This is a genomic window from Pseudomonas sp. AD21 (genome assembly GCF_002878485.1).
Lineage (GTDB): Bacteria > Pseudomonadota > Gammaproteobacteria > Pseudomonadales > Pseudomonadaceae > Aquipseudomonas.
In genome coordinates this window covers 56,776-172,118 of the sequence record NZ_NQYG01000003.1, presented here as the reverse complement: position 1 = coordinate 172,118, position 115,343 = coordinate 56,776, and the positions used below count along the sequence as shown (strand labels likewise).

The window sequence follows — 115,343 nt, the reverse complement described above, 5'->3', positions numbered from 1 at the left end:
TTCCTTGGTCGGCGCACTGCCGAACAGGCTGCTGAAGAAACCAGGCTTGTCGTCTTTCTTCTCGGCCTTTTCGGCCAGGTTGATGTAGTACAGGCCCAGGCTGCGGTTGATGTCTTCAACGCGCCACTGACCTTGCTCCAGCGCACGACCGACGCTCGACCAGGCGCGATCCAGGTCCGGACCGACGTTCAGCACCGGGTTGCCGCTGCCGTCTTCGCTGAGGCTGACACGGCTTGGGGTATCGAAATCACGCGAAGCCAGCATCGACACCGAACCGCCCTTCTCGGAGATCCGGCTCATGCTCGCGAGCATGTCGTCGACCAGGGCTGCGTCCAGGCCAGTGTTGACCGAACGGTTGGTGAAGTCGACGTCGGCGGTGCTGCCGGCAGGACGCTCGGCGCTGACCACGTAGATTTCACTGGTGTTGCGCTGCACGCCTGGCTCGATGCGCACCCGCACGCGGGTTTCGCTGTCGGCGCCAACACCGGCTGCGCTCAGGCGCTTGGCCATGGCTGCGGACAGTTCGTCGGAATGCTGCCAGGTGGTGCTGAATTCACCGGTTTGCGGGCGCTGTTCATCCAGACGGAAACCGTTGTCCTGGAAGAACTGCACCGCCACTGGCCAGACTTCGGCCGGTGGGTGCTGGGCCATGACCCAACGCGAGTCACCGCTCTTCTGCAGCGAGTAGTCGGTCGCGTCGGCAACCGCCGACAGCGGTTGCGGACGCGGCACCACGTATTCGCCCTTGGCGGTGTCATCAGCCACGTTGCGCGGGATCGGCAACAGCGGATCCAGACGTTTGGAGGTGCTGACATTCGGTGGCAGTTGCATCGGTGCAGTCTGTTGCGCTTCCAGGTAATCGCTACCACGGTCACGGAAATAACCTTCCGGGCCCCAGATCCATCCGCAGCCACTGGTGCTGGAGATAATCAAGGCAAGTGCGGAAAGTCCGGCCATTCGCTTCATGCGTTGTACTTCCTCAATTAAACCAGGACGCTGCACTGGCGCAGGGCCGTGCGAAGCGTTTCATGACAAGGAGCGCTCAGCCAGGTCAGCGGCAGGCGGATGCCTTCGTGCATCAGACCCATTTCAACCAAAGCCCACTTCACCGGAATCGGGTTGGCTTCGATGAACAGGTCCTTGTGCAGCGGCATCAGTTTTTCGTTGATGGCCCGTGCAGTCTGGGCATCGCCCTTCAGCGCCGCCTCGCACAGGTCGGCCATTTCGCGCGGAGCGACGTTGGCGGTAACGGAGATGTTGCCTTTGCCACCCAGCAGGATCAGTTCGACTGCGGTCGGATCATCGCCGGACAGCACGATGAAGTCCTTGCTCACGCCGTCGATGATGGCTTTGGCACGTTTCAGGTCGCCGGTGGCTTCCTTGATGCCGATGATGTTCGGCACGGTGGACAGGCGAATCACGGTCTCGGCCTGCATGTCGCAGGAGGTGCGGCCAGGAACGTTGTAGAGAATCTGTGGAATGTCGACCGCTTCGGCAATGTGCTTGAAGTGCTGGTACAGGCCTTCCTGGGTCGGCTTGTTGTAGTACGGCACGACCAGCAGGCAGGCGTCGGCGCCGGCTGCCTTGGCGTTGCGGGTCAGTTCGACGGCTTCGCGGGTCGAGTTGGCGCCAGTACCGGCGATCACCGGGATACGGCCTGCAACCTGCTTGACCACGGCTTTGATGACGGCGATGTGCTCTTCTACGTCAAGCGTCGCCGATTCGCCGGTAGTACCGACCGCGACAATGGCATGGGTGCCGTTCTTGAGATGGAAGTCCACGAGTTTGCTGAGGCTGTCCCAGTCAAGACGCCCTTGTGCATCCATGGGAGTGACCAGTGCCACCATACTGCCCGCAATCATGAAACCGCTCCTGCCGGAAAAAGAGAGCGGTAATGGTACTGGCGCCAAGATGCTTGCACAAGCGAAGTACTGCGCCGCCATTCCCCTTGGCGTCGGTTTTCGCTACCCTTCAGACTTTGATCGGTACTGATCAGCTTGTACGCCGGGTTCCAGCCTCCCTTTTCGGCCTCCCAGGTCCCGTTCCAGCGTCGCTGCTGCACGCTCCACTATTATTGGAGCGAATTGCGAGCCGTGGCCCGGGGCTTTCTGAATCGGCACGCGCAGACGCATCCCGACGACCAACGCTCATCGACTTACCGACCGCTCATCGCTTTAGGAATGCTGCATGTCCACCCCCACAGTTCGCGAACAATTCCTTGTCATCAGTGCCCTTGGCGCCAACCCCATGGAGCTGACTAACGTCCTGTGCCGCGCCAGCCATGAAAATCGCTGCGCCGTCGTCACCTCCCGTCTGACTCGCCATGGCGAATGCAGCGCGCTGATCCTTGAGATCTCTGGCAGCTGGGACGCCCTTGCGCGTCTGGAAGGCAGCCTGTCCGGGCTCGCCAAGAAGCACGCGTTCACGGTCAACGTAGTGCGCAGCGCCGCGCTGGAAAATCGCCCGCAGGCACTGCCGTACGTGGCGTATGTCAGCTCGGCGTATCGCCCGGACATCATCAATGAGCTATGCCAGTTCTTCATGGACCACAACGTCGAACTGGAAAACCTGACCTGCGATACCTATCAGGCTCCGCAGACCGGCGGCACCATGCTCAACGCCACGTTCACCGTGACCCTGCCGGCCGGTACCCAGATCAGTTGGCTGCGCGACCAGTTCCTGGATTTCGCCGACGCGATGAATCTGGATGCCCTGATCGAGCCTTGGCGCCCACAAAACCCAATGTAAGGAAGCTTTCATGGCCGTTGTCATCGACCAACCGGTTGCGGATTTCGAAGCACCTGCCACCAGCGGGCAGACCGTCAGCCTGTCTGCCCTGAAGGGCAAGCAAGTGGTGATCTACTTCTACCCGAAGGACAGCACCCCGGGCTGCACCACCGAAGGCCAGGGTTTTCGTGATCAATACGCGGCATTTCAGGCGACCAACACGGAGATCTTCGGTATTTCCCGCGACAGCCTGAAATCCCACGAGAACTTCAAGTGCAAGCAGGAGTTCCCGTTCGAGCTGATCAGCGACAAGGACGAAGCCGTCTGCCAGCTGTTCGACGTGATCAAATTGAAAAAGCTCTACGGCAAGGAATACCTGGGCGTTGATCGCAGCACGTTCCTGATCGACAAGAACGGTGTGCTGCGTCAGGAATGGCGCGGCGTGAAAGTGCCGGGGCATGTGGATGCGGTGCTGGCTGCTGCTCAGGCGCTGAATAAAGCCTGATATTTCTGCGTCGATTTCACTGACGCCGTCGCGAGCAAGCCCGCTCCCACAGGGATCATCTGAACCTTGTGGGAGCGAGCCTGCTCGCGAATAGCCGCCCTGCAAAATCTGGACAAACTGCTACAGCAGCGGCGCCACCACCGGCTCCTTGCGCGGCCAGGCATCCAGCACCGCTTTGAACAGCGTCGCCAGGGGAATCGCAAAGAACACTCCCCAGAAACCCCACAACCCGCCAAACAACAGCACCGCGCAGATGATTGCTACCGGGTGCAGGTTGACCGCCTCGGAAAACAGCAACGGCACCAGCACGTTGCCATCCAGCGTCTGAATGATCCCGTAGACCGCCATCAGATAGATGAACTGATCGCTCCAGCCCCACTGGAACAGTGCGATCAGCAGCACCGGCACGGTCACTACCACCGCGCCGACGTACGGCACCACCACCGACACGCCGACCAGCAACGCCAGCAGCGCCGCATAGTTGAGGCCGAGCGCGACGAACGCGATGTAGGTCACGCCGCCACAGATCACTATTTCGATGACCTTGCCACGAATGTAGTTGGCGATCTGCCGGTTCATTTCCTGGGCAACCCGGGTGATCAGCGCGCGCTCTCGCGGCAGATAGCCGCGCACCCACTCGCCGATCATGGCCCGATCCTTGAGGAAGAAGAACACCAGGATCGGCACCAGCACCAGATAGATCATGATGTTGACCAGCAACGGTAAACTCGACAGCGAGAAGGTCAGCGCCCACTGCCCGAACTTGCCGATCTCGCCACGCGCCGCTTCGATGGCCTGCAGTACCTGCTCGTCGGAAACCAGATGCGGGTAGCGCTCGGGCAGCAACAACAGCAGCGACTGCCACTTGGCGAGCATGCCCGGCAGCTCGTTGAACAACGTGATCAGTTGATGCCAGAGCAGCGGCAAAACCACCACGATAAACACCAGCAACACGCCCATGAACAGCGCAAACACCAGACCCACCGCCGCCGCACCAGGCATGCGCATGCGCTCAAGGGCGAGCACCAACCCCTGCATCAGATACGCCAGCACCATCCCCGCCAGTACCGGCGCGAGCATGCCGCCGAGGGTGAGCACCGCGGTGAAGGCAAGGAACAACAGCACCGCCAGCACCACCGCCTCTTCATCGGAAAAGTAGCGCTGAATCCAGTCGCGTAACACTTTGAACATCAATAATTCCCAGGTCTTTTACGCTGTCGGTTTCAGGCTTTTTTCAACCAGTAACGGTAAACGCCTGCATCGTCTTCTTCGTGCAGCAGCGTATGACCAGCCAAACGGGCAAAGGTGCGGAAGTCACGCTGCGAGCCAGCATCCGTAGCGATCACCTTGAGCACCGCGCCGCTGGGCAACTTGTTGAGTTCCAGTTTCGCCTTGAGCAACGGCAACGGGCAATTCAGGCCACTGGCGTCCAGTTCACAGTCATGGGCTACAGCGTCAGTCATTGCGGCACTCCGGTTCAGGTGGTTGAGCGGCCTAGAATATCTGGTCGCAAGCCCGGTGTCCGGCTACAGTAAGGTCTTTGTCTTCTAAGGCTTTGTGCATGACATTTCTGCGCCCTACCCTGCTGACGCTCGCTTGCCTGCTCGCCTCACCGGGCTTTGCCGACGATCTGCCGTCACTTGGCGACGCCAGTTCTGCCATTGTCTCGCCACAACAGGAATACCAGCTCGGCCGCGCTTGGCTGGCCATGTTGCGAAGCCAGGTTGCTCAGCTCAACGATCCGCAGCTCAAGGATTACGTCGAGTCCAGCGTCTATAAGCTGGTGGAAACCAGCCAGGTCACCGACCGCCGTCTGGAATTCATCCTGATCAACAGCCCGCAACTCAACGCATTCGCCGCCCCAGGCGGTGTGGTCGGGGTCAACGGCGGGTTGTTCCTCAACGCGCAGACCGAAGGCGAATACGCCTCGGTACTGGCCCACGAACTGGCTCACTTGTCACAACGCCACTTCGCTCGCGGCGTCGAAGCTTCGCAGCGCATGCAGGTGCCGATGATGGCCGCACTGCTGGCCGGCATCGTGATTGCCGCCGCCGGTGGCGGTGATGCCGGGATCGCAACCATTGCCGGCACTCAGGCCGCGGCCATTCAGTCACAACGTACCTTCTCACGCCAGAACGAACAGGAAGCCGACCGTATCGGCATCCTCAACCTGGAAAAGGCCGGGTACGACCCACGCTCGATGCCGACCATGTTCGAACGGTTGATGCGCCAGTACCGCTTCGACGCCAAGCCGCCGGAGTTCCTGCTGACTCACCCGGTGACCGAATCGCGTATCGCCGACACCCGCAACCGTGCGGAACAGGCACCGGCGGGCGGCATCGAAGACAGCATGCGCTATCAACTGATCCGCGCCCGCGTGCAACTGATCTACGAAGAAACCCCGGGACTGGGCGCCAAGCGTTTCCGCGCGCAACTGGACGAGAACCCGAAAAATGACGTGGCGCGCTACGGCCTGGCAATCGCCCAGATCAAAGGCGGTCAGCTCAATGAAGCCCGGGAGAACCTCAAGCAACTGCTGGCCAAGTCGCCCAACGAGATCATCTACAACCTCGCGCAGATCGATCTGGACATCACCAACAACCGTCTGCCGGATGCGCAAACGCGGGTTGACCGGATGCTCACGCAATTTCCGGGCAATTACCCGCTGAATCAGGTCCGTGTCGATCTGTTGCTGAAACAGAACCGCACTGCCGACGCGGAGAAAGCCCTCGAAGGTTTGCTCAAATCCCGCCCGAACGATCCGGACGTGTGGTATCAGGTCGCCGAAACACGTGGTCTGTCCGGCAATATCATCGGCTTGCATCAGGCCCGCGCCGAGTACTTCGCGCTGGTGGGCGATTATCGTCAGGCGATCCAGCAACTCGATTTCGCCAAGCGCAAAGCAGGCAGCAACTTCCCTCTGTCCTCACGCATCGATGCCCGCCAACGCGAGCTGATGGAGCAAGAGCGCATGATCAAGGACATGATGGGCTGAGATTTCTTCAGCGATGCAAATGTTTCAGGCATAAAAAAACCGCCTCTTTCGAGGCGGTTTTTTATTTCACCGCAGGCAGATTATTCAGCCAGTTTGAAGGTGATGAAGCTGGCACGACCTTGACGCAGAACGCGCATCGATACCGAACGATTCTTCGGCAGCGCCTTGGCGATCTCGGCGAACTCCTTGGTGGAGCCGATGGCCTGGTTGTTCAGGTGAGTGATCACGTCACCCGGCTGCAGACCGATCAGCGCTGCTGGACCGTCCTGAACGTCCTTGATGACCACCCCGCCCTTGAGGTCGTTGGTTTTCTTCTGCTCATCGGTCAGTTCAACTACCGACACGCCGAGGCGATTGCTGCTGCTTTCCGTGCCGGACTTCGGCAGTGCTGCCAGCTCTTTGTCTTCGTCCGGAATCGCGCCAACCGTCAGTTCGACGTTCTTGCGCTTGCCGTCACGAATCACTTCGAGGTTGGCCTTGGCACCCGCCTTCAGCGCACCCACCAGATGTGGCAGGTCGGCGGACATGACGATCGGCTGACCGTTCATGCTCAGGATCACGTCGCCCACTTGCAGGCCGCCCTTGGCTGCCGGACCGTCATCCTGGATCTGCGCAACCAGCGCACCGGCCGGCTTATCAAGACCGAACGACTCGGCCAGATCCTTGTTCACTTCCTGGATGACCACGCCCAGCCAGCCGCGGCTGACCTTGCCACCGCTTTTCAGCTGATTGGAAACGTCCATCGCCACATCGATAGGGATGGCGAACGATACGCCCATGAAGCCACCGGAACGGGTGTAGATCTGCGAGTTGATCCCGACCACTTCACCATTGAGGTTGAACAGCGGGCCACCGGAGTTGCCCGGATTGATCGGCACGTCGGTCTGAATGAACGGCACGTAGTTTTCGTTTGGCAGGCTACGGCCGACGGCACTGACAATGCCCTGGGTCACGGTGTGGTCAAAGCCGAACGGCGAACCGATCGCCACGACCCATTGACCAGCCTTCAGGTCCTGAGACTTGCCAAGTTTGAGCACCGGCAGGTCCTTGCCATCGATTTTCAGCAGGGCCACGTCGGAACGCGGATCGGTGCCGATCAGCTTGGCTTTCATTTCACTGCGATCAGCCAGGCGCACGAGGATTTCGTCGGCATCGGCAATCACGTGGTTGTTGGTCAGGATGTAGCCATCCGAGGAAATGATGAAACCCGAGCCCAGTGATTGCGCTTCGCGCTGGCGATCACCCCGTGGCGAACGCTGCTGAGGCGGCATGCCACGCTCGAAGAACTCACGCAGCATCGGCGGCAAGCCTTCCAGGTCTGGCATCTGCTGGTTCACTTTGCGATCCGGCAGTTTCTGCGTGGTACTGATGTTCACCACCGCAGGCGAGGCCTGTTCGACCAGTTGGGTGAAATCCGGCAGGTCGGCTGCCTGGGCAGCAGAAACAGCCTGACCAAGCACCAGCACGGTGGCGAAAATGGAGAGATAAGACTTCAAGCTAAGTATCGACATACAGCTCCCGTTACGACGAGCAGGGTTAAGCGATATGGAGCAAGGAACACCGGGAACCGCGGGCCGGCATTTTTGTTCCGGGAACAACAGACAAGGCCAGAGCCGTGAGGCTCTGACCTATAAAAAACTTTCGGGTGATTTGCAAATGAAAATGCTGAGCAAACATTTCATCTACGTCTCGACGAAGAGGTGGAAATGACTGAAATCAGCTCACTGCTTGCTGGTTGCAGCGCCATCGTTGCGCATCGACAGAGCAATCCGTTCGGCCGTGCCGATTGGAATTTCGCCGACCACCGTCACCATCATTTCGCCTTCAGGCGTGGTCAGGCGGCGGGAGACAGCAACAGTCGGCCCCAGCTGCGTGCGGGTATCGGTCACTGTCGCACCGTTCAGAGGCTCCAGAAAGACCGAGAATCGCGCCAACCCGTCGTCATACATCAGGCTGTTGACCTGAGTTTTGGTTTCCGGGTCTTTGTGCGAGGTGCTGCTGGTCAGTTCAAAGCCCGGCGGCAGCCAGTCGGAATGCCAGACCTGAGCGGTCTTCACGGCAGACGCCTTGTCACTGTCGAGCGTAATTGTCTTGCACTCGGTGCCAGGTTGCAGGTCTTTATCCGACGGGACGTCGGCGGTATCAAGACTGGTGAACTGGAAGCGCTCGAGTAACTGCCCTTTGTCATTGAGCAGCAACGACTTGAGGGGCAAACCGGTCTGCTTGTCCAGATGCAGTTCGAAACCATAGCGATGCTGATCTCGAGGCGTCAGTGATACGATCACCGCATCACGCCCGGCCACGCGCGACTTGCCGATGACGGCAAGGTCATACCAGTTTTTCAGCTTTTGGGGATCAAGCGAACGAGCAGTCGAGTTGGGAGAGTCTCCCAACCCCGCAATCAGGGTGCCGCTGACGCATTGAGTATGCCCATCAACGCGCACGACTTCCTGCGCCGAGCCGTCGAGCTGAAGCAGCCGCTCGCGGACCTGACCATTCTGGACACGATGCCAGATGTTGTGGGTAGAAAAACTACCGTTACGCTCGTAAACGAAGGTGCCGTGGAAGCTTTGCTGCTGCTCGGCCTGGCCCAGACGGGTCAACCAGTCCTGGGCCTCATCGGCATGGGCTGGAACAATGAACCAGCCGCTGAGCAAAAGCGAAAGTAGAGGTATGGCGCGCATGATCCTCCTTAACGGTTTTCCATGCTTGCTGCACGCGCATAAGGCAAGGCGCTTTCAGTACCTTTCAGTGCAGCCTGCTGGGCATGCTGGCGCAGATAACCTGGCAGACGCTGATCGTGCCAGCCTGGCTGACCTTGCAGTACACCATTGGCCATCGGGCCTGTGGCTTCCGAGCTTTCCTTATAGCCAGCCAGAACAGCCGGGCCCTTGACCTGTGGAGCGGCCAGGGATGGCTGATTGGATTGCTGAGCCAGCTCGACACCAGCGATTTCGTCCTGGTTGTACAGGCGAACACCGGCCAGTACGGCAACGGTCACCGAGGCTGCAACGGCCAGACGACCGAGGTTGCGCCAAGGGCCACGGGATACTTTGGCTGGAGCCGTTTCGTCTTCCAGCGCAGCAGAAACTGCCGCAGCAATGTCCAGACGCGGAAGCAGCAGATCCTTGTGCATGGCTGCCCGAGCGATCTGATAACGAGCCCAGGTCTCACGGGTTTCAACATCGTCCAGTGCATTGATCACTCGACGCAATTCCAGTTCGTCCGCTTCGTTATCCATCACTGCGGACAGCGATTCCTGCAGGGCTTCACGACTCATGGCGTTCCTCTCTTGGCTGTCGCCGCTGTCTCAGTTTTCCTGCAACAACGGCTGCAGGGCTTTATCGATGGCCTCCCGGGCGCGGAAGATCCGGGAGCGCACGGTACCCACCGGACACTGCATGACGCTCGCAATGTCCTCGTAACTCAGACCATCGAATTCGCGTAAAGTTAAAGCCGTACGCAAATCCTCTGGCAGTTGCTGAATGGTTCGATGGACGGTGCCTTCGATCTCATCCCGCAGCAATGCGCGCTCCGGTGATTCAAGATCCTTGAGGCCGTGATCGCCGTCGTAGAACTCTGCATCTTCAGAACTTACATCGCTATCCGGCGGCCGGCGGCCGCGTGAAACCAGATAGTTTTTTGCCGTGTTGATGGCAATGCGGTAAAGCCACGTATAGAACGCGCTGTCTCCGCGAAAGTTTCCTAGCGCTCGGTATGCCTTGATAAAGGCTTCCTGAGCCACATCCTGGGCTTCATGGGTGTCGTGCACGAAACGCACGATCAACCCGAGAATTTTGTGCTGATATTTCAGCACCAGCAGATCGAAAGCTCGCTTGTCGCCACGCTGAACGCGTTCGACCAGCTGCTGATCCTCTTCCTGGGTTAGCATGAACACTCCTCGATAAGCATGGAGGAGGCTTGCATAACTAAACGACCAGACTTGCAAACATAGACTCGGGCTTTTCGCAAAAGTTCTCCCCCTCCAGGCAAGTTTCCTGCGGGCTCTGATTTGGCACGCACGAAAAACGCAGCGCGGGATAAACCGGCTGCGCGAATAATCTTGTCATCGGTTCGCCGGCAAAAACCCAATCGCAGGTTCTGCATTGAAGCCGACACTGTCCCGTGTTTCAGGCAACTGTCTATTGATCTTGGGCCTCTGGCAAAAGTTCCAATTATTTATAGGCATGCTGAAGCGACATTGAGCGACCGTGCGCTGAAAAAGCCTGTTTCATCCTCGATACAGTCGCCTTTTCCCAAAACGACAGAAAAAAACTCCCGACGAAGCGTCAAGCATTTGTCGTCACAGTAGTTTCACAATGCCATACGAGCCCGGCTATTGTGCCGCTCCACCCCTCTATATACTAGTGGGCTGTGTGGCTGTCTTGACTCGCCGATCCAGCTGTCTTGCGCCAACCCCGATCCGGGTCGCTTTGAGCGGAATCCTGAAATGAGCCAACAGTTTCAACACGATGTTCTGGTCATTGGCAGCGGCGCTGCCGGTTTGAGTCTCGCGCTGACCCTGCCGGGTCATTTGCGCATTGCCGTATTGAGCAAAGGTGATCTGGCCAACGGCTCGACCTACTGGGCCCAGGGCGGCGTCGCTGCCGTGCTGGACGATACCGATACTGTCGAATCCCACGTCGACGACACTTTGAACGCCGGCGGCGGCCTGTGCCATGAAGACGCGGTACGCTTCACCGTCGAGCACAGCCGCGAAGCTATCCAGTGGCTGATCGACCAGGGCGTCCCCTTCACCCGTGACGAACAGTCCGGCACCGAAGACGGCGGTTTCGAATTCCACCTGACCCGCGAAGGCGGTCACAGCCATCGACGCATCATCCACGCCGCCGATGCAACGGGCGCAGCGATTTTCACCACCCTGCTCGCCCAGGCCCGACAACGCAGCAATATCGAACTGCTGGAGCAGCGAGTTGCCGTTGATCTGATTACCGAGCGTCGCCTGGGCATGGACGGTGATCGCTGCCTCGGCGCCTACGTGCTGAATCGGGCGACCGGAGAAGTCGACACCTACGGCGCACGCTTCGTGATCCTCGCGTCCGGCGGCGCGGCCAAGGTCTACCTCTATACCAGCAACCCCGACGGCGCTTGCGGCGATGGCATCGCCATGGCCTGGCGTTCGGGTTGCCGGGTGGCGAACCTGGAATTCAACCAGTTCCCCCCCCCCTGCCTATATCACCCGCAAGCCAAGAGTTTCCTGATCACCGAAGCCCTGCGCGGCGAAGGTGCACACCTGAAACTGCCCAACGGCGAACGCTTCATGCCGCGCTTCGACAAACGTGCCGAACTGGCCCCGCGCGACATCGTCGCCCGGGCCATCGACCATGAAATGAAGCGTCTGGGCGTCGACTGCGTCTATCTGGACATCAGCCACAAACCCGAAGCCTTCATCAAAAGCCACTTCCCGACCGTCTACGAGCGCTGCCTGGGATTTGGCATCGACATCACCAAGCAACCGATCCCGGTCGTACCGGCGGCGCACTACACCTGCGGCGGCGTGATGGTCGACCAGCACGGTCGCACCGACGTGCCGGGGCTGTACGCGATTGGCGAAACCAGCTTCACCGGTTTGCACGGCGCCAACCGCATGGCCAGCAATTCGCTGCTCGAATGCTTCGTCTACGCCCGTTCGGCGGCAACGGACATTCTTGCGCAACTGGATGATATTGCGGCCCCAAGCGCTTTGCCCGAATGGGACGCCAGCCAGGTGACCGATTCGGACGAAGACGTGATCATCGCGCACAACTGGGACGAATTGCGTCGTTTCATGTGGGACTACGTGGGCATCGTGCGCACCAACAAGCGTCTGCAACGGGCACAGCACCGTGTGCGTCTGTTGCTGGACGAGATCGACGAGTTCTACAGCAACTATAAAGTCAGCCGCGACCTGATCGAGTTGCGCAACCTGGCGCAAGTCGCTGAGCTGATGATCTGCTCGGCCATGGAGCGCAAGGAAAGTCGCGGACTGCATTACACCCTCGACTACCCGAACCTGCTGCCAGAGGCGCTCGATACTATTCTGGTGCCGCCCACCTACGCCGGCTGAACTTGAGCCGCACCCGCAGGCGTCGGTGTACATCTGCCGCCTGCGCGTCGCGTGGTACGCAGATCGATCTGACGCGCCACTCTCCGCGCAGACGAAACCGCAGCACCACGATCAGTGGCAGCGCCAGGCTGTCAGGGCGCAGTTGCGCCGCTTGCCAGCCGCCCGCCTGACTCCACAGCTGCCAGCCATCGGCATCACGTCGCAAACCGCAAAATGCGTCGGGATGCGTCAACATCACTTGCCGTGGCAACACCCAGAGCGCCTGTATCAGACACGCGAATGCGCCGAGCAGACTGGCCCAGAGTGGAATCGAAAGCATAAACAAGGCACCCAGAGCGAACGCCTGGGCCAACAGATACACCGCCAGCAACTGCCGTGAGGCATGCCAGCGGCATTCGAACGTGTTACTTGGGCTGAACACGATCCAGAATCATCCGGACCATGCGCTGCAGCTCCGGGTCTTCGGATTCGCTGCGCTCCATGAACCAGCCGAACATGTCCTGATCCTCACAGGTCAGCAGGCGGACATACAAATCGCGATCGACCTGATTGAGGTGCGGGTAAGCCTCTTTCACGAACGGCACCAGCAACACGTCAAGCTCAAGCATGCCGCGACGGCTGTGCCAAAAGAGGCGATTCAGTTCAACTTGTTCGACCATGGAGCCCTCCTCAAATAGGCGCGCAGTATACAGCCCCGACGCGGGACGCACAGTCGGCTTTGGTCGGGCACCACCGATCCTTTATCAACTACCCATTTCAACAACGCGCCCTTATGATGTGCCCCAGACTTTTTACCCTGCGATGACCCATGGCCGATTCTGCTTTTTTCTGCACCCTGACTCATGAAGGCGTACTCGCGGTTCGCGGCGTGGATGCCGGCAAATTCCTGCAAGGCCAATTGACCTGCAACCTCAATTACCTCAGTGACAGTCAGGCCAGCCTCGGCGCGCGCTGCACGCAAAAAGGCCGGATGCAGTCCAGCTTCCGCATTCTGCTCGAAGGTGACGGCGTGCTGCTGGCGATGGCCAGCGAACTGCTGGAGCCACAGCTGGCGGACCTGAAAAAGTACGCCGTGTTCTCCAAATCCAAACTGACCGACGAAAGCGCCGCCTGGGTGCGTTTTGGTCTGGAGCATGGCGACAAGGCGCTGGCCGCGCTCGGCCTGCCATTGCCCGCCGACACCGACAGCGTGGTGCGCAGCGAAGGCCTGATCGCGATTCGCGTCTCGTCGAATCGCGCCGAACTCTGGGTGCCGGCCAATCAGGCCGATACGATCAAGGCCAGATTGGCCGCCGCCCTGCCTGAAGGCGATCTGAACCAATGGCTGCTGGGCCAGATCCGCGCCGGTATCGGCCAGGTCATGCCGACCACCCGCGAGCTGTTCATCCCGCAGATGCTCAACCTGCAAGCGGTCGGCGGCGTGAGCTTCAAGAAAGGCTGCTACACCGGTCAGGAAATCGTCGCGCGCATGCAGTACCTGGGCAAGCTCAAGCGGCGCCTGTATCGCGTGCAACTGGACGCGACTGAACTGCCGGAACCGGGCACCCCGCTGTTCGCCCCAAGCCATGGCAGTGCCATCGGCGAAGTGGTGCTGGCCGCCCGCACCGAAGAAAAAATTGAACTGCTGGCGGTGTTGCAGGCCGAAGCTGCCGAAGCGGGTGATCTGCACCTGGGTGCCCTTGAAGGCCCCGCGCTGCATTTGCTCGACTTGCCCTACGAACTGGATCGTGACCGCGAAATCCAGCGCTGATCGCAGCATTTGTTGCAACACCCTAGAGAGTCCACATGAGCGAGCTGGCGGATAAGGTCCAACAGGATTTGGTTGAGGCCATCGATAACGATGACCTGGTTCTGCCAACGTTACCGGAAGTGGCCCTGCAAATTCGCAAGGCCGCCGAAGACCCGGAAATCAGCGTCAGCGATCTGAGCAAAGTGATTGGCCGGGACACGGCGCTCTCGGCGCGCCTGATCAAAGTGGTCAACAGTCCGCTGTTGCGCGCTGCGCAGGAAGTCACCGACCTGCACACCGCCATCACCCGGCTGGGCATCAACTACAGCAGCAACCTGGCGATCGGCCTGGTGATGGAGCAGATTTTCCACGCGCGTTCCGAAGTGGTCGAACAGAAAATGCGTGAAGTCTGGCGCAGGAGCCTGGAGATCGCCGGCGTCAGCTACGCGCTGTGCCGGCGCTACACCCAGCTCAAACCTGACCAGGCTGCGCTCGGAGGACTGGTGCATCAGATCGGCGTACTGCCGATCCTGACCTACGCCGAAGATCACTACGAACTGTTGTCGGATCCGGTCAGCCTCAACCATGTGATCGACCACATTCACCCCCTGCTGGGCGACAAGCTGCTGCGCGTCTGGGAGTTTCCGGAAAGGCTGGTGGAGCTGCCGGGGTTGTATCAGGACTTCAAGCGCAATTCGGCACAGATTGACTACGTCGATCTGGTGCAGGTGGCTAGCCTGTATTGCCACAAGGACACCGATCATCCGTTTTCGCGGATTGATCCGGCGAGTGTGCCGGCGTTTCACAAGCTGGGGATTGATTCAGAGAACCAGCAATTGTGCGCTGATCTGAAAGAGTCGCGGACGATGTTTTACTGATCAGGAACCGCGGCGCGGCCTTCGCGAGCAAGCTCCCACATGGGATCTGTGTCGTACACAAATCCCATGTGGGAGCTTGCTCGCGAAGAGGCCCGCACCAACACCACATTTACCCGGCAATAAAACTCACTCGAACCTTCAAACCCGCCTGCTCGCCATCATGCAACGTGATCTGCGCCAGGTGCGCGCGGCAGATTTCCCCGACAATCGCCAACCCCAGCCCTGAACCCGCCACCTGCTGATTACGTCGGTAGAAGCGCTCAAACACCCGATCACGCTCTTCCAGTGGAATTCCCGGCCCGTCATCTTCGACCTCAAGAACCGCCGGCGCCGCCACCCGCAAAATCACGTTGCCGCCCGGCTGGGTATGGGCGAGTGCGTTGTCCACCAGATTGCTCAGCAACTCATTGAGCAACGTGGGTTCGCCGCGCAGCCACACCGGCTCATCCGCCTCCAACGCCAGCGCGACGCCGCGCGCATGGGCCAAAGGCGCCATGGCCATACCCAATTCGCGGGCCAACTGACTCAGATCCAGCAGTTGCGCGCCGCCTTCGGCAATCGCCCGGGCACCGTTTTCCACCCGCGCCAGCGACAACAGTTGATTGGCCAGGTGGGTCAGGCGATCGGTGCTCTGCGCCGATGACTCCAGAGTACTGCGCCAGGTTTCCGGCTCGCTGGAACGCAATCCCAACTCCAGCCGCGCCTTCAACGCCGCCAACGGTGTGCGTAGCTCGTGCGCGGCATCAGCAATGAATTGCGCCTGACGCTCGAACTGCCCACGCAAACGCTCGGTGAAATGGTTGAGTGCGCGCACCAGCGGCCACAACTCGCGCTGCACTTCCACCAGCGGCAGCGGCCGCAAATCGTCCGGCTGACGCTCCTCCACCGCCGTGCGCAAGCGCTCCAGCGGGCGCAGCGCGGCACTGACCGCAAACCACACCAGCATCAGAGCGCCGATGGCCAGCATGCCCAGGCGCAACAGCGTGTCGGCCGCCAGACTGCGGGCCATGGCGACCCGCGCCTCGTCGGTTTCAGCGACACGGATTTCCGCCATGCCGTTCATGTTCGGCTCGGTCACCGCTTTGAGCAGACTGACCACACGCACGTTCTGCCCGCGATACGTCGCGTTATAGAAGCGCGCCAACGCCGGATAATCGTCGGTGCGTGGCGTGCCGGGTGGCGGCCCGGGCAGATTTTCATAACCGGAAATCAGCTTCTGATGGATGTCGTTGACCTGGTAATAAATCCGCCCGGCACTGTCGTAGGCGAAGGTATCGAGGGCCACGTAAGGCACGTCGGCGCTGAGCGTCCCGTCGCGCTGCGACAGGCCCGCAGCGATGGTTCGGGCCGAGGCCAGCAAGGTGCGGTCGTAGGCGGTGTCGGCGGCTTCGCGCCCGTTCCAGTACGCGCTCAAGCCACTGGCGAGCATCAACACCACCAGCAACAGCGCGAGGTTCCACAGCAACCGCCAGCGCAGGCTGCTGGGCTTATGCATCGCGGCTTTCCAGCAAGTAACCGAGGCCGCGGAAGGTCACGATCGCCACCGCTTGGCCGTCGAGTTTCTTGCGCAGGCGATGCACGTAGATTTCGATGGCGTCGGGGCTGGCTTCTTCGTCAAGACCGAACACCTGAGCAGCCAGTTGCTCCTTGCTCATCACCCGTCCCGGGCGTGCAATCAGCGCTTCCAGCACCGCCTGCTCGCGGGAGGTCAGGGTCAGCAACTCTTCGCCGAGGCTGAAGCGCCGGGTGTCCAGATCGTAAGCCAGCACGCCGCAACGCTGCTGACGTTCGCCGCCGAGCACACTGCGCCGCAGCAGGGCTTTGACCCGGGCTTCGAGTTCGGTCAGTTCGAACGGTTTGGCCAGGTAATCGTCAGCGCCGAGATTCAGGCCGTGAACCCGGTCCTTCACGTCACTGCGCGCCGTCAGCATCAATACCGGCAGGTTTTTACCGCGTGCACGCAGGCGCGCCAGCACCTCGAAACCGTCCATGCGCGGCAGACCGACATCGAGGATCGCCATCGCGTACTCCTCGCTGCCCAGCGCCAGGTCGGCAGCCACGCCATCGTGCAATACGTCCACGGTCAGACCGGTGCTCTTGAGCGCCTGGGCGACACTTTCGGCCAGTTGCAGATGGTCTTCGACGAGCAGAACACGCATGGATCTCTACCTCATTCAGGGATGGCCGACGCCACTCTTTGCCGCGGAGTTTACAGCCGCAACCGCCGCTGTGAAGCCCGAAAACCGTGAAAACCAACTGAAAGGTTAGCGAAAGGTTAGGCCGTTAGAGTCCGGTCACGGACAGTTTCGACTGCCGTCGCTGCTGCCACACAGCGATACGAAAAACGCCTCGAAGCGTTTTCGACCAATAAGAACAATAAACGGAGTACACCGCGCATGCCGTCCTTGCAGACCAGGGCTCTTACGCCCGCTCGTCCTTCGCGTTTCAGCCACACCGCCCTCGCCAGTGCCGCCGCCCTCGCCGGCTTTTCGCCGCTGAGCTACGCCGACTTCATCGAAGACAGTTCCGCCACCTTCGAAACCCGCAACATGTACTTCAACCGCGACTTTCGCGACGGCACCAGTGCCCAGCAAAGCAAGCGTGATGAATGGGCGCAGGGTTTCATGCTCAACCTGCAATCGGGTTACACCGACGGCACTGTGGGGTTTGGTGTCGATGCACTGGGCATGCTGGGGGTCAAACTTGATTCGAGTCCGGACCGTACCGGCACCGGCCTGTTACCGACCCACGATGACGGGCGCGCCGCCAACGAATATTCCAAGGTCGGCCTGACCGGGAAAATGAAAATCTCCGCCACCGAACTGAAAATCGGCAGCCTGATTCCGGAACTGCCGATCCTCAAACCGAACGACGGGCGCATCCTGCCGCAGACGTTTGAAGGCGGTTTGCTGACCTCCAAAGAGATCAAGAACCTGACCTTCACCGGCGGCCGCCTGGACAAGGCCAAGGACCGCGACAGTACCGATTTCGAGGACATTGCCCTCAACAACAAGAACAGCCGTTTTGCCGGTACCGTGGCCGGCAAGCATTTCGATTTTGCCGGCGTGGACTACAAGTTCACCGACAAGATCACCGGCAGTTACCACTTCGCCCAACTCGATGAAGTCTACAACCAGCACTTCTTCGGCCTCGTTGCCTCGCGGCCGATGGGCCCGGGCACGTTCGCCACTGACTTGCGCTTTGCGGTCAGTGACGATCAGGGTGCAGCCCGCGGCGGCGAGATCGATAACCGCTCGCTCAACGGCCTGGTCAGCTATGCCTTGAGCGGCCACAAATTCACGGCCGGTTATCAGCACATGTCCGGCGACAGCGCCTTCCCGTATGTCGATGGCAGCGACCCGTACCTGGTCAACTTCGTGCAGATCAACGACTTCGCCGGCGCCGAAGAGCGCTCGTGGCAAGCGCGTTATGACTTCGACTTCGCCCGCCTCGGCATCCCGGGCCTGTCGTTCATGAGTCGTTACCTGAGCGGTGACAACATCAAGCTCAAGAACGGCGAAGAAGGCAAAGAGTGGGAGCGCAACACCGAGATCAAATATGTAGTACAAAGCGGCGCCCTGAAGGACGTTGCCGTACGCCTGCGTAATGCCACCTACCGTTCCAATTACTCCGCTCGCGATGCCGATGAAGTGCGTCTGCTGGTGAGCTATAGCGTTGCCCTTTGGTAATTCAGTACGTCCATAACAACAACTCCCAAGGAGACATAGATGAACTTATCACTGCGTAAAGTAGCTCTGGCCGCTGGCGTCATGCTGTTCGCCGGCCAACTGATGGCCGAACCGAAACGTCCCGAATGCATCGCCCCGGCCTCCCCCGGCGGCGGCTTCGACCTGACCTGCAAATTGGCGCAGAGCGCGCTGGTCAACGAAAAACTGCTGACCAAACCGATGCGCGTGACCTACATGCCCGGCGGTGTCGGCGCGGTGGCGTACAACGCGGTGGTCGCTCAGCGCCCGGCCGACGCCGGCACGCTGGTGGCGTGGTCCAGCGGTTCGTTGCTGAACCTGGCGCAAGGCAAGTTCGGCCGTTTCGATGAAACCAACGTGCGCTGGCTGGCCGCCGTCGGCACCAGCTACGGCGCCATCGCGGTGAAAAGCGATTCGCCCTACAAGACCCTCGACGATCTCGTCAAAGCGCTGAAGAAGGATCCGAGCTCCGTAGTGATTGGTTCCGGCGGCACCGTCGGCAGCCAGGACTGGATGCAGACCGCACTGATCGCCAAGGCCGCCGGGATCAACCCGCGTGACCTGCGTTACGTCGCCCTCGAAGGCGGCGGCGAAATCGCCACCGCCCTGCTCGGCGGCCACATTCAGGTGGGCAGCACCGACATCTCCGACTCCATGCCGCACATCCAGAGCGGTGACATGCGTCTGTTGGCCGTGTTCGCCGACAAACGCCTCGACGAGCCGGAAATGAAAGACATTCCGACCGCCAAGGAACAAGGCTACGACATCGTCTGGCCAGTGGTTCGTGGTTTCTACCTGGGGCCAAAAGTCAGCGACGAAGACTACGCCTGGTGGAAAGACGCGTTCGACAAACTGCTGGCCTCGGACGACTTCGCCAAGCTGCGCGATCAGCGTGAACTGTTCCCGTTCGCCATGACCGGCCCGGAGCTGGACACCTACGTGAAGAAGCAGGTCGCGGACTACAAGGTGCTGGCCAAAGAGTTCGGCCTGATTCAGTGATCGTCTCTGTCTAGCGGCCGTGGCCTCGCGCATCGAGGCCACGGCACAGGAGTTTCCCATGCTCTTACAACGCATTTTCGCCTCAGTGCTGTTGCTGGTCTGTGTCGGCCTGGCTCTGATGGCGTGGCCGTATCAAGCGGCTTTCTCTTACGAACCGGTGGGCCCGCGCGCCTTTCCCCTGCTGATGCTCGGCCTGATGGGCGTGGCGCTGCTGTACATGGTGTTTCGTCCCGCGCCGATCAAACACAGTGAAGACGAGCCACCGCTGGATCGCGAAACCCTGACCAAGATCGGCATTTGCGTCGTCCTGCTGCTGGTGTTCGCCGGCACATTTGAACCGCTGGGTTTCATCATCGCGAGCGTGATCACCGGCATCCCGATGGCACGCCTGTACGGCGGTCGCTGGTTGCCAAGCGTGGCGATCATCAGCCTGATGGCCGTCGGTCTTTACCTGCTGTTCGACCGTTTGATGGACGTTCCGCTGCCCCTTGGCCTGCTCAGCGTTCTGGAGAACTGATATGGATACTCTTGGCTATTTGGGTCAGGGTTTTGGCGTCGCGCTGAGTCCCTACAACCTGGTGACCGCGCTGTGCGGCACACTGATTGGCACTGTTGTCGGGCTGTTGCCGGGCCTGGGCCCGATCAACGGCGTGGCGTTGCTGATCCCGATCGCATTCGCCCTCGGCCTACCGCCGGAGTCGGCGCTGATTCTGTTGGCTGCGGTGTATCTGGGTTGCGAATACGGCGGACGGATCAGTTCGATCCTGCTGAACATCCCGGGCGAAGCCTCCACTGTGATGACCACTCTCGACGGCTACCCGATGGCCCGCAAAGGCCTGGCCGGTGTGGCGCTGTCGCTGTCGGCGTGGAGTTCGTTCATCGGTGCGTTCATCGCCACGTGTGGCATGGTGCTGTTCGCCCCGCTGCTGGCGAAATGGGCGATTGCCTTCGGGCCGGCGGAATACTTCGTGTTGATGGTGTTTGCGATTGTCTGCCTCGGCGGCATGGCCGGCGATCGACCGTTGAAGACCTTTATTGCCGCGCTGATCGGGTTGTTCCTGTCGACGGTCGGCATCGACGCCAACAGCGGTGTGTACCGCTTCACCGGCGACAACATTCACCTGACCGACGGCATTCAGTTCGTGGTGTTGGTGCTGGGCCTGTTCTCCATCAGCGAAATTCTCCTGCTGCTGGAAAAAACCCACCACGGCCAGGAAGCGGTGAAAGCCACGGGCCGGATGATGTTCAACTTCAAGGAAGCGGCGTCAGTATTCGTGGTCAACGTCCGGTGCGGCGTACTGGGCTTCATCATGGGCGTGTTGCCGGGTGCCGGCGCAACCCTGGCCAGTGCCGTGGCCTACATGACCGAGAAACGCATCGCCGGCGCCAGCGGCAAGTTCGGTGAAGGCGATGCCCGTGGCCTCGCAGCGCCGGAAACCGCGATCGGCGGGGCAGCATGCGGCGCACTGGTGCCGATGCTGACCCTCGGCGTTCCCGGCTCGGGCACCACGGCGGTGATGATCGGCGCGCTGTCGCTGTACAACATCACCCCGGGCCCGCTGCTGTTCCAGCAACAACCCGACATCGTCTGGGGTCTGATCGCCTCGTTGTTCATCGCCAACGTCATGCTGGTGATCCTCAACATCCCGATGATCCGCATCTTCACCCGCATCCTCGCCGTGCCGAACTGGGCACTGGTGCCAGTCATCGCCATCATCACCGGGATCGGCGTCTACGCGGTGCACGCCACCACATTCGACCTGTTCCTGATGATCGGTATCGGCATCTTTGGCTACATCCTGCGCAAGCTGGACTTCCCGCTGTCGCCGCTGCTGCTGGGGTTCATCCTTGGCGAACTGATGGAGCAGAACCTGCGGCGCGCCCTGTCGATCTCCAACGGTGCGCTGGAAATCCTCTGGTCGAGCCCGATCACCCTCGGTGTCTGGGTACTGACGGCGATCATGCTGCTGATGCCGATCATCCGTATCTGGCGCAAACGTGCGGCCGCGCAACGCGCCATCGCCGATGTCTGATCGGTCTTCCCTCAGAAGCCGGTGGGCCACCCCGCTGGTCGGTCTGCTTGGCGGTTTTATCGCCAGCCAGATCGGCTGGCCTCTGCCGTGGATGGTCGGCTCGTTACTGGCGATCATCCTGGTGCGCTGCCTGACCCCGTGGCAACTCACGGAAATCCCCGGCGGGCGCAAATGCGGCCAATGGATCGTCGGCATCGGTATCGGCCTGCACTTCACCCCGGTGGTGATGGAGCAGGTGCTGAGTCACTTCGGTTTGATCTTCTTCGGTGCGCTGGTCACCAGCCTGTCGGCAGTGGTCGGTGTGTGGCTAATGCGCCGTACCGGCGAGGATCGCGCCACCGCTTTTTTCTCGAGCATGCCCGGCGGTTCCGGGGAGATGGTCAACCTCGGTGCGCGCAATGGCGCGATGCTCAGCCATGTCGCGGCGGGGCAAAGCCTGCGGGTACTGGTGGTGGTGCTGTGCGTGCCGGCAGCGTTCAAGTATCTGCTGGGCGACGGCACACCGATTTCCCACGCCGGCAACGTCGATTGGCGCTGGCTGGCGATTCTATTTCCTACAGGCGCCCTGCTCGCCTGGCTCTGGCAGCGTTTGCGTCAACCCAATCCCTGGCTGTTCGGGCCGTTACTGGTGAGTGCCACGGTGAGCATCGTCTGGGATCTGCACATCGGTCTGCCGGACGGTGGCAGCCAGATCGGTCAGTGGCTGATCGGCAGCGGACTCGGCTGTCACTTCAACCGCCAGTTCTTCCGGCGCGCGCCGTCATTCATGGGCCGCACGTTGATCGGCACGGCGCTGACGATGTTGATCGCGACATTGGCGGCATTGGGCTTGAGTGCGCTGACCCATCTGGATCTGCGTTCACTGACGTTGGGCATGATGCCCGGCGGGATTGCCGAGATGAGTCTGACGGCGGAGACCCTGCAACTGTCGGTGCCACTGGTGACGGCGATGCAGGTGATGCGGCTGTTGTTTGTGTTGTTTCTGGCGGAGCCGTTGTTCAAGTACTGGAACCGTAATCCCGAGTGATACCGAGTCGCCTTTTTCGCGAGCAGGCTCGCTCCCACAAGGTTTTGAGGTGTGCACACAATCTGTGGCAACCACAATAACCTGTGGGAGCGAGCCTGCTCGCGAAGGGGCCGGCCCGGTCAGCCAGTCAAACCGGCGGCAGACGCCACTCGATCGGCGCTTCGCCATTCTGCTCAAGAAACTTGTTGGTCCGGCTGAAGTGCCCGCAACCCAAGAAGCCGCGATACGCCGACAGCGGTGACGGATGCACCGACGTCAGCACCAAATGCTTGGTCGCATCGATCAGCTTCTGCTTGCTCTGCGCATGCGCGCCCCAGAGCATGAACACCAGGTGCGGCTGCCGCTCGCTGACCAGTTCAATGATCCGATCAGTAAAAAACTGCCAGCCCTTGTCCTTGTGCGCGTTGGCGTTGGCACGCTCCACGGTCATGGTGGTGTTGAGCATCAGCACGCCCTGATCGGCCCAGCTTTGCAGGTAGCCGTGGTTGGGGATGTCGATGTTCAGGTCGCGTTTCAACTCTTTATAGATGTTGACCAGCGACGGCGGCGCCGGTACGCCCGGCTGCACCGAGAAGCACAAGCCATGGGCCTGGCCCGGGCCGTGATACGGGTCCTGACCGAGAATGACGACTTTTACCTTATCCAGCGGCGTGGAGTTCAGCGCATTGAAAATCAGCGGTCCCGGCGGATAGATTTCCTTGCCGGCCGCCCGCTCCTGCTGCAGAAAGTTGCGCAACTCTGCCATGTAAGGCTGGTCGAACTCAGCACGCAGTGCCTCCTTCCAGCTCGGTTCGAGTTTGATACGGTCGTCAGCAGTCATGGTTACATCCGGCGAAAACAATTGGGGCGAACCCTAGGAAACCCGCCCATGCTTGTCAATTGATCTGACGCAGATCCGGCACTTTCCCACACAACGATCATACTGATCGTTCAAATTCCCGATCGAGGTCACGATGAATCTGCACTTCGAAGAACTCACCGGCACCGACGGCGCCCGCCTCGGGGTCGCCAGCCTGGACGCTGAAAAGTCGCTCAACGCGCTGTCCTTGCCGATGATCAACGCCCTGAGCGACAAACTGAACGCCTGGGCCAAGGATCCGCAAATCGTCTGCGTGCTGCTGCGCGGCAACGGCGCCAAGGCGTTCTGCGCCGGCGGCGAAGTGCGCAGCCTGGTGGAAGCCTGCCGCGCCCATCCCGGCGAAGTCCCGCCACTGGCCGCGCAGTTTTTCGCCGCGGAATATCGCCTGGACTACAGCCTGCACACCTACCCCAAGCCGCTGATCTGCTGGGGCCACGGTTACGTGCTCGGCGGCGGCATGGGCCTGTTGCAAGGCGCCAGCACACGGATCGTTACGCCGAGCAGTCGTCTGGCGATGCCAGAGATCACCATTGGTCTGTATCCGGATGTGGGCGCCAGTTGGTTTCTGTCGCGATTGCCGGGCAAGCTCGGGCTGTTCCTCGGCTTGACCGGCGCGCACATGAACGCACGTGATGCGATCGACCTGGACCTGGCCGATCGCTTCCTGCTCGATGAGCAGCAGCCGGAACTGATCGAAGGCCTGCTGCAACTGAACTGGCAGGAACAGACCGACATGCAACTCAACAGTCTGCTCAAGGCCTTGCAACAGGAAGCCGTGGGACAAATGCCCGAGGCGCAGTGGCTGCCGCGCCGTCAGCCGATCGATGAACTGCTCGACGTCAGCGACGTAACCTGCGCCTGGAAAGCCATCAGCCTGCAACGCGACAGCAGCGACCCGTTGATCGCCCGCGCAGCGAAAACCCTGAGCGAAGGTTCGCCGCTGACCGCGCACCTGGTCTGGGAACAGATCATCCGCGCCCGCTACCTGTCATTAGCCGAAGTCTTTCAGATGGAATACACCTTGAGCCTCAATTGCTGCCGACATCCGGAATTCAGCGAAGGGGTGCGCGCGCGGTTGATCGACAAGGATCAGAAGCCACACTGGCATTGGCCGGACATCAACAACGTGCCGGATGCGGTGGTTGAGGCGCATTTTCACAAGGTCTGGGAAGGTCGGCATCCGTTGGCGGATTTGACGCAGTATTGAGATTGATTGCCCGCGATGATCACCTCTTGGTCCCATCGCGGTTCCCTCAATCTGAAGTTATTGCGGTCACATGTTCAGTTCGTAGAACTGAATTATTTCGGCCAATGCGAGTTGCGCCTCTTCATTTTCCTTTACAAGAATATCCTCCACATCACGCAGTGGTGGAAGAGGATGCAGTCGTTCGGCAATTTGCATTGCGGTGTAGTCTTGAACCGTTTTTCCTTCGCCGCTAACCCTTATGAACCCAATCGCGCTTTCGCCTCCAGAGAAATGATTAGCCACTCGAATCTTGGGACCCATGCCATAACTGACCACTATCACAAGATCATCCTGATCGCGATGAAACCTTAATTGTTCAATAGGTAGGTCCACACCGGAAAAATCGATTCCATCAATCCCGCCCCCAGTGTTGTTGATCACGTCCCTTCCAAGACCATCGTATTTATAGAGATCGTTGCCAGCACCACCAGACAATGTGTCATTACCGGGACCGCCTAGCAGTACATCATCGTCGACACTCCCCATCAGCGCATCATGTCCCTGCATACCTCTGATTTCACCTGCACCGCTTAAAGTGTCATTACCGTGACTTCCCACCAGCGGGAGCGTTTGGCCATCTCTCAAAGATTTGGCGCTGGCCGCATTAGCAACCAAGAGACCATTGTGATAAGTATCCGGTGCAGGACCCAGCTGACTGGAGCCAAACAACTCTTTGAGACTAGCGCTTGATCCATCTGCAAACTTTATAACCTCGATACCGGAACCCACAACATCCCCGGCATTGGGTAGAACAATACGAACTTCCTGCGACCCACCCCATTTAATATCGAGTGTCGAGTAGAGCATTTTTGCCCGAGGCGGATGGCCATAGGCATTACGAGGCGGATCAGGTGCCAACTCAACATTGACTGTTTCAATGAGTGTTGCGCCCCAACTGAGCTGCAAATTCTCCTGCGTCGCGTCCCCTGGAAGCACGACAGTATCTTGATCGACCAACCCATACTCGTCCTTCCATCCGGCCACACCTACTTCAGGTCGGAGAAAAACCGGATTCAGCACATCCGCGATAATGGTCGTTGCGCCAGCATGCGCCTGCACGATGTAAGTATCGGCACCGTTCTCACCGTACAGGTAATCATCCCCTGCGCCGCTCACTAAATAATCAGCGCCTTCAGAACCGAGCAAGGTATCGTTGCCTGCCCCGGCGGACAAAAAGGCACCCGGTATCCTGTCATTGATAGAGCCATAATTAAGCAGAAAACCAGAATAGGCGACGATCAGGTCATCGCCCGCACCACCCTGGAAAAGATTGCCGACTTCGACATTAACTCGCCCACCGGCATCGTCGCCGTAGACAACTTTATGTTTGATCGTTTCAGTTGTGACATCCCGCCGAAATTCCCTGCGGACAGTTTCGCCCGCCGCGAAATTTTCAGCGGGATAGACGTACCACCCTTCAATAGCGCCTGAATCTTTTCTATCCGCGATAATTACGTCGCCGATTTTGAATGAAAAACCGCTGGCAGTGCCAGATCGAAAATAACGTGGCTCCAGTAATAACGGCGACGTAATGCCCTCTTTCTTTACCTCTCGAAAACTGGATTGGGATGTAGAGCTTGACTGTCTTTCGCTAAATACCGCATCGCCAGTGGCAGACCCCATCCATTGAGGCGTTTCAGACAATACCCCCGTTTCGATGCTTTCATCGATCACATCAGTGTGGGTGATATAACCCGTATCGTTGGTGGTTATATGGTTACGAACCCAGACACCTGGTTTGCTCAAGGTAAAGCCTGTTGCATGCCTGCTTGCGGAGCGCTTTGCTTTGAGCTCCGCCAGGAACCTGTCTGTCCAGCCAACATCATGATCAATGGCATAACTTCGTTCCTCGCCAGGAACAACGATCCCTGATTGGTCCGGAACAGCAACCTGTTCTTCGTCTGCAATAATGTCTTTATCTTCTTCTTTGGCCAGCACTCCATCCCCTGCTGGCGGCTCGATGATCTCTACAGCTGGCAGCGTTTTTTTCATGACCTCTTGATAGCCGAGAATGACACCATCGCTAAACGTGAACGTTGAATTCTTCCATTCTTCATAATTCCTGATAAGGATGGCGTCCCCCTCACCATTGAACAGCCGCAATACCCGGCCTACGGAAACATCAATGATGTCGGCTTTCAAACTTTCCGCAGAGAACCCGGCACCGAACTTGATGACATTGCTGCCACCTGAATCGGTGATAACGTCAAGACCATTACCCACCCCGAAATAGTAAACATCAGCGCCGTCATGGCCCTCCATCACGTCGTTACCGGCCCCGCCATCAAAAACGTTATTGCCTGAATCGCCGCGAAGGTGGTCTACACCCTCCCCGCCCACTAATGTGTCGTTGCCACCACCGCCCAGCAAGGTATCGTTGCCTGAACCACCGTCCAGATAATCCGCGCCGTGTTCAGCCTCGGCTGTCTGCTCGTAGTCGCCGGATAAAATGTCATCATCAGCGCCGCCGTAAAGTGTGTCGGCGCCCAAGCCGCCCAAGAGGGTATCGTTTCCTTCATCGCCTTGAAGGTAATCATTGTTGATTCCACCTGACTGCAGGTTGGACACATCGCCATCCATCGCGTCAGCTCCTGCCCCGCCGATCAGAGTATCGGAGCCACCCATTCCCTGAAGTGTGTCATCGCCCGCTCCACCATCAAGTAAATCATTACCGTGATAACGAATCGGATGCTCAGCATTGTCCCCGGCCAGCACGTCATTACCTTCACCTCCGAACAGCAGATCATCCGCCCCGCCCCCCAAAAGTTTGTCGTCTCCCGCACCACCGTCTAGCAGGTCATTTCCAAAAAAGTGCGCGGCGTCACCGGCAACGCCGTTCAGTACATCGTCATCCCCGTGGAGAGTGTCATTGCCAGAGCCACCATAAATCGCATCGGCTCCACCGTTACCAGCGAGCCAATCATCGCCACTGCCACCGTCCAATACATCGTTGCCATGGTGTTTGCTTTGCAGTCCACCGCCCCAGTCGAGGTTATCTCCCATCATTGTGTCGTTACCGCTTCCTCCAGCCAGCGTGTCATTCCCCCCCTCCCCCCAAAGAAGATCATCTTCAGTTCCGCCATCAAGCAGATCCTCACCCCATCCGCCATTGAGAACATCGCGACCGCCCTGGCCGTAGAGAACATCGTTATCGCCCTGCGTCGAACCTTTAAAGGAGGCCTTTGAAAAGACAGTTCGGTGACTGGTGACACCACCGTCTATAAGAACTTTGACGCGTGTGAATCCCCATTTCTGCTCCAGCGCGCCGGTCGTTTCATCCCCTGATAAAATGTCATCCCCCGCACCGCCAATCAGCGTATCCCGATCGTTACCGCCCAGAAGCACGTCCTGGGATGCCGTACCGATGAGCAAATCGTGGCCAGCACCGCCATCAAGCCAATCGCCTCGAGCTGCTTTCCCTTTAGAGTCGCCAGCGGCCATGGCTTTTTCGAGCGTCGTCTGTTTATCCCCAAACAACTGATCGTTTCCGTCCTTGCCGAACAATCGGTCTGATCCACCAAGTCCGAGAATGACGTCGTCTTTTGCAGAGCCGTAGAGCAAATCGGCCTTGTTTCTCTGTTTTACGTTGGGCAATAACAAGGCGTTGCCCAACTCATCGTATGAGAACTGATCCCCGGGAACATTGGGGTCGATATCTTTCGCTTTCCAGTCGCCCTGGAGAACCAGATCGGGAGCAGAGAACGTATGGTCATGGTGTTCAGGAAGTCGGATACCCAGCATCCCGGGGCGGAAGTTCTTGATAACGACGAGATCGTTCAGGCCATATTTGATGTTGAGCGTGGGTTCGCTGAGTTCTTCGATGAGAGTCAGGGTGATGGCCTGATCCTCGGTCGACCAGATATTGCTCAAAGGGGCGCGGCGTTTGAGTGAAGGAATCGGCGCGCCGTTGATCCATAGCTGCCCATTGGCATTGGCTTCGAAGATCTCATCGATGCCATCACCGCTGGAAAACTCATAGCGGTCGCTGCCCTCGCCACCGATCAAAGAGTCGCTGCCCTTTCCTCCGACCAGAACATCATCACCGGCCATTCCGTGCAGCGCATCATTGCCGTCGCCTCCGGCAAGCAAGTCGTTGCCGCGTCCACCCTCGATGACATCGTGACCTGCCAGTCCGTTGATCGTGTCATTGCCCGCGCCGCCATACAGATGATCAGTGTTCACACCGCCCTCGAAAGACCGCGCGCCGTCATCGCCGAACATCACCAGCGGATTTAACACACCGGTGGTCATCGGCACCTGTTTGGCTGAAGCAAGATCGGAGTAGGAAAACTTCTGCAGCGAGTGTTCTCCAAACGAGCCCTGAGTTCGGGCAATCAACCGGGCCAACATCTGCGCACGATCAACGAGCCATTGCGCGGTGATGAAACCTTCGCCGGTCAGCGGATCGTAGAGTTCCAGTCCGCGTCCGGGGTAACCGTCATCGCGTTCGATGACGATTTCACTGAGTTGCTTCAGGGAATTGCGCAACGACAGGCCGATGGGTGTCGACTCCCCAGCCAGTTTTGCCCATGAATTCGCGTTTCCGTATTCGCCTATTGATTGGGTGACGATGCTTTGGGACTGCTCCGGTGAAAATGCCGAGAAGAATGCGTGAGCGTTGGTGGCGAAGGTTTCATCGGTGGTAGCTGGCGCTGCTGAATCGCCGTCGTAGGTGCGCTTGAACATGTCCAGGAATTCGTTCTGGCCATAGCGCAGCATCAGGTCGACCACGACGGAAACCGGCGTGCCTTGAACGACATGCTGAATCAGCGGATTGAGGCTGCCACTGGCGAGCGCGATATTGATTTGCTCTGGCACGACGGAAAGCAGACTTTGCAGTGGGTTGACGCCGAAATTGCTGATCGCCGCTCGCAGGCCGACACTGTATGAATCGATGGCGAACAGAATATTTTTATAGTCATCGAGCCTGTTGGCTTTTGCTTGAGTCGGCGGGCCGCCATCTTCCCCTTGCGAATCACCAGCGGAGATCAATCTCCAGGTTTCATAGGGCGGCGCTCCACCCAACAGGCTGAATCCGACCGTTCCGGACCAGCCGGCATTGCGTTTCACGGCTGTATCGTCCTCCCCGCAAACCTTACTAAACAGAGCCTCGCCAATCGCGCTGGCATCGATTTCTGCGATCTGGCTAATGGACGGAACCGTCCAGGGTGCCAATCGATCAGCAAGGGATCCGTCGATCAGGGTATTGATGAAATTGACGGCGACTTGATTGGATGACAGCTGCATCAGGTCTTCACTGAAGATTCTATTCAGTCTCAATTCGCCTTGGCGCGAGGTGTAGCCGCGAATCAGGGCGGAGTAGGCACCGTTTCCCCCGTTGGCATCAATGGCCACGGCAAGCCAGAGCCTGGCGCTATTCAGAACTTTTGCAGTCTCTTCATCAACAGCTAAAATTTCAGAAACTCTTCCATCGATAATATCAAATAGCTTTTGATACAGCGGAGCGCAGCCAGTCCCTGCCAACTCCAGCGCTTCGTACTGAATCTCTTCTGAGCGCAGCCTCATCCCTTTACAAATATTGGCTGCATTAAAGATTTCTGTTTTTTCCATATCGCTAAATACATAACTCATCGTTACTTCCTTGTAATAACAGCGCGTGATAGATAATCACTGAGAAACTTGAGCATCCCAGGTGCTTCGCGTAATGAGGAAAGTCGGAGACTTACGCGACCGTGCCCCCCGGAAAAATCAAAGCTGTGTAACTCCACTGTGCAAAAAAAACTCAACGTCCCAAAATCCAGATTCTCCAGTTCAGTTCTGCTGAACTTTGCCAGTTTCTTGCCAGTCAGTTCTTCCTCGGAAGCCGGACGTATCAAGCCGTCACAATTTATTAATCGAGGTGTTCCATCACGCCGCGACCAGCCAGTAATGACAAACGTTCTAACGACCCCCTCATTCTTGAAATGCGGCGGAGGTGCATTAAGCCAAAGCTCCAGTCCCGGATAATTTTTTAGCTTTACAATCAATTCATCCGGCCAGTTGACGTGCCGATAACCCCGCTCATGGGGCTCGGTAGTCTCTTTTCTTGTATAAAGCCCGGCGTTCACTTTATAAAGACGCCAACTTTCAGGAGTCGGTTTTACACTCTGATCGTGGTACGAGCGTATCTCCGTCCCGGTCCACCAGAAATGCCCCTTGAGCGTATTGGCAAGGCACGCTTTCTTATTCGACAATTCAGGCATGCCAACATAAAACTCCGGCACCAGAGTCTTATCCACATAGCTGCCGCCCAGTATGGGCACCTGCTTCATGCTCGCCAGCTTCTTTTGACAGGCCTCCTGATCCACGTAATAAATTGCCATCGCTTTGGAGGTTTCTTCTTCACGGATATAAAAATCCACCACGCAATAACAGACATAAATAAACAAGCCGTATTTCAATAACTTCTTAAACCATTTAACCAAATGCTTACGCGACATCCGGAGCATTTCAAATCTCCCTGTCAAACTGAGGAGCAGGCTGTTTCTTGAGATGCCGGGACGTCGCGTTTTCAAATACTTCAAAGTAGTGTTTCGTGCCGTACTCCACATCAAATCTGCTCGCCGTCAACTTCGCAGCGCTGCGAAGGCAGTCGTACTCATCAACGGAATCAAGAACCCTGGCAATACGTTTGGCGATACCGTGATGATCGAAGAAATCCACCAGCATTCCATTGTGCCCATCGACGATCACCTCTCTTACCGGAGCCGTATCCGACGCTACCACCACACACCCAGCCGCCATCGCCTCCAATAACGACCACGACAAAACAAACGGATACGTCAAATAAACATGAACCTTTGAACAGTCCAGAACTGCCCGAAAAGTCTGGTAAGGAAGCTTCCCTGTGAAATGAACGGTGGAATGATCGAAACTTACCTCTGCCTCCATCCTGCTGCGCCAATTTGCATAGCCAACCGGCTTACACCCATAACTGACGTCATCACCGCCCACTACGATTATCTGCGCATCGGGACACTCAGCCTGAATATGCGGGATCGTTCGCATAAAACTGTGAAACCCGCGATAAGGCTCAAGATTCCTCGCGACATAAGTAACGATCGGCTGCCCGGCTCTCAGCTCGACGCCATTGGGCAACCTGACGGCCCCAACTTTCGTCAAGTAAGCACTTTGAATAACGCCTTCATGAATAACCCGAATGGCCGACTGATAAGCGGCCGGAAACAGACTGCGCTGCCACCGCGTGGGCGCAATGGCAATGTCACATTGCTCGAGATTCAAAAGATGCAGCGAATTGAGCACTCGCAGCCTTGATGACTCCCTTGGGGCTCGCGGGAATTCAGGGTCGAACCCGGAATCCGCGCCCTGCGCCCTATAGTAATATTCGCAATAGTGAATTAGCGGTGTATCAGGATAAACATCCTTGACGAAGAGCGTTTCCCCCCATCCGGGATGAGCGAGAATCACGTCCGGCCGATAACCCGAATGTTTCAGCCTGCTCAGAATTTCAAAAACCTTCTGTCCATCAGTCACCGCTTGTTCGTAATGGGTCAGGTAGGGGTGAATATCGCCCGGTGCTCTGCTGGCAGCGCGGTATCGATATATTTTCACCCCTGCGATACCCGGTGCCGTATCCCGACCTATCGCCAAAACCTCATAACGTCTGTCAATCGCCGCCAGCACCACATGACGGAACTGGCCCGGAAAGTTTTGGTGAATCACAAGAAGCTTCATAGCGGCATCGTCCTTTTATTCGCCGCTATTGAACTGAGTTTTGCTCACCTCGATCGGCAGGAACAAACGCTAACAAATGCAAGGAAATGAAACTGTAGGAAGCGTCTGGGAATGCCCTAGGAGATGGCTAATGGGACGACTTTTCGACGGGCATAAAAAAGCGGCGCTAATTGCGCCGCTTTCTTTTGCGTGGATTTACCAGCGGTTGCCACGCCCATTGTGATCGCCGCGTCCACTGTGTCGGTCGTAGTTGCCACGACCGCGATGATCATTATCCCAATCGCCGCGACGGTGGCCATCCCAACGTCCGCGATCGTTGTCGTGCCAGCGACGGCTTTCGTAGTAACGCGGGGCCGGTTGATAGTAGCGCGGCGCCGATTGGTAATAGCGCGGTTGCTGGTAATACCGCGGGGCTGGCTGGTAGTAGCGTGGCTGCGCGTAATACGTGCTGCCACCGTTGTAATACGTGCCGCCCGTGTTGTAGTACGCCGGTGCGCGTGAGGTGTAGACCTCCGAGCTGTAATAACTGTCTGCGTAGGAGTAGGGAGCGCAACCGGCAACGGAAAACATCATCGCAGCAAGTAGAAGAATTCGTCGATACATGGCGGCCTCCTGGACCGCGGGTAGCCACACCAGCGACGCTGGCAGGCATCAGTCGTTTATTCGGTGACTGACGAAATATCTGACAGCGTTTTCTGAATCTGGTGCGTTTCCGTAACAAGTTGAAACAAGTGATTAATGAAATCCTGTTCATTTGGAAACCACTGTCATTCAGCCACCGATCAGTGATGTCCACCGTGATACCCACCGCCGTGATAGCCGCGTCCATAGCCGCCGCGATAGCCGTAACCACCATAGTAATAACGGCCGCCACCGTAGGAGCGCGGCCCGTAATAACCGCCGTAGTAATACGGCGAGTAATAGCCGGGATAGTAGTAAGTGGCGGGGGAAGCATCGTAAGGGCCAGCGTAGTAATAACACCCGGACAAACCCAAACCGAGCACCGCTCCCAGCAGCCCTCGACGCAACAGTTTTGAAATACCCATGGCGGCCTCCTGAAAGACCCACGGCCGCAGCAGGACAGTGCAGCCGACACAGTTTTGACTGTCAGGTCCGGGGCAAGTGCCAGATTCGGACAGGCTTCAGATCAGCGGTGACGGGAACCCTGAAAGTCCCGTGTGGGAGCGGGCTTGCTCGCGAATGCGGTGTTCCTGCGACATCAATGTTGACTGACCCTCCGCATTCGCGAGCAAGCCCGCTCCCACAGTCGGCCTGCGTAATGGCCAGGAGTACAGGAACGACCATTCGCGCCGCGCATGGAGCAGTTATTTCCAGGCAGTGCCACTAGAATGCTGCCATCGGCTTATCTGCCAACGGAATCGCCCATGCCGCACAGATCTGCGCTGTACTCGCAACGCTCGCTGGTTCTGACACTGGTCGCCCTGCTCGGCGCCGGCTTCCTCGCCACTTCGTTGCTCAGCTACTACGCCTCGCGGGCGTCGATCCGCGACAGCATCATCAACACCGAACTGCCGCTGACGTCTGACACGGTCTATTCGGAAATCCAGAAAGACCTCGTCAGACCGATCCTGATTTCCTCAATGATGTCGCGCGACACCTTCATGCGTGACTGGGTGGTAAACGGCGAAAAAGACCCGTTGCAGATGACCCGCTACCTCGACGAGGTCATGACCCACTATGGCGCCTACACCGCGTTCTTCGTCTCCAACAGCAGCCACACCTACTACCACGCCAAGGGCGTGCTCAAGCAAGTGAAGATCGATGAGCCGCGCGATGCCTGGTACTTCCGCGTGCGCGACATGAAAGACCCGTATGAGATCAACGTCGACCCGGATCTGGCCAACAAGGACAACCTGACGTTCTTCATCAACTACAAGGTCTACGACTACGACAATCGCTTCATTGGCGCCGCCGGCGTGGGCCTGACGGTGGATGCGGTGATTAAGCTGATCGACAAATACCAGCAGCGCTATCAACGCAGCGTTTATTTTGTCGATGCCTTCGGGCGACTGGTACTCACCGGCGCCAATGGCGGCCCGGAGGGTGCGCATATAGGGCGAGGCCTCGGCGAACTTGCCAGCATGAAAAGCCTGGTCAGCCAGTTACCCAAACCGCACAGCGGCAGCTACGAATATTCCGCCCACGGCCAGGGACATTTCCTCAATGTGCGGTTTATTCCAGAGTTGAACTGGTACCTGTTCGTCGACAAGCGCGAGGACGGTGCACTCACTGAGATCCGTCAGTCGCTGTACCTCAACCTGCTGATCTGTCTGTTAGTGACGCTGGGCGTGCTGACCTTGCTCAACCGCGTGATCGGCCGTTACCAGCGCAAGATCCAGGCGCAAGCCACCCTCGACAGCCTCACCGAATTGCCCAACCGCCGCGGCTTCGACCTGCTCGCCGCGCAAGCCCTGCACGAAGCGCAACGCGAACCGAAGCCACTGACTGCGCTGCTGCTCGATCTGGATCACTTCAAGACTTTGAATGACACCTACGGCCACCTGGCTGGCGATCAGGTGCTGATCGGTTTCGCCCGGGATCTGCAAAGCTGCCTGCGCCATTCCGACATCGTCTGTCGCTGGGGCGGTGAGGAATTTATCGTGTTGCTGAAGGACACTGATGGCGACACCGGTCAGAAGATTGCCGAGAAGATCCGCCAACACGTCGAACAACACGAATACTCCTACAATGGCCATAGCCTGAATCTGACCGTGAGCATCGGTGCCACCACCCTGCAAGCAGATGACACCTTGCACACCCTGCTGTCCCGGGCCGATCATGCGATGTACCGGGCCAAGCAAACCGGCCGTAACCGTACTTGCGTGGAAATGCCTCACTCGACTTATGCCTGACACCGACGCAAAACCCGACCTCTGCCCCGCCTGCGGCGCCCGCAATGATTGCAGCCTGGCCGACCCGCGAACCGCCGACCGAGCCTGCTGGTGTTATGGCGTGAGCATCGATCCGGCAGTACTCGAAGCCCTGCCCGCGGCGCTGCGCGATAAATCCTGCCTGTGTCCGCGCTGCGCTCAGGTCGAGGCGCAACTGCAAGCAGCGGTGCGGCCGATCCCGTAAGATGCGCGCCCCGCCTTCCATCGATATCTGAGCATGCGCGTCGACCGATTCCTCAGCAACCTGCCCCGCTACAACCGTCAGCAGGTTCGCCTGTTGCTGGTTGAAAAACGTGTGCGGATCGACGGAAAAGTCGTCAGCGACCCGCACAGCGAAGTGCTGGAGTTCAGCCGCGTCGAAGTCGATGAAGAACTCCTGCAGCTCGGCAAACCGGCGCGCTACTTCATGCTGCACAAGCCGCCGGGGTGCGTCAGCGCCACCCGCGATCCGCAGCACCCGACCGTGCTCGACCTGATCGATGAACCGGACAAGGACGACCTGCACATCGCCGGGCGCCTGGATTTCAACACCACCGGGCTTATGCTGATCACCAACGATGGCACCTGGTCGCGACGCCTGACCCAGCCGCAGACCAAACTGCCAAAAGTCTATTACGTCGAGACCGAACAGGAGATCGGAGCGGAATATGCGATCACCTTCGCCGAGGGCATCTACTTCGCTTTCGAAGACCTGACCACGCAACCGGCACAGCTCGAAGTCCTCGGCCCGAACGCGGCACGCCTGAGCATCGTCGAGGGCCGTTACCATCAGGTGAAGCGCATGTTTGGCCACTTCAACAACAAAGTGCTGCGCCTGCACCGTGAATCGATGGGGCCGCTGCTGCTCGATGACGCGCTAAAACCGGGCGAGTACCGTGCTTTGCGCACCGAAGAGATCCATTTGTTCTAAGCCGGCGACCGCTCAGCAGAAGTTGTCGAACAATTTACCAACGGCACTTGCGCGATCCCCATCCCACTGCTTGAATCAGGACGTCGGCCAGATTGTGACCGATGAGTCACACCATACATCCAAGAAACTTTTTGCCGGTCGCAAGCCCCTTGGGTTGCGTCTCAGCCGGCAGACTGCCCGCCAATAACAATACCCGTCGACCGCAGTCATGGATCGACATGGGCCAAGAAATTCCAGGCGTATGCCTACCTGTCACAAAGCTCGTGCAATCTCTATTTGCGCGCATACCCGCTTGCTTGCCAGGAGTCTTATGACATGAGGCCAGAAATCGCTGTGCTGGATATACAGGGTCAGTATCGGGTTTACACGGAGTTCTATCGCGCAGACGCCGCAGAAAAGACCATCATCCTGGTCAACGGCTCGATGGCCACGACTGCGTCGTTTGCACAGACTGTGAAAAACCTGCACCCGCAATTCAACGTGGTTTGCTACGACCAGCCCTACGCGGGCAGATCAAAAGTCCACAACCGCCACGAGAAACATCTGACGAAGGAAGTCGAAGGGCAGATCCTGCTGGAGCTGATCGACCATTTCGGTGCCGAACACGTGCTGTCATTTTCCTGGGGCGGCGCGGCCACTCTGGTTGCCCTGGCCCACCAGCCACGGCGCATTGAAAAAGCCGTGATCAGCTCGTTCTCGCCGGTGATCAACGCGCACATGCTTGATTACCTGGAGCGCGGTGTCGATTACCTCGGTCAGCGCGATGGCGACCGCGTCGGGCATCTGGTCAACAACACCATCGGCAAACACCTGCCATCACTGTTCAAGCGCTTCAACTATCGCCACGTCAGCAGCCTGGCCGAGCACGAATACGGGCAGATGCACTTCCACATCAGTGACGTGCTGCACAGCGATCGTCAGTGCTACCTGAATGCGGCAAAGAAGATCAACGTGCCGGTGCTGTTCCTCAACGGTGAATGGGACGAATACACCGCCGCCGAAGACGCCCGGATATTCGGCAACCACGTGGCGCACAGCACTTTCACCACGCTGCAGGCCACCGGGCACTTCCTCGACATGGAGCACAAGGCTGCTTGCCGAGATAGCCAGAACGCCCTGCTCGGTTTCCTGAAACCCACTCAGCAGTCGAGCCGAACGCGTTACTCGTTCGTTCAGGATCACCATGCACTGGCCATTTGAAAACGTGTCGTCGCGAGCGAGTCGGCAGGCTCGAACATCAGCGTATCGTCCCTGCCCGACTCACCCGCGAATGACCGTTTTCAAGGCTGTAACGCGCTGCGAGCAAAAGAAAAACTTCAAATCCGCGCCCGACTCTGGTACAAAGTCAGCCGCTCTTTGAGCGGGTATAGTTTAGTGGCAAAACGAAAGCTTCCCAAGCTTTAGTTGAGGGTTCGATTCCCTCTACCCGCTCCACTCAATTGGGTCTCACGTTGTGGTATGACGGGGGATGCAGGAACAGAAAAACCGGCCTACAGGGCCGGTTTTTTTGTGTCTGGGATTTACCCACATTGGCTCGTAAAGGCCTGCAACACACCCATCATCCCAGCTCCAAGACCCTGCCTAGACTGATTCTTGCCACCGAGCAGAACAAAGGACGATGACCGCTCGGTGGTTATAGTGTTGATCAAAAAAATCAGTAGTTATAGTACCTACCAAGCACACCACAAGGAGGTGTTGTGAATAGCCGTTTTTTAATCGGCCAACTCGTCGCAGACGGTGGGTACCTGGTGCGGGTCAAAGGCAGTCACCATCACTTTAAACATCCCGTCAAACCCGGATTGGTGACGGTGCCGCATCCGAAGAAGGACCTGCTTAAAAAAACGGCCATCAGTATTTTGAAACAGGCGCTGCCTTGACTCACTCCGCCTAGAGCGTCCAGGAGGACCACGAACATGCTTTACCCTATCGCAATTTCAATAGGTGATGACGAACACGCCTGGGGAGTGGAAGTACCGGATATTCCCGGCTGTTTTCCGCCGGCGATGATCTTGATGATGCCGTCGCGATGGCTCGCGAAGCCATTGAGGGGCATTTCGAAGTTCTGGCCGAGGACGGTGCGCCGATCCCGCCAGCCAGCAAGCTTGGCGTGCATGTATCGAACCCGCAGTATGTTGGCTGTGCTTGGGCTGTGGTTGATATTGACGTCACCAAATACCTGGGCAAGGCGCAGAAACTCAACATCACGCTGCCTGGCTATCTGCTCAACCGCATTGATGAATACGTGCTTCATCACCCGGAAGAGAAGAGCCGTTCGGGGTTTCTGGCGTCGGCAGCGTTGAAGGTCTTGCAGCAAGGTTGAATGCAAAACCGGCTCTCCGCTGGCATTTCCCCATCACCCACCACCCACCACCCATCACCCTCCCCTACGCGGCCATCAACGAATACGCGTTTTCACTTTCGAGGGACTCCATGGCGCGGCCGCTGTGCCGCTGATGACAGAACTCAAAAGAGCACTTCCCATGACGCAAAACATCTACGACGATCCCGTTTTTTTCCAGGGCTACAGCCAGCTGAACCGCTCCATCGGCGGCCTCGATGCTGCGCCGGAGTGGCCGGCGCTCAAGGCATTGTTGCCATCGATGCATGATTTGAACGTGGTCGACCTCGGCTGTGGTTATGGCTGGGTCAGCCGCTGGGCCAGTGAACACGGCGCCGCCCATGTGCTGGGGCTGGATGTCTCGAAAAAGATGCTGGAGCAGGCGCGCGCAACCACCACGGCGGCGAACATCCGCTACGAACGCGCCGGCCTTGAGCATCTCGACTTGCCGGCCTGCAGTTTCGACCTGGCTTACAGCTCCCTGGCACTGCACTACATCAAGGATTTGCCCGGACTGTTCGCTCATCTGTACGCGGCGCTGAAACCCGGTTCGCACTTTGTGTTTTCCATTGAACATCCGATCTTCATGGCCCCGCGCAATCCAGGCTGGTTGATCGACAGCGACGGCCACAAGCGCTGGCCGCTGGACAGTTATCAGTTGGAGGGCGAGCGGGTGACCAACTGGCTGGCCGAGGGAGTGATCAAGCAGCACCGCACGATTGGCACGCTGTTGAATTCGCTGATTGATGCCGGGTTCACTATTCGCCATGTCAACGAATGGGGGCCGAGCGAGGCTGAAGTGGCGGCGCAACCGGCGCTGGCTGAAGAACGGGAGCGGCCGATGATGATGTTGGTGGCCGTGCAGCGTTGATCTGATCTGAGCAAACAATATGTGGTGAGGGGATTTATCCCCGATGGGTGCGCAGCCCCCGCTTAGAGGGCCTGCTGCGCAGTCCGTCGGGGATAAATCCCCTCACTACAAGTGCCTGAAGCCTGACTTCAGCGAATCGCGACGATAAACAGCCGCGGAAACGGCAACAGCACCGAACCATCCGGCAACGCCGGATAAGCCTCCGCAACCGCCGCCAGATACTGCTGCAGAAACTGCGCCCGCTCGTCTTCGGTCAACGGACTGAGAAACGGAATCAAGCCACTGCCCTTGAACCACTCCACCACCCCCACCGCACCGCCCGCCAGTTGATGGTGATAGGTGGTGCGCCAGACATCGACCCGCGAACAATGCGGGCGCAACATCGAAAAGTATTCGCGGGCACTCGCCATCTCGGTGCGCTGCCCGGCGGCGCCAGCCAGTTTCGCCGCCCACGGGCCGTTCGCGGCGACTTCGCGCATCAGCCGATGGGAAGGCTCGTTGAGGTTGTCCGGCATCTGGATCGCCAGGCTCCCACCGGCGGACAGTTTGCCGGCCAGCGCCGGCAGCAAAGTAGCGTGATCAGGCAGCCACTGCAGCACCGCGTTGGCGAAGATCACATCGAACGGGCCGGCATCAGCCCAACGGTTGATCTCGGCCACCTCGAACCGCAGCTGTGGCAAGCGCTTGCGCGCGGCGTCGATCATGTCCGGCGAACTGTCCAGGCCACTGACCTGCGCCTGCTCAAAACGCTGCACCAGCAGCTCGGTGGAATTACCCGGGCCACAACCGATATCGACCACTGATCGCACCTGAACCGTGGGAATTGCCGCCAGCAGATCACGGGCCGGGCGGGTGCGTTCATCTTCAAAAGCGACGTATTGTTTGGCGGACCAACTCATTGCGTTCTCCTGTCGGGACATTCCAGCGGTTCGTCACGATACAGGCAGCCCGGCGGGCTGTTCCAGAGCGACTCATTGCAAACGGTGTCTGGCGACGTCCTGCTTATCGCCAATTCGTCGATCCCTATGCATCTTGCGACCGTCCGTCGAGCCATACATAAGCGTTTTTGACAGCCAAAAAATCCTACCTATAGTCAATTTGCGGCAATCGGAAGGAACCCGATTACAGATAATCTCGTGCAAGGAGCACGGCCTGCCCGTCCCTCATGACCGATGGGTTCCCCCAGTAGTGTGCTCGCAAATGCCATGCGACAAGCAAGCGTCGTCGTGCCTGGATTGCAGTCCGACGTTCACTATGAAAAAGGAGCATCACCATGTCTCGAGTTACGGATATTCTGGTTTCCATCGACACTGAAACCATTCTGAAAAAGTATCCAAACATCAGCAAGGATCCGAAGAATCCCACGCTGATCGACTGGCATCATGTGTACATGGTCACCAACCAGGACAACGTCGTCAGTGGCCAGGCCGGTGGCGAACTGGACCTCAAGGCGCAGGTCGGCGACCTGATCCGCTGGCGTGAAACCAGCTTGTCGCAAAGCTTCGAACAAGCGGTGATTTTCTACAAATTCATCGGTAACGCCGGTGCCGATCTGATCTCCCCACCCTCGCCGCGCAAGGCCACAGCCTGCGTTGCAGTACCGAATCGCGAAAATCCATCCGTGCCCAGCTGCCAGAAAGTCGACAACCATTACTGGTCATCCGAGACCCTGGATTGCGGCCGCGTGACCTATCACTTCCACTTCCTGATCGTCGATCGCAACTGCCAGATCATCGGCTGCTGCTCGTGGGATCCGTTCATCTCCATCCACAATTGACGATGCCCCGGGCCCCTTGGCAACGGGGGGCCCTACCGATCCGATGCCGCCCCGGCCGGAACAGGATGTCTTGCCTTGACCGAAGCGGCCGCCAGTTTGTAGCGACGTCATGAAAGGAATCCATGATGACTTCCGAACCGATCCCTTCCCCTTCATCTACCGTCACCACCGCACAAAACGTGTTACTGATCGTCGATGCCGAATCCCTGCTTTCGCGCTATCCGACACCCAGCCAGGACCCGGCGAATCCGACGGACATCCCCGATGGATTGATCTTTTTCGCCACAAGTAATAACTCAAACGAAATAGTTACAAATGACAGTAGCACTAAAGTCATTGTCGAGATTGGCCGTGACATTCATTTTCGTGCAAGAAGCGTCAGCCTGATCGCCGAGCACAGCGTGGTTGCCTACCGCATGACCGTCGATAACAGCAGCGTGCTTACCGCTCCGCAACTGGAAGTACACACTGGCCTCACCGTCCCTGCGCCCAACCCGGAAACGCCATCCGTTCCAGGTAGCCACAAAGCGGACGACCACTTCTGGACATGCACCCCGAAAACACCCGGCACCGCCCAGTGCGAATTGGGGTTCATGCTGGTCAATCAGCAATGTGAAGTGGTGGGGTTCTTTCAGTGGCAGGTTGGGGTGGAGATTGCGAGCTGATGAGGCGCGTAAAAAACCGGCCTCCAAGGCTAATGCCGATCAGTTAAGCGCACTCAATGCTCAAAGCAACGACGATCAATTGTGGGAGCGGGCTTGCTCGCGAAGACGTCGGCCCAGCAAACATTGATGTTGACTGCCCCACCGCTTTCGCGAGCAAGCCCGCTCCCACAGGGAATTTGTGTCAGGCAAAAAAACGGGAGCCGTTTGGGCTCCCGTTTTTTACAGCGGTCTAGCGCGGTGGATAGTTGGCCAATATCCGGCTGACGGTTTCGCGCACCGCATTGCTGCGATCCTGTGGATTGGGTGTGCTGCTGAGCATTTGCTCATCGCTGCCGCGCCACACCAGTTTGCCGTCCTTGCCGTCGAGCAGGTCGATCTGGATCGTCGCCACCTTGTAGGTGATGTTGCGGGTTTCGTTGTACATCGGCGCGCCCCAGTAACCGTTCCACGGGCCGCCCCAACCACCGCCGTAGTTGGTGGTCACTTGCTGCTGGCGATCCTCGACGATCAGGTAGGTCTGCACGCTCAAGTCACCCTTGGCCCCCGCTGCGGCGGGGCGCAAACCGCGCTGGTCGAGCTGATCGCTGACCGCCTGGCGGATCCGTTGCTCGGTCAGGTCGCTTTTGATCCGGGGATCATCCGGGCGATATTGCAGGGCGGGGTCTTTCCAGCTCCAGCTGCGATACGCGGCAAAGTCGCGGCTGGCGTCGAAGTCATGGTTGACCTGATTAGCGGCGCAGGCGCTGAGCAGCGCGGCCATGGCCAGTAATGCGAGACGACGGAACATGGTTTTTCTCCGGTTGAAGGCATGAACCTGCGAAGCGTTCTCACCTGGAGTTTAGCTGGGCGGATAGGCTGACATGGCTTTTTCCACAGCCTCGCGAATGGCATCGGTGCGCACGAGTTGGCTACCCTGGTTGGCAGTTTCGGCGCTGGCGCTCCACACCGGTTGACCGGTGCCGGCGTCGAACAGATTGACCTGCACCACGACAACCTGCTCCTGATAGGTGCGAACAATCGGCACGCTGTTGTACATGCCATAACCGCGCCCGTATCGATCATAGCCACTGTATCCGCCATAACCGTAATCGTCCTGCACCTGACGCAAGCGGGTTTCCAGACGCAGATTGGCGCTCACCAACAGGTCGGCCGGACGATTGTCATGCAACGGCCGCAAACCACGTTGATCGAGGGCATTGCTGACCGCCTCGGCCACTTGCGCCGAATCGGCCCACGCCGTGCCCGGCGGCAACTGGCCGTTGAGCCAGGCCCAACTGCGGTAGCGCCCGTAATCGCGCGGTGGCGCCGGATAGGCACTGCGGTCGAACGTGGTGGCGGCTTGCGGCGGGGCCGGCGGCAAGGGTCGCGACTGCGCCACATAAGGGTTGCTGCCCTGGCAAGCGGCCAACCCCAGGCAAATCAGTAATAACCCCGATTGAGCTTTCATGCAGTGCTCCGATCAGATCGGCCGGCAGATCCAGTGTAAATAACGCCCAAGCCCGGCGAAGCTTGGGTGACGACGGTGCGCCAGTTCCATTTCCAGCAAGTCCGCCAGTTCGACGCGGGCCTGGAACTCCACCGGCATGTAGTCGTGGAAAACCCGCACACCGCTCTGGGTTTCGACCTGCCACAAGCCTTCGAGTTGCGTCGCCAATTCCCGTGGATCAAGCGGCTGCTGCGGGGTCAGGCTCTGCTTTTCGCCGGCCATGACGTTCTTGCGCATCTTCTTGAAATGGCCCTTGAGCAGGTTGCGATAAATCAGCGCATCACGGTTGTAGAACGCCAGCGACAGCCAGCCGCCGGGCTTGGTCAATTGATGCAGCACCGGCAGGATCGCGTGGGGTTCGGCCAGCCATTCGAGCACCGCATGGCAGATCACCAGATCGTACGGCTCAGTGAGCTGACCGAGCAGTTCCTGCCACGGCGCCTGAATGAACGTCGCGGTTTGCCCGGCTTCGGCAAAGCGCTGGCGGGCGCCTTCAAGCATCGGCTCGGCCGGTTCGGTAAAGGTCACTTCGTGCCCACGTTCGGCCAGCCACAGCGACATGTGGCCCAGGCCGCCGCCGATATCCAGCACCCGCAGCGGCCGGTCCGGCAAAGCTTCGGCAAGGTCGGCCTGGAGCACCGCAAGGCGAATCGCACCTTTGGCACCACCGTAGATTTTTTCGGCGAAACGGGTCGCCAACTGATCGAAATGCCGGTCGCTCATCAGCTGAACCGCCGTTCGCTGTCGGCGAGCTTGCTGCGCACCACTTCATTCATGTCCAGCCCCAACTCGCTGCACAGCAGCAACAGGTACAGCACGATGTCGCCGACTTCCTGCCCGGCATGCGCCAGTTTGTCCGCCGGCAACTGGCGCGACTGGTCTTCAGTCAGCCACTGGAAAATCTCCACCAGCTCGGACATCTCGACGCTGGCGGCCATGGCCAGGTTTTTCGGGCTGTGGAATTGGCGCCAGTCATTGCGGTCGCGAATGGCGTGCAGGCGTTCGGTCAGTTCAACAAGGTTCATCGGGCTCTCCTGAAGGCGTATAGCTTCGGGGGGATGCCAAGCGAAGGCAAGGGGCACGCTGTGCTTTTGGTGGGAGCGGGCTTGCTCGCGAATGCGGTGGGTCAAGTAACTGATGAGTTGAATGACACACCGTCTTCGCGAGCAAGCCCGCTCCCACACAAGCTCGGTGCAAACCCTCTATAGTTGCAGGGAACTCGGCCACCTGCGTTGTGGCCCAAGGCTCAGCTCTTTCATCAGGATGCACACATGCAGGTAGAAAGCTTTTTCGAATGGCTCGGCCAGGCACTCGGCTCGATCATCCGCTTCATCGTCGATGGGCTCAGCGGCCTGTTCAACATTCTGGGCAACGCCGGTGGCAACTTCGTCGATGGCCTGGCCAAGACGCTGGGCATGGACACCTCGATCATCAGCATCCTCGCGCTGATCGTCGGCTTGATGCTGTTGTGGTCGGCGATCCGCGCGTTCATGAATGCGTCGATCATCGCCGGGATCATCTGGTTGCTGCTGGGGTTGTGGTTGCTGAGTTGGATCATCCACTGACACCGATGCCTCCCGGTGGGAGCGAGCCTGCTCGCGAAGGCGGTGTGTCATTCAGCACAGCTTTGACAGACCTGACGCTTTCGCGAGCAGGCTCGCTGCCACAATGGATCGCACTGCGAACCAGATGAATCGCTACAATCCCCGCTCCCCCAAGGAGCCCGCATGTCCAACCTGATTGCCGACTGGCGCGACCGCCCGACTCACCGCAAGGTCTGGGCGCTCGCCGCGCCGATGATACTTTCGAATATTTCCGTGCCGCTGGTGGCGCTGGTCGACAGCACCGTCATCGGCCACCTGCCCCACGCCCATCAGTTGGGCGCCGTGGCAGTCGGCGCCAGTCTCTACACCTTTCTCGCCTGGGCCATGGGCTTTCTGCGCATGGGCACCACCGGGTTTGCCGCCCAAGCCGCCGGGCGCAGCGATGGCGCGGCGTTGCGCCAGATTCTGTTGCAGGGCTTGCTGCTGGCGCTGGGGCTGGCGATCGTGCTCGGAGCATTGGGCGTGCCGTTGAGCGGCGTGGCCCTGCATTTCATGCAGCCCTCGGCGGAACTCGATCAACTGACCCGCGACTTCTTCCACACCCGGTTATTCGGACTGCCGGCAGCGCTGGCCAGTTATGCCCTGGTCGGCTGGTTTCTCGGCACCCAGAACGCCCGGGCACCGCTGGCGATTCTGCTGAGCACCAACCTGATCAACATCGCCCTCAACCTGTGGTTCGTCATTGGTCTTGAGTGGGGCGTGGTCGGTTCGGCCCGGGCTTCGGTGATTGCCGAGTGGAGCGGCGCCCTGCTCGGCCTGTGGCTGACCCGCGGCGCATTGCGCGCCTATCCCGGGCACATCGCCTGGGCGGCGTTGAAGGTGTGGCAGAGCTGGCGTCCGCTGCTGGCGGTCAATCGCGACATTTTCATCCGCAGCCTGGCGCTGCAATCGGTGTTTTTCCTGATCACCGTGCAAGGCGCGCGGCTCGGCGATGCCACGGTGGCGGCCAATGCCCTGCTGCTCAACGGCCTGCTGTTGACCGCCCATGCACTGGACGGGCTGGCGCATGCGGTCGAAGCCTTGTGCGGACACGCCATTGGCGCCCGTGATCGCCTGGCCCTGCGTCGCTCATTGGTGGTGGCCGGGGGCTGGTCATTGCTGGCCAGCCTCGGTTTTGCCGCGTTGTTTCTGCTGGCCGGGCATTTGTTCATCGAAATGCAGACCGATATCCAGAGCGTGCGCGACACCGCGTTCGTCTATCTGCCGTATCTGGCCGTGCTGCCGTTGATTGCCGTCTGGAGTTACTTGCTCGACGGCCTGTTCATCGGCGCCACCCGCGCCCGGGAAATGCGCAACGGCATGCTACTGACCGTCGCGCTGCTGTTGCCGTTCGCCTGGGCATTGCAGGGGCTGGGCAATCACGGCTTGTGGATAACTTTCCTGTTGTTCATGGTATTACGCAGCCTGACCCTCGGCGCACTGGCCCTGTGGCTGCGGCGTAAAGATGGCTGGTTCAGCGGTAACCATTCTCAGGGTTGATCGCGTTGCCAGAGTTGGCGCAATTGTTCGAGTCGCGCTGGCGCACTCAATCCGTCCGGCACGGGCAGTAATGGTCCGCGCGGATGCTGCAAGCGTAGCCACAGCCAGTCGTCGAGCAGCGTCCTTTCGCGAAACCCCAGCGCCAGCCCCTGCTGAACGTGGGAAGCCATCGTCGGGTAGTTGCTTGCCGCCGATTGGCACCAGCGCCAGATGTGCTGTTCCAGCAGACAGCTTTGCAAGCGCTCACGCTGACGACGGGTGAGACTTTCATCGATTCCCAGCGGCTCCACCGCCCACTGCGGATTACGCAGTTGCTGCCAGCCCTGACTGCCGATGGCAAAGTCGGCCCAGGTGCCACCGAACCAGCGCAACAGGTCGATCGGCCCGAGCCAGCGGCTCAAGTCACTGGCGTCACAGGCATCGAAGAAGTAACTGGCCGTCTGGCGGTTGTAGTACCCGAGCAAGGCACGGTGGTTGGGCTCGAAGGAAACCGTCAGCATTCGCCGCAGATGACTCAGCAGGCTCTGCTCAGAGGCCTCACTGGCCAACAGCAGACCGCGCCAGGTCTGCGGATCCCGGTGACACAGCGCGGCCAATGCCGGAGTACCGTCCAGATCGACCAGCAGCGGCCCGTGCTCACTCACCGCTTGAAATTCGGTGCCATCGAACAACCGCGAGCAACGCACCCCGGCGAACCCCTGACCCAGTGTCGTCAGCGCCTGCCGGGCATCGGCGCCGTCGAGCAACAGCCAATTCACCTGCTGGGCAAACCCGACGCCGCTCAAGTGGCGCCGCCCTGATCCAGCGACGCGAGCAGCCGGCAACTACAGATTGACGCCGCGCAGTGGTTGTAACTGCCACCGCCGGGGATCAGACACAACAGCAGCATGGGTTCGCCAGACTCGAGCCATTGTGTCAGGCCTGCGCTGGGCAAATCGTCCGGCAGCACGGGAGGCGAAGACTCATGTTCGCCTTCGAGCACTGCCGATTCCTGCAGGAAACCACTGATCACCGGCCGATCCGGATCGCCCTCCAGAAAGCTCACCACCACTTCGACACCTTCGCGCAGCGACGCCAGCGGCGTATCGCTCAATGCCGGAGCGAGGGGTAGCCAACAGTGGCTGGCAGCAGCGCCCTCCCCCTGATAAAGCCAGTCAAACTGCACGGCCACCGGCCGCAGTTGATCGGGTTGTGGCTCGTCGACCGTCACCACCCAGGCCCGTTGCAGGCTGTGCATGCGCGGCCTCGCGCAAATGCTCACGGATGTGGGGAGTGGCGCCTCGGCTGCGGCGAACAGCCGATTGCTGTAAGACGGATCGCTGGCAGGATCACCGCGATGCTCGATCCGGCTCAGCAACCAGCGGCGGTTGCACTCGGCAAACGGGTGGCCGGCCAGCGCCAGCCACTGCGCGCTGCGCAAGGTCGGCAGGTCGCTGCGGCCTTCGGCCATGCGGGTTCCGGCAGCACGCTCGGGCACATCCTGTGCCTCCACTTGTACCTGCCAGCGACGCACCGCCGGCTTGGCGCCATTGTCCACAGACGCCACGTCAGCCACGGGCAGACGCGCCGGATCATCGGCGAAAACCAGACAGTGTGCGTCAGGCCTGTGCTCGAAGTAGTAGTGGATTTGCGCCTGCGCACACAGCCGCTGCACGAATTGCAGATCCGACTCGCGGTACTGGGTGCAAAAGGTCCGTACCGGGTATTCGCGGTGCAGATCGAAGCGTCGTTGCATACCGATAATTCCGTGTTCCTTGAGCACCTGCGCAAGGATCTGCGGCACGCTCTGGCTGCTGAAAATCCGCTGACTGAAGCGTAACTCCAGACAACAGAGCTTCGGCCCCAGCGTCACCCGACACAGCCGGGAACCCTCGCCGTGTTCATGCTGGACGACACCCTGCAACTGGCCGTTCAGACCATTGTTCAAGGGACCGAACTGCAGGAAGGCCGAGCGGTACAACAGGCTGGCAAGGTCAAGGTGCGGGTCATCGACCAACAGGTCGATGTCAAAGGCGAAGGGTTCGCTGATGCCCTCACTTCCGGTAAAGGCCAGCACCTCGAAGGGGTCGGAAAGCCCCGCTACATCGAGACGAAACGACGGCTCGTTGACTGAATCGAACATGGGCGGATCTCTACAGGAGGGGCGGCCGGGGATTCTCGCCGAGAGCCATGGCCGAGTAGAGAGCTGAAGTACAACTTAGGAAATGACCTACGCGAAAAGCAGACCGGATGACTTTCCTGATGCAGTTAGCCAAACATTTCGCGAGGATTTTGGGAGATGTCCCACCGGGTTATCCGAGTTTTCCGCAGTTTGCGGAAAAACTTCAGACAACCCGGCGGGAGCGCACCTGTTCTCAGGAAGACAGGTAGGAGGAGCGGGTCAGGCCCAGACGCAAGGCATCGAGGAACTGCGTGCGCTCGCTGGCACTGATGCGGGCACTGGCGCACTTGTCGCGGTAGTGGGTCATCAGTTCTTCCGGCGACAAGTGCACGTAACGCAGCATGTCTTCGATGGTGTCGTGGGTTTCGATACCGGCGTGGTACACGCTGCCATCGGCGTTCTGGTAGATGTTCACCGAGTCGGTGTCACCGAACAGGTTGTGCATGTCGCCGAGGATTTCCTGATAGGCGCCGACCAGGAACACACCCAGCAGGTAGTCTTCACCCTCGTTCAGACCGTGTACCGGCAGGCTGGTCTCGATGCTCTGCTCGTCGACGTACTGGTTGATCTTGCCGTCAGAGTCACAGGTCAGGTCTTGCAGCACGGCGCGGCGCAGCGGCTCTTCATCCAGACGATGCAGCGGGATGATCGGCAGTACCTGGTCGATCGCCCAGGTGTCCGGCAGGCTCTGGAATACCGAGAAGTTGCAGATGTACTTGTCGGCCAGCTTGTCATTGAGTTCGTCGAGCACCTGACGGTGCGAACGCTGACGCGCCTTCAGCGAGTTGTGCAGGCGACGGCACACGGCGAAGTAGCACTGCTCGGCCAGGGCTTTTTCGGCCAGGGTCAGCTTGCCATCGGCGTACTGCGAAGCCACGTCGCTCATATAGTGGGTGGCGCGCCAGTAGGTCTCGGTGACCATTTCGATGTCGGTCGGGCCGAGCAGGTCAACCAGCCACTGCACGGTTTCCGGCAGCGCTTCCTTGTTTTCGATCTGCGGGATTTCGTCGTTGTGCTTCTCGACGTCGGTCACCTGCACTACCAGCATCGCGTGGTGCGCGGTCAGCGAACGGCCGCTTTCGGAGAAAATGTGCGGGTGCGGCAGGCTCTGCGCGTCGCAGAACTCCTTGAGCATCCCGACCACGACACCGGCATAGTCGTCCATGTCGTAGTTGATCGAACTGGCGTTGCGCGAGTGAGTACCGTCGTAGTCGACACCCAGACCGCCGCCGACGTCGATGTGATCGACCGGCAGGCCAAGGTTGCGCAGCTCACCGTAGTAACGGATCGCTTCCTTGAAGCCGTGCTGGTAGTCAGCGAGGTTGGCGATCTGCGAACCCATGTGGAAGTGCAGCAGGCGAATGCCCTGATCCAGACCGGCCGCGCGGAAGCGCTCGACCACCGACAGCAGTTGCGCCGCCGACAGACCGAACTTGGACTTCTCGCCACCGGTGTCCGCCCACTTCGACGAAGCCAGCGACGACAGGCGCACGCGCAGGCCGACCTGTGGCTTGACCTTGAGCGAGGCAGCCTCTTCGATCACCAGACCGACTTCGGATTCTTTCTCGATCACGATGAACACGTTGTGGCCGAGCTTCTGGCCCATCAGCGCCAGACGGATGAACTCGCGGTCCTTGTAACCGTTGCAGACGATGGTGCCGCCCTTCGGCGCCAGTGCCAGCACCGCCAGCAGTTCAGGCTTGGAGCCGGCTTCCAGACCGATGGAAACGTTCTGGGTGGCGATGATGTTCTCGATCACCGCTTCTTGCTGGTTGACCTTGATCGGGTACAGCGCGGTGTACTTGCTCTGGTATTCCAGGCGCTCGATGTTCGAGTCGAAAGCACCGGTCAGCTGACGAACGCGGTCTTGCAGGATGTCGGGGAAACGCACCAGCAACGGCAAGGACAAGCCGCTCTTGCGCAGTTGGTCGACTTGTTCGAACAGGTCGATAGGCGAGCTGCTCGGGCCGTTCGGACGAACTTCGACGCGACCGGCGTCATTGATCGCGAAATACCCGGCCCCCCAATGGCGAATCCCGTAAACACTGCGGCTGTCCGCAACTGTCCATTGGCTGCCATCGTCTTTGCGTGTGCGTCGTACGGACATCGAAGTCCCCTATAAAGAAGTCATAGTGCGTCGCCTGATCTCAGGCCGGCGCAGTCTAAAGAATGAAAATGACGGTTCGTCAGCGCCGCGGTAGACCGCGCTGACAGCGTGTAGTTTAGAAACCGGTATGAACAGGCTCTGTGAAAACCATGGAGACGACGCCGGCGCTGAGCATTTCAACACCGGATCAAGCCGCAGGTGGTTTTCACAGAGGCTGCTAGCCGCCGGACTTCTTCGCCTTGAAACCGTGCTTGATCAGCTCTGCCAAGAGTAGCTCGACATGATCGCCCTGGATTTCGATGATCCCGTCCTTCAACGCCCCACCGGTGCCGCAACGTTTCTTCAACGTTGTCGCCAACTCTTTAAGGGCGTCTTCGGCCAGCGGCACGCCGGTGATGGTGGTCACCGTCTTGCCGCCACGGCCCTTGCTCTCGCGACGCACACGGGCAATGCCGTCGCCTGCCGGGATCACGGTTTGTTTGCAGATACAGGCGTCCACCGGCTGACTGCATTCCGGGCAATGACGACCTGCGTCGGTGGAAAATACCAGGCCACCAAGGGCGGCGAAGGATGCGGCTTTTTTGGCCACCGGCAATCCTCTTGGGAGGACAAAGACTGATCGCAACCTTGGGCAAGGTTATCGACCGCGAAGCCCCACTCAGGCAGGGGCAGCGCTACTGCACCGGATGCTCCTGCAAAAGCAGGCCGGCACAGCTTGAAAAGGTCGCGCAGTGTAACGGCAAAAAGCGCAATTGCTAAGAGCCAATCGGCGCCAATTCATGTGTTCTTTGCGACGTCGCTTTGCTGAGCCTTCAGATAGCGCTTCAAGGCTGCCAAAGAGTCCGGGCAGTAAGGCTTTTGTTCGATTTCCAACAGCACCTGCGCAACTGGAATGAAGCGTGCTTCCAGCACTTCTTCCGGTTGCAGTTTCAATGGGCCGTCCCACACCGCGGAAAACGCCGAGCACCACAGGCGATTGCCAGTGTCTTCGAAGTAGAAATGATCGTGGGCGGTCAGTTCCACCCCGCTCACGCCCAGCTCCTCTTCCAGCTCACGGGCAGCCGACTCGGCGTAGGTCTCGTCAGCCTGTACCATGCCGCCCGCCGCCACGTCCCAATAACCGGGATAGATAGCCTTGCTCAAGGTGCGTCGGTGCACGCAGAGCTCACCGGCGGAGTTGAACAACATGATGTAGGTGCCGCGACCGATCAGCCCGCGCTCACGCAAATCAGCCCGCACCAGAGCGCCGAGCAGGTTGTCCTGCTCGTCGACCCAGGCGATTTGTTCGGCATCGGAGGCGGCGCGGTGGGCCGCCTCTTTGGCGCTATCGACCATGACTCAGCCCTGATTGAGCAACTGACGCAGATCGATCACTGCGGCGTTGGCCCGGGAAATGTAGTTGGCCATGACCAGCGAGTGGTTGGCCAATACGCCGAAGCCGCTGCCGTTGAGAATCATCGGACTCCAGACCGGCTCCTGCGAAGCCTCCAGTTCACGGATGATCTGGCGCACGCTGACGGTGGCGTTCTTCTTCGCCAGCACATCGGCGAAATCGACTTCGATGGCGCGCAACAGGTGCGACAACGCCCAGGCCTGACCGCGAGCTTCGTAGAATACGTTGTCGATCTGCATCCACGGGGTCTCGACGACTTCTTCGTCAACCTGCGGCACTTCGCCAACGGCCGGGACTTCGGTTTTCAGCGCGGTGTTGAGTTTCACCCGGCCGACGCTGGCCGACAGACGTTGCGACAGCGAACCCAGACGGGTGCCGACATCGCCCAGCCAGTTGTTCAGGTTGTCGGCACGGGCGTAGAACAAGGCGTTTTTCTGCGTCGGGTCAGACAGGCGCGCCTGATAACGGCTCAGGGAGTTGATGCCTTCCTGATATTCCGACTCGCTCGATGGCAGGATCCAGCTCTTGTTGTCGAAGTTGAAACGCGGTTCGGCCTTGGCCAGATCGGCGTCTTCGGCCGACTGCGACTGCGAACGGGCGAAGTCTTTACGCAGGGCACGGGTCAGGTCACGGACCTGCACCAGTACGCCGTATTCCCAACTCGGTGTGTTGTCCATCCACAAGCCCGGCGGGAAACGGTCGTTGGAAATGTAGCCGCCCGGCTTGTTCAGCAAAGTACCGGCAACGGTCTTGAGGGTTTCGACCGTGGTGTAGCCGACGACCATTTGCTTGCCTTCTTTCTCGGCCGCCGCCTGGGCGCTTTGCGCCACCGGAAACAGCGCCGGCTCTTGGCTCCAATACCAGCCCAGGCCGATGGTCACCAGCAGGTAAATGCCGATCAGCGTGGCCAGCGCGCGGCTGAACAACAGCCCGCCCACATAGCTGCGGGCGGCCGACTTCGGCTCAGCGGCACGTTCAGGCGCGCTGCCCGCGCGGTTCTTCCAGTCCAGCATGGCGATATCCTTTCAATCACTTGGGTTCAACGGTTCGACCACAACCATACAACAACGTGCCGAGGCCGGCACCCGCCATTGAAGAGAAGCAGAAAATCGGCGCAAGGCGCAGCATCGACCGGCGATTTTTCTAAGGGTTTCCCTGACGCACTGTCATCAATGAAGGTCTGGACAAAGCATTTACAGATGCGCATGAGTGTGCGCTGTCGCGTTGCTTATAAAAGCTTTTCCGCCGGATAAGTAGCATCACATGTCCGGTTTTCGGGGGGATTCACAACGAGCAGGTCCAATCTGATACCACTCGGTCAGAAACTGAATTGTGCAGCACCGCAGATTATTGACGCACGACACTCATATAAGGGAAAAGAGGTGCTAGCATAGAGCCACCAGTCGATCTCAGCATGCACCCTAACTAGTAGTCAGGATATGACCGAGCCAGAAGACCCCAGCCGTGAGCGCCTCAAGCACCACTTTGCCCAGCGGGTAATTCATCAGGCACGTCAGATTCTTGAGATATGGCAACGCCTGCAACGCAGTGAGTGGTCCACTGCCGACCTCGCCGAACTGAGCGAGGCCAACCTGCGCCTGCTGCGTTTCGCCGAACGTTTCGAGCAGCCTGAGCACACACAACTGGCCCACCACATCAGCCAGTCGCTGGACGCCGTCGATGCCAATCGCGGCCGCCTGAGCAGTGGTCTGATCACCGACCTCAATCGCTTGATGCAGCGTTTGTCGCGCACCGGCCTGCGTCATGGTGATCAACTCGACCAGACATTTCTGCCACCGCTGCGCAAGCCGATCTATGTGTTGCTGCAGGATCATGACCGCGCCGAGCGGCTGGCCAAGCAACTGGAATTCTTCGGGCTGACCGCCCAGGCGCTGGACAGCGTGTCGGCGTTTCGCTCCTCGATGGTCGAGCGTTTGCCGGCTGCGATCGTCATGGACGTGGACTTCAGCGGTGCCGGCGTCGGCTTGCAACTCGCCGCCGAAGCGCAAGTGGGTCTGGAAGAACCGCTGCCGCTGCTGTTCTTCAGCCTGCACGAAACCGACACCCCGACCCGCCTCGCGGCGGTACGCGCCGGGGGCCAGGAATTTCTCACCGGCACCCTCGAAGCGTCGAGCCTGCTGGAGAAGATCGAAGTCCTCACCTGCGTCGCCCAGTACGAACCTTATAAAGTGCTGATCATCGACGATTCCCGCGCCCAGGCCTTGCACACCGAGCGCCTGCTCAACAGCGCCGGGATCGTCACCCGCTCCCTGATCGAACCGATCCAGGCGATGGCCGAGCTGGCGGATTTCCAGCCGGACCTGATCATCCTCGACATGTACATGCCGGCCTGCACCGGCACCGAGCTGGCCAAGGTCATCCGTCACAACGACCGTTATGTCAGCGTACCGATCATCTACTTGTCGGCTGAGGACGATCTGGACAAGCAACTCGACGCCATGAGCGAAGGCGGCGATGACTTCCTGACCAAGCCGATCAAGCCACGGCACCTGATCACCACCGTGCGCAACCGCGCCGCCCGTGCGCGCAATCTGAAGGCACGGATGGTCCGCGACAGTCTCACCGGGCTGTACAACCACACGCACATCCTGCAATTGCTCGAAGACTGTTCGTTCCGCGCGCGCCGCGAGAACAAACCGCTGAGCTTTGCCATGCTCGACATCGACCACTTCAAACGGGTCAACGACAGCCACGGTCACCCGATGGGCGACCGGGTGATCAAGAGCCTCGCGCTATTCCTCAAGCAACGCCTGCGCAAGACCGATTTCATCGGCCGCTACGGCGGCGAAGAATTCGCCATCGTCATGCCCGACACCGATATAGAAGCCGCGCACAAAGTGCTCGACGAGATCCGCCAGCGCTTCGCCGAAATCCACTACCCTGCGCAGCCGCAGGATTTGTGGTGCACCTTCAGTGCCGGCGTGGTGGAAATGCGCGAGGATTCCGACAGCCTGATGATGGCCAGCCAGGCCGACGAAGCGCTGTACCGCGCCAAGGGTGCCGGACGCAACCGGGTGCAGACCGCGCGCGACTCAAAGCAAAGTGCCACTTTTTCATCGGAATCCACCGATTCGGTCATAACCCTGTAACAGAACCGCAATAAATTCAGTCGCTTACCATTTCTGCCGTTGGTAGCCGTCATGCGCCTGAAGTTGCTCACCAATCTCAACACTCTGCTGCTGGTCGCCGTCTGCGTGGCCCTCGGCGCGACGCTGTGGTGGTCGCAAAAAGCCCTGGAGCGTCCGTATCTGCTGATGGAGCGCTATCTGGGTCTGTCGCAGCAATTTCAGAATGAGGTGGCGCGCAATGTCGAGGACTACCTTGCCAGCGGCGACGCCCTGCGCCTGAGCAGTGCCAGCCAGGCCATCGACGGTTTGCAGAAAGAGCTCGGCGAACTGCCGCCGGCGCTGGCCGAGACCCTGCGCCCGAGCCTGTCGAGTCTTGAAGAGTTCAGCAAGACCGACCTGCTCGCGGCCGGCAAACTGGCCGGCGATCCCCAGGCGCTGCTGCTGCAGGCCGAACGCGAACTGAGCGCCAGCCTCGACCAACTCAACACCTACGCCAACGGCAACGCGACGTACCTGACGCCGCTGCTCACCGCGTCCCAGCATCTGGGCAAGCTGTCGCTGGCCCGCGACAAACTGGTCAGCAGCGGCCGCAGTGAACTGGCCGCCGAGGTCGAGCGTGAAGTCGCCAGCCTCCGTACCCAGGCCCAAGCTATCGACGCCCTGCCCCTGCTCGGTGTGGTTGCCCGGAACGAATCCGGCAGTGATGACTTCGCCGCGATGATGGGTATCGAAAGCAGCGAAAAAGCCGCTGCCGAAGACGCCGGCGTCGACCTCAAGCGCGAACTCAACAGCCTGCTGGGGCGTTACCCGGCGGAGCTGGAACGCACCCGCGAACTGATCCAGAAACGCACCGACCTGAGCACCGCGACGCACCAGAAGATCGCCGCCGTGCAGCAGGCCATTGCCGGCCTCGAGCCTGTGGTGCGTGCTCAGCACGGGCAGATCCAGGGCGAAGTGCGGCTGATGCAAGGCGTGATGATCGGCCTGATCCTGCTGATCGCGCTGCTGATCGACACCTTGCAGCGGCGCCTGGCCCGCACCCTGACCAACCTTGCCCCGGCGCTGTCGACCTGGGCCGAGGGTGATTTCAGTCGCGATATCGATCTGGGCAAAACCAACCGCGAACTGCACGACATCGAAGCGTCGCTCAATCGACTGCGCGCGTACCTGGTGGATCTGGTGGGCACGATTCGCGGCAACGCCGAACAGGTCGCAGGCAGCAGTCGCACACTGGCCGAACTGAGTAACGACCTGCACACGGGCGCCGAGCATCAGGCCGGGGACACCGCGCTGATTCGCGATTCTCTGGGCGAACTGGAAGCCACTATTCAGCAAGTCGCCGGCGATGCGCGTCAGGCCGCGGACGCCAGTCGTCATGCCGGGCTGGCCGTCGAGCACGGGCAAACCGTGATCGGCCAGAGCCTCACTGGCCTGCATGCGCTGGTCGGTGAAGTACAAGGCAACGCGCAGATGATCGAGCACCTCGCCGAAGAGTCGGCGACCATTGGTGGCGTGCTGACGGTGATCCGCTCGATCGCCGACCAGACCAACCTGCTGGCGCTCAACGCGGCAATCGAAGCGGCGCGGGCCGGGGAAATGGGCCGTGGTTTTGCCGTGGTCGCCGAGGAAGTGCGCTCACTGGCACAACGCACGGCTGGCGCCACGGCAGAAATCCAGACCCTCATCGCCGGCCTGCAAAGCGCCGCCCGACAATCCGTCGAAGGCATGCGCGCGCAGGTCGAACACGCCGAAGCCACGGCCAATCAGGCGCAAGCGGCGGACGGCGCGCTGGATAAAATCGTCGGCGCCATTCAGACCATTTCCGACACGGCGATCCGCATTGCCGACGTGACCGCGCAGCAAAGTGACGCGGTCAGCGAGATTCGCGACCACAGTGAACGGATCCATCAGTTGGGTGGGGATAACCTGCTGCGCATTGGCGAAGGTCGCGAACAGGGCGAGAACCTACTGGTATTGGGCGGGCAGTTGCATACCGCCGTTCAGGCCTTTCGCGTCTGACAGATCGCTTTCGCGAGCAGGCTCGCTCCCACAGGAGCATGCATTCCAAGGTGGGAGCGAGCCTGCTCGCGAAGGTGTCAGTCCAGACACCACAAATGACCGGATCAAATGACTCAGTCACAAATTTCGCGCAAACATCGGCCATCGTGCCGGCTATTGCATAGAACTGGACAGTCACAAAGTCTTTGCGGCATAGTCGCCGGGTTCTGAACATTGCTCACCCATAACAAGGACAACGCAGATGGCAACCCTACTGGTGCTGCACGGCCCCAACCTGAACCTGCTCGGCACCCGCGAACCCGGCACTTACGGTTCAACGACCCTGGCGCAGATCAATCAGGATCTGGAGCGTCGCGCCCGTGAAGCCGGCCATCACCTGCTGCATCTGCAAAGCAATGCCGAGTACGAATTGATCGACCGCATCCACGCCGCCCGCGGCGAAGGTGTGGATTTCATTCTGATCAATCCAGCAGCTTTTACACACACAAGTGTCGCATTACGTGACGCGCTGCTGGGAGTGAGCATCCCATTCATCGAAGTGCATTTGTCCAACGTGCACAAACGCGAACCTTTCCGCCATCACTCTTACTTCTCCGATGTAGCGGTGGGAGTGATCTGCGGCCTTGGCGCCAGCGGTTACCGACTGGCCCTGGAGGCTGCACTAGAACAGCTTGAAACACAGGCAACGACTTGAACTACAAGCGTTAAACGCCCCTGACCGACCCTTGGGAGTTGATGATTCATGGATATCCGTAAAGTTAAGAAACTGATCGAATTGCTGGAAGAGTCCGGCATCGACGAGCTCGAGATCAAGGAAGGCGAAGAGTCCGTACGCATCAGCCGCCACAGCAAGACCCCGGCTCAGCAGTACTACGCGCCGGCTCCGATGCAGGCACCGGTCGCTGCCCCTGCCGCTGCTGCTCCGGTTGCTGCTGCAGCCCCGGCTGCCGCTGCTGCGCCAGCGCTGAACGGCACCGTTGCCCGTTCGCCGATGGTCGGTACCTTCTATCGCAAATCTTCGCCAACCTCGCCGTCCTTCGTTGAAGTCGGCCAGACCGTGAAGAAAGGCGACACTCTGTGCATCGTCGAAGCCATGAAGATGATGAACCACATCGAAGCTGAAACCAGCGGTGTGATCGAGTCCATCCTCGTCGAAGACGGCCAGCCGGTTGAGTACGACCAACCGCTGTTCACCATCGTTTGAACTGCGGAGAGCCTTTGATGACTGCGAAGTTGGAAAAAGTTCTGATCGCTAACCGCGGTGAGATCGCCCTGCGGATTCTGCGTGCCTGCAAAGAGATGGGCATCAAGACCGTCGCCGTTTACTCCAAGGCCGACAAAGAGCTGATGCACCTGGGTCTGGCAGACGAATCCGTCTGCATCGGCCCGGCTTCTGCCGCGCACTCCTACCTGCACATCCCGGCAATCATCGCGGCTGCTGAAGTGACTGGCGCTACTGCCATTCACCCAGGCTACGGTTTCCTCGCGGAAAACGCCGACTTTGCCGAGCAGGTCGAGAACTCCGGCTTCGCGTTCATCGGCCCGAAAGCCGACACCATTCGCCTGATGGGCGACAAGGTATCGGCCAAGCACGCGATGATCGAAGCAGGCGTGCCAACCGTTCCTGGTTCTGACGGCCCACTGCCGGAAGACGAAGAAACGGCGCTGCGCATCGGCCGTGAAGTCGGCTATCCGGTGATCATCAAAGCCGCTGGCGGCGGCGGTGGTCGCGGCATGCGCGTGGTGCACAAGGAAGAAGACCTGATCGCCTTCGCCAAACTGACCCGCACCGAAGCTGGCGCGGCGTTCGGCAACCCGATGGTCTATCTGGAAAAATTCCTGACTAACCCGCGCCACGTGGAAGTCCAGGTTCTTTCTGACGGCCAAGGCCACGCCATCCATCTGGGCGACCGCGATTGCTCGCTGCAACGTCGTCACCAGAAGGTTCTCGAAGAAGCGCCGGCACCGGGCATCGACGAGAAGGCTCGCGAAGAAGTTCTGGCTCGCTGCGTCAAGGCGTGCATCGACATCGGCTACCGTGGCGCCGGCACTTTCGAGTTCCTGTACGAGAACGGTCGTTTCTACTTCATCGAAATGAACACCCGTGTTCAGGTGGAGCACCCGGTTTCGGAAATGGTCACCGGTATCGACATCGTCAAGGAGATGCTCAGCATCGCCGCTGGCAACAAGCTGTCGTTCACTCAGGATGACGTGGTTATCCGCGGTCACTCGCTAGAGTGCCGGATCAACGCTGAAGACCCGAAAACCTTCATGCCGAGCCCGGGTACCGTCAAGCATTTCCACGCCCCGGGCGGCAACGGCGTTCGCGTCGATTCGCACCTGTACAGTGGCTATGCGGTTCCGCCGAACTACGACTCGCTGATCGGCAAGCTGATCACTTACGGCGCCACCCGCGACGAAGCCATGGCCCGCATGCGCAATGCCCTGGACGAAATCGTGGTTGACGGGATCAAGACCAACATCCCGCTGCACCGCGATCTGGTTCGCGACGAAGGCTTCTGCAAAGGCGGTGTGAACATTCACTACCTCGAGCACAAGCTGGCTGGCGAGAAGCACTAAGCTTTACGCCCGCACCTGACAAAGCCGCCTTCGGGCGGCTTTGTTGTTTTTGCAGGTTTCAAATCCCCCTTGTGCGAGCGGGCTTGCTCGCGAATGCGGTGTATCAGATACATTTATTTGTCTGGCACACCGCTTTCGCGAGCAAGCCCGCTCCCACAGGGTGCAATGCAGCTCCCACAAAAGCTCTGCGCTCGCGTAAACTTGCGCGCTTCTCGCTGGCCGCTAGGCTGCATTCATATTTTTTCAAAGGTGCCCGCCATGCCTTGGCTGCAAGTACGTCTCGCCATCAGCCCGGAACAAGCCGAAACCTACGAAGACGCGTTCCTTGAAGTCGGCGCCGTTTCGGTGACCTTCATGGACGCCGAAGATCAGCCGATCTTCGAGCCGGAACTCAACACCACCCCGCTGTGGGCGCACACTCACCTGCTGGCCCTGTTCGAGGGCGGCACCGAAGCCGCGCCGGTATTGGCGCATCTGGAACTGCTGACCGGCAGCCCATTGCCCGAGCACCACAGCGAAGTCATCGAAGACCAGGACTGGGAACGCAGCTGGATGGATGGTTTCCAGCCAATGCGCTTCGGTCAGCGCCTGTGGATCGTGCCGAGCTGGCACGCCGCCCCTGAGCCTGATGCGGTCAACTTGCTGCTGGACCCGGGCCTGGCGTTCGGCACCGGCACGCACCCGACCACCGCACTCTGCCTGGAATGGCTCGACGGTCAGGACCTGAAAGACTGCAACGTGCTGGATTTCGGCTGCGGCTCGGGGATTCTGGCCATCGCCGCCCTGCTGCTCGGCGCGAAAGAAGCCGTCGGCACCGACATTGATGTGCAGGCGCTGGAAGCCTCGCGCGACAACGCCGGGCGCAACAATATTGCCGACGAGCTGTTCCCGCTGTACCTGCCGCAAGACCTGCCGCAGGTCAAAGCCGACGTACTGGTCGCCAACATTCTGGCCGGCCCGCTGGTGTCCATGGCACCGCAACTGTCCAGCCTGGTCAAATCCGGTGGTCGCCTGGCGCTGTCCGGCATCCTCGCCGAACAGGGCGAAGAAGTCGCTGCTGCCTATGCCCAGGACTTCGATCTGGACCCGATCGCCAATCGCGATGGCTGGGTGCGTATCACCGGCCGTCGGCGCTAGAATGTCCGCCTGCATAAACCGGATCGCCGCATGACCGACAGTTTCGTCACCCAGTGCCCGCATTGCCAAACCAGCTTCCGCGTCAGCCATGCTCAATTGAGCGTGGCCCGCGGGGTGGTTCGCTGTGGCTCCTGCCTGCAAGTGTTCAACGCCGCCAAACAGCTGCTCGAACAACACGCGGGCAAGGAAGCGGTCACGCCAGTGGCTCCGGTCAGCGTGCAACCGCCTCAGGCGCAACCTGCGGTCAGCGAGCCATTGGTCAGCGTGCAGCCACCAGTGGTCGAAGCGCCCGCCATCGTCGAACCACCCGCACCACGCGCCATCAGCCAAAAGCAATGGAGCGCCAGCGAGCTGGATCTCGACAGCCTGGACCTGGACGAAGAACTGGCCCGCCTCGAACAACGGGAAATTCAGCCGACCACCGAATTCGGGCGTCAGCGTGAAGATTCCCTGAGCGCCCGGCGTGACAGCCCCGAAGCCGATGAAACGGTGTGGCGCGACAGCCTGTTCAGCGCACGCGATGATGAGCGCCTGCCTGAGCACGAAGATGAAATCGAACCCGAGATCGTCGAACCGGAACCGGAACCGGAAAAAACCACACGCACCGAGCCATCGTTGTCGCTGGAGCCGGTGGACCTGGACGACGAACCGCCGATTCCGCAGTTGCGCCTGCACGACCCAATCGATCCGAATGCCCGCCGCGAGCGCCTGTCAGCCAGCGCCGAACCCGATGACGATGACCTGCCGTCGGTCGAACCGCTGCGCAAAAAACGCGACCGGGCAGAGCCCGGAGTTCGCGCCGAAGTCCTGCAGGACCTGACCGACGATCCGCTGCAACTCGACTGGCAGAAGCGCCGTTCACCCTGGGGACGGCGCCTGCTCTGGAGTTTGCTGGTGCTGCTGGCCGCTGCAGGTCTCGCCGGTCAGTACGTCGCCTACCACTTCGACGAACTGGCGCGACAGGATCAGTACCGCCCGTGGTTTCAGCAACTCTGTCCAGAGATCGGTTGCACGGTGCCGTCCAAGGTCGACATTGGCAAAATCAAAAGCAGCAATCTGGTGGTGCGCAGCCATCCCGAATTCAGCGGCGCACTGGTGGTCGACGCGATCATCTATAACCGCGCGACGTTCTCCCAGCCATTCCCGCTGCTGGAGCTGCGCTTCGCCGATCTCAATGGCCACCTGATCGCCAGTCGTCGCTTCAAACCCGGCGAATACCTCAACGGCGACCTCGAAGGCCTGGCGGAAATGCCGCCGCAGACGCCGATCCACATCGCGCTGGATATCCTTGATCCAGGCCCCAAAGCGGTGAATTACAGCCTGAGTTTCCACTCCCCCGAGTGAACGGCTGCAGCGCTTCAGGTTTGACGGCAGTTTTCTGACTGGGCGCCCGCCAACCAAACCGCTGGTAATAACAGAATAACTGTTCAGATTTTGTTCAATTCAGCCTTTATCCAGTCATCGAGAGCGGGTATCATGCCAACCCTTTTTCGAACTCTCATGATCCGGCCCCACTTCAGGGAAGTCCTATGTCGGCGGTACGCATCGGCCCATATACATTGCAGAACGGTTTGATTCTCGCCCCGATGGCAGGGGTCACCGATCAGCCCTTTCGTCAGCTGTGCAAGCGTTTGGGCGCAGGGCTTGTAGTCTCGGAAATGGTCACCAGTGACATGAGCCTGTGGAATACCCGCAAGTCGCGCATGCGCATGATCCACGAAGGCGATCCCGAGCCACGCTCGGTACAGATTGCCGGTGGCGACGCGCAGATGCTGGCGGACGCGGCCCGGGCCAACGTCGAACTGGGCGCACAGATTATTGATATCAACATGGGTTGCCCGGCAAAGAAGGTCTGCAACAAGGCCGCCGGCTCCGCGTTGTTGAAGGATGAAGCACTGGTTACCGAGATCCTGCACGCCGTGGTGGCGGCGGTTGATGTGCCGGTAACCCTGAAGATCCGCACCGGATGGGATCGCGACAACAAGAACGGCCTGACCGTGGCGAAGATCGCCGAGCAGGCCGGCATTACGGCGCTGGCAGTGCATGGCCGCACGCGCGCCGATCTGTACACAGGTGTTGCCGAGTACGACACGATTGCCGCGATCAAGCAGGCGGTGTCGATTCCGGTGTTTGCCAATGGCGATATCGATTCGCCTGAAAAGGCCCGTTACGTGCTCGACGCGACCGGTGCCGATGGCCTGCTGATAGGCCGGGCTGCCCAGGGGCGGCCATGGATTTTTCGTGAGATCGAACACTTCCTGCGTACCGGCGAGAAATTGCCGGCGCCGGAGCTGATCGAAGTGGAACGCATCCTGCTGGAGCATCTGGCCGCACTTCACGCCTTCTATGGGGACGTGATGGGCGTACGTATTGCCCGCAAGCATGTGGGCTGGTATCTCGCAACCTTGCCGGGCGCCAGGGAGTTTCGCGCCCACTTCAATCGTTTGGATGGTACGGAAACACAATGCGCCAACGTTCGGGAGTTCTTCGCCGAGCGTTACAAGAGCCTGACAGGGGACGAAGAAGGGGTGGCCGCATGACGATGATGACCGAGACTTTAGTGAGTGGAACAACACCCGTGAGCGACAACGTGAATTTGAAACAGCACCTCAATACCCCGAGCGAAGAAGGTCAGACCCTTCGCGGGAGTGTCGAGAAGGCGCTGCACAATTATTTCGCCCACCTTGAGGGCGCGTCCGTCACGGATGTGTACAACCTGGTGCTCTCCGAAGTCGAGGCTCCCCTGCTCGAAAGCGTGATGAACTACGTCAAGGGCAACCAGACCAAGGCCAGTGAGCTGCTGGGACTCAACCGCGGCACGCTGCGCAAGAAACTCAAGCAGTACGATCTGCTGTAAGCATTCAATCAAACCAGAAAGGCGCCCGCGTAAAACCGGTCGCCTTTTTTGCTGACTTCCCTTGCTTTTGATGGAAATTGAGATGACCGACCAGACTACCCGCCTGCCGATCCGCCGCGCCTTGATCAGTGTTTCCGACAAGACCGGGATCCTCGAATTCGCCAAGGAGCTTGAAGCCCTGGGCGTCGAGATCCTCTCCACCGGCGGGACGTTCAAGCTGCTGCGCGACAACGGTGTTGCCGCAGTGGAAGTCGCGGATTACACCGGCTTCGCGGAAATGATGGACGGCCGGGTGAAGACCCTGCACCCGAAAATCCACGGTGGGATCCTCGGTCGTCGCGGTATCGACGATGCCGTCATGAACGAGCACGGCATCAAGCCGATCGACTTGGTTGCGGTCAACCTGTACCCGTTCGAAGCCACCATCAACAAGCCAGGCTGCGACCTGCCGACCGCGATCGAAAACATCGACATCGGCGGCCCTACCATGGTCCGTTCGGCGGCGAAAAACCATAAAGACGTGGCGATCGTGGTCAACGCCAGTGACTACGCCAACGTCCTGGAAGGCCTGAAAGCCGGTGGCCTGACCTACGCGCAGCGTTTCGACCTGATGCTCAAGGCCTTCGAACACACTGCCGCCTACGACGGCATGATCGCCAACTACATGGGCACCGTGAACCAGGCCGCTGAAACCCTCAGCACCGAAGGCCGCAGCGAATTCCCGCGCACCTTCAACAGCCAGTTCATCAAGGCTCAGGAAATGCGCTACGGCGAGAACCCGCACCAGAGCGCGGCGTTCTACGTTGAAGCCAAGCCTGCCGAAGTCGGCATCGCCACCGCGACCCAACTGCAAGGCAAAGAGCTGTCGTACAACAATGTGGCCGACACCGACGCCGCGCTGGAATGCGTGAAGAGCTTCGTCAAGCCAGCCTGCGTGATCGTCAAGCACGCCAACCCGTGCGGCGTGGCCGTAAGCCCGGACGCCGAAGGCGGCATCCGTCAGGCCTACGAACTGGCCTACGCCACCGACACCGAATCGGCGTTCGGCGGCATCATCGCCTTCAACCGTGAACTGGATGCCGAGACCGCCAAGGCGATCGTCGAGCGTCAGTTCGTTGAAGTGATCATCGCCCCAAGCGTGAGCGAAGAAGCCCGCGCCATCGTCGCTGCCAAAGCCAACGTGCGCCTGCTGGCCTGCGGCGAGTGGTCGACAGACCGCGCAGCAGCGTGGGACTACAAGCGCGTCAACGGTGGCCTGCTGGTGCAGAGCCGCGACATCGGCATGATTAGCGCCGACGACCTGAAAGTGGTGACCAAGCGTGCACCGACCGAACAGGAAATCAACGACCTGATCTTCGCCTGGAAAGTCGCCAAGTACGTTAAATCCAACGCCATCGTCTACGCCAAGAACCGTCAGACCATCGGTGTCGGCGCCGGCCAGATGAGCCGCGTGAACTCGGCACGTATCGCCGCGATCAAGGCTGAGCACGCCGGTCTGCAAGTGGCCGGGTCGGTAATGGCTTCGGACGCGTTCTTCCCGTTCCGCGACGGTCTGGACAACGCAGCCAAGGTCGGCATCACTGCGGTGATCCAGCCGGGTGGTTCGATGCGTGATGCCGAGGTGATTGCTGCTGCCGACGAAGCCGGCATCGCGATGGTGTTCACCGGTATGCGTCATTTCCGCCACTAAGTACACGATCCACTGTTGATCGTGCCCACGCTCTGCGTGGGTACGCAGCCCGGGACGCTCCGCGTCCCTCGGACGCAGAGCGTCCGTTGAGGCATTCCCACGCGGAGCGTGGGAACGATCAGCCCCTACAGAATTAGCGTCATCCGAGGTTTTTGAAATGAATGTTTTGATCATTGGCAGCGGTGGCCGTGAACACGCCCTGGCCTGGAAAGTGGCTCAGGATCCGCGCGTGCAGAAGGTTTTCGTCGCGCCGGGCAACGCGGGCACCGCGATTGAAGCCAAGTGCGAGAACGTCGCCATCGACGTGCTGGCCCTTGAGCAACTGGCCGACTTCGCCGAGAAAAACGTTTCCCTGACCATCGTCGGTCCGGAAGTGCCGCTGGTGGCTGGCGTGGTCGACCTGTTCCGCTCCCGTGGCCTGGACTGCTTCGGTCCGACTGCCGGTGCTGCACAACTGGAAGGCTCGAAAGCGTTCACCAAGGATTTCCTGGCCCGCCACAAGATCCCGACCGCCGACTACCAGAACTTCACCGAGATCGAGCCAGCCCTGGCTTATCTGCGTGAAAAAGGCGCACCGATCGTGATCAAGGCCGATGGCCTGGCCGCCGGTAAAGGCGTGATCGTGGCCATGACCCTGGCCGAAGCCGAAGACGCCGTGCGTGACATGCTCGCCGGCAATGCGTTTGGCGACGCTGGTTCGCGCGTGGTGATCGAAGAATTCCTCGACGGCGAAGAAGCCTCGTTCATCGTCATGGTCGACGGCAAGAATGTCCTGCCGATGGCCACCAGCCAGGACCACAAACGCGTCGGCGACGGCGATAGCGGCCCGAACACCGGCGGCATGGGTGCCTACTCCCCTGCCCCGGTGGTCACTGCCGACGTGCACCAGCGTGTGATGGATCTGGTGATCTGGCCGACCGTTCGCGGCATGGCTGAAGAAGGCAACGTCTACACCGGTTTCCTGTATGCCGGTCTGATGATCGACAAGGCCGGTAACCCGAAAGTCATCGAGTTCAACTGCCGCTTCGGCGACCCGGAGACCCAACCGGTGATGCTGCGTCTGCAGTCGAGCCTGGTGCTGCTGGTCGAAGCCGCCCTCGCGCAAGCGCTGGACAAGGTTGAAGCGCAGTGGGATCCGCGCCCGAGCGTCGGTATCGTATTGGCCGCTGGTGGCTACCCGGGCGACTACGCCAAGGGCGCAGCGATCAACGGTCTGGACGCAGCCGCCAACCTGGAAGGCAAAGTCTTCCACGCCGGTACCGCGCTCAAAGATGGCAACGTGGTAACTGCCGGTGGTCGCGTACTTTGCGCCACTGCCATGGGCGCCAGCGTGAGCGAAGCCCAGCAGCAAGCCTACAAGCTGGCCGCCGCCATCGACTGGGAAGGCTGCTTCTACCGCAAGGACATTGGCTACCGCGCCATTGCCCGTGAACGTGGCGAAACCCAGGAATAAGCTGTCCTTCAAGTCCGGCGCGGGATGCAGTCCCTCGCCGGGCTGTTCCGCCGCCGCGCATCGTTATATTCTGGCATCAACCTACGAAGGGATTTCGCCGTGCGCTGGCTCAGGATTGCCATAAGTTTAACCGTCACGTTGCTGACCTTGCTCTGCATGCTTCCGGCCCAGGCCGCACAAGGCAGTGGCTGGTCGGTATTGCTTGACGATCAGGGCAATCTGCAACTGAGCGACATCCGCTCGGCTCGCTACACCAATCAATTCAGCCCCATCGAACTGGACCGCCTCACGGCCGCCGAGCCCGATGGTGCACTGTGGTTGCGTTTCAGACTGGCGCCGGGCAAGCACGAACAAGTGCTGCGGATCTTCGCCCCCGACCTGTCCAACCTCAGTCTCTACGTGCTGGACGGCGACAAGCTGATCGAGCAACGGATCTCCGGCACCCACCAGCCGCAGGTCGAACGGCCGCTGCCGAGCAGCGATTTCCTGCTGCCGCTACCGCAAAGCGACAAATCCCTCGACGTTTATTTGCGGATGGTTTCCGACCATCATCTGCGCCCGCACATCACCCTGCAATCGGCGGTGATGAGTGCCGCCAACCAAAACCAGACGCTGATCTTCGGCCTGCTGTTCGGCTGCCTCGGCATGTTGCTGCTGCACAATATTGTGCGCTACGCCTATTCCCGCTCGCGCAGCAGCCTGTGGCTGGCCGTCTGCGAAGGACTGCTGGGCCTGAGCCTGTTGCTGCTGCTCAACCTCGCAGGGCCCTGGCTGCCGAACTGGCACGCGATCCAGACCCCGGGCGCCTATCTGGCGTTGCTGCTGACCGCCCCGGCCGGGTTGATGTTCGCCCTGCGCTTCTTCGCCCCGCTCGGCCCGCACCCGCTGAACAAACTGTTGCTGGGCGACATTCTGTTCATCGTGATCTGCAGCCTGCTGCTGTTGTTCGTCAACACCCTGCCGCTGAACATCATCACCTATGCACTGGTGGCCCTCGCCGGTCTGAGCATGCTGCTGGTCGGCTTCTATCACTGGCAGAAAGGCTACCGTCCGGCGCGGTTGTTCGTTGCCGGGATGGTGGTGTTCAACATCGGTACGCTGATCATCCTGCCGGCATTGCTGGGGCTGACCCTGGTCGCACCGCAAGGCCTGATCATGACCCTGATGGCGTTCATCTGCGTCAGCGGCCTGCTGATGAGCATCGCCTTGGGTGAGCGCCAGCGCAGCATCACCGAAAGCCGCTTCAGCATCAGCCGCGATCTCGCCGCCAGCAACGCCGAGATCAACGCGAAGGCCGAGTTCCTCGCCAAGATCAGCCACGAGATCCGCACCCCGATGAACGGCGTGCTGGGCATGACCGAGCTGCTGCTGGGCACGCCGCTGTCGGTCAAGCAACGCGACTATGTGCAGACCATCCACAGCGCCGGCAACGAGCTGCTGACCCTGATCAACGAGATCCTCGACATCTCCAAACTCGAATCCGGGCAGATCGAACTGGACGACGTGCAATTCGACCTCAACGCCCTGATCGACGATTGCCTGAGCATCTACCGGGCCAAGGCCGAACAGCAGAACGTCGAGCTGATCAGCTTCATCCAGCCGCAGGTGCCGCGCGTGATCAGCGGTGACCCGACGCGCCTGCGCCAGACCCTGCTGAGCCTGCTGGAAAATGCCCTGAAGAAAACCGACGAAGGCGAAGTGCTGATCGTCGTCGCCCTCGACGAGCGCAGCGTCAAACCGCGCCTGCGCATCGCCGTGCAAGACAGCGGGCAGCCGATGGATGCGGAGGAGCGCGATGCGCTGATGCACGCCGAACTGCACAGCAAGCACTTCCTCTCGGCCAACCGTCTGGGCGGCAACCTCGGGCTGGTAATCGCCCGGCAACTGATTCGCCTGATGCACGGTGAGTTCGGCATCAAGAGCGGCGCCAACCAGGGCAGCACGTTGTGGCTGACCCTGCCGCTGGACCCCGACCGTCTCGAACACCCGACCTCCGACCTCGACGGCCCGTTGCAGGGTGCGCGAGTGCTGGTGGTGGACGACAACGACACCTGCCGCAAGGTGCTGGTGCAGCAATGCAGCGCCTGGGGTCTGAACGTCAGCGCTGTGCCATCGGGCAAGGAGGCGCTGGCGCTGCTGCGTACCAAGGCACACCTGCGTGACTACTTCGACGTAGTGCTGCTCGATCAGAACATGCCCGGCATGACCGGCATGCAACTGGCGGCCAAGATCAAGGAAGATCCGAGCCTGAACCACGACATCCTGCTGATCATGCTCACTGGCATCAGCAACGCGCCGAGCAAGATCATCGCGCGCAACTCCGGGATCAAGCGCATCCTCGCCAAACCGGTGGCCGGCTATACGCTCAAGACCACGCTCGCCGACGAATTGAATCAGCGCAACAAGGGTCAGGTGGTGTTCCAGCCGCAAGTGGTCACGCCCGCCACAGCAGCCAAGGTGCCGAGCGATTTCCGCATCCTCGTCGCCGAGGACAACACGATTTCGACCAAAGTGATTCGCGGCATGCTCGGCAAGCTCAACCTGCAGCCCGATACTGCCAGCAACGGCGAAGAAGCCCTGCAGGCGATGAAGGCGCAACGTTACGATCTGGTGCTGATGGACTGCGAAATGCCGATTCTCGATGGCTTCTCGGCGACCCAGCAACTGCGCGCGTGGGAAGTCAGCAACCAGCGCATCCGCACACCGATCGTAGCGCTGACCGCGCACATCCTCGCCGAGCACAAAGAGCGCGCACGCCAGGCTGGCATGGACGGGCACATGGCCAAACCGGTAGAGCTGTCGCAACTGCGCGAGCTGATCGAACACTGGGTGGCCCAGCGCGATCAGCAGAACCGAAGTACTGCGCAAACATCCTGATCAGCCTGCGCGTGCCAACAGCTTTTCATCCACCTGACCGTCAGTAACCATTTCGATCAAGTCCATGTATGGCAACACGTGCCCCGCGAGAATTTCGCGGATCGGATCGAAGAGTGGCGGAGCAAGATCCAGTTGCAGGAAGTATTGCTCTACCAGCCCCGAAACATTGGCAGCAGTAAAAATCTGAGAGTACGGATTGATTGCGCCGACTACCGATGACTTCAATGTCATGTATGTCGCGTTGATCCGGGGGCCAGGTTGCGCGACGATGAGCAAGAAACGAAATCGGCCGAAGCCTGGTTCGTCCGCCGGGTCATGTTCGATCGACTGCTGAACCCGCTCGTGCAGAGACTCGATGAGCGGGTCTGCAGCCGACCGCCCGACAATGTCTTTCAGGACTGGCACCAACGTGCCCTTGTCGGCACTTTCGAGCCCACCCTCCATATAGTCCACCAGCCTCGTCATGGCTGTGTCACTGGATTTGCGTGGCGGAGTGAGCTCGAACGATTTCCAGCTTTTCTCCAGCCAGTTGTCCTTCAAAACCTGCTGCCAGGTCGCGTACCAGTTATCCTGCTCACTGTCTAGCGGGAACATATTGGTGGCAACCAGTTGGGCAAACAGGAGGGAATGTTGTACATCCTGTTTTTCCTGCTCGGTCATTCTTGACGACAGCAGAACCAATGCGCCGGCATTTCGATAAATTGCATACTTTTCCTGCACTGGACAACTCCTCGAGTTGAGCACGCGGCGACTGAAAACAGCCACCACATGCTTTGATTAGATCTTAAGAACTTACTGACTTACTTTAACTTCAGAGCCCACCTACTTACATTAGTCACTGCACGATCACCCAACGCACCGGAAATGAGATCGCGCGTCTTGGCGATGATAAATGGAACCATCGTCATATGAGACTCACCTTTATATAGATCTACCGAACTGCTATCCCAGTTGACGAACAGCACTTTGGTTTGATTAACCCGATTAATAAAGCGCACAGCGCCCATTGTCAGGATGACTTCCTTATCCGGTGTTTCAATGCACGAACCAACCGCGAAACCACCGTTAGCCTTGTTTTTGACATTCTTGTCGAAAACCTGAAGAGGTTTCTCGGAGTTTTGCAGAGACGCCATTGCATCGGTTGCCACTTTCAGCAACAGCGCCGAAGTTGGACCCGGCAGGGCGGCCGCAGCTGCGGCGGAGCCGAGAATGGTCAGGGCAAGCTGGTCCATCGTGAAGCTTTTACCGGATGCTTGGGTAGAGTCGTAATATCCCTTGAGAATGGCCCAACCACAGTCTTGCATGACTGTCAGAAAAGTTTTGTACCACTCCTTGCCCTGGCTTTCCAAAGGATGTTCCTGGTTAGCCACCAGGGTCGCAAAAAGATAGGTATTGCGAACGTCTGCCTGATTCTGTTCGGACATGCCCGACACGAAAGCAATAATAGCTTCACCTACGATCGCGGCCTGATCTGGCTGCTCGACATCAAAAGCTGTTACACCGGAAAAACTGCGCGGGGCCAAAACAACCTGGTCGGCAGTTATATTATAATTATTCAAGCGTTCCAGTCGCTCTGCAATACTGAGCACGGTATTAGTTTGCATTATTCAATTCCATTAGTTTGTTTTAATTGAGCTCTTTCCAAGCCCGCAGTGCAAACTTACGCAGAAAACCTTCACCCAACAAGCTGATGAGTGTTACCAATAAACAACAACAGCAACTTACAACTCAAAAGTCAAAACCTCTTAGAACAAGCAGCTGAAAAAACGAACAGTTGAACTATGCCGTACGGCAAGCAATCGAGTCCGACAGACTGCCCGTTGCCTGATAGACTTCGCTCAACTTTCACCGGTACGGACGTCTCCCCATGCTCCACGTGTTATTCAGCGTTTACCTGAAGATGCTGGTGCTCTACAGCCCGTTCTTCGTGTTGTCCTGCTTCATTAGCCTGACCCGTGGTTACTCGCGCAAGGAACAGCGACGCCTGGCCTGGAAAGTGGCGATTGCCACACTGATCTCCAGCGTTCTGCTGTATCTGTTTGGCCGGGTGATTTTCGACGTGTTCGGGATTACCGCAGACGCGTTCCGCATCGGTGCCGGCAGCGTGCTGTTCATCTCGGCGCTGGGCATGGCCCAAGGCAAGCCCGTAGTGCAAAGCGACAACGTGCAACAGGACGTGACGATCGTGCCGCTGACCATCCCCTTGACGGTCGGCCCGGGGACCATCGGTGCACTGCTGGTGATGGGTATCAGCCAACCGCATTGGGATGACAAACTGACCGCGATCATGAGTATCGCCCTGGCCAGTTTCACCGTTGGGGTGGTGCTGTACCTGTCCAATCACATCGAACGCATTCTCGGCGACCAGGGCTTGCAGATCGTCAGTCGGTTGATGGGATTGTTTGTCTGCGCATTGGCGGCGCAGATCATCTTTACCGGGGTGAAGGGCTATCTTGTTTCCTGAAAGCAAGAAAGGGCCGCGGATGATCTGATCCGCAGCCCCTTCAACTAATCCCGTCGGCGTTTAGCTGCCGGGTTACGCCTTAACGGATGTCAGAAATCAGCGCGCCGAGTTCACTCAGCGCTTCCTCCTGCAACGCGCTCATCAACTCATCGAGGTAGAGCGTCACCGCGAGGTCTTCCGCCAAGGGGATACTGAGTGACAAATTCTTTCGAGACTCCGCACTGATAGCACCGACATTGCGCAAAATGATGCTGCGCCCCGTGTCAGTGTCCGTCAGCAGCAGGTGCACATCCTTCTGCGTGACCAACCACTGCTCCATCGGCTGCAGCTGGAACGAAAGATGACTTTTCAACGCGTCGGGAAAATCGAGATCGACAATGAGGCAGTCAAGTCGTGCCCAGGTCCGCTGGTCGATCAACAAGGAACCGCCATCCGTCGAAGACTTCAGGATCAGCGTATCAATGCCGTCCGGAATCGGCGCAAGCCTGCCAGATATCCGATCACTTTCGATGACCAGCGTATTATCTGCTCGCCTGACTGTTTGTGCAGTCATCCATACGTCACTGAGCTTGCCATCTTCACTGCGGTTGCTGAAAAGCTGCAGGCTCTGCGGGTCATGCAACACCAGGGTTTGACCGTTAGCGACTCCCACGTAGCCAGGCAAGTCTTCACCTGGAGCCGTTGCACTGAGCAAGCGGCCGGCGTCGACGTCATACCAGCTACAAAGATCATCGATCCTGCCTGCCGTCAGATACGGAGCACAATGCTGACCCGCCAGCATCCGGGCCAGTTTCCGTTCCCGCGCCTGATGCAGATCCACGCCGTCGAAGAACTCGTTTTCCACACCGACAATGCGCGCAGGCTCACCTTCGAACAGGTCGAACAATACGTGATCATGGGTCTTGGCGCGCAAGCCCGACTCATGGGGCATAGCCCAGGCAAACGTCCGCTGCGGCATCACCGCCTGCATTTGCGGGATCAAGTCAGCGCGTAGCAGTCGCGTTCCCGCGCCAAATGCTGCGAACAAGCTATCGGGGGCCATGAACGCTTGGCGGTAGATCCGCCCAGTAGTCCAATCGATCATCCAGGCGGCCTTCCTGTCCATGGTCAGCCTCAATAACCCAAAGCTTTTCCCCGCTGTATCGGCGATAAGAAGTTGCTGATCGAGACACACGACATAGAGCGGCGAGTGATTCGAAGCAGCGCTGATGCCACCGACCTCCACAGCCCCCGCGGACCACATTGCGGCAGTGCCAAGGACCGAATCCCACCAACGAAAATTGCTGCCTGAGCGCTGCTGGCGGGCGAGCAGCCAATCAGTACTCAGGCTTGCCAGATGTCGGTCACCCGCGACGTTCAGTCGAAATACCATGCCGTCTTCAGTAAACACAATGTGTTGCCGGCCCCGACGATGAATTTGCTGCACCTCGAGAGGCAAGATGCATTGGGCAAAAATGACGGGGGGCTGATCTTGCGCACTGATGCGCTGGCGATAAAGCAGGCCATGACGCAGGTGATGGAACAGAACCGTATCGCGCTCTGACTGCTGCGGATCCAGGAGAACCCAATCGAAGGAATCGGCTTTGTTGTCCTGCTCTTTGAGCATCGGCCTGAAGACCCTTCCGTCGTCGCAACGCACCCAGACCCTGCTGAACACTTTTAAGCTGTAGTCCATGTAATCAACAGTAATGAACCTGGATAGAGCGGCATTCACAACACGTTCGTCATCAACTTCAGACTCGGCTGGAATCAACCAGTACCAGGAGAGGAAATCGTCAAGGGTGACAACCCCACTTCGAATGTCCCGACCTTCGTGATAGCTGAGATGACCGGACACACCAGTAATCGAGAGTTCATCTTCTTCGATCAGGTAAGTCATTTTCACAAACCGGTCTTCGTCGAGTTCGATGCGCCGAACCACTTGCAACACACCGCCCGGCATCTCCTGGATCGCGGTAATCCAGGCTTTGCACTCCTTACGTACCAACTGGAAAACACGCATGATTTTGCCGGTGACAACATCAACGCGCCAGATCAATGCATCAGCGGGGCAGTAGTAGTAAATGTCCTGACCAATCCTGGGGCCCATACAAATATCCGCGGCATATTTGGGATCCAGCCCGCGAACCAACGATAATGAATCTTGCGCGCGGTCATACCAGGCGCTGGTGCGCACGCCGGTCAGAGCATCCTGGTAATTGCGAATGACCGTGGGGCCATCCGCCAGACGGCTGGAACGTGCAAGTTCGCGAACTCGCTTAAGGGTCATCGGGCCGTCTTCATCCGGGCCGGCCTCCAGCTCCGTGAGCAGCAGGGTGCCGGTTGCCCAGTCCACCTGATAGGAATCTGCGTCGAGTTGCACAAGCACAGCGCTCTTGTCAGGCACCTGCACCTGTATCGTGCCCAGTTGCAGGACGTCACCCTCGATTTTCACACCGCTTTTATTCAACCAGGCTGCGCGTAATGACCAGGTCATTGCTTCGCCAGTCGAGACCTGCAAACGCAAAGACTTGACGCCCTCGGCCAAGGCAACCGAACACTGCCCACCCTGTGCATCGATGTCATAGGAAAGGTGACCATGCACCTCTCGCGGCAAGGTCGGTACATGCAGAAAACGGTGTTGCCTGCCCAACACCACGCTGACCGTGGTTGCCACGTAGTTGGGCACCATTTTTTCAATGATGTATCCGGTGGGCACTCTGTAAAAGGAGAACCAGAATTGCCGCTTGCCGTAACGGTCATGCTCAAGTGCCAGTGCCGTTTCCAGATCTTCGCCCAAGGTTGTCGAGAAGGGCAGTCCGCCAAACTCATAGGCGAGGAAGCAGTCGGGCAAGCTCGGTAACACAACGCTTTCAACGTTTATTTTGTCACTGATGGCAAACTTTTCCGGCAGATCGAGCGCTTCTCGAATGCTGAATGCATGCTCGCGGTCCGGGTCGATTTTGGGTGGATGCAAATCACAGTAGTCGTCTGCCGCGTAAATTTTCTGACTGCCAAAGGTGATAGCTCCCTTGCGCAGATCCAGTTTTGAATAAACCGCATGAGGGTTGGCAAAGAGGGTATCGCCCCTTACCGAGTAACCTTCGGAACGATAAGCCTCGTTGACCCGATTCAAATACCTGCCGATCTGCTTGCCACGCTCCTTCCTGGCGCTGAAACCTTCGACCAATGCACCGATGCCGATAGCCAGGCCACCGAGAATGACACTGGCCCCGCCAAGAAACGCAGCCGCCGTGGCCGCACCGGCAACACCCGCGCCAAACGCTCCGGCCCCCAGGATCAGACCGGCAGTATCGAAAGCCAACTGGGTGGCGAACACCGCACGCTGGATATCATTTTCCGCGTTGATCAACAGATAGATATCGAAACCGATACTCGCCAGTTGCAGTGCGTTGCCCACACCTTCATTCAATACGTTGCCCAGCGCACTACCGACGATTGCAGCGGTGGTGTTGGCCACACGCACACTGTCGGTGAACGCATGACGAACCAGTCCCAGCAACTGCACCGCGTCAACCACGAGTCCGTGGGCCAGTTGCGCGTAAGAGAGATAACCGTGAATGCGCACCGCAGACGTCAACGCCGTCGAACCATCGGCGTGCTCCGCTTCCTTGAGCCCAAGCAGTAACGCCTGAATGGCAAAGCCGGCATTGAGTGTGTGCACCGCACCGACGTCGGTCGGATCGACCGCGGATGATCCCGCACGTCTACCGGATAACTCTTCAAAGGAATCGCTCAGATAAGATTTGATCCCGGACAAGCGCTTGTCATCGGTCAACACCGTGCGCGTCTGATGCGGGTCTTTGGCGTTGACCAGAGTGATTTCACTGCGCCCTTGTGCGGCGGGTTTCAGGGACTCGAATACCGGAACGAAGTCGCGGCTCAGTTGATGTTTTTCATGCAACTGATCGGTGGCACCTTTGATGATCCGCGCCCACTTGTGGGCGTCCACACTGACGAACGCTTGGCCAAGACGCGCGTTCTCCGACAGCGACCGTAGTCGCAATTGCGCATGATGGTGCCAGGGTTCGACAGGCTTCCCACCGGCAATCGGGTCATTGCTCAGCAGGTTTCCAACGCTGACTCTGGACGGCAAAGTCGCGTCGGCAATGTTCACGCCGTTGAGGTCCACCACATCGAAAGTGGCTCCGGGGCCCTCTGCAACGCCATAGAGTCTGGCGAGCGCCTCATCCTGCAAAAATCCCTGGATACCTTTGTGCAGTTCATCTATTCGGGCAAACGCATACAGGCCGAAGTTGGGATCGTAGAAGCGATAGGATGTTTCATCTGCTCCCGCGACTTTGCTCACCAGCATCGAATGATTTTCGGTATTGAGCAGCAAGCTGCCGCCGCTGGATTTGGCATCCAGCGCCTGTATCACTGCGTGCAGATTCGCCACCGGGGTTTTTTCGCCGAACTGCGCCATCGGGATGCCGCGCAACTCATCCAGCACATGCAGCAACGCCTGGGTTTCAGCTGACTCCGGGGCAATATTGGCCAGCGCCAGTTTACCGATCAGAGCGCGCTCTGCGGCGACACCACGTTCCAATGCTGCCGCCATGGCCAATGCCAATGGATAACAGCGCCGCCCCGGATCGCCCAAACCCTGCACCAGCAACCCTTGTGGAAACTGTTTGGCTGAGAGAGCCCCGGACCGGAAAAACTGCTCACGTACCGCATTGCCTCGTGTGAGAATCGACGCCCGTTGTTCTTTTTTAGCCACGGCTTCTACCTGGCTCAGGTGTTCGCGCCATTGCCGTACGCTCATCGGCGTGGCAAAGGCCTGCGCCTTCAGAACCCGAGAGTTGTTTTCCCCCGTGCCGATTCTGGAAGTACTGAACTCTGTAGGTGCCGCGTAACGGTTGAGCAGCGTTTGTTCGATGATGTCATAGCGTGCGAACAGCCCACGATCACGGGTTTTTTCGGCAAAATCAACGGTGGTTTTCCAGGTCTCGGCGAACCCGTTCTGATCCAGTGTCGTAGCGCCAAACAGGCCGCCGAACATCACACGGTGCAACGGACTCAACTGATCCACAGGTAATTTGCCTGCCGCGATCCGCGCCAACGCTTCGTTCAAATTGCCCAGCGACTCGGCACCTGTCGATGACGGCAGTTCGACGGTGGGTTGCTGCAGAATCTGCTGACGTGTTTCGAAATCGACAGAGAACGGAGCATTGAACGCAATATCGCCAGTCAATCGGTCATTCATCGCACGAACGAACGGTTCACCCAGGCTATCCAGCAGTTGCTGCAGCACTGACGTCAGCAACACGGGCTTGCCTTCGATGACCGGCCAGCCTTGCTTGAAAGTCAGAGTCTGACCTTTGAGCAGCTCATCCACATTGCCCAGGTAATGGTTTTTGTAGGCACCATCGGCAATTCTGCTTGTTTCCAGTTCGAACCAGGCGGACTCGGTCTTGGCGTTGTCCTTCCAGCTATGGTGGGTCTCTTCTTCGGTGGCCAGATTGAAACCGTCACGCAGATCGACTCGGTCACTGATTTGTTGACGAGCTTCAGCAAGCGCTTTTTCGTTGATGTAATCACTCAAACCTTGCGAAACAGCCGTCGGGCCACTCATGGCAATAGCCGATTGGGCACCAAATTTGATGCCGTCGGCATCGTACTCAGCGACAGCCTGCAAAAACCGGTTTCGAGCAATTAACTCGTCACCCCAGGTTGATAGCGGGCCATATATTTTCTCCATTTCGCTAATGATCAGATTGGAGAATGCTGCGGCATCTGTCAGTGAGATGTTCCTCTGACGAGCCAGCACTTCCACTCGATCCAGAAATGCATAATTACTGCGAATTTTATCGATGATCCCGACAATTGCCGCGGACCCGGCATGACCACTCAACATTGCATTGGAAAGGCCATTGAAAGGGCTACCTTTTAAATCGGCACTATTTTTATTGCCTACACGCACTCCGTGTTGTGAAACAACGACATCATTGAACGGTGCAAAAATATCCTTGAGTGAAGGTGCGGTCCTGGCAAACTCTATCAATGCGTTCTTTATGTGTTCCGGTACCTTATGGCGTAAATCCGCATACGGTGCACTTCGATTCGGAAGTATTTGCGGGTTAGAGTCGAGCAGAATCTGCGTGATTCCCATCCGGGTTTCGATGTCAAAACCGGAAATATCCACGCCACCGATATTTTCATGTAATGACGGCAATAGATCCGCATCCAGATAGATCCCGCTTTCGAAATGCACCGCCTGCAGTCGCGTGATGTCAGACGCCGATGCGAGATTGCCGCGAAGAGACAATTCTCGTTCATAAATTTCGAACAAGGGGCGACTGGACAATTCGCTACGGATATCCCGAAGTGCAATGCCATTCGCAGCAACACTTTCAAGCGACTGCAGATTTCGCACCTTCAGCGCGTTGAGCGTGGCCTCATCCTGACCGTAAGCGCTAACCAAAAGATTGATTCTTGCCTGGTCGGCACTGCCACCTGTCGCGGTGGCTTTCTGGATATGTTCGAACATCTGCTGACGAAGCACGCGGGCGCGCTCAACGTATAGCTTGCCGAGCCTCGCTGGCTTCATCGATGCATCTTCAGAAGCGAGCTTTGCGCCTTGAGCCTTGGCCGATTCGACGATGATCTTGTTGGTTTCATGCGCAAGCAGTCCATCGCTGTCGTACCAGAGATTCAGACGGTATCCATCAGCGTCGGTCATCTGTTTCCAGACATTGATGTAATCCCCCTGAATGGTTCCAATGCCTCCGCCTACCCAGACAAAATGTAACTTTCGCGCAACCGGTTGACCTCGAGACAAAAGGTTTGCAGTAGTCGTTAGCCGGTCGTGGTAATCCCTAAGGTTTCCACTGAATTTCTTGAATTGAATATCGGTTACACCAGGAAGATTCGCCTCGACGACTTCCTTGAGCAATCTGACTGCTATCAGTTGTTCTGTCCACTCCGCTGCCCCGACCGCAGCGTTGTAATAACGCAGCAACTGTTCTCGAGACATGTCATCACGCAAACCCCCTGCAATCAACTCAATTTCGGTTTGTTTAAAAACCTCAGAGAACTTACTGCTCACCATTGCCCCATAATCCTTAGTATTCAACCGAGTTTCCTTTTCTCACGCAAATATATACCGCGAAGGGCTTTACCATCACGACATCCAGAAACAATTAAATGTTTAAAACCGCAACTTGTCGCGCGACTTCTACTCGCCAATAAATTGCGCCAGCTTACAAACAACTAACAACTATCGAGAAACTTCCATTGGTTTCTCAAGCCGGTACTACACGCAATAACTGCTCGAGCGTCGCACCGGTTTGGGCATTTGGAACACTCTGCAACCGCTGTACCAGTCTGGAAACCGGATAGGAGTTCTGCCCCTCAAATCCCAGAAAGACATCGCCCCGCAGCGCCGGATCGGCCGAGCACACTTCGCGCAGGATCAGGCTGTGCTGGCGATCCGGGTCAACAACCAGCAAATGCTCGCCGACCACCGACAGTTGCAGTTTGCCCGGCGCATCCACTGCCCAGATCAACTTGCCGGGAATAGCCGAACGCTCTCCCGGTCCTGGCCGACAATCGACAATGACAAAGTCCAGCCGCAACCAACTGGCTTTCGACAAGTGATAGCTCACACCGCCCTGGCCCATGCGCAATACCAGACGGCTTATGTCATCGGCGAGCAGAGGCAGCAGGTCGGTGACCTTGTTCTGCCCCTCAATCACGAGCACCTCGGCGTTGCGCTGCACATAGTCAAAGGGGCCGATGCTATGGCGAGCGGGATAGATGGAAACGCGATGTTCCAGGGGGTCATGCAACAGCACACTGTCACGGCAGGTGCCGAGCAGTTCGCAGTCACTGGGCAGGTCATGGGCGGCGACTCGAATCATCCGTGCGTTGGCCACGTCATACCATTGCAGAGCGCCGGATCCGGATTCCACAGCAACGAATTCGCCATGCTCGGCGATCTCCAGCAACGCTTGCAGCGACTCCAGCAGATGGTCGGCATGCGCCCTTGCCCAGCGGTGGTTGACGCCTGTGACGAGTTCCGTCTCCTGGTAACGCAACAGGAGTGATACACCGTCCACCGACATGCCGCGCAAGCCAGAGCCTTCATTGCTCACACTGCTGAACCGCCAGTCGTCCCACTCGGCCTGCGCTGACGGCAACAAGTCGCTCGCCAATAACTGTTGACCGTTGCCAAAGGCTTGCTCGAGTTGCCGGCTATCGAAGAACGTCTGACGCCACAGCTCACCGCTGCTAACGTCCAGCAGCCACGCGGCCTGGTTGTCTGGCGTAACCCCGAGCAAACGCACTTCCTGGTCGTGGCCCGGATCGCACAGTAGCAAGCGATTGTCCAGGTACCAGGCGCACAGGCTACGGTCACCGCTGGCGTTGCGCACGCCGAGAATGGCGAAGCTGCTGACCGGATACTTCTGCGCCAGCGCCCCCAACGCCAGCCACCACTGTGTCCGGCCATTGAGCCAGCGCTCACTCAGGCCACCCAAATGCACTTCACCGTTCTCGCTCAGATTGAAAAACAACCCGTCGTCGGTCAGCGCCAGATACCCGCCCTCGACCGCCGCCACCTCGCTGAGTCCGGCCGGCTCCACCCACTGATGGCTCCACTGCGAAGGCCAATGTTGATTGTCGTCGGACAGGCTGCGCTGCACTCGGCACAGCTTCTGCGCTGCCCTGTCGTAAATGAAATACAGGCTCTGCTGATCATTTGCCGGCAACAACAGCAGATCGGCAAGCTTACTGATCGAGTCCTGCCAGCCACGGATATGCCCGGACGCAATAAACGGATGAATGCACAGGCGATCACGGCTGCGAATCCAGACCAGATCGCGCATGCCCGGTTCGAACGCCCAGCAGACTGAAACGTAAGCAGCCGGTTGCCAGTCGAGCGTGGCGACGCCATCGCGCTCGGGGACTGTCGACAACGACACATAGTCACCAAGCACCTGCGACCAGTGCTCCAGCGTCTGCCGCGCAAAAACCCTTTCACCCAGCTCGCGGTCCATGTCACGGGTGACCGAAGTGAGCTGCAATTGGCCGTCATGCAACAGGTAGTTGAATTGCGTGGTTTTCTGATCAGGGCCTGTCCACTGTTGTTCGATATGCATCACGCCATGGTCGTCGACGACGATTCGGCGGATGCTGCACTGTCCACGCATCACCAGCAATCGATAGCAGAACCGCAGCAGACCGCTGACGGCATCGACCTGCCAGATCACATAGTTCTGTGGTTCATAAAAGAACGCCGAATCGCCAACCACAGCCGCCAGCAATGCTTCATCGGCCTGAAGCACTTCTTCATTGCGGATATACAGAAAACGCTCCCCGCCCGCGTCGTACCAGGCAGTGGTGTAACGCGGTTGATGTGCAGACTCGAACGGGATCAGAAAATTGTGCAGGGGCGTGTAAGGCAGTACCAGCCGGTGTTCGTGAATCAGTGACTGATAGTGCTCGAGCAAGCTCTGTTCGTCCGCGCCGGCGGGCGCGGTCTGCTCAAGAATCAACAACTGGCCACGGGCGCGATCAACCTTGTACAACTGCCGGTCGGCCAGCCGGATCAGAATTTCATGCTGGCCCTTGCCGGACAATGTCAGCTTGACGCCACCGATGAGTATTTCTGCGCCGACCAATACCCGGACATCACGCTCGGTGGCCCAGGTCGCCACAAGATTCCAGTGGCACAATTGCAAGCTGGGCGACTCGAGTTCAACGTCGATTCCGCGATTGAGGATCAATGAGCAGGATGCGCCACCTCCTTCAATCCGGTAGGACAACATCTCGTGCCAGGCCGCAGGCGCTACCGGCACTGCCAGCGCCCGCTCATTGGCGTCCAGCCGAATCTCGATCACGGTGGGCCGATACGCTGGTGCCAGGCGATTGACTATGTAGTGAGAGGGAAACGAAAAGAAGGTAAACAGGAACTGCCACCGCCCCTCCCGATCCTTTCTTTCCAGGCGCCGCGCTGTATCGAACCCCGTGTCGTGGCTCCAACTGGAAAAAGGCAAAGCTTTGTATTCGTAGCCGTAACAGGTTTGCGGCGTGCATGGCAGCACCACGAGTTGCCCTGCGGGTAGCTCCCGCCTGATGGTCCGAGGCAGCCCCAACTCGCGTTGAAGATTGAGCGCTTTCTGATAGTCCGGATCGAAATCCGGCACGCCGAAATGATCACGCAGTCGATAAAGCTTCGGGCTGTCCAGCGTCAGGGTACCGCGGTTGAAATCCAGGCTTTGCACAATCAGCGCAGGATCTGCAACCCAGCCACCCATAGCGTCATCGTAGCGATAACCCACGCCCCGATAGGCACGCTCCAGATGGTCGAAAAACAGTCCCACCGACTTAGCCTGCTGCGCGATATTGGCGAACCCCTGAGCCAGCGCCGCGACGCCGACAGCCAGCCCGCCAAGGATCACGCCGGCGCCACCCAATACTGCTGCAGCCGTTGCGGCGCCCGCAGTCGCCGCACCGAGGCCGCCGGCAGTCAAAGCCAGGCTGGCGGAGTCAAACGCCAGTTGCGTACCGAACTGCGCCCGCTCGATCTCGTTGTCCGTCGCGGCCAATTGATAAATGTCGAAACCGACATTAGCCAGCCCCAGCACCGCACCCACACCTTCGTTGAGAACGTGCCCCAGCACCTCGCCCACCACCGGCGCACAGGTGCGAGCGATGAGTTTCTCTTCATTGAGCGCCGTTTTCACCAGGCTGATCAGGCCGGCAATGTCCGTGACATTGCCGTGTGCCAGCTGTGCGTAATTGATGTAGGCATGCAGCCGCACGGCGGTGGTCAATGTACGGTCGTCGCCTTCCCGCCCGCGCAAGGCGTTCATCAACGCCTGAATCGTGAACCCGGTATTGAGTGTATGAACGGCGCCGGCCTCAGACAATGCCGGCTCGGGGCGGGTACCCAGGGTCGAGAACTGCTCGGACAGATAGTTCCTGATTCTCAACAGGCGCGGGTCTGTACTGGTTACCTGGATCACATGCTCGCTGTGCAATGGATCGATCAGGCTGATCAGGTACTCCCCACCGGGCGTAATGTTAAGGGTTTCGAACAACGGCACCAGCGGTGTCACCGAGGGGTGCAACGCCTGCAACGCGTCGGTCGCATGGGCAATCTGTTGTCCCCACCAATGACTGTCGAGATCGCGCAGACTGCGTCCCAGATGCGGATTGCTGACCAGCGACTGACCACGTGCGCTGTTCAGGCGCTGGCGTATCGGTCGCCCTGAATGCTCCGGCAGCACATTGTCGGATTCCAGCAGTTGCCCGACACGAAATCCGCCAGACAGGTCCAGAGCCGATATCTTTGACCCTTGCAGCTCGATCAGATCAAACGTCGGACGCGCTTCATCGCCATAAGCCGCATAGTATTTCGCCAGCCCCTGCGTCTGGAAAAAATCGGTCAAGGCGCTCAGAAACAGGGCCGACTGATGGAACTCGAACACGCCGAAATTGGGATCGTAGAAGTGATAAGAGGCCCGATCGCCGTTGAAGGTTTTCGCCACCAGCATGGCGTGGTTGTCGGAATTGAGCATCAGCGTGCACGTGCTGCCGTACGCTTCAAGCGTGGCGCCGAGCTGCTGCAGATCAACGCGCCCCAAAGGGCTGCCGACTTCATGCAACGGCACGCCGCGCAACTCTTCAAGCGCTTGAAGAAACGTCGCCGAATCGCTTTGTTGCGGCTCAGCGGTAGCGAGGAAGAAGCGCTCGCGCAATCTTCGCGACGCCGCTGCGCCATTTTCCAGCGCCGCACTCATGATCAGCGCCAGAGGATAACAGCGAGCCCCCGGATCACCCGGCCCGGTGAGCAACAGATCCTGGGGCACAAGCTTGACGTCACTGGCCTCGATCTGACCCAGCACCTGACCGAGCTGTCGGATCACCTGGTCACGATGCTCGCGCGTGGCGACCTCTTGGATATGGGCGACATGACGCCCCCATTGGAACAGCGTGTGCGCCTGAGACAGGGCCGTTCGCTTCAGCGTCAACGCGCTGTCCGACGCGCGCGCCGGCTGATCGAGATGACTGGCGAGACCGGCCATGAACGCCGCTGCACGCTGCTGGTATAGATGGCGTTCGATGGCCGCATAACGTACCGAAGCGCCGACCTCGGCGACGCCATTGGCCAGGTTATCGAGTTCGGCAGCGACCGCGATCAGGCTTTGGTTGTCCAGTGAACGCACGCCCAACAGTTGGCCCAGCAGCGCCCGTTGCAAGGCACTGACCTGGAAAAACTGCAGTGTCCCCTCGGCAATAGCGCTCAGCACTTCGTCCAGTGCCAGCCCCTGAGTGTGCACATCACTGAGCGAAGCCGGGGCTCGCAGGCCAGCGGGTTGGGCCTTTATAGCCTCGCGATCATCGAAACCGAGCCCGGCACCTGACGGAAAAACCAGCGGACCGTTATGGCCTCGCCGCATCGCCGCCATAAAGGGCTCACCGAGCCTGTCCATCATCCGCTGCAGGACATCCACCGACAACACCGGCCGGCCCTCGATAACCGGCCAGCCTTCCTCGAACATGACAGTCTGCTGCGAGAGCAACGCGTCAATATCGCCGTTGTAACGCGCGCTGAATTGCCCTTCCCGCCAGCGCTGCTGCTCGTCGAGCACCCATTGCTCAACATCGCTGGCATTGTCTTTCCAGGAGTGATCCTGCTCTTCTTCGGTCTTGTCGTTGACCACCCAGAGCGGTTCGATGGCCGCTTCCAGGCGCAGACTTTCTTCCCCTCGCGGGACGAAATGATGCCGCTGGTAATCGGTCATGCCATCGCGCATTGCAGCCGGACCGGTCAAATAGATTGTCCATTCGCTCTGCGCACGTATACCGTCGCCGTAGTAGCCCGCAGCTGCCAGAGACAGATAGCTGGCCGCCACATCTTCGCTCATCGACAGGTCGGCAAAAGAGCCGTAGGCCTGCTCGAGTACCTCACGCGACAGCATCGACATATTGTCGAAATCGCTCAAGGCAACGCCGCGTTGCTCCGCCAACCGGGCCGTCTGGTCGATGAGTTGGTAATTGAAGCGAAACCGTTCGATCACGCTTTTGAGCATCGGCGATCGCGCATGCGCCGCCAGGGAGGAGTTGCTCAACGTGCTCTGCACGGCAACGGCGCGCAATGCCTGAGGACGTGCGAGCAGTTCGGCTGGAGCCTGAAATACCTCGCTCAATGCCGGTTTTTGCCGAGCAAAGGCTTCCAGCGCGGCGCGGTGTTCCTCGGGAATTCGCCCCAGATAGTCGGTGTATCCTTCGCGCCGTGCCGCGCGTCCCGGCATCCAGTTCGGGTTGTGGTCGAGCAGCAGTTGCAGGACACCAACGCGCGCATCACCGCCGAACGTGCTGATGTCGACCCCACCCAGGCTCTTGACCAGCGGCGGCAGATTATCGACATCGGCATATCTGCCCCCCTCGTTGTACAAAGCTTCGACACGGACCACATCAGAGGCGGCTGCCAGATTGCCGCGCAGCCGGGTCTCGCGATCATAGGCAGCCTGCAATTGCAGCGGCGTGTCGAGGTCATGCAAATCGCGCAACTGCAGATCGTTTCCAGCCAGATCCAGCAGACTGCGGCGGTTTTGTTCGATCAGCCCTTCCAGTTGCTCGGCGTTCTGCCCGTAGGCGCGAGTCAACAGGTCGATCCGCGCCTCATCTGCCGACATTCCCTGTTCCAGGGCCGCGTTGATGTGCATGAACATCTGCTGCTTGAGGACGATGGCCCGTTCCTCGTACAACGTGCCCAGCTCGGCTTCGGAGAGCTTTTCGCTGCCGCCATGCTGCATCGCATCAGCCTTGGCAGCCTCGACGATCAGCTTATTGGTTTGCCAGGCCAGCAGCGCGTCACTGTCGTACCAGAGATTGAGGCTGTAGCCCTGCCCGCCCAGCACCTGTTTCCAGAGGTTGAGGTAATCACGCTGAATAGCGCCAAGACCACCACCGAGCCAGACAAAGTGCATGATCTTCGGAACCGCCGTTGCCGCACTTTTCTCAAAGGCAAGGGTGTTTTTCAGCCGGGTCTCAAAGGCCTGAATCTTGTCGTAGATGCGCGGCAAAGTGGCCTTCGGTTGCGCCTCGGCCGGTTGTGCAAGCTGGCCATCAATGGATCGGTGTACGCGCGGCAAGCCGATCAACTGCCCCAGCGACTGCTTGAGCAATGCCAGTGGTTCGAGTAACCGGGGGGAGTCCAGCAAGCCGACACAGGCAAAGTAATAACGCCACACAGACTGATAAGAGTCACTGTCTTTGTGCGACAGCATGACCTGTTCCAGATCTGCCTGTTTGAACAAGTTGATAAAGTTGACATAACCACTAGCGTCTTGAGGTTTCTGATCCTGCATGAAACTTTCTCCTTTACCTTGACCAACATCATGCGTGCCCGCTGGCACTTTCATGACGATCAAACTAACGACTGGAGAATCGAACCTCAAACTTCAAGACTTTCAATACATGTCAAAACAGGACACTTGAAAACAACTAATAACGCATGTAACAGTAACCGGAAATTTCCAACAAAAAAGAATATCAATCAACACAACCAACCAAGAACCGAAACTAACCAGGCTGATTCTTTGCGCCTATCTATATGAATTCAGAATAAGTCGAACAAAATATAACTAACAAGAAAGCTCCGACGATGAAACGGAAAAATCGTACAGAGGCTGTCGACAAATACGACACCGGCAAATCCGGCAACAATGCGCATGGGAACCGGGCCGTGGCGAGGGAGCCGACTCCCTCGCCAATCACTCAGGACAGCGGTTTTTCGCCGTACCAGCGCGGTGTGTACACCCACTCGCCACCTTCAGCCTTGGGGAAAGTACAGGTGGACGAGGAGCCGATCAGCACCATGGTGCGCATGTCGACCTGATCCGGGGTCAATTGTCCCAGGGTAGTAACCCGCAGGGTTTGCCCTGGCCGGCCGATGTCGCGTCCCAGCACTACCGGTGTTGCAGCGACACGATGTTGCGCGACAATTTCCAGGGCGCGCCCCAATTGCCACGGCCGCGCTCGCGAAATCGGATTGTAGAAGGCCAGCGCCAGATCGGCCTCGGCAGCGAGGTCCAGGCGTTTCTCGATGATCGACCATGGCTTGAGGTTGTCCGACAGCGACATCACACAGAAGTCATGCCCCAGCGGCGCACCCGCCTGCGCCGCAGTCGCGAGCGAGGCCGAGACACCCGGGAGGATTTCCAGATCGACGCGGTGCCACGCCGGGTCATCCGACTCGTGCAGAGCCTCAAGCACTGCGGCGGCCATGGCGAATACGCCAGGGTCACCCGACGACACCACGATCACTGAACGGCCTTCGGCCGCCAACCGGAAGGCATGTCGCGCGCGCTGCATCTCTTCGCGGTTGTCGGTGCAATGTTGCACCTGATCGTCGCGGAACGGGCCAGCCATACGTACATAGGTTTCGTAGCCGAGCACATCGGTGGCCCGCGCCAGTTCGGCTTTTACCGCTGGCACCATCAATTCGGCAGCGCCGGGGCCGAGGCCGATGACGGCCAGACGACCGCGCGGGTGGCCGATGCTCGAAACATCCAAGGGTTGTTCGCCAATCACCATCGCCAGGTGGTTGGCGTTGACGACCCTGGCCTGAGGCAGAGCAGTCTGCGCCAGCGCAACAACGTCAGCTGGCGCCGCGACAAAGCGCAGCGGCACACCGAGTTCAAGCGCCGCTTCACGCAATTGCGCCGAAGCCATTTCGCTGTCGGCCGCCACCAGGCACGCCAACGATTGCACGGCGACGTTGGCCTGTTGCAACGCCGTACGAACGGCGTTTGGCAGATCCGCAACGTCGGCAGTCACCGCTACCGCCACACTGCGCGGATAGATCAGCAACTCATTGGCACTCGCTGCACGCTCGGCACTGCCGACATGAATCGAGCGCTGTGCCTGCGGATCTTCCGGCAACTGCGCCTGATCCAGCCACGGCGCCTCGCCTTCGATGCGCACGCTGTGTCCGGCCAGCAGATCCGAGACAAACCGCTTACCCAGCTCCAGATCGCCCAGCGCGTAACCGTTGGGGGGATTGAGCAGGCACGTGCCGAAGCGCAATTCACCACTGGTAGTAATCGCCGCCGCCACTTGCAGCCCGGCAGCAATGTTGCGAGCCATGACGTTTACACCACCGAGGCCACCGAGCAGCGGCACCACGGCGCTGCCGTCTTCAGCAACGGCGAGTACCGCAGGTTCGGCGCCCTTCTCCAGCAGCAACGGCGCCAGGGTTCGAATGATGATGCCGGCAGCGCACAGGGCGATGATCGGTATGTCCTGCTGATACAACTCACGCAGGGTCGCGCCGAATTCCTGATACGTGCGGTCGGCACCTTCAACGCGCCCGGCGAGACCATGGATCTGCGCCGTCGGATACAGCTGCTGAATGCTCCGTGCTGTGGCCAGCGCGCCCTGTCCGAGAATGACAATGGCCGGTATCGATTGAGTCATCACCCTTGCCACCGTTCGCCCGGGACGATGATCAGCGAGAAGTACGGCGAAGACATCGGCTCGACCTGATCCAGCGGCACGATCTTCTGATTGGCCATCGTCGCGCGCTCGACGTACAGCGCACGTTCGGCGAGGCCAAGTTCTTCCAGTACCGCACGAACCTTGGGAAAGTTGCGCCCAAGCTTCATGATCACCGCCGCGTCGGCATCGGCCAGACGCCGCTTCAGATCGTCATGCGGCAACACGCCAGAGAGCACCGACAGGCTCTGATTGCGATACACCAGCGGCGCTCCAAGCACCGATGCACCACCGAGCATCGAACACACACCCGGCACCACTTGCGCTTCGTATCGCGTGGCAAGGCGGTCGTGCAGATACATGTAGGAGCCGTAGAAGAACGGATCGCCCTCACAGATCACCGCGACATCGCGCCCGGCGTCCAGGTGTGCCGCGACTTCTTCGCCCGCGTCGTCGTAGAAGTCACTGATCACCTGCTCGTAGGACAGCGGTGCAGGCAGCACTTCGGTGGTCACCGGGTACACCAGCGGCAGCAGATTCTGCGCATCCTGCAAGTGCGCCTCGATGATGCCGAAGGCGTTGCCCTTCTTGCCCTTGGCGACGAAGTACGCGACCACCGGCGATTCGCGCAGCAGGCGCAGGGCCTTCACGGTAATCAGCTCGGGATCACCGGGGCCGACACCCAGACCGATCAAACGTCCCTTTGCCTGCATCATTCGATCTCCGTGGCGAGGGCATTCACTGCAGCGGCGGCCATGGCGCTGCCACCGAGGCGGCCCTGCATGATCACAAACGGTACGCCACGACTATCCGCCGCCAGCGCCGCTTTCGACTCGGCGGCGCCGACAAAACCCACCGGAAAACCGAGGATCAGCGCCGGTTTCGGCGCACCGGCGTCGAGCATTTCCAACAGATAGAACAGCGCGGTCGGCGCATTGCCGATCACTACCACGCTGCCTTCCAGGTGCGGACGCCACAGTTCCAGTGCCGCGGCGGAACGGGTGTTGCCCAACTCTCGTGCCAGTTCCGGCACGCTGTCGTCGCGCAGGGTGCAGATCACCTCGTTGTTCGCCGGCAGGCGCGCGCGCGTCACGCCCTCGGAGACCATCCGCGCATCACAGAGGATCGGCGCACCGGCCGCCAGCGCATCGCGCCCGGCCTTGCCGGCGCCTGCGGAAAATTGCAGACCGTCGACCGCCTCGACCATGCCGCAGGCGTGGATCACCCGCACTGCGAGCTTTTCCAGGTCGGCCGGAATGCGCGCCAGATTGGCCTCGCTGCGAATGATCGCGAAGGAGTTGCGATAGATCTCCTGACCGTCGCGAATGTAATCAAGCATCAAGGGGGCTCCGTGAGCGGGCGTCGAGCAGGGTCGCGGCCGCTTCAATAGTAAGGTTGCGTGCGTGCAGCGCGCCGAAACCCGGCAGTGCTGCATCGCGAAAATAGAGGTCGTAGTGGCCCGGGCTGACCGCCAGCAATGTCGCCGGTGTGCGATGGGCAGCGGCGCAAGAGCGCGGGCATGCGGACAGGTGCACGCCCTGCGCTTGTGGCAACAGTGTCGCCAACAGCCGGGCGTCGTGTTTGGTATCGGCAAGGCCTTTGCCGCAGCCGCTGGATCCGGTGCAGGCGATCAGCCGCGATAGCGCCTCGTCCGGATCGGTGCGCAACTGCAATTGCCCCAGTTTCTGCAGCACTTGCGCGGCGTCGGTGTGCTTCACGTTCGGTAGCAACACACTTTGCCAAGGTGTGAAGCGCAGGCTGCCATCGCCGAACTCACGGGCCAGTCGGGCCACCCCGTGAAGCATCGCCGGATCAAGACGGCCGAGCGCTGGCACCGCGCCGATGTACACCCGATCCACCGTGCCTTGCGGGTGAACACCGATGTGCAGAGCATCGATTGCGGGCGTTCGTTGCCAATCGCACAAAGCGGTTATCGGCAGGCGTTTGTGCAAATGTTCGAGGAACGTTGGCGTCGACATTTCATCGAGCAAATGGCGCATGCGCGTCTGCTCCGGCCGTGCCAGTTCGAGGAACAATTCCAGCACCGCGACGACCAGAGCATGGCCGTTTTCCAGGGGCACGGCGCCAGTTGCACGATCGGTCGGGCATCCGGCCAGACCAAACGCCAACAATACTTCACCGTCACGTTCGAACGCCGACAGCCACAAGTCATGCGGATGCTCGAGCATCGCCAACGCCTCGCCGCCATCGAGTTGCACGGCGAACTTGGCGCTCAACTGGTGAAACTGCGGGTGAGATTGCAGGGTCGCAAGAATCTGTTCGGCCAGTGACCAGGTATCGAATTGCTGCTGCCGATCGATCCCGGCACTGGGGCTGAGCATCAGATTGCGTACATCGTCGCCCTGCGCGGTTTGCGGCCCGAGGCCGGCGGCCAGCAAGCTGCCGATCAATGTCTCAGACTGCTCGCCGATACCGCGGATCTGCAGATTGGCGCGGTTGGTCGCCTCGATCACTCCACTGGCGAAACGCTCGGCAGCATCGGCTACCGCGTCAGCCTGATCGGCAGTGATCGACCCACCATTGAGCTTGATCCGGCAGATACCGCCGTCCAGCGCCTGGACAATACGCAGTAACCCCGGGCAGGCCGAGGGGCGTAGAGCGGTGGACATCGGGCGTTCGTTCAAGGGATGACCGGCTGGCTGGCAGCGCTGTGGTGGGCGAAAGGTCGCCATTATGCCTGCTTTGCCCAAGTGCATGAAAATGCCTGCCGGTCGGAAACTGCGTCGGGGTGCACGGCGCAGGATAAAAAGCGCTTTACCCCGTGCAAGTCAGATCGGGACAGCGGCGAAATTGAATTTGAGCCCCTCCAGCGCCTTGCTCACGCTCAGGCGGCGAGCGTCCATGACCCGGCGGCTGATCACCACCTTTCGCGCCACAACATCCAGCTGAGTCATGGATTGCGACACGTCCCAGAAAAAGTAACTGGTGTTGAGACTCGACTTGATGAAGCGGATATTGCTGATCACCAGTTCCAGATCGCCGTTGGCGTTATAGCTGAGCGGTATGACCTTGAAATCGAAAGGCTTGCCACTGGTGCCCTTGATCTTTTTCAGCAACTCCACGTCACGTTCCAGTTTCGCCAACCCTTGGTCAACCCCAGTCACCTGCTCTCGACTGAGCAGCGGCGATGCAAGTTGAGACCAGACCTGTCGCACGCTGCCATTGAACTGCGTCTGAACATGCTCGATCGGCTGATGATCGCGGTTCCAGCCATGCGACCAAAGCACATCAGTAAAATAATCGGTCCAGCGTCCTGGCTGGATCGCACTGTTGTAAGTGGTATCCGCCTGACGTTTTGCCAAATAAGCACAGTTCAACGCGAACTGATAATCCTCGTGAGACTGCCCCTGACTTCCAGTCAGCAATATATCGCCGACCAGTGTCGCATTATGTTTTATACCATCCATGTTTATTTTTTTCATCCTTGTAAGCGACGCCCGTATGGCGTGCAAAGTATTAATCCATTTAATAATCATCTATCGGTTGACCAAGTTTGCTTTGGTTGTAACGGGCAACTTGATCAAATATCAAAATAACAAACACGCTTGCTCTGCCAATCATTTTTCTACCACATGGCATGTCAACCGTTGCCAGCACCTGCGACAAGGCAGCAGCACCAGACAACAGAAGCCGCGCTATCATGCGCCGCTTGAACGGGCGCACGAGATTGAGGAACGGCATGACACCCTGGCTGACGGTTGTGGGAATCGGTGAAGACGGCTTCAAGGGCCTGGGCAAAAATGCCCGGCGCGCCCTCATGAATGCTTCGCGGATCATCGGTGGCCATCGTCAACTGGACTTGTTGCCGGTGTGCATTCGCGGTGAACGCGAATTGTGGCCGAGCCCGTTTTCCCTTGCCCCGGTACTGGAGCGGCGCGGCGAAGCTGTCTGTGTGCTCGCCAGCGGCGATCCGATGTTTTACGGCGTCGGTGCGAACCTTGCGCGGCAAGTGCCGAGCGCGCAGATGCTGATTCTGCCAACGCCATCTTCCTGCTCGCTGGCTGCAGCCCGCCTCGGCTGGCCGTTGCAAGAAGTCGTGACGCTGTCGCTGGTAGCCCGACCGCTGTCGGCGCTCAATGCGCAACTGTTCAGCGGTGTGCGCCTGTTGCTGCTGAGCAATGACGGGCAGAGTCCTGCGGCGGTCGCGGCGTTGTTGCGCGAGCGCGGTTTTGGCGGCAGTCGCATCAGCGTTCTGGAGCACTTGGGCGGCACAGCCGAACGCCGTATCGACAGCACCGCAAATCACTGGAACGACCCGCCAATTGCCGATCTGAATGTGATCGCCATCGAATGCCTGGCCGATGTGCAGGCGCCGCGCCTGTCGCGACTTGCCGGATTGCCCGACTCGGCATTCAAGCACGACGGCCAACTGACCAAACGCGATGTGCGCGCGATCACCCTCGCCCGCCTCGCGCCGACACCCGGTGAACTGCTGTGGGATGTGGGCGGCGGTTGCGGCTCGATCGGCATCGAATGGATGCGTGCGCATCCCAGTTGCCGAGCGCTGGCAATCGAAGCCGATGACGGCCGCCAGCAGTTGATCGAATACAACCGCGACGCGCTGGGCGTACCCGGCCTGCATCTGGTTCGCGGTCGTGCGCCACAGGCCCTCGCCGGACTGGAGCGCCCGGACGCGATCTTCATCGGCGGCGGGGTGACTCGCGAAGGTGTGTTTGAAACCTGTTGGGAACAGCTCAAACCCGGAGGCCGGTTGGTGGCCAATGCCGTGACCCTGCAAAGTGAGCTCGCGCTGATGAACTGGCGCGAGCGCCACGGCGGCGAACTGACCCGTATTCATGTCGCTCAGGCACAGCCGCTCGGTGAGTTCGACACCTGGCGCCAGGCGCTGCCGATCACCTTGCTCGATCTGGTCAAACCTCTCGATGCGTGACGAAACCGCCGAACAACCCGCGCCCCTGCGCAGCGGCCTGACCACCGGCAGTTGCGCCACCGCCACCAGCCTTGCCGCCGCACGCCTGCTGCTCGGCGGTACCGGCGCGGACGCCGTGCAGATCGTCCTGCCCAAGGGCAAGCAGGTGCAGATGCGCCTGGAGTTCTGTCGCCTGACCGAAGACGGCGCGGAAGCCGGGACGATCAAGGACGCCGGTGACGACCCGGACGTGACCCATGGCGCCTTGCTCTATTCGCGCGTGCGTCTGCTGCCCGAACCAGGGATTCGCTTCAATGCCGGCGCAGGCGTCGGCACCGTGACCCGTCCGGGACTGGTGCTGGGCGTTGGTGAGCCGGCGATCAACCCGGTGCCGCGCAAGATGATCAGCGATCACCTGAACCTGCTCGCCGAGGAAACCGGTTATACCGGCGGTTTTGACGTTACGGTCAACGTCGAAGGCGGTGAGGCGCTGGCGCTGAAAACCATGAATCCGCGACTGGGCATTCTCGGCGGCCTGTCGATTCTCGGCACCAGCGGCATCGTCCGGCCATTCTCCTGCGCGGCGTACATCGCCTCGATCCACCAGGGCATCGACGTGGCCAGGACCAACGGCTACCTGCACATCGCCGCCTGCACCGGCAACGCCAGCGAAGACACCATGCGCCGGGTCTACGACCTGCCGGAAATCGCCCTGATCGAAATGGGCGACTTTGTCGGCGCGGTGCTCAAGCATCTGCGCAAAGTGCCTGTGGATAAACTCAGCCTGTGCGGCGGTTTCGGCAAGATCAGCAAACTGGCGGCCGGGCACATGGATCTGCACTCGCGGCATTCCAGTATCGACCTGCCGCAACTGGCCGAATGGGCGGCGGCGATTGGTGCGGATGAGATTTTGCAGCAAGGTATTCGTGCGGCGAACACCAGTCAGCAGGCTTTGGCGATGGCCAGTGCGGCAGGCGTCGCCCTAGGCAATGAAGTCTGTCGCCATGCGCTGAACTTCGCCCGCAGCGTGGTGCCGGCGCAGGTGCAGGTCGAGGTGTTTGCGATTGATCGTCAGGGCGGCATTGTCGGCCACGCCGGAGGTTTTGCATGAAGCGAATCTTGTTGCTCGGCGGCGTCACTGAGGCGCTGGCCATCGCTCGCACGCTGGGGCCAGAACACATTTACAGCCTGGCCGGCGTGGGCCGGGTGCCCACCGACCTGACCTGCCAGGTGCGCGTCGGCGGCTACGGCGGGGCCGAAGGTCTCGCGCAATTCATTCGCGCTGAAGGCATCGAGCTGCTGCTCGACGCGACCCACCCCTATGCCGCACAAATCAGCCACAACGCCGCCCGCGCCGCACAACTGTCCGGCATTCCCTGCTGGGCTTTGCGCCGCCCCGCATGGCAGGCACAGGCCGGGGATGACTGGCGCGAAGTCAGCGACTGGGCCGAACTGACCGAGGCCCTAAAACCGTTCCAAAGCCCGCTGTTCACCCTCGGCCGTGAACCGCTGCAACACCTCGACGAAATCCCCGCCGACCAGTTCTGGACTCTGCGCGCCCTCGACGTCTACCCCGGCAACGAACGCTGCGAAGTCATCGGCGCCCGTGGGCCGTTTCTGCTTGAGGACGAGCGCGCACTGTTCGAACGCCGGCAGATCGATGTGCTGATCAGCAAGAACAGCGGCAGCACCGCGACCGAGCCGAAGCTGGAAGTGGCGCGCGAACGTGGGGTGCCGGTGATGGTGTTGAAACGGCCGGTGTTGCCGGGAGTTGATCGGGAGTTTCTGACGACGGCTGAAGTCCTCGCTGCCCTGCTTACGTCAGAATTTTCCTGATTTCGAATTTATCTGCGAATTAGCCGGCTTGTTTTGAAGAAGCAGCCGACTGTTCTTCGCAATCCCCTCACCCAATACTTCGGTTCCTTCAATCCATACAGGCAGACAAGCGCTTAAAAGCGGCTTGCCAGACTGTATCCCAAGGAATACGATCCCTGACATGATCGAACTTGAACGATCCCGTATATTTTCCGAATGGCTCGACTCGTTGAAAGACATCATCGGCAAAGGCCGAATCATCTCCAGACTTCGAGCAGCCGAACATGGCAACTTTGGCGATTGCGGATTTGTCGGTGACACCGTTTATGAAATGCGTGTGCACTACGGTCCTGGTTACAGGATGTACTTCACTCGTCGAGACGAAGTGATTTATCTGCTGTTAATCGGGGGCGATAAATCGACACAACGGCGTGATATCAAGCGCGCCGTACAAATGGCACATAGCATCGGAAATGAGGAGTAAGTCATGACCGAAAAATTTACCCGTTTCGACGCCGCCGAATACCTCAAAACTCCCGAAGATATGGCGGCGTATCTGGACGCTTGCTTTGATGATGATGAAGGCGATGGCGTGCTCATCCGTGCGGCACTGAATGACATAGCCCGAGCTCAGGGCATGACACAGGTGGCACGTGATGCCGGCCTGGGTCGTGAAAGTCTCTATAAAGCGCTGAGCAGCACTGGTAACCCCGAATTCGCAACTATCATGAAGGTCATGAAGGCTTTGGGGTTGAGATTGCACGCCGTCGCGGTTTGATTGATCTGCGACACCAAACCGCACGACGTCTTTTTACTTATCGGCCCTGATCAGGCTAAATAGCCGCGCCTGATCGCCCACCCAACGGATCTGTCCCATGAACCGACACCGGCTAGCCATTGCCTGGATTGCCTGCTTTGCAGTGCTGTTCAACATGCTCGCCATGCCGATGACAGGCGCGATGGCGCAAGCGGCCAATTCACCGGCCGAACAATTGCTGTGGAGCAGTTTCTGCACCGGCAGCGGGACGAAGATGGTGGCGATCAATATCGGCACCACGGAGCAGAAAGCCCCGTCCAACGACACCCATTCGAACATGCAGCATTGCTGGTGCTGCTCGGGTTCCGCGCCGCTGGTGGCGTTGCCGGGCCATGCACCGCAGCTGTATTTCGCCCGTTACGAAAGCAATCGCAGCGTGGCAGCGCCCTCGTTGCAAACGCCGACACCGCGCCAGCAATGGCCGAGCCTCAATCCCCGCGCCTCGCCTCTGGTTTGATTTGTTCTCGCAATTGACCTGCGTTTCAAATCGTTCTGGAGAACTGCCATGTTGAACAAACTCATCGTCATCGCTGCGCTGTTGCTGCCGGCGTGCTTCGCCCATGCCCACGAATACAAGGCCGGCGAGCTGGAAATCGCTCACCCGTGGTCGCAGGAACTGCCGCCCAACGCGCCGACCGTCGCCGCCTACTTCGTGATCAGCAACCCCGGCAAGACCGACGACCGCCTGCTCAGCGTCGATTCGCCGATCACTGACCAAGCGCAGCTGCACGAGCATGTGATGCAGGGCGATCTGATGAAGATGCAGCAGGTGCCCAACGTGGTGATTCCAGCCGGCGGCAAGGTGACGTTCGCTCCAATGGCTTATCACGTGATGTTGCTCAACCCGAAAGACCGCAGCCTGCTCAGCGACGGCAAACGCTTCCCGCTGACCCTGCATTTCGAGAAGTCCGGCAACGTCACCGTCGAGGTCGCGGTGCAGAAGAAACCACCGCACGCGGTGCCCGAGCACGAGCACGCCCAGTAATCGATCCGGCTGACCACGCCCGTGCGCTCGCAACGCGCCGGGGCGTCCAGCCTGCATCGCCAGAGCCAGACTCTGACTCGCGGTAGCTGGATCGCCCTGTTCGCCATGTTGATGATCTTCATCGGCCCGCTGATTTCTCAGTCGATGCCGATGGATCAGCACGCCTCGACTTCCATGCCGATGAGCATGGACATGTCGATGAGCATGGACATGTCGATGGCCATGCCCGGCATGGATCACGGTGGTCATGATGCACAGCCCAGCGCCGAACATTGCCCGCCGCAATCCTCGCACCACGCCCTGTGGGAAAAATGCGGTTATTGCAGCCTGCTGTTCAACTGCCCGGCACTGACCGGTGGCGGCAGCTTCGCCACGTTCAGCATCGCTCACGTCAACACCTTCACCCCGCCCTCCCCGCGCCTGGGTCATGCCCGGCAAACCTTCTTCCCCGGCGCCCGCACCCGCGCCCCGCCCATCACCGCGTAAACACCGCACCTTTGATTGCACACGGTTGAGAAGACAGCTTCAGGCTGCCGGCCGTGTCGTTTACGACTGTTTGATGGAAATTGTCATGTCCAGGTTTTCTGCTGTTCCACGCTTGAGCGCTGCTCAGGCGTCCTTCGACTTGAACGAATCGCGCATTCGTTTCTCGCACGCTACCGCCGTCCTTTGCGGCGTCCTGCTGTCCCCGCTGGTGCTGGCCGATGACCACACCGGTCACAACGCCCCTGCCAGCCATTCTGAAATGTTGAGTCCAACGGTGATCACCGCGATCGCCCCCAGCTCACCGCTGACCATCGTCACCAACCCCAAGGACCCGCGCCAACCGGTGCCGGCCAGCGACGGTGGCGATTATCTGAAGACCATTCCAGGCTTTGCCCTGGTGCGCAATGGCGGTACCAACGGCGATCCGGTTCTGCGCGGCATGTTCGGTTCGCGCCTGAATATCCTCACCAACGGCAGCATGCTGCTCGGTGCCTGCCCTGGCCGCATGGATGCACCTACCTCGTACATCTCGCCGGAAACCTACGACAAACTCACGGTGATCAAAGGCCCGCAAACCGTGCTCTGGGGCCCGGGCGCATCGGCCGGCACGGTGCTGTTCGATCGTGAACCGGAAAGCTTCGGCGAACTCGGTACCCGGGTGAACGCCAGCGTGCTGGCCGGCTCCAACGGGCGCTTCGACAAGGTCGTCGACGCCGCCGCCGGCGGGCCGTTGGGCTACGTGCGGGTGATCGGCAACACCGCGCACTCCGACGACTATCGCGACGGCAACAACGACACCGTGCCGTCGCGCTACGACAAATGGAACGGTGACATCGCCGTCGGCTGGACCCCGGACGCCGACACCCTGATCGAACTCACTGCCGGCAAGGGCGACGGCGAAGCGCGCTACGCCGGACGCGGCATGGACGGTTCGCAGTTCCTGCGTGAAAGCCTCGGGCTGCGCTTCGAAAAATCCAACATCACTGACGTGCTCGAGAAACTTGAAGCACAGGTCTACTACAACTACGCCGACCACGTGATGGACAACTACACCCTGCGCACGCCGTCCGGCACCGGGATGATGGCCGGGCCGATGGCGTCCAACGTTGATCGCCGCACCCTCGGCGCGCGGATCAAGGCGACCTGGCGCTGGGCCGACATCCAGTTGATCACCGGCCTTGACGCGCAGACCAACGAGCACCGCCAGCGCAGTGGCATGGGTATCGACACTTACAAGGATCAGCCGTACACCAAGGACGCCGATTTCCATAACTACGGCGTGTTCAGCGAAATGACCTGGTACGCCGCTGACCGTGATCGCCTGATCACTGGCGCTCGGGTCGACCGCGCTTCGGCCAAGGACTACCGGCAGAGAATCGGCTCAGGGATGATGAGCCGGCCGAATCCGACCGCCGACGACACCCGTGCCGACACCCTGCCCAGCGGCTTCGTGCGTTACGAGCATGACCTCGCTGACAGCCCGACAACGCTCTATGCCGGCCTCGGCCACGCGCAGCGCTTCCCGGATTACTGGGAGCTGTTTTCACCCAAGTCCGGCCCGGCAGGTTCGTTGAATGCCTTCGACTCGATCAAACCGGAAAAGACCACCCAGTTCGACTTTGGCGTGAACTACAAGACCGCCGAACTCGAAGCCTGGGCCTCGGGCTACATCGGCGTGGTGCGTGACTACATCCTGTTCGACTACACGCCGACGATGATGGGCATGAGCACCTCCCGCGCACAAAACATCGACGCGCGGATCATGGGCGGCGAACTCGGCGCTGCGTACAAACTCACCGACAACTGGAAAGCCGACGCGACCCTGGCCTACGCCTGGGGCAAGAACAGCAGCGACGGCAAGGCCCTGCCGCAGATGCCCCCGCTGGATGCGCGTTTCGGCCTCACCTACAGCGAAGACAACTGGAGCGCCGGAGCGCTGTGGCGCGTGGTCGCGGCGCAAAACCGCATCGATCAGAACAAGGGCAACGTGGTCGGCAAGGACTACGACAAGAGCGGCGGCTTTGGCGTGTTCTCGCTCAACGGTGCCTACCGGATCAACAAGAACTGGAAGGTCAGCACCGGCGTCGACAACCTGTTCGGCAAGGCTTACGCCGAACACCTGAACCTGGCGGGCAACGCCGGTTTCGGCTACCCGGCCAACGACCCGCAAGCGATCAATGAGCCGGGGCGCACGCTCTGGACCAAGGTCGACATGAGTTTCTGACAAAGAGGCACACCCTGCCTTTGTGGGAGCGGGCTTGCTCGCGAAAACGGTGTATCAGGCGCCAACAATGTTGAGCGTGCCGCCGTCTTCGCGAGCAAGCCCGCTCCCACAGGAGTGCAGCGATGACGCTACCGATACAGAACAACTAAAAGATCCAAGCCAAGCGGAGCACACGTGATGCAAAAGCCCAAACCGAACTTCTATAACACGGCCTGGCGTTGGCATTTTTACGCCGGTCTTTTCGTCGCCCCTTTCATGGTGATGCTGGCCCTGACCGGCATCATCTACCTGTTCAAACCGCAGCTCGATTCCCTGATGTACAGCAGCCTGCTCAAGGTTCCGGCCGGGCATCACACGGTGTCGGCCGATGAGCTGCTGCAACGGGTGAAAAGCGCTTATCCACAGGGCCAGATCACCCAGTACCTGCCGCCGGCGAATGCCGAACGCAGCGCGCAATTCGTGGTGAAGAACGAAGGTCATGAACTCAACGTGTTCATCGATCCGTACCACGGCGACATCCTTGGCGAGCAGGATGCCAAGCAGAATCTGCAAGCCGTCGCCCGCGCCATTCATGGCGAATTGATGATCGGCACGGTCGGTGACCGCCTGATCGAACTCGCCGCCGGTTGGGGCGTGGTGCTGGTGGTGTCGGGGGTGTTCCTGTGGTGGCCGCGAGGTCAGTCCGCCGGCATTTTGTGGCCACGGCTGAACAGTCGCGGTCGGGTGTTGTGGCGTGACCTGCACGCGGTCACCGGGTTTTGGGGCGCGGCCTTGCTGCTGGTGATGCTGCTCAGCGGCATGACCTGGACCGGCTTCTGGGGCAAGCAGTACGCCCAGGTCTGGAACGTGTTCCCGGCCGCCATGTGGAACAACGTACCGACCTCCGACATCGAGGCCGGCAGCCTCAACAACGCCGCGCGCCAGACCGTGCCATGGGCAATGGAAAACACGCCGATGCCGATGTCCGGCGACCATGCCGAGCACATGGCCCACGGCGGCATGCAACCCGCCCCCGCCGCACCCGCGATCAGCCTGCAAGAGGTGCAGAACATCGCGATTGAACGCAAGGTCGAGCCGGGCTACAGCATCACCCTGCCGACCACCGCCAGCGGGGTGTTCACCATTGCCGTATTCGCCGACGACCCGCGCAACGACGCCACCCTGCACATCGATCAGTACACCGGCAAAGTCCTCGCCGATGTGCGTTTCGAGCAGTACGGCGCGGTGGCACGGGCCACGGAAATCGGCGTGATGCTGCATGAAGGCAAGATGTTCGGCACCTTCAACCAGATCGTCGTGCTGCTGATCTGCCTGATGATTCTGCTCAGCGCCGTCAGCGGTGTGGTGATCTGGTGGAAGCGCCGACCACAGGGCAAGTTCGGTGTGCCGCCGCTACGTCATGACCTGCCGAAATGGAAAACCGGCGTGGCGATCATGCTGGTGCTGGCGGTGATTTTTCCGCTGGTGGGGGCTTCGCTGGTGGTGGTCTGGTTGCTGGATCGAGTGCTGTTGTCGCGCCTGGGGCGCCAACCTGAATCTGCCTCAACTTCATCATGAAACAGGCGAGATGCGCGGTTTAGACAGTTCTTTAAACTGCCGGGGCTTAAACTCCGGCAGATTCCTGTGGGAACGGGTTTGCTCGCGAATGCGCAGTGTCATTCAACGAACAGGGTGTCTGACACGCCCTCTTCGCGAGCAAGCCCGCTCCCACAATCGTCGTTCCGTCCGCGGCCAAAAGCTGCGGGGTTTCTTTTGAAGAAGTGATTCACCACCCCGATGAACAAGTACCTCTTGTCCAGCCTCTGCCTGTTCGCCCTGAACAACGCCAATGCCGATAGCCAACCGCTGACGCTGCCTATCGGCACGATCAGCGCACCGGCCATGGACGACGAAAGCCTCAGCCTGACCACGCCGACCACCGCCGGTTCACGCCTGAACCTCACGGCCATGGAAACCCCGGCCAGTGTCGAAAGCCTCAGTGGCGAACAAGTGCGTGCCCGTGGCGATCGCAACGTGCAGGACGCCGTGTCGCGCAGCACCGGCATCAGCCGCACCGGTACTCCCGGCGATGGCGGCACCTCGTTGCAGGCGCGCGGTTTTACCGGGCAGAGTTCGGTGATGCAGTTGTATGACGGCAACCGCATGTACACCGGCATGGGCACCGTGACCTTTCCGGTCGACACCTGGTCGGTGGCGCGCGTCGACGTGCTGCGCGGTCCGGCCTCAGTGCTGTACGGCGAAGGCGCGACCGGTGCGGTGGTCAACGTGATCCCGAAGAAGCCGTTCAGCGGTGAAATCGAAAACCATCTGCGCGTCGGCTACGGCTCGTATGACCGCCAGCAGCAGGCGTTCGACAGCGGCGGCTCACTGACCGACACCCTGAGCTATCGCCTCAATCTCAATCGTCTGCGCAGCAATGGCTGGATCGATCGCGGCGACTCCTCCAGCGACTTCATCAGCGCCGCCCTGCGCTGGCAGGCTACCGATGATCTGGCTTTCACATTCGCCCACGACTACGGTGACCAGCGCCCACAGAACTACTTCGGCACGCCACTGATCAACGGCCGGTTGCAGGACAGCCTGCGCAACAAGAACTACAACGTGCGCGACAACCAGCAGCACTACAACGATCAGTGGACGCGTCTGACCACTGACTGGCAGATCAACGATGCGCTCAGTGCCAGCAACGAGTTGTACTACCTCAAGGCCCAGCGCCGCTGGCAGAACGCCGAGAACTACAACTTCGATCGCGACACCCGGCAATTGAGCCGCAGCGGCTACTTCGGTATCGGGCACAAGCAGGAGCAGGTCGGCGACCGCCAGACCTTCACCTTCAAGCACTCGCTGTTCGACCTCGACAGCCAGACCGTGACCGGTGTCGATTACAACCGCATCCGCTTCCAGCTCAACAGCAACTCGCCGTTCAACGACGTGTTGCCGAACGGCCAGGCGCTGGACCTGTATCACCCGCAGCCGGGCTATTTCGCAAGCGCCAATCCGTACCGCGATCAGTTCGACAGCACCACGAAACAGATGTCGCTGTTCGCCGAAAACCGTACGCAACTGAGCGAACGCTGGTCGCTGGTGACCGGTGTGCGCCGCGATTACGTGCACGTTGATCGCAACAATCTGATCGACGGCAGCCAGAGCGACAAGACCCTGACCGGTAACAACTGGAAGGCCGGACTGGTGTTTGCGCTGACGCCCGACACTTCGTTCTACGGGCAGGTCGCGACCAGCACCGACGGCATCGGCGGCCTGATCTCCCTGAGCCCGAGCCAGCAGCAGTACGACTTGTCGACCGCACGCCAGACCGAGATCGGCATGAAACAGTTGTTCTGGGATCAGCGCGGCGAGTTCACCCTGGCGGCCTATCGCATCGTCAAAAAGAAGCTGCTGACGGACGATCCGGGCAACCCGACGCTCAAGCAGCAAGTCGGTCAGCAATCGTCCAATGGCCTGGAAGCCAGCCTCGACCTGCAATTGCCCCACGCCTGGCAACTGCAGGCCAACGCCGCGATTGTGAAGGCCAAGTACGATGATTTCTCCGAGGTGGTCAACGGGCAAACCCTTTCGTACAACGGCAACCGCCCGGTGGACGTGCCCCGGCGCACCGCCAATCTGTGGCTGAACAAAAAACTGAGCGATGACCTGAAGGCCGGCGCCGGCGTGCGCTATGTCGATGCGCGCTACGCCGACATGGCCAACCGCAACGAGCTGCCAAGCTACACCGTGGTCGATGCCACGCTGTCGTGGCAAGCCTTGCGCAATACCACGCTGGGCCTGCAAGTGAACAATCTGTTTGACCGCCAGTACGCGCAAAGCCAATACAATGAGGGCCAGCAATGGATTCTCGGCGAGCCGAGATCGTTCTTCGTCACCGCGGATTACACCTTTTAAAAGTTGAAACACTCTTGTGGTGAGGGGATTTATCCCCGATGGACCGCGCAGCGGTCCCAAAACCTGTAATCACCGTTTATCAGAAGACCGTATTCATCGGTTTGCGACGGCTTCGCCGCCGATCGGGGATAAATCCCCTCGCCACAAATGATTTACTGAACTCAGGAATGTGATGACCTCGCTAAACCTCGCCAACCTCGCCTGGACACCTCTGGGCCACGGCCACTGCCATCACCAGTTCCAGCTGCGTGACGCCTCGTTGCAGGTGGCCGCTGGTGAGTTTGTCGGTTTGATCGGCCCCAACGGCAGCGGCAAGACCAGCCTGCTGCGCTGTGCCTACCGCTTCAGCCAACCGGAAAGCGGCGAGGTCAGACTCGATCACCACAACGTGTGGAAGCAGTCCTCACGCTGGTGCGCACAACGCATCGCCGTGGTCCTGCAGGAATTCCCCGATGCCTTCGGCCTGACCGTCGAAGAGGTTGTCGCCATGGGCCGTACACCACACAAAGGCCTGTTCGATGGTGACACGCAGGAAGATCGCAATCTTGCGACGCAAGCGCTCAAATCAGTCGGCCTCGATGGCTTCGAAGACCACGCGTTCGCCACCCTTTCCGGCGGTGAAAAACAGCGAGTGATCCTCGCCCGCGCCCTGACTCAGCAACCGCAACTGCTGATCCTCGACGAGCCGACCAACCACCTCGACCCGCGTTATCAACTCGAGCTGCTGCAACTGGTCAAGCGCCTGCAGATCGGCACCCTCGCCAGCATCCACGATCTGAATCTGGCCGCCGCGTTCTGTGACCGACTCTACGTGATCAACCACGGGCACATCGTCGCCAGCGGTACGCCGCAAGAGGTGCTCACCACTGAACTGTTGCGCGGCGTGTTCGGTGTCGAAGCCTTGATCGATTCCCACCCCCTCCACGGCTACCCGCGAATCACCTGGATAACCCGACCATGACTGTGCGTTCCCTGCTTTGCGTCGCTCTTTTGTTGTGCAGTGCTCAAGCCCTGGCCGAAGCCACGAAATACCCGCTGACCATTCATAGCTGCAACCGCGAAGTGAGCTTCAGCGAGGCGCCGAAGCATGCGGTCAGTCACGACATCAACATGACCCAGATGATGCTCGCCCTCGGTCTCAAGCCGCGCATGGCCGGGTACAGCGGCGTCAGTGGCTGGAAGTCGGTAACGCCCCAGATGCAGTCGCTGCTCGATGGTTTGCCGGAGCTGGCCGCGAAATATCCGTCGGTGGAAACCCTGCTCAACGCCAACGTCGATTTCTTCTTCGCCGGCTGGGATTACGGCATGCGCGTCGGCGGTGATCTCACCCCGCATACCCTGCAACCGCTGGGCATCAACGTGTATGAACTGACCGAATCCTGCGCCTTCGTGATGAAGCGCCCGGCGGCGACGCTGGAGGACACCTACAACGACCTGCGCAACCTCGGGAAGATCTTCGACGTACAGGATCGCGCCAACGCGCTGATCGCCGACATGCAGCAGCAGGTCGCCGAAATCCGCAAAGACCTGCCCGCCGACAAGCCGCGAGTGTTCCTCTACGACAGCGGCGAAGACCGCGCCATGACCTCCGGCCGCCTCGGCATGCCGCAAGCGCTGATCGATGCCGCCGGTGGGCGCAACATTCTCGATGACGTCGACGCGAGCTGGACCCGGGTCAACTGGGAAACCGTGGTCGAACGCAATCCGCAGGTGATCGTGATCGTCGACTACAGCGAAATCACCGCCGAGCAGAAGATCGAATTCCTGCTGAAGAACCCTGCGCTGCAGTCAGTGGACGCGATCAAGAACCAGCGTTTCATCGTCATCCCTTACGTGCAGGCCACGCCGGGGATCGATAACGTGCTGGCGGTGCAAACCCTGGCCAAGGGGTTCCACGGCGAATGATCGACCGTCGCTACGCCCTGTTGCTGACCGTCCTCGGCGCCGTGTTGCTGGTGTCATGCGTGGTGTCGCTCGGCTTTGGTCCGGCGCGGGTGCCGGTGGAGGTGGTGTGGCGGATTCTGCTGCACAAGGCCTTCGGCGTCGGCGACGTGAGCTGGAGCGCCGGGCAGGAACACATTGTCTGGCTGATCCGCGTGCCGCGCATGTTGCTCGGGGCATTGGTCGGTGCCGGGCTGGCATTGATCGGCGCGGTGCTGCAAGCGGTGACGCGCAATCCACTGGCCGATCCGCACCTGCTCGGCGTCACTTCCGGCGCGACGTTGGGCGCGGTGATCGTGGTGCTACACATTGGTGAAATCGTTGGCCTGCTGACCTTGCCGATTGCCGCGTTCATCGGTGCGTTGCTGAGCATGTTTCTGGTGCTGGGCATTGCCAACCGTCAGGGCCGGCTCGACAGCGACCGATTGCTGTTATGCGGTGTGGCGGTGTCGTTCGTGATGATGGCGATCGCCAACCTGCTGCTGTTCATGGGCGACCACCGCGCCAGCTCGGCGGTGATGTTCTGGATGCTCGGCGGCCTCGGCCTGGCACGCTGGGAACTGCTGGCGGTGCCGGCGCTGAGCGTGCTGCTTGGCCTCGGTTTGCTGTTGGGTATGGCCCGACCGCTGAACGCACTGATGGCTGGCGAGCAGACCGCCGTGACCCTCGGCCTGAATGCCCGGTCGGTGCGTTTACGGGTGTTTGTGATCGCCTCGTTGATGACCGGCGTGCTGGTGTCGATCAGCGGCTCGATCGGTTTTGTCGGGCTGATGGTGCCGCACATTGCCCGGCGCCTGGTCGGCGCCGAACATCGCCGCCTGCTGCCAGCCTGTGTGCTGCTCGGCAGCCTGTTCCTGGTGTGGGTCGATGTCGCCGCCCGGACCCTGATCGCGCCGGAAGACCTGCCCATCGGCGTCGCCACCGCTGCCATCGGCGGCGTGTTCTTCATCGGCCTCATGCGCCGCCGCTGATCCAACACAGATCAACTTGTAGGAGTGAGCCTGCTCGCGATGACGGCGACACATTCGACATCAATGCGGATGACAGAACGCTATCGCGAGCAGGCTCACTCCTACAGGGGACAATGTCGCCCTTGAAATCGCGCCCCAATCTGGCGCGGCCATCTGCACCAACGCTCCACCCGCGTTCCTTCATGGTGCGCCCTGCCAACGCGCAACCGCTCTAAACCGACATTTCCCTGCCCGATCCCGACCGGGCACAGCCCTTGCACAACACACCTTCAGTCGTCCGTATCTGCCAACCAGAAAAATTAAATGCTCATGGAGATCGCACAATGAAGCGTCGCAGTTTGATCAAGGCTTTCACATTCACGGCATCTATTGCCGCGATGGGCATGACCTGGACTCTTCAGGCCGCCGAGACCATCAAGGTCGGGATTCTGCATTCGTTGTCCGGCACCATGGCGATCTCCGAAACGTCGCTCAAAGACATGGCGCTGATGACCATCGATGAGATCAACGCCAAGGGCGGCGTCAACGGCAAGATGCTTGAACCGGTGGTGGTTGACCCGGCGTCGAACTGGCCGCTGTTCGCCGAAAAGGGCCGGCAGTTGCTGACCCAGGACAAGGTCGCAGTGGTGTTCGGTTGCTGGACCTCGGTGTCGCGCAAATCGGTGCTGCCGGTGTTCGAAGAGCTCAACGGCCTGCTGTTCTACCCGGTGCAATATGAAGGCGAAGAGATGTCGCCGAACGTGTTCTACACCGGCGCCGCGCCGAACCAGCAAGCGATCCCGGCGGTGGAATATCTGATGAGCGAAGAAGGCGGCAGCGCCAAGCGCTTCTTCCTGCTCGGCACCGACTACGTCTACCCGCGCACCACCAACAAGATCCTGCGCTCGTTCCTGCACTCCAAAGGCGTGGCCGACAAGGACATCGAAGAGGTCTACACCCCGTTCGGTCACAGCGACTATCAAACCATCGTCGCCAACATCAAGAAATTCTCCGCTGGCGGCAAGACCGCCGTCATCTCCACGGTCAACGGCGACTCCAATGTGCCGTTCTACAAAGAGCTGGCCAACCAGGGCCTGAAAGCCACCGACGTACCGGTGGTGGCATTCTCGGTGGGCGAAGAAGAGCTGCGCGGCATCGACACCAAACCGTTGGTGGGCAACCTCGCGGCGTGGAACTACTTCGAGTCGGTCGAGAACCCGGTGAACAAGAAGTTCGTCGCTGACTGGAAGGCCTACGCGAAGAAACACAACCTGCCGGGCGCCGACAAAGCGGTGACCAACGACCCGATGGAGGCCACTTATGTCGGCATTCACATGTGGGCGCAGGCGGTCGAGAAAGCCAAGTCCACCGAGATCGACAAGGTCCGCGAAGCGCTCGCCGGCCAAACCTTCGCCGCGCCGTCGGGCTACACCCTGACCATGGACAAGAGCAACCACCACCTGCACAAGCCGGTGATGATCGGCGAAATTCAGGCTGATGGTCAGTTCAACGTCGTGTGGCAGACCGAAGGGCCGATCCGCGCGCAACCGTGGAGTCCGTTTATCGATGGCAACGACAAGAAGCCCGATTATGCGGTGAAGAGCAACTGAGTCATCCCGCTCAACCTGATCGTTCCCACGCTCTGCGTGAGAATGCCTCAACGGACGCTCTGCGTCCGCTTTGGGGACGCGGAGCGTCCCGGGCTGCCTTCCCACGCGGAGCGTGGGAACGATCACTACGCAAGGCCAAGCATATGCCCACTGCCCTTTACCGCTTGCTTCTCGCCATCGCGCTGTTGCTGCCGATGCTGGCCCACGCCGGCGATGCCGAAGACTTCGTCGCCGCCAACCCGGTGCAGCAAGCCAAACTGCTGGAAGCCTGGGCCGCGCAGCCCGATCCGGCCCGTATCGAGCTGATCAACGCCCTGCAACAAGGCGAGCTGACCATCGACGGCCAAGCCAAAACCCTGCGCCTGAACAACCGCCTGCGAGGTCTGATCGACACCGCGCTGGCCAGCCACCAATTGCTCGCCGCCGACGCCAAAACCCGTCTGACTGCCGCGCAGCAATTACAGAAAAGCGCCAAACCGGCGCAGCTGAAATTCCTCGACCAGCAACTGGCTGACGAAAAAGACCCAGGCGTTCACGACGCCCTGAGCCTGGCCTTGGCCAACCTGCAACTGGTGGATGCCGAACCGGCGGTGCGTCTGGCCGCCGTGCGCCTGCTTGGTGAAACCGGCGATCCACTGGCTCGCACCCGCCTCGAAGGCTTGCTCGAGCCTGGCGTCGAAAGCGATGCCGGCGTGCGCACCGCCGCCGAAACCAGCCTCGCTCAGGTCAAGCGCAAACTGCTGATCGGCGAAGTGTTGGGTCAGGCCTTCAGCGGCATGTCCCTCGGCTCGATCCTGCTGCTCGCGGCGCTCGGTCTGGCGATCACCTTCGGCCTGCTCGGGGTGATCAACATGGCCCACGGCGAGATGCTGATGCTCGGCGCCTACTCGACCTACGTGGTGCAGTTGATGTTCCAGCGCTACGCCCCGCAAGCCATCGAGTTCTATCCGCTGATCGCGCTGCCGGTGGCGTTCCTGGTCACGGCGGCAATCGGCATGGCGCTGGAGCGCACGGTGATTCGTCACCTCTACGGCCGGCCGCTGGAAACCTTGCTCGCCACCTGGGGCATCAGCCTGATGCTGATCCAGCTGGTGCGTCTGCTGTTCGGCGCGCAGAACGTTGAAGTGGCGAATCCGGCGTGGCTGTCCGGCGGCATTCAAGTGCTGCCGAATCTGGTGCTGCCGTACAACCGCATCGTGATCATCGCCTTCGCCTTGTTCGTGGTGGCGCTGACCTGGCTGCTGCTGAACAAGACCCGTCTGGGCCTCAACGTGCGCGCAGTCACCCAGAACCGCAACATGGCCGCCTGCTGCGGCGTGCCCACCGGACGCGTCGACATGCTCGCTTTCGGCCTCGGTTCGGGTATCGCCGGCCTCGGTGGCGTGGCGCTGAGCCAGATCGGCAACGTCGGCCCGGATCTGGGCCAGAGCTACATCATCGATTCGTTCCTGGTGGTGGTGCTCGGCGGCGTCGGGCAACTGGCCGGCAGTGTGCTCGCGGCGTTCGGTCTGGGCATCGCCAACAAGATTCTTGAGCCGCAGATCGGTGCGGTGCTCGGCAAGATCCTGATCCTCGCGTTGATCATTCTGTTTATCCAGAAACGTCCGCAAGGCCTCTTCGCACTGAAAGGACGGGTGATCGACTGATGAACCAGCCTCTGTTAGTCACGGCCACGCAAAAGGCCGGGCCGAAAGTCACGATCGCGGTCGGAGCGCTGATTCTCGCGCTGCTGATTGCCCTGCCACTGCTGTCGCTGTTATCGCCAGACAATGCGCTGCACGTCTCGGCGTACACCCTCACGCTGGTCGGCAAAATCCTCTGCTATGCCATCGTCGCCCTGGCGCTGGATCTGGTCTGGGGTTATGCCGGCCTGCTGTCGCTGGGCCACGGTCTGTTCTTCGCCCTCGGCGGTTACGCGATGGGCATGTACCTGATGCGTCAGGCCGCCGGCGATGGCTTGCCGGCGTTCATGACCTTTCTGTCGTGGACGGAACTGCCGTGGTACTGGAGCGGCACCAGCAGCTTTATCTGGTCGATGTTTCTGGTGGTGTTGGCGCCGGGTCTGCTGGCGCTGGTGTTCGGCTTCTTCGCCTTCCGATCGCGGATCAAGGGCGTGTACTTCTCGATCATGACCCAGGCCCTGACTTTCGCCGGCATGCTCCTGTTTTTCCGCAACGAGACCGGTTTTGGCGGCAACAACGGCTTCACCAATTTCCGTACGATTCTGGGGTTCGGCATCACTGAGCCGGGCACCCGCGCGGTGCTGTTTCTGGCCACGGTGTTGCTGCTGGTGGCGAGCCTGTTCATCGGCTGGCGCCCGGCGCAGAGCAAGTTCGGCCGGGTGCTGACCGCGCTGCGCGATGCGGAAAACCGCCTGATGTTCTGCGGCTACGACCCGCGCGGCTTCAAGCTGTTCGTCTGGGTCCTGAGCGCGGTGTTGTGCGGCCTGGCCGGGGCGTTGTACGTGCCGCAGGTAGGGATCATCAACCCCAGCGAAATGTCGCCGACCAACTCCATCGAAGCCGCCGTGTGGGTCGCCCTCGGCGGACGCGGAACGTTGATCGGCCCGTTGCTCGGCGCCGGTGTAGTCAACGGCATGAAGAGCTGGTTCACCGTGGCCTTCCCCGAATACTGGCTGTTCTTCCTCGGCGCGCTGTTCATCGTCGTGACGTTGTACCTGCCCAAGGGTGTGATCGGTCTGCTGAAGAAACGAGGTGAGCAATGAGAGTGACAGCGAGCGCTGAATTCATGCTGGAGCCGGCGTTTTTCCCGCCACTGGAGCCGAACAAGGACGCCGGCACCAGCCGCGATTCGCTCGGTCTCGGCCAGCGCGTCGGCCCCGGGCTGAACACCCGTCACGGCACGATCCTGACCCTGGAAGACATCAGCGTCAGCTTCGACGGCTTCAAGGCGCTGAACAATCTGAACCTGTACATCGGCGTCGGCGAATTGCGCTGCATCATCGGTCCCAACGGCGCAGGTAAAACCACGCTGATGGACGTGATCACCGGCAAGACTCGCCCCAGTCATGGCAAAGCGTGGTTCGGTGAAACACTCGACCTGACGCAGATGAGCGAAGTGCAGATAGCCCAGGCCGGGATCGGCCGCAAGTTTCAGAAACCGACAGTGTTCGAAGCCCTCAGCGTGTTTGAAAACCTGGAACTGGCGCAGAAAACCGACAAGTCAGTGTGGGCCAGTTTGCGTGCACGCCTGAGCGGCGAGCAGCGCGATCGCATCAGTGAAGTGCTGGAGACCATCCGCCTCACCACGTCGGTCAATCGCCCGGCGGGTTTGTTGTCCCACGGCCAGAAGCAGTTTCTGGAGATCGGCATGTTGCTGATGCAAGACCCGCAACTGTTATTGCTCGACGAACCGGTGGCGGGCATGACCGATGCCGAAACCGAGTTCACCGCCGAGCTGTTCAAGTCGCTGGCCGGCAAGCATTCGCTGATGGTGGTGGAGCACGACATGGGCTTTGTCGGCTCGATTGCCGACCACGTGACTGTGCTGCATCAGGGCAGCGTGCTGGCCGAAGGCTCGCTGGAACAAGTGCAGGAAAACGAGCGCGTGATCGAGGTTTACCTCGGCCGCTGAAACTGCAAACACCGCTCCCACAGGTGGATTTGAGGAGATCTGGAAATGCTGCAAGTCGACAAGCTGCACCAGTACTACGGCGGAAGCCACATCCTGCGCGGCCTGAGCTTTGACGTGAAGGTCGGCGAAGTCACCTGCCTGCTCGGGCGTAACGGCGTGGGCAAGACCACCCTGCTCAAATGCCTGATGGGCCTGCTGCCGGCCAAGGAAGGTGCGGTGAATTGGGAAGGCAAAGCGATCACCACGCTCAAGCCACACCAGCGCGTACACGCCGGGATCGCCTATGTGCCCCAGGGCCGGGAAATCTTCGGCCGGCTGACGGTGGAAGAAAACCTGCTGATGGGGCTGTCACGATTTCCCGGCAGCGAAGCGAAACAAGTCCCAGGTTTCATCTACGAATTATTCCCGGTGCTGCTACAAATGAAGCAGCGTCGCGGTGGCGACCTGTCCGGCGGCCAGCAACAGCAACTGGCGATTGGTCGTGCACTGGCCAGCCGCCCGCGTTTGTTGATCCTCGACGAACCCACCGAAGGCATTCAGCCGTCGGTGATCAAGGAGATTGGTGCGGTGATCAAGAAACTTGCGGCCCGTGGTGACATGGCGATTTTGCTGGTGGAACAGTTCTACGATTTCGCCGCTGAACTGGCCGACCAATATCTGGTGATGTCCCGAGGCGAAATCGTGCAGCAGGGGCGCGGTGAGAATATGGAAGCCGAAGGGGTACGCGGTCTGGTGACGATCTGAGCTGCACGTCGTCAGCCGTCATCGCTATTACCCGTATGGCCGCCAACCCTTGCCCACCGGCCCCGCTACATCCCAATACGGGCTGGTTTTCTCGACAGTCAGCGTGCCCATTGCCGCCACACGCCGAACAAAAAATCTGGCGGTCATGTGCCCCTCAAGCAAGTACCTGTCGATGTTGGCGCCCATCGAACCATCCGCTTCGAACATCATGGATTCGGCGCTCGAGAACGTGCTGTGATACTTCAGCAATGCGCCGTCCGGGGTCCGGCGGAATACGCAAAAGCCCCGGGTGCTGTCCACCAGACCTGAGGTTTTGCCCTGCTGAAGACTGAACAGCAGTGACCGGGGCGAGAAAAACTGTCGGTACATTTCAGACTGCTCCGGCGGTAGTCGCGTGCCCAGTAGCTCCGGTCCCAGATATACCCCCGCCAGTGTCTGATCGCCGGGTAACAGAAAGCCTCCCGCCACGGCGGGAAACACCTGTTCGATTGCCAGCAAACCATCAGCCCGTTGCAACGGCACTGTCGCAACGTATTCGTCGCGGTCGCGATGCTTGAGGATGAATCCCACGCGCAGGTGCTCCGGGATGGAGGGCACACGAAGCAAGGCATCGTTCAGCGCCGAAACCGGGTCCTGGAAAATACCGGTGAACAATGGCTGGATTACAGGAGGCCCCGGTGTGGCCGGTTGATAGGGAATCCACTGAGCCGTGATCGGCCCCCGCCATCCGTCCCAAAGTGTGCCTGGATCCAGGATACGGATATGGCCGATGGCCGCGATCCGCCTGACCATGTCCTCAGGCGTGCGGCCCATTCGGAAGACGGGACTGTAGGGTGAGTCCGGTGGATTGATGGAATAAGCCAGCAGCGAACCAGAAGGCCCGGACACATAATTGTGTTTGAAAAAATCCCGATGGTTGAATGCGCCATGGACATCCGGCATCGACGGCAGCGCGTTGAACAACCTGACCTGAGCCTCGTTGAAGGTCGGGTTGGCCTTGGCCACTCTGGCGTGGATATCCAGGTGGCTGTGCCATCGACCTACGCAACGGTAACCCGCTGGATGGCTGATGACCTGGGTCAGCGGGTCGAAATCCAGCAAACGCTCGAGGTCAAAGCTCATCGCTTCACCGTGAATCGGCGTTGTCGCAACAAACCGGCCATCCGCGCGCTGCAAAACAAGCGCACCGTATTCTCTGTCGAGCGGGCGCTCATGTTGATGAAGCCAGTACGCGGCATCGTCTTCGTTAATGAAGGGCTGGCTGACAGGGGGTAGAACCGGTGCAGACGCAGGCTTTTTTTCAAGGGAGTGATTGGCAAGCTGCTCTAGCAGGCGCCGTGCACTTTCACGATCTGTATGGGCGGTCATCAACAAACTCCAGGATGCTCAGTCACCCCACAGAGGAAGCGGGGCGTACGCCTGGATATTGAGTTCTTCAGCAGAGCCGCATGCGGTACATATGTATGGCAAAAAACGCAGTTGGCACCGTTTTGTTGCACTACATTTCATGATGCGCCTTTCATTGGTGCGCCAGAATGACCACCGGCCACCTTCTGTTGCGATGCCCTGCGGCACAGCCTTTGCAGACATCGTGACGACCAGACAATAAGCATCGACCATGACTCTTCCTGCTTCCAGCGCCTTGTTCACCCCCAGTTGGCTTGCTGAACTTGAATTGGGCTACGCCCGAATCGGCGACGCCACGCGACCGGTCCTGCGCCGGCATAAAGGCCCCTTGCGAGTGCAGAAGCATCTTTATGCCGAAGGACCTGAAGTCTGCCAGCACATCATCGTCCACCCACCGGGCGGGATCGCCGGCGGTGACCGGCTGAGCATCAGTGCCCGCGTCGAATCGCACGCCTGGGCACAGATCACCAGCCCTGGCGCGGCCAAGTGGTATCGCGCCAGCGGGCCGGCTTATCAAAATCTCGATTTGCAGGTGGCGGCCGGGGCGACGCTGGAATGGCTCCCCCAGGAAACCATCATCTACAGCGCGGCACAGGCTGAACTCACGACTTCAATTGATCTGCGGGGTGATGCGCGGCTGTTCTACTGGGACGTGGTGGCGCTGGGTCGCCCGGCCAGTGGCGAGCGTTTCGACCTCGGACATTTTCAGGCGCGCCTGGATATTCGCCGCGACGGCCGCTTGCTCTGGCATGAGCGCCAGCGCATCAGCGGCAATGACGGGTTGCTTGATTCGCCCATCGGGCTGGATGGCAGCCCGGTATTTGCGACGTTGCTGGTCACCGGTGAAATCGATGCCGAGATGCTGGAGCGGTGTCGTTCGCTGGGCCATGAGGTGCGAGGGGATCTGACGCAGTTGCCCGGATTGCTGGTTGCCCGCTGCCTGGCGAGCGAGGCACTGCTGGCCCGCGCCTGGCTCATTGATTTATGGCGTTTGCTCAGACCCGCCCTGCTAGGTCGCGACGCCCAGCCCCCACGAATCTGGAACACCTGAAATGCACTTTAATGTGGGAGCGAGCCTGCTCGCGAAAGCCTCCTGTCAGCCAACACATGTACTGCATGTGAGCCCGTATTCGCGAGCAGGCTCGCTCCCACAGGGATCTATGCCAACAGTCCCGACCCTTTTCAATCTGC

The 115,343-nt window shown here is 59.7% G+C and carries 96 protein-coding genes, 1 tRNA gene and 1 pseudogene (1 of these 98 running past the window's edge); 57 read left to right on the top strand and 41 right to left on the bottom strand.

The window, feature by feature from the left end; translation table 11 throughout:
• Positions 1-966: the 5' portion of an outer membrane protein assembly factor BamC gene (gene bamC / locus PseAD21_RS03005; protein ID WP_102354438.1), read on the bottom strand. Its footprint begins 150 nt before the window's first position; 966 of the gene's 1,116 nt are visible here — the first part of the coding sequence; it begins with the start codon at positions 964-966; its stop codon lies beyond the left edge, outside the window.
• 17 nt (positions 967-983) lie between these two features.
• The gene (gene dapA, locus PseAD21_RS03000) at positions 984-1,862 is read right to left on the bottom strand and encodes a 4-hydroxy-tetrahydrodipicolinate synthase (protein ID WP_102354437.1); all 879 of its coding nucleotides are present in this window, start codon (positions 1,860-1,862) and stop codon (positions 984-986) included.
• A gap of 325 nt (positions 1,863-2,187) precedes the next feature.
• Here dapA and PseAD21_RS02990 point away from each other — a divergent pair, with 325 nt between their 5' ends.
• Both PseAD21_RS02990 and PseAD21_RS02985 read left to right on the top strand, forming a co-directional pair.
• The gene (locus PseAD21_RS02990) at positions 2,188-2,748 is read left to right on the top strand and encodes a glycine cleavage system protein R (RefSeq protein WP_016984694.1); all 561 of its coding nucleotides are present in this window, start codon (positions 2,188-2,190) and stop codon (positions 2,746-2,748) included.
• 10 nt (positions 2,749-2,758) lie between these two features.
• On the top strand, positions 2,759-3,232 hold the full coding sequence (locus PseAD21_RS02985) for a peroxiredoxin (RefSeq protein WP_102354436.1): 474 nt from the start codon (positions 2,759-2,761) through the stop codon (positions 3,230-3,232).
• Positions 3,233-3,352: 120 nt separating this feature from the next.
• Here the strand turns inward: PseAD21_RS02985 and PseAD21_RS02980 are convergent, their stop codons facing one another.
• Entirely contained in the window at positions 3,353-4,423 is a 1,071-nt protein-coding gene (locus tag PseAD21_RS02980; protein ID WP_102354435.1) for an AI-2E family transporter, read from the bottom strand.
• A gap of 32 nt (positions 4,424-4,455) precedes the next feature.
• Complete coding sequence (locus PseAD21_RS02975) at positions 4,456-4,695, bottom strand: sulfurtransferase TusA family protein (RefSeq protein WP_102354434.1); 240 nt, start codon at positions 4,693-4,695, stop codon at positions 4,456-4,458.
• A gap of 98 nt (positions 4,696-4,793) precedes the next feature.
• Here PseAD21_RS02975 and PseAD21_RS02970 point away from each other — a divergent pair, with 98 nt between their 5' ends.
• Entirely contained in the window at positions 4,794-6,227 is a 1,434-nt protein-coding gene (locus PseAD21_RS02970) for a M48 family metalloprotease (RefSeq protein WP_102354433.1), read from the top strand.
• Between the two features lie 80 nt (positions 6,228-6,307).
• Here PseAD21_RS02970 and PseAD21_RS02965 read toward each other — a convergent pair whose 3' ends face one another.
• From PseAD21_RS02965 to rpoE, 4 genes are all read right to left on the bottom strand, one after another.
• On the bottom strand, positions 6,308-7,738 hold the full coding sequence (locus PseAD21_RS02965) for a DegQ family serine endoprotease (protein WP_102354432.1): 1,431 nt from the start codon (positions 7,736-7,738) through the stop codon (positions 6,308-6,310).
• A 210-nt stretch (positions 7,739-7,948) separates the two neighbouring features.
• Positions 7,949-8,911, bottom strand: a complete 963-nt coding sequence (locus tag PseAD21_RS02960; protein WP_102354431.1) for a MucB/RseB C-terminal domain-containing protein — start codon at positions 8,909-8,911, stop codon at positions 7,949-7,951.
• A gap of 8 nt (positions 8,912-8,919) precedes the next feature.
• A complete protein-coding gene (locus tag PseAD21_RS02955) occupies positions 8,920-9,507 on the bottom strand; it encodes a sigma-E factor negative regulatory protein (RefSeq protein ID WP_102354430.1) in 588 nt (195 codons plus the stop codon).
• Positions 9,508-9,537: 30 nt separating this feature from the next.
• Positions 9,538-10,119 (bottom strand): RNA polymerase sigma factor RpoE, encoded by a 582-nt coding sequence (rpoE, locus tag PseAD21_RS02950; protein ID WP_003172477.1) that lies wholly within the window; start codon positions 10,117-10,119, stop codon positions 9,538-9,540.
• Positions 10,120-10,677: 558 nt separating this feature from the next.
• Between rpoE and nadB the strand changes: the two genes are divergently transcribed.
• Positions 10,678-12,294 (top strand): L-aspartate oxidase, encoded by a 1,617-nt coding sequence (gene nadB / locus PseAD21_RS02945; protein ID WP_102354429.1) that lies wholly within the window; start codon positions 10,678-10,680, stop codon positions 12,292-12,294.
• Here nadB and PseAD21_RS02940 read toward each other — a convergent pair.
• Both PseAD21_RS02940 and PseAD21_RS02935 read right to left on the bottom strand, forming a co-directional pair.
• Entirely contained in the window at positions 12,263-12,715 is a 453-nt protein-coding gene (locus tag PseAD21_RS02940) for a protein YgfX (RefSeq protein WP_102354428.1), read from the bottom strand. The genes nadB and PseAD21_RS02940 overlap by 32 nt on opposite strands.
• On the bottom strand, positions 12,699-12,953 hold the full coding sequence (locus PseAD21_RS02935) for a succinate dehydrogenase assembly factor 2 (RefSeq protein WP_025110671.1): 255 nt from the start codon (positions 12,951-12,953) through the stop codon (positions 12,699-12,701). The genes PseAD21_RS02940 and PseAD21_RS02935 overlap by 17 nt, the downstream gene beginning before the upstream one ends.
• Before the next feature lie 149 nt (positions 12,954-13,102).
• On the opposite strand from PseAD21_RS02935, the gene PseAD21_RS02930 reads away from it, so the two are divergent.
• A complete protein-coding gene (locus PseAD21_RS02930) occupies positions 13,103-14,044 on the top strand; it encodes a folate-binding protein YgfZ (RefSeq protein WP_102354427.1) in 942 nt (313 codons plus the stop codon).
• A gap of 35 nt (positions 14,045-14,079) precedes the next feature.
• Positions 14,080-14,901: an HDOD domain-containing protein gene (locus PseAD21_RS02925; protein WP_102354426.1), complete on the top strand. Its 822-nt coding sequence runs from the start codon at positions 14,080-14,082 to the stop codon at positions 14,899-14,901.
• 109 nt (positions 14,902-15,010) lie between these two features.
• Here the strand turns inward: PseAD21_RS02925 and PseAD21_RS02920 are convergent, their stop codons facing one another.
• Complete coding sequence (locus PseAD21_RS02920; RefSeq protein ID WP_102354425.1) at positions 15,011-16,396, bottom strand: sensor histidine kinase; 1,386 nt, start codon at positions 16,394-16,396, stop codon at positions 15,011-15,013.
• Entirely contained in the window at positions 16,389-17,060 is a 672-nt protein-coding gene (locus tag PseAD21_RS02915; RefSeq protein ID WP_102354424.1) for a response regulator, read from the bottom strand. The genes PseAD21_RS02920 and PseAD21_RS02915 overlap by 8 nt, the downstream gene beginning before the upstream one ends.
• Positions 17,061-17,297: 237 nt before the next feature.
• Between PseAD21_RS02915 and PseAD21_RS02910 the strand changes: the two genes are divergently transcribed.
• The 5 genes from PseAD21_RS02910 to PseAD21_RS02890 are packed head-to-tail and all read left to right on the top strand — an operon-like array spanning position 17,298 to position 22,667.
• Entirely contained in the window at positions 17,298-18,590 is a 1,293-nt protein-coding gene (locus tag PseAD21_RS02910) for an OprD family porin (RefSeq protein WP_102354423.1), read from the top strand.
• Positions 18,591-18,629: 39 nt separating this feature from the next.
• A complete protein-coding gene (locus PseAD21_RS02905) occupies positions 18,630-19,607 on the top strand; it encodes a tripartite tricarboxylate transporter substrate binding protein (protein WP_102354422.1) in 978 nt (325 codons plus the stop codon).
• A 58-nt stretch (positions 19,608-19,665) separates the two neighbouring features.
• Positions 19,666-20,124, top strand: coding sequence for a tripartite tricarboxylate transporter TctB family protein (locus PseAD21_RS02900; RefSeq protein WP_102354421.1), 459 nt, complete (start codon positions 19,666-19,668; stop codon positions 20,122-20,124).
• Position 20,125: 1 nt separating this feature from the next.
• Positions 20,126-21,640: a tripartite tricarboxylate transporter permease gene (locus tag PseAD21_RS02895; RefSeq protein ID WP_102354420.1), complete on the top strand. Its 1,515-nt coding sequence runs from the start codon at positions 20,126-20,128 to the stop codon at positions 21,638-21,640.
• Positions 21,633-22,667, top strand: a complete 1,035-nt coding sequence (locus PseAD21_RS02890; RefSeq protein ID WP_102354419.1) for an AbrB family transcriptional regulator — start codon at positions 21,633-21,635, stop codon at positions 22,665-22,667. The genes PseAD21_RS02895 and PseAD21_RS02890 overlap by 8 nt, the downstream gene beginning before the upstream one ends.
• Positions 22,668-22,794: 127 nt before the next feature.
• On the opposite strand, the gene ung is transcribed toward PseAD21_RS02890, so the two are convergent.
• Positions 22,795-23,487, bottom strand: a complete 693-nt coding sequence (ung, locus tag PseAD21_RS02885; RefSeq protein ID WP_007963257.1) for a uracil-DNA glycosylase — start codon at positions 23,485-23,487, stop codon at positions 22,795-22,797.
• Between the two features lie 133 nt (positions 23,488-23,620).
• On the opposite strand from ung, the gene PseAD21_RS02880 reads away from it, so the two are divergent.
• Entirely contained in the window at positions 23,621-24,733 is a 1,113-nt protein-coding gene (locus tag PseAD21_RS02880) for an enoyl-CoA hydratase/isomerase family protein (RefSeq protein ID WP_102354418.1), read from the top strand.
• Between the two features lie 66 nt (positions 24,734-24,799).
• Here the strand turns inward: PseAD21_RS02880 and PseAD21_RS02875 are convergent, their stop codons facing one another.
• The 5 genes from PseAD21_RS02875 to PseAD21_RS02855 all read right to left on the bottom strand — a co-directional run bounded on the left by PseAD21_RS02875 (position 24,800) and on the right by PseAD21_RS02855 (position 33,513).
• On the bottom strand, positions 24,800-30,364 hold the full coding sequence (locus PseAD21_RS02875; RefSeq protein ID WP_102354417.1) for a calcium-binding protein: 5,565 nt from the start codon (positions 30,362-30,364) through the stop codon (positions 24,800-24,802).
• 2 nt (positions 30,365-30,366) lie between these two features.
• Positions 30,367-31,221 carry a hypothetical protein gene (locus PseAD21_RS02870; RefSeq protein ID WP_102354416.1) on the bottom strand — a complete coding sequence of 285 codons (855 nt, stop codon included), beginning with the start codon at positions 31,219-31,221 and terminating at the stop codon, positions 30,367-30,369.
• A 1-nt stretch (position 31,222) separates the two neighbouring features.
• A complete protein-coding gene (locus tag PseAD21_RS02865) occupies positions 31,223-32,467 on the bottom strand; it encodes a glycosyltransferase family 4 protein (RefSeq protein ID WP_102354415.1) in 1,245 nt (414 codons plus the stop codon).
• A 195-nt stretch (positions 32,468-32,662) separates the two neighbouring features.
• The gene (locus PseAD21_RS02860; protein ID WP_102354414.1) at positions 32,663-33,070 is read right to left on the bottom strand and encodes a hypothetical protein; all 408 of its coding nucleotides are present in this window, start codon (positions 33,068-33,070) and stop codon (positions 32,663-32,665) included.
• A gap of 179 nt (positions 33,071-33,249) precedes the next feature.
• A complete protein-coding gene (locus PseAD21_RS02855) occupies positions 33,250-33,513 on the bottom strand; it encodes a hypothetical protein (protein ID WP_102354413.1) in 264 nt (87 codons plus the stop codon).
• Between the two features lie 339 nt (positions 33,514-33,852).
• On the opposite strand from PseAD21_RS02855, the gene PseAD21_RS02845 reads away from it, so the two are divergent.
• The 8 genes and pseudogenes from PseAD21_RS02845 to PseAD21_RS02810 all read left to right on the top strand — a co-directional run bounded on the left by PseAD21_RS02845 (position 33,853) and on the right by PseAD21_RS02810 (position 39,498).
• Positions 33,853-35,340, top strand: a complete 1,488-nt coding sequence (locus PseAD21_RS02845) for a sensor domain-containing diguanylate cyclase (protein WP_102354411.1) — start codon at positions 33,853-33,855, stop codon at positions 35,338-35,340.
• Positions 35,333-35,563, top strand: coding sequence for a cysteine-rich CWC family protein (locus PseAD21_RS02840; protein ID WP_102354410.1), 231 nt, complete (start codon positions 35,333-35,335; stop codon positions 35,561-35,563). Before PseAD21_RS02845 ends, PseAD21_RS02840 begins: the two co-directional genes overlap by 8 nt.
• A 33-nt stretch (positions 35,564-35,596) precedes the next feature.
• Entirely contained in the window at positions 35,597-36,289 is a 693-nt protein-coding gene (locus PseAD21_RS02835; protein WP_102354409.1) for a pseudouridine synthase, read from the top strand.
• Positions 36,290-36,604: 315 nt separating this feature from the next.
• Positions 36,605-37,489 carry an alpha/beta fold hydrolase gene (locus PseAD21_RS02830; protein ID WP_102354408.1) on the top strand — a complete coding sequence of 295 codons (885 nt, stop codon included), beginning with the start codon at positions 36,605-36,607 and terminating at the stop codon, positions 37,487-37,489.
• A gap of 160 nt (positions 37,490-37,649) precedes the next feature.
• Positions 37,650-37,723, top strand: a tRNA-Gly gene (locus PseAD21_RS02825).
• A gap of 263 nt (positions 37,724-37,986) precedes the next feature.
• Positions 37,987-38,166, top strand: coding sequence for a type II toxin-antitoxin system HicA family toxin (locus PseAD21_RS02820; RefSeq protein ID WP_102354407.1), 180 nt, complete (start codon positions 37,987-37,989; stop codon positions 38,164-38,166).
• Positions 38,167-38,202: 36 nt separating this feature from the next.
• Positions 38,203-38,609, top strand: a pseudogene (locus tag PseAD21_RS02815) (type II toxin-antitoxin system HicB family antitoxin).
• Between the two features lie 160 nt (positions 38,610-38,769).
• The gene (locus PseAD21_RS02810) at positions 38,770-39,498 is read left to right on the top strand and encodes a class I SAM-dependent methyltransferase (RefSeq protein WP_102354406.1); all 729 of its coding nucleotides are present in this window, start codon (positions 38,770-38,772) and stop codon (positions 39,496-39,498) included.
• Positions 39,499-39,626: 128 nt separating this feature from the next.
• On the opposite strand, the gene tam is transcribed toward PseAD21_RS02810, so the two are convergent.
• Positions 39,627-40,397 carry a trans-aconitate 2-methyltransferase gene (gene tam, locus PseAD21_RS02805; RefSeq protein ID WP_102354405.1) on the bottom strand — a complete coding sequence of 257 codons (771 nt, stop codon included), beginning with the start codon at positions 40,395-40,397 and terminating at the stop codon, positions 39,627-39,629.
• Positions 40,398-40,771: 374 nt separating this feature from the next.
• On the opposite strand from tam, the gene PseAD21_RS02800 reads away from it, so the two are divergent.
• Together PseAD21_RS02800 and PseAD21_RS02795 are read left to right on the top strand one after the other, a co-directional pair.
• Entirely contained in the window at positions 40,772-41,275 is a 504-nt protein-coding gene (locus PseAD21_RS02800) for an inclusion body family protein (protein WP_008076892.1), read from the top strand.
• 125 nt (positions 41,276-41,400) lie between these two features.
• On the top strand, positions 41,401-41,940 hold the full coding sequence (locus PseAD21_RS02795) for an AidA/PixA family protein (protein ID WP_102354404.1): 540 nt from the start codon (positions 41,401-41,403) through the stop codon (positions 41,938-41,940).
• Between the two features lie 229 nt (positions 41,941-42,169).
• Here the strand turns inward: PseAD21_RS02795 and PseAD21_RS02785 are convergent, their stop codons facing one another.
• The 4 genes from PseAD21_RS02785 to PseAD21_RS02770 are packed head-to-tail and all read right to left on the bottom strand — an operon-like array spanning position 42,170 to position 44,451.
• Complete coding sequence (locus tag PseAD21_RS02785; protein WP_102354403.1) at positions 42,170-42,727, bottom strand: DUF4136 domain-containing protein; 558 nt, start codon at positions 42,725-42,727, stop codon at positions 42,170-42,172.
• A 51-nt stretch (positions 42,728-42,778) separates the two neighbouring features.
• Entirely contained in the window at positions 42,779-43,387 is a 609-nt protein-coding gene (locus PseAD21_RS02780; RefSeq protein WP_102354402.1) for a DUF4136 domain-containing protein, read from the bottom strand.
• A 12-nt stretch (positions 43,388-43,399) separates the two neighbouring features.
• Positions 43,400-44,149, bottom strand: coding sequence for a methyltransferase (locus PseAD21_RS02775; protein ID WP_102354401.1), 750 nt, complete (start codon positions 44,147-44,149; stop codon positions 43,400-43,402).
• On the bottom strand, positions 44,149-44,451 hold the full coding sequence (locus PseAD21_RS02770; RefSeq protein ID WP_007951009.1) for a MazG-like family protein: 303 nt from the start codon (positions 44,449-44,451) through the stop codon (positions 44,149-44,151). Before PseAD21_RS02770 ends, PseAD21_RS02775 begins: the two co-directional genes overlap by 1 nt.
• Positions 44,452-44,697: 246 nt before the next feature.
• On the opposite strand from PseAD21_RS02770, the gene PseAD21_RS02765 reads away from it, so the two are divergent.
• Both PseAD21_RS02765 and PseAD21_RS02760 read left to right on the top strand, forming a co-directional pair.
• On the top strand, positions 44,698-44,991 hold the full coding sequence (locus PseAD21_RS02765; RefSeq protein ID WP_102354400.1) for a hypothetical protein: 294 nt from the start codon (positions 44,698-44,700) through the stop codon (positions 44,989-44,991).
• Between the two features lie 162 nt (positions 44,992-45,153).
• Positions 45,154-46,509 carry an MATE family efflux transporter gene (locus PseAD21_RS02760; protein ID WP_102354399.1) on the top strand — a complete coding sequence of 452 codons (1,356 nt, stop codon included), beginning with the start codon at positions 45,154-45,156 and terminating at the stop codon, positions 46,507-46,509.
• Here the strand turns inward: PseAD21_RS02760 and PseAD21_RS02755 are convergent.
• The 6 genes from PseAD21_RS02755 to PseAD21_RS02730 form a co-directional block, all read right to left on the bottom strand.
• On the bottom strand, positions 46,500-47,294 hold the full coding sequence (locus PseAD21_RS02755) for a DUF4123 domain-containing protein (RefSeq protein ID WP_102354398.1): 795 nt from the start codon (positions 47,292-47,294) through the stop codon (positions 46,500-46,502). The two genes, PseAD21_RS02760 and PseAD21_RS02755, sit on opposite strands and share 10 nt — an antisense overlap.
• Positions 47,291-48,631 (bottom strand): type VI secretion system Vgr family protein, encoded by a 1,341-nt coding sequence (locus tag PseAD21_RS02750; RefSeq protein WP_102354397.1) that lies wholly within the window; start codon positions 48,629-48,631, stop codon positions 47,291-47,293. The genes PseAD21_RS02755 and PseAD21_RS02750 overlap by 4 nt, the downstream gene beginning before the upstream one ends.
• A 232-nt stretch (positions 48,632-48,863) precedes the next feature.
• Positions 48,864-50,777 carry an arginine decarboxylase gene (speA, locus tag PseAD21_RS02745; protein ID WP_025111754.1) on the bottom strand — a complete coding sequence of 638 codons (1,914 nt, stop codon included), beginning with the start codon at positions 50,775-50,777 and terminating at the stop codon, positions 48,864-48,866.
• 217 nt (positions 50,778-50,994) lie between these two features.
• Positions 50,995-51,366 (bottom strand): translation initiation factor Sui1, encoded by a 372-nt coding sequence (locus PseAD21_RS02740; RefSeq protein WP_016984929.1) that lies wholly within the window; start codon positions 51,364-51,366, stop codon positions 50,995-50,997.
• Between the two features lie 188 nt (positions 51,367-51,554).
• Positions 51,555-52,112 (bottom strand): NUDIX hydrolase, encoded by a 558-nt coding sequence (locus PseAD21_RS02735; RefSeq protein ID WP_102354396.1) that lies wholly within the window; start codon positions 52,110-52,112, stop codon positions 51,555-51,557.
• 3 nt (positions 52,113-52,115) lie between these two features.
• On the bottom strand, positions 52,116-53,183 hold the full coding sequence (locus PseAD21_RS02730) for a DUF2333 family protein (protein ID WP_102354395.1): 1,068 nt from the start codon (positions 53,181-53,183) through the stop codon (positions 52,116-52,118).
• 426 nt (positions 53,184-53,609) lie between these two features.
• Here PseAD21_RS02730 and gcbA point away from each other — a divergent pair, with 426 nt between their 5' ends.
• The 12 genes from gcbA to PseAD21_RS02670 all read left to right on the top strand — a co-directional run bounded on the left by gcbA (position 53,610) and on the right by PseAD21_RS02670 (position 69,872).
• Complete coding sequence (gene gcbA, locus PseAD21_RS02725; RefSeq protein WP_102354394.1) at positions 53,610-55,280, top strand: diguanylate cyclase GcbA; 1,671 nt, start codon at positions 53,610-53,612, stop codon at positions 55,278-55,280.
• Between the two features lie 51 nt (positions 55,281-55,331).
• Positions 55,332-57,278 carry a methyl-accepting chemotaxis protein gene (locus tag PseAD21_RS02720; protein WP_102354393.1) on the top strand — a complete coding sequence of 649 codons (1,947 nt, stop codon included), beginning with the start codon at positions 55,332-55,334 and terminating at the stop codon, positions 57,276-57,278.
• 241 nt (positions 57,279-57,519) lie between these two features.
• The gene (gene aroQ, locus PseAD21_RS02715; RefSeq protein WP_025111759.1) at positions 57,520-57,972 is read left to right on the top strand and encodes a type II 3-dehydroquinate dehydratase; all 453 of its coding nucleotides are present in this window, start codon (positions 57,520-57,522) and stop codon (positions 57,970-57,972) included.
• A 48-nt stretch (positions 57,973-58,020) separates the two neighbouring features.
• On the top strand, positions 58,021-58,482 hold the full coding sequence (gene accB, locus PseAD21_RS02710; RefSeq protein ID WP_102354392.1) for an acetyl-CoA carboxylase biotin carboxyl carrier protein: 462 nt from the start codon (positions 58,021-58,023) through the stop codon (positions 58,480-58,482).
• Positions 58,483-58,499: 17 nt separating this feature from the next.
• Complete coding sequence (gene accC / locus PseAD21_RS02705) at positions 58,500-59,858, top strand: acetyl-CoA carboxylase biotin carboxylase subunit (protein ID WP_077570780.1); 1,359 nt, start codon at positions 58,500-58,502, stop codon at positions 59,856-59,858.
• Between the two features lie 258 nt (positions 59,859-60,116).
• Positions 60,117-60,995, top strand: coding sequence for a 50S ribosomal protein L11 methyltransferase (gene prmA, locus PseAD21_RS02700; RefSeq protein ID WP_102354391.1), 879 nt, complete (start codon positions 60,117-60,119; stop codon positions 60,993-60,995).
• 30 nt (positions 60,996-61,025) lie between these two features.
• Positions 61,026-62,339, top strand: coding sequence for a DUF3426 domain-containing protein (locus PseAD21_RS02695; RefSeq protein ID WP_102354390.1), 1,314 nt, complete (start codon positions 61,026-61,028; stop codon positions 62,337-62,339).
• Between the two features lie 185 nt (positions 62,340-62,524).
• Entirely contained in the window at positions 62,525-63,535 is a 1,011-nt protein-coding gene (gene dusB / locus PseAD21_RS02690; protein WP_102354389.1) for a tRNA dihydrouridine synthase DusB, read from the top strand.
• Positions 63,532-63,852, top strand: a complete 321-nt coding sequence (gene fis, locus PseAD21_RS02685; RefSeq protein ID WP_002555375.1) for a DNA-binding transcriptional regulator Fis — start codon at positions 63,532-63,534, stop codon at positions 63,850-63,852. The genes dusB and fis overlap by 4 nt, the downstream gene beginning before the upstream one ends.
• Positions 63,853-63,934: 82 nt before the next feature.
• Entirely contained in the window at positions 63,935-65,542 is a 1,608-nt protein-coding gene (gene purH, locus PseAD21_RS02680) for a bifunctional phosphoribosylaminoimidazolecarboxamide formyltransferase/IMP cyclohydrolase (RefSeq protein ID WP_102354388.1), read from the top strand.
• Positions 65,543-65,699: 157 nt separating this feature from the next.
• Entirely contained in the window at positions 65,700-66,995 is a 1,296-nt protein-coding gene (gene purD, locus PseAD21_RS02675; RefSeq protein ID WP_102354387.1) for a phosphoribosylamine--glycine ligase, read from the top strand.
• A gap of 99 nt (positions 66,996-67,094) precedes the next feature.
• The gene (locus PseAD21_RS02670; RefSeq protein WP_102354386.1) at positions 67,095-69,872 is read left to right on the top strand and encodes a hybrid sensor histidine kinase/response regulator; all 2,778 of its coding nucleotides are present in this window, start codon (positions 67,095-67,097) and stop codon (positions 69,870-69,872) included.
• On the opposite strand, the gene PseAD21_RS02665 is transcribed toward PseAD21_RS02670, so the two are convergent.
• Together PseAD21_RS02665 and PseAD21_RS02660 are read right to left on the bottom strand one after the other, a co-directional pair.
• The gene (locus tag PseAD21_RS02665) at positions 69,873-70,592 is read right to left on the bottom strand and encodes a hypothetical protein (RefSeq protein ID WP_102354385.1); all 720 of its coding nucleotides are present in this window, start codon (positions 70,590-70,592) and stop codon (positions 69,873-69,875) included. It lies immediately after the preceding gene.
• An 80-nt stretch (positions 70,593-70,672) separates the two neighbouring features.
• Positions 70,673-71,476: a hypothetical protein gene (locus PseAD21_RS02660; protein ID WP_102354384.1), complete on the bottom strand. Its 804-nt coding sequence runs from the start codon at positions 71,474-71,476 to the stop codon at positions 70,673-70,675.
• Positions 71,477-71,739: 263 nt separating this feature from the next.
• Here PseAD21_RS02660 and PseAD21_RS02655 point away from each other — a divergent pair, with 263 nt between their 5' ends.
• Positions 71,740-72,336 carry a MarC family protein gene (locus PseAD21_RS02655; RefSeq protein WP_102354383.1) on the top strand — a complete coding sequence of 199 codons (597 nt, stop codon included), beginning with the start codon at positions 71,740-71,742 and terminating at the stop codon, positions 72,334-72,336.
• A gap of 79 nt (positions 72,337-72,415) precedes the next feature.
• Here PseAD21_RS02655 and PseAD21_RS02650 read toward each other — a convergent pair whose 3' ends face one another.
• From PseAD21_RS02650 to PseAD21_RS29435, 8 genes are all read right to left on the bottom strand, one after another.
• Complete coding sequence (locus PseAD21_RS02650) at positions 72,416-79,414, bottom strand: TcdA/TcdB pore-forming domain-containing protein (protein ID WP_146011257.1); 6,999 nt, start codon at positions 79,412-79,414, stop codon at positions 72,416-72,418.
• A gap of 169 nt (positions 79,415-79,583) precedes the next feature.
• On the bottom strand, positions 79,584-86,660 hold the full coding sequence (locus tag PseAD21_RS02645) for a TcdA/TcdB pore-forming domain-containing protein (RefSeq protein ID WP_102354381.1): 7,077 nt from the start codon (positions 86,658-86,660) through the stop codon (positions 79,584-79,586).
• A gap of 409 nt (positions 86,661-87,069) precedes the next feature.
• Complete coding sequence (gene cobJ, locus PseAD21_RS02640) at positions 87,070-88,770, bottom strand: precorrin-3B C(17)-methyltransferase (protein ID WP_102354380.1); 1,701 nt, start codon at positions 88,768-88,770, stop codon at positions 87,070-87,072.
• Entirely contained in the window at positions 88,770-89,504 is a 735-nt protein-coding gene (locus PseAD21_RS02635; RefSeq protein ID WP_371859047.1) for a precorrin-2 C(20)-methyltransferase, read from the bottom strand. The genes cobJ and PseAD21_RS02635 overlap by 1 nt, the downstream gene beginning before the upstream one ends.
• Entirely contained in the window at positions 89,501-90,127 is a 627-nt protein-coding gene (locus PseAD21_RS02630; RefSeq protein ID WP_064388739.1) for a precorrin-8X methylmutase, read from the bottom strand. The genes PseAD21_RS02635 and PseAD21_RS02630 overlap by 4 nt, the downstream gene beginning before the upstream one ends.
• Positions 90,120-91,418, bottom strand: coding sequence for a precorrin-3B synthase (gene cobG / locus PseAD21_RS02625; RefSeq protein WP_305886536.1), 1,299 nt, complete (start codon positions 91,416-91,418; stop codon positions 90,120-90,122). The genes PseAD21_RS02630 and cobG overlap by 8 nt, the downstream gene beginning before the upstream one ends.
• Before the next feature lie 159 nt (positions 91,419-91,577).
• Entirely contained in the window at positions 91,578-92,216 is a 639-nt protein-coding gene (locus PseAD21_RS02620) for a hypothetical protein (RefSeq protein WP_102354378.1), read from the bottom strand.
• Between the two features lie 58 nt (positions 92,217-92,274).
• Positions 92,275-92,490, bottom strand: coding sequence for a hypothetical protein (locus PseAD21_RS29435; protein ID WP_146011256.1), 216 nt, complete (start codon positions 92,488-92,490; stop codon positions 92,275-92,277).
• On the opposite strand from PseAD21_RS29435, the gene cbiE reads away from it, so the two are divergent.
• From cbiE to urtE, 19 genes are all read left to right on the top strand, one after another.
• Positions 92,489-93,700 carry a precorrin-6y C5,15-methyltransferase (decarboxylating) subunit CbiE gene (cbiE, locus tag PseAD21_RS02615; protein WP_102354377.1) on the top strand — a complete coding sequence of 404 codons (1,212 nt, stop codon included), beginning with the start codon at positions 92,489-92,491 and terminating at the stop codon, positions 93,698-93,700. The two genes, PseAD21_RS29435 and cbiE, sit on opposite strands and share 2 nt — an antisense overlap.
• Entirely contained in the window at positions 93,693-94,790 is a 1,098-nt protein-coding gene (locus tag PseAD21_RS02610; protein WP_102354376.1) for a cobalt-precorrin-5B (C(1))-methyltransferase, read from the top strand. The genes cbiE and PseAD21_RS02610 overlap by 8 nt, the downstream gene beginning before the upstream one ends.
• The gene (locus PseAD21_RS02605) at positions 94,787-95,515 is read left to right on the top strand and encodes a cobalt-precorrin-6A reductase (RefSeq protein WP_102354375.1); all 729 of its coding nucleotides are present in this window, start codon (positions 94,787-94,789) and stop codon (positions 95,513-95,515) included. Before PseAD21_RS02610 ends, PseAD21_RS02605 begins: the two co-directional genes overlap by 4 nt.
• 160 nt (positions 95,516-95,675) lie before the next feature.
• On the top strand, positions 95,676-95,978 hold the full coding sequence (locus PseAD21_RS02600) for a type II toxin-antitoxin system RelE/ParE family toxin (protein ID WP_003221246.1): 303 nt from the start codon (positions 95,676-95,678) through the stop codon (positions 95,976-95,978).
• Positions 95,979-95,981: 3 nt separating this feature from the next.
• Complete coding sequence (locus PseAD21_RS02595; RefSeq protein WP_003221244.1) at positions 95,982-96,272, top strand: addiction module antidote protein; 291 nt, start codon at positions 95,982-95,984, stop codon at positions 96,270-96,272.
• A 97-nt stretch (positions 96,273-96,369) separates the two neighbouring features.
• Complete coding sequence (locus PseAD21_RS02590; protein WP_102354374.1) at positions 96,370-96,768, top strand: DUF2946 domain-containing protein; 399 nt, start codon at positions 96,370-96,372, stop codon at positions 96,766-96,768.
• A gap of 48 nt (positions 96,769-96,816) precedes the next feature.
• Entirely contained in the window at positions 96,817-97,296 is a 480-nt protein-coding gene (locus PseAD21_RS02585; protein ID WP_102354373.1) for a copper chaperone PCu(A)C, read from the top strand.
• A 21-nt stretch (positions 97,297-97,317) separates the two neighbouring features.
• On the top strand, positions 97,318-97,782 hold the full coding sequence (locus tag PseAD21_RS02580; RefSeq protein ID WP_102354372.1) for a DUF2946 domain-containing protein: 465 nt from the start codon (positions 97,318-97,320) through the stop codon (positions 97,780-97,782).
• A gap of 85 nt (positions 97,783-97,867) precedes the next feature.
• Complete coding sequence (locus PseAD21_RS02575) at positions 97,868-100,006, top strand: TonB-dependent copper receptor (protein WP_102354371.1); 2,139 nt, start codon at positions 97,868-97,870, stop codon at positions 100,004-100,006.
• 177 nt (positions 100,007-100,183) lie between these two features.
• Positions 100,184-101,563: a PepSY domain-containing protein gene (locus PseAD21_RS02565; protein WP_102354369.1), complete on the top strand. Its 1,380-nt coding sequence runs from the start codon at positions 100,184-100,186 to the stop codon at positions 101,561-101,563.
• Positions 101,564-101,782: 219 nt separating this feature from the next.
• The gene (locus PseAD21_RS02555; RefSeq protein WP_102354367.1) at positions 101,783-103,906 is read left to right on the top strand and encodes a TonB-dependent siderophore receptor; all 2,124 of its coding nucleotides are present in this window, start codon (positions 101,783-101,785) and stop codon (positions 103,904-103,906) included.
• 172 nt (positions 103,907-104,078) lie between these two features.
• Positions 104,079-104,867, top strand: coding sequence for an ABC transporter ATP-binding protein (locus PseAD21_RS02550; protein WP_102354366.1), 789 nt, complete (start codon positions 104,079-104,081; stop codon positions 104,865-104,867).
• A complete protein-coding gene (locus PseAD21_RS02545; RefSeq protein WP_102354365.1) occupies positions 104,864-105,811 on the top strand; it encodes an ABC transporter substrate-binding protein in 948 nt (315 codons plus the stop codon). The genes PseAD21_RS02550 and PseAD21_RS02545 overlap by 4 nt, the downstream gene beginning before the upstream one ends.
• Entirely contained in the window at positions 105,808-106,818 is a 1,011-nt protein-coding gene (locus PseAD21_RS02540; protein WP_102354364.1) for an iron ABC transporter permease, read from the top strand. Before PseAD21_RS02545 ends, PseAD21_RS02540 begins: the two co-directional genes overlap by 4 nt.
• 323 nt (positions 106,819-107,141) lie before the next feature.
• Positions 107,142-108,407: an urea ABC transporter substrate-binding protein gene (gene urtA / locus PseAD21_RS02535; RefSeq protein ID WP_102354363.1), complete on the top strand. Its 1,266-nt coding sequence runs from the start codon at positions 107,142-107,144 to the stop codon at positions 108,405-108,407.
• Between the two features lie 143 nt (positions 108,408-108,550).
• Entirely contained in the window at positions 108,551-110,053 is a 1,503-nt protein-coding gene (gene urtB, locus PseAD21_RS02530) for an urea ABC transporter permease subunit UrtB (RefSeq protein WP_102354362.1), read from the top strand.
• Complete coding sequence (gene urtC, locus PseAD21_RS02525) at positions 110,053-111,132, top strand: urea ABC transporter permease subunit UrtC (protein ID WP_102354361.1); 1,080 nt, start codon at positions 110,053-110,055, stop codon at positions 111,130-111,132. Before urtB ends, urtC begins: the two co-directional genes overlap by 1 nt.
• Positions 111,129-112,001, top strand: a complete 873-nt coding sequence (gene urtD, locus PseAD21_RS02520) for an urea ABC transporter ATP-binding protein UrtD (protein ID WP_102354360.1) — start codon at positions 111,129-111,131, stop codon at positions 111,999-112,001. Before urtC ends, urtD begins: the two co-directional genes overlap by 4 nt.
• A 45-nt stretch (positions 112,002-112,046) precedes the next feature.
• Positions 112,047-112,745 (top strand): urea ABC transporter ATP-binding subunit UrtE, encoded by a 699-nt coding sequence (urtE, locus tag PseAD21_RS02515; RefSeq protein WP_102354359.1) that lies wholly within the window; start codon positions 112,047-112,049, stop codon positions 112,743-112,745.
• A 27-nt stretch (positions 112,746-112,772) separates the two neighbouring features.
• Here the strand turns inward: urtE and PseAD21_RS02510 are convergent, their stop codons facing one another.
• Together PseAD21_RS02510 and PseAD21_RS29430 are read right to left on the bottom strand one after the other, a co-directional pair.
• Complete coding sequence (locus tag PseAD21_RS02510; protein ID WP_102354358.1) at positions 112,773-114,113, bottom strand: DUF4329 domain-containing protein; 1,341 nt, start codon at positions 114,111-114,113, stop codon at positions 112,773-112,775.
• An 18-nt stretch (positions 114,114-114,131) separates the two neighbouring features.
• Entirely contained in the window at positions 114,132-114,365 is a 234-nt protein-coding gene (locus PseAD21_RS29430) for a hypothetical protein (RefSeq protein WP_146011255.1), read from the bottom strand.
• Here PseAD21_RS29430 and PseAD21_RS02505 point away from each other — a divergent pair.
• A complete protein-coding gene (locus PseAD21_RS02505; protein ID WP_102354357.1) occupies positions 114,364-115,203 on the top strand; it encodes an urease accessory protein UreD in 840 nt (279 codons plus the stop codon). The genes PseAD21_RS29430 and PseAD21_RS02505 overlap by 2 nt on opposite strands.
• Positions 115,204-115,343: the final 140 nt, after the last annotated feature.

What these genes read in the sequence shown, in the direction of transcription:
- PseAD21_RS02920 (WP_102354425.1), bottom strand. Translation starts at nt 16,396, where the DNA reads ATGCATAAGCCCAGCAGCCTGCGCTGGCGGTTGCTGTGGAACCTCGCG.
- PseAD21_RS02875 (WP_102354417.1), bottom strand. Translation starts at nt 30,364, where the DNA reads ATGAGTTATGTATTTAGCGATATGGAAAAAACAGAAATCTTTAATGCA.
- PseAD21_RS02760 (WP_102354399.1), top strand. Translation starts at nt 45,154, where the DNA reads ATGTCCAACCTGATTGCCGACTGGCGCGACCGCCCGACTCACCGCAAG.
- PseAD21_RS02660 (WP_102354384.1), bottom strand. Translation starts at nt 71,476, where the DNA reads ATGCAAACTAATACCGTGCTCAGTATTGCAGAGCGACTGGAACGCTTG.
- PseAD21_RS02965 (WP_102354432.1), bottom strand. Translation starts at nt 7,738, where the DNA reads ATGTCGATACTTAGCTTGAAGTCTTATCTCTCCATTTTCGCCACCGTG.
- PseAD21_RS29430 (WP_146011255.1), bottom strand. Translation starts at nt 114,365, where the DNA reads ATGGTCGATGCTTATTGTCTGGTCGTCACGATGTCTGCAAAGGCTGTG.
- PseAD21_RS02915 (WP_102354424.1), bottom strand. Translation starts at nt 17,060, where the DNA reads ATGCGTGTTCTGCTCGTCGAAGACCATCTGCAACTGGCCGAAAGTGTC.
- PseAD21_RS02860 (WP_102354414.1), bottom strand. Translation starts at nt 33,070, where the DNA reads ATGTATCGACGAATTCTTCTACTTGCTGCGATGATGTTTTCCGTTGCC.
- PseAD21_RS02595 (WP_003221244.1), top strand. Translation starts at nt 95,982, where the DNA reads ATGACCGAAAAATTTACCCGTTTCGACGCCGCCGAATACCTCAAAACT.
- PseAD21_RS02695 (WP_102354390.1), top strand. Translation starts at nt 61,026, where the DNA reads ATGACCGACAGTTTCGTCACCCAGTGCCCGCATTGCCAAACCAGCTTC.
- PseAD21_RS02505 (WP_102354357.1), top strand. Translation starts at nt 114,364, where the DNA reads ATGACTCTTCCTGCTTCCAGCGCCTTGTTCACCCCCAGTTGGCTTGCT.
- aroQ (WP_025111759.1), top strand. Translation starts at nt 57,520, where the DNA reads ATGGCAACCCTACTGGTGCTGCACGGCCCCAACCTGAACCTGCTCGGC.
- PseAD21_RS02925 (WP_102354426.1), top strand. Translation starts at nt 14,080, where the DNA reads ATGAGCGAGCTGGCGGATAAGGTCCAACAGGATTTGGTTGAGGCCATC.
- PseAD21_RS02730 (WP_102354395.1), bottom strand. Translation starts at nt 53,183, where the DNA reads ATGCTGGACTGGAAGAACCGCGCGGGCAGCGCGCCTGAACGTGCCGCT.
- rpoE (WP_003172477.1), bottom strand. Translation starts at nt 10,119, where the DNA reads ATGCTAACCCAGGAAGAGGATCAGCAGCTGGTCGAACGCGTTCAGCGT.
- PseAD21_RS02540 (WP_102354364.1), top strand. Translation starts at nt 105,808, where the DNA reads ATGATCGACCGTCGCTACGCCCTGTTGCTGACCGTCCTCGGCGCCGTG.
- PseAD21_RS02555 (WP_102354367.1), top strand. Translation starts at nt 101,783, where the DNA reads ATGAACAAGTACCTCTTGTCCAGCCTCTGCCTGTTCGCCCTGAACAAC.
- PseAD21_RS02575 (WP_102354371.1), top strand. Translation starts at nt 97,868, where the DNA reads ATGTCCAGGTTTTCTGCTGTTCCACGCTTGAGCGCTGCTCAGGCGTCC.
- accC (WP_077570780.1), top strand. Translation starts at nt 58,500, where the DNA reads ATGACTGCGAAGTTGGAAAAAGTTCTGATCGCTAACCGCGGTGAGATC.
- PseAD21_RS02980 (WP_102354435.1), bottom strand. Translation starts at nt 4,423, where the DNA reads ATGTTCAAAGTGTTACGCGACTGGATTCAGCGCTACTTTTCCGATGAA.
- PseAD21_RS02785 (WP_102354403.1), bottom strand. Translation starts at nt 42,727, where the DNA reads ATGTTCCGTCGTCTCGCATTACTGGCCATGGCCGCGCTGCTCAGCGCC.
- PseAD21_RS02975 (WP_102354434.1), bottom strand. Translation starts at nt 4,695, where the DNA reads ATGACTGACGCTGTAGCCCATGACTGTGAACTGGACGCCAGTGGCCTG.
- PseAD21_RS02610 (WP_102354376.1), top strand. Translation starts at nt 93,693, where the DNA reads ATGCGTGACGAAACCGCCGAACAACCCGCGCCCCTGCGCAGCGGCCTG.
- PseAD21_RS02930 (WP_102354427.1), top strand. Translation starts at nt 13,103, where the DNA reads ATGGCCGATTCTGCTTTTTTCTGCACCCTGACTCATGAAGGCGTACTC.
- purH (WP_102354388.1), top strand. Translation starts at nt 63,935, where the DNA reads ATGACCGACCAGACTACCCGCCTGCCGATCCGCCGCGCCTTGATCAGT.
- PseAD21_RS02605 (WP_102354375.1), top strand. Translation starts at nt 94,787, where the DNA reads ATGAAGCGAATCTTGTTGCTCGGCGGCGTCACTGAGGCGCTGGCCATC.
- PseAD21_RS02870 (WP_102354416.1), bottom strand. Translation starts at nt 31,221, where the DNA reads ATGCTCCGGATGTCGCGTAAGCATTTGGTTAAATGGTTTAAGAAGTTA.
- urtE (WP_102354359.1), top strand. Translation starts at nt 112,047, where the DNA reads ATGCTGCAAGTCGACAAGCTGCACCAGTACTACGGCGGAAGCCACATC.
- PseAD21_RS02955 (WP_102354430.1), bottom strand. Translation starts at nt 9,507, where the DNA reads ATGAGTCGTGAAGCCCTGCAGGAATCGCTGTCCGCAGTGATGGATAAC.
- purD (WP_102354387.1), top strand. Translation starts at nt 65,700, where the DNA reads ATGAATGTTTTGATCATTGGCAGCGGTGGCCGTGAACACGCCCTGGCC.
- ung (WP_007963257.1), bottom strand. Translation starts at nt 23,487, where the DNA reads ATGACTGCTGACGACCGTATCAAACTCGAACCGAGCTGGAAGGAGGCA.
- dapA (WP_102354437.1), bottom strand. Translation starts at nt 1,862, where the DNA reads ATGATTGCGGGCAGTATGGTGGCACTGGTCACTCCCATGGATGCACAA.
- PseAD21_RS02970 (WP_102354433.1), top strand. Translation starts at nt 4,794, where the DNA reads ATGACATTTCTGCGCCCTACCCTGCTGACGCTCGCTTGCCTGCTCGCC.
- PseAD21_RS02985 (WP_102354436.1), top strand. Translation starts at nt 2,759, where the DNA reads ATGGCCGTTGTCATCGACCAACCGGTTGCGGATTTCGAAGCACCTGCC.
- PseAD21_RS02905 (WP_102354422.1), top strand. Translation starts at nt 18,630, where the DNA reads ATGAACTTATCACTGCGTAAAGTAGCTCTGGCCGCTGGCGTCATGCTG.
- PseAD21_RS02835 (WP_102354409.1), top strand. Translation starts at nt 35,597, where the DNA reads ATGCGCGTCGACCGATTCCTCAGCAACCTGCCCCGCTACAACCGTCAG.
- nadB (WP_102354429.1), top strand. Translation starts at nt 10,678, where the DNA reads ATGAGCCAACAGTTTCAACACGATGTTCTGGTCATTGGCAGCGGCGCT.
- cobJ (WP_102354380.1), bottom strand. Translation starts at nt 88,770, where the DNA reads ATGACTCAATCGATACCGGCCATTGTCATTCTCGGACAGGGCGCGCTG.
- PseAD21_RS02880 (WP_102354418.1), top strand. Translation starts at nt 23,621, where the DNA reads ATGAATCTGCACTTCGAAGAACTCACCGGCACCGACGGCGCCCGCCTC.
- dusB (WP_102354389.1), top strand. Translation starts at nt 62,525, where the DNA reads ATGTCGGCGGTACGCATCGGCCCATATACATTGCAGAACGGTTTGATT.
- PseAD21_RS02550 (WP_102354366.1), top strand. Translation starts at nt 104,079, where the DNA reads ATGACCTCGCTAAACCTCGCCAACCTCGCCTGGACACCTCTGGGCCAC.
- PseAD21_RS02630 (WP_064388739.1), bottom strand. Translation starts at nt 90,127, where the DNA reads ATGCTTGATTACATTCGCGACGGTCAGGAGATCTATCGCAACTCCTTC.
- gcbA (WP_102354394.1), top strand. Translation starts at nt 53,610, where the DNA reads ATGACCGAGCCAGAAGACCCCAGCCGTGAGCGCCTCAAGCACCACTTT.
- PseAD21_RS02585 (WP_102354373.1), top strand. Translation starts at nt 96,817, where the DNA reads ATGTTGAACAAACTCATCGTCATCGCTGCGCTGTTGCTGCCGGCGTGC.
- PseAD21_RS02735 (WP_102354396.1), bottom strand. Translation starts at nt 52,112, where the DNA reads ATGGTCGATAGCGCCAAAGAGGCGGCCCACCGCGCCGCCTCCGATGCC.
- PseAD21_RS02770 (WP_007951009.1), bottom strand. Translation starts at nt 44,451, where the DNA reads ATGAACCTTGTTGAACTGACCGAACGCCTGCACGCCATTCGCGACCGC.
- PseAD21_RS02810 (WP_102354406.1), top strand. Translation starts at nt 38,770, where the DNA reads ATGACGCAAAACATCTACGACGATCCCGTTTTTTTCCAGGGCTACAGC.
- PseAD21_RS02900 (WP_102354421.1), top strand. Translation starts at nt 19,666, where the DNA reads ATGCTCTTACAACGCATTTTCGCCTCAGTGCTGTTGCTGGTCTGTGTC.
- speA (WP_025111754.1), bottom strand. Translation starts at nt 50,777, where the DNA reads ATGTCCGTACGACGCACACGCAAAGACGATGGCAGCCAATGGACAGTT.
- cbiE (WP_102354377.1), top strand. Translation starts at nt 92,489, where the DNA reads ATGACACCCTGGCTGACGGTTGTGGGAATCGGTGAAGACGGCTTCAAG.
- PseAD21_RS02645 (WP_102354381.1), bottom strand. Translation starts at nt 86,660, where the DNA reads ATGCAGGATCAGAAACCTCAAGACGCTAGTGGTTATGTCAACTTTATC.
- PseAD21_RS02775 (WP_102354401.1), bottom strand. Translation starts at nt 44,149, where the DNA reads ATGAGCGACCGGCATTTCGATCAGTTGGCGACCCGTTTCGCCGAAAAA.
- PseAD21_RS02780 (WP_102354402.1), bottom strand. Translation starts at nt 43,387, where the DNA reads ATGAAAGCTCAATCGGGGTTATTACTGATTTGCCTGGGGTTGGCCGCT.
- PseAD21_RS02795 (WP_102354404.1), top strand. Translation starts at nt 41,401, where the DNA reads ATGACTTCCGAACCGATCCCTTCCCCTTCATCTACCGTCACCACCGCA.
- PseAD21_RS02545 (WP_102354365.1), top strand. Translation starts at nt 104,864, where the DNA reads ATGACTGTGCGTTCCCTGCTTTGCGTCGCTCTTTTGTTGTGCAGTGCT.
- urtC (WP_102354361.1), top strand. Translation starts at nt 110,053, where the DNA reads ATGAACCAGCCTCTGTTAGTCACGGCCACGCAAAAGGCCGGGCCGAAA.
- PseAD21_RS02890 (WP_102354419.1), top strand. Translation starts at nt 21,633, where the DNA reads ATGTCTGATCGGTCTTCCCTCAGAAGCCGGTGGGCCACCCCGCTGGTC.
- PseAD21_RS02895 (WP_102354420.1), top strand. Translation starts at nt 20,126, where the DNA reads ATGGATACTCTTGGCTATTTGGGTCAGGGTTTTGGCGTCGCGCTGAGT.
- fis (WP_002555375.1), top strand. Translation starts at nt 63,532, where the DNA reads ATGACGATGATGACCGAGACTTTAGTGAGTGGAACAACACCCGTGAGC.
- PseAD21_RS02590 (WP_102354374.1), top strand. Translation starts at nt 96,370, where the DNA reads ATGAACCGACACCGGCTAGCCATTGCCTGGATTGCCTGCTTTGCAGTG.
- PseAD21_RS02765 (WP_102354400.1), top strand. Translation starts at nt 44,698, where the DNA reads ATGCAGGTAGAAAGCTTTTTCGAATGGCTCGGCCAGGCACTCGGCTCG.
- cobG (WP_305886536.1), bottom strand. Translation starts at nt 91,418, where the DNA reads ATGTCCACCGCTCTACGCCCCTCGGCCTGCCCGGGGTTACTGCGTATT.
- PseAD21_RS02935 (WP_025110671.1), bottom strand. Translation starts at nt 12,953, where the DNA reads ATGGTCGAACAAGTTGAACTGAATCGCCTCTTTTGGCACAGCCGTCGC.
- PseAD21_RS02800 (WP_008076892.1), top strand. Translation starts at nt 40,772, where the DNA reads ATGTCTCGAGTTACGGATATTCTGGTTTCCATCGACACTGAAACCATT.
- PseAD21_RS02855 (WP_102354413.1), bottom strand. Translation starts at nt 33,513, where the DNA reads ATGGGTATTTCAAAACTGTTGCGTCGAGGGCTGCTGGGAGCGGTGCTC.
- PseAD21_RS02600 (WP_003221246.1), top strand. Translation starts at nt 95,676, where the DNA reads ATGATCGAACTTGAACGATCCCGTATATTTTCCGAATGGCTCGACTCG.
- PseAD21_RS29435 (WP_146011256.1), bottom strand. Translation starts at nt 92,490, where the DNA reads ATGCCGTTCCTCAATCTCGTGCGCCCGTTCAAGCGGCGCATGATAGCG.
- PseAD21_RS02910 (WP_102354423.1), top strand. Translation starts at nt 17,298, where the DNA reads ATGCCGTCCTTGCAGACCAGGGCTCTTACGCCCGCTCGTCCTTCGCGT.
- PseAD21_RS02960 (WP_102354431.1), bottom strand. Translation starts at nt 8,911, where the DNA reads ATGCGCGCCATACCTCTACTTTCGCTTTTGCTCAGCGGCTGGTTCATT.
- PseAD21_RS02990 (WP_016984694.1), top strand. Translation starts at nt 2,188, where the DNA reads ATGTCCACCCCCACAGTTCGCGAACAATTCCTTGTCATCAGTGCCCTT.
- PseAD21_RS02865 (WP_102354415.1), bottom strand. Translation starts at nt 32,467, where the DNA reads ATGAAGCTTCTTGTGATTCACCAAAACTTTCCGGGCCAGTTCCGTCAT.
- prmA (WP_102354391.1), top strand. Translation starts at nt 60,117, where the DNA reads ATGCCTTGGCTGCAAGTACGTCTCGCCATCAGCCCGGAACAAGCCGAA.
- PseAD21_RS02635 (WP_371859047.1), bottom strand. Translation starts at nt 89,504, where the DNA reads ATGATGCAGGCAAAGGGACGTTTGATCGGTCTGGGTGTCGGCCCCGGT.
- PseAD21_RS02720 (WP_102354393.1), top strand. Translation starts at nt 55,332, where the DNA reads ATGCGCCTGAAGTTGCTCACCAATCTCAACACTCTGCTGCTGGTCGCC.
- PseAD21_RS02750 (WP_102354397.1), bottom strand. Translation starts at nt 48,631, where the DNA reads ATGTTCGATTCAGTCAACGAGCCGTCGTTTCGTCTCGATGTAGCGGGG.
- accB (WP_102354392.1), top strand. Translation starts at nt 58,021, where the DNA reads ATGGATATCCGTAAAGTTAAGAAACTGATCGAATTGCTGGAAGAGTCC.
- tam (WP_102354405.1), bottom strand. Translation starts at nt 40,397, where the DNA reads ATGAGTTGGTCCGCCAAACAATACGTCGCTTTTGAAGATGAACGCACC.
- urtD (WP_102354360.1), top strand. Translation starts at nt 111,129, where the DNA reads ATGAGAGTGACAGCGAGCGCTGAATTCATGCTGGAGCCGGCGTTTTTC.
- PseAD21_RS02565 (WP_102354369.1), top strand. Translation starts at nt 100,184, where the DNA reads ATGCAAAAGCCCAAACCGAACTTCTATAACACGGCCTGGCGTTGGCAT.
- urtB (WP_102354362.1), top strand. Translation starts at nt 108,551, where the DNA reads ATGCCCACTGCCCTTTACCGCTTGCTTCTCGCCATCGCGCTGTTGCTG.
- PseAD21_RS02620 (WP_102354378.1), bottom strand. Translation starts at nt 92,216, where the DNA reads ATGGATGGTATAAAACATAATGCGACACTGGTCGGCGATATATTGCTG.
- PseAD21_RS02840 (WP_102354410.1), top strand. Translation starts at nt 35,333, where the DNA reads ATGCCTGACACCGACGCAAAACCCGACCTCTGCCCCGCCTGCGGCGCC.
- PseAD21_RS02845 (WP_102354411.1), top strand. Translation starts at nt 33,853, where the DNA reads ATGCCGCACAGATCTGCGCTGTACTCGCAACGCTCGCTGGTTCTGACA.
- PseAD21_RS02655 (WP_102354383.1), top strand. Translation starts at nt 71,740, where the DNA reads ATGCTCCACGTGTTATTCAGCGTTTACCTGAAGATGCTGGTGCTCTAC.
- urtA (WP_102354363.1), top strand. Translation starts at nt 107,142, where the DNA reads ATGAAGCGTCGCAGTTTGATCAAGGCTTTCACATTCACGGCATCTATT.
- PseAD21_RS02510 (WP_102354358.1), bottom strand. Translation starts at nt 114,113, where the DNA reads ATGACCGCCCATACAGATCGTGAAAGTGCACGGCGCCTGCTAGAGCAG.
- PseAD21_RS02830 (WP_102354408.1), top strand. Translation starts at nt 36,605, where the DNA reads ATGAGGCCAGAAATCGCTGTGCTGGATATACAGGGTCAGTATCGGGTT.